Here is an 88,257-nt window from a genome sequence, read left to right on the forward strand (position 1 = left end):
GTGGCGTCGATCAGCAGGTCGATGCCCGCCTCCCTGAGATAGGCGGCCAGCCCGTCGGCGCCGCCAAATCCGCCGCTGCGCACCGGCACGCCTTGCGCGACCGGGCTTTCGGTGCGGCCGGCCAGCGACAGGGTGACACGGAAATCTTCCACCAGTTTTTCGGCCAATTGGCGCGCTTCTGTCGTGCCGCCAAGGATCAGAATCTTCTTCATGAGCACCATGTTGAACAGCGTCGGCGCTGCCCCTCACCCCTACCCTCTCCCCGTGAAGAACGGGGAGAGGGAGGCGTCAGCGCCGGAGCTTCTCCCTTCTCCCCGTCACTACACGGGGAGGTGAGGAGTGGTCTGGCTGGCAGACGAAAAGTCAATTGCTTGACTTTTCGAACGACGAACGCCTCAGGCGGATGAGGGGCGGCGCGACATGTCAAAAAAACAGCCCACGCCAAAATGGCTTACAATCGTCGGCATCGGCGAGGACGGTTTAGCGGGTCTCGGCGACGAGGCCAAGCGGCTGATCGCGCAAGCCGAATTCGTCTTCGGCGGCAAGCGGCATCTGGCGCTGGTGGCCTCCCTGGCCAAGGGCGAGGCGCGCGCCTGGCCGGTTCCTTTCGATGCCGGCATGGCAGACGTGCTGGCGCTGGCCGGCCGGCAGGTCTGCGTGCTCGCCTCCGGCGATCCGTTCTTCCATGGTGTCGGCGCTACGCTTGCCCGCAAGGTGAAGCCTGGGCAAATGCATGTTATCCCCGCGCCGTCAGCGACTTCGCTGGCCGCCGCACGGCTCGGCTGGGCGTTGCAGGACATCGAAGTGATCTCGCTGCATGGCCGCCCACTCGATCTGATCCGGCCGCTGCTGCATCCCAGGGCGCGCATCCTGGCGCTGACATCGGACGGCGACGCACCAGCGACAATAGCGCGCCTGCTCGCAGAGCTCGACTTCGGCGGTTCGCGGCTGACCGTTCTGGAAGCGCTGGGCGGACCGAACGAGAAGCTTCGCTCGGCACGTGCCGACGCTTTCGATCTCAGAGACATCAATCCGCTCAACGTGCTGGCGCTTGAGCTTGAATCGACACAAGAGGCCCGCATCCTGCCGCTGACCGTTGGCCGCGCCGACCATCTGTTCGAGCACGACGGCCAGATCACCAAGCACGACATCCGCGCCATCACGCTTGCGGCGCTGGCGCCGAGGCGTGGCGAATTGCTGTGGGACATCGGCGCCGGTTCGGGCTCCATCGGCATCGAATGGATGCTCGCTCACCCCTCGATGCGCGCCATCGCCATCGAGGCCAACAGCGACCGCGCCGCCCGCATCGTCCGCAACGCCGCGCATTGCGGCGTGCCCGGTCTTGTCGTGGTGGAAGGGTCGGCGCCCAAGGCACTGGCCGGGCTGGACACGCCGGATGCGATCTTCATCGGCGGAGGTGGCAGCGACGCCGGCGTACTGAACGCCGCCATCAAGGCGCTGCCATCCCGTGGCCGTCTCGTTGCCAATGCGGTGACGCTGGAGATGGAGGCGCTGCTTCTCGCGGAGCACATCAAGCGCGGCGGCGACCTTACCCGCATCACCATTTCCCGCGCTTCTCCTGTCGGTTCGATGCAGGCCTGGCGCCCGGCCATGCCGGTCACCCAGTGGAGCTGGGTGAAGCCATGATGGTGGCGGGCATCGGCAGCCGGAAGGGCGTGAGCGTCGAAGACGTGCTCGCGGCGATCGAAACCGCCCTCGAAGCGCACGGGCTGGCGATAACGGCGCTGTCGGCCTTGGCGACCGCCGCGCTCAAGAAAGACGAAGAAGCGATCTCTGCCGCTGGCCGCACGCTCAACCTTCCCGTCATCATCGTTGATGACGCAGCACTTCAGGCCGTCTCGTCGGAGGCACTCAGCAAATCCGATCTCTCGCAGGATCTCGCCGGCACACCCTCTGTCTCAGAAGCCTCCGCCCTTGCCGTTGCCGGCCCCGGTGCAAAGCTGCTTGGTCCACGCACCGTGCTCGGCCCGGTCACCTGCGCCATCGCCATCAGCGGAGACGCGCCATGACCGTGCATTTCATCGGCGCCGGTCCCGGCGCCGCCGACCTCATCACACTGCGCGGCGCCAAGCTGCTGGCAAGCTGCCCGGTCTGTCTGCATGCCGGCTCGATCGTCGCGCCGGAATTGCTGCAACACTGCGCACCGGGGACCAAACTGATCGATACGGCGCCGATGTCACTCGACGAAATCGAGGTCGAATATGTGACAGCCCACCAGGCCGGCCACGATGTCGCCCGCCTGCATTCCGGCGACCTCTCGGTGTGGAGCGCCGTGGCCGAGCAGATCCGCCGGCTGGAAAAACACGGCATTCCTTACACGCTGACGCCGGGCGTTCCCTCTTTCGCCGCCGCAGCCGCAGCCCTTTGCCGCGAACTGACCATTCCCGAGGTGGCGCAAAGCCTGGTGCTGACCCGCGTCTCCGGCCGCGCCTCGAAAATGCCGCCGGGCGAAACGCTGGCCGGCTTCGGCCGCACCGGCGCCACACTGGCCATTCATCTCGCCATCCACGCCATCGATCGCGTCGTCGCCGAATTGTCGCCGCATTATGGCGGCGATTGCCCGGTGGCGATCGTCTTTCGCGCTTCATGGCCGGACGAGCGCGTGCTGACCGGCACGCTAGCGACCATCGAGGCGCTGCTCGCCGCCGATCCCATGGAGCGCACGGCGATCATCTTCGTCGGCCGCTCGCTGGCAGCGGAAGGTTTTGGCGAGAGTTCATTGTACGACGCCCACTACCAGCGGCGTTTTCGCGGGCGGGACGGATTGTGAGCGGCAAGACCAAAAGCGAAAACCCGACGCTCGAACAGGCGCTTGCACGGCTGAACTTCAAGCCGCGCCGGCTTGAGCCGGGCCATGTCTGGCTGGCCGGCGCCGGTCCCGGCGATCCCGGCTGCCTGACGCTGGAAGTGCTGGCGGCATTGGCCGAGGCCGACGCTGTGGTCTATGACGCGCTGGTCTCCTCTGACGTTGTCGCCGTTGCGGACAATGCCCAGCTGTTCTTTGCGGGAAAGCGCGGCGGCAAGCCGTCGATGAAGCAGGACGACATCACCGCTTTGCTGGTGCGGCTGGCACGCGAGGGCCGCCGCGTCGTCCGGCTGAAGGGCGGCGATCCCTATATTTTCGGCCGCGGCGGCGAAGAGGCGCTGGCGCTGGCGCGCGAAAAAATCCCTTTCCGCGTCATGCCCGGCCTGACATCGGGGCTGAGCGCGCTGGCCGCCACCGGCATTCCCGCAACCATGCGCGGCATCAACAAGGCGATCATCCTGGCGACAGGTCATGCCGCCGGCACAGATGACGATCTCGACTGGGGCGCGATCGCCCGCACCGGCCAGCCGGTGGTCATCTATATGGGCATGGCCAATCTGCCTGTTATCGCCGCGTCGCTGCTCGAAGGCGGGCTGGCGCCGTCCACGCCGGCGGCTGTCATCGTTTCGGCGACGACACCGCAGGAGCGGACCGTCGTCGCGACACTCGCCACCATTTCCGAAGCGGCCGCCGCGGCGGAATTGGCCTCGCCGGCCCTCATTGTCGTCGGCGGCATCGTCGCCATGCGCGCAGCACTGGCGGGTAACGCATGACCCGCGCCATCATCATCGGCGCGCCGCGTTCCGGCTCCGGCAAGACCAGCGTCACCATCGGCATTTTGCGCGCGCTCGCCCGGCGCGGCATCAAGGTGCGCGGCGCCAAGTCCGGCCCCGACTATATCGATCCGGGTTTTCATACCGCCGCCACTGGCCTGTCCGGCGTCAACCTGGACAGCTGGGCGATGTCGCCTGACCTGCTCAACGCGTTGGCCGGCAATGCCACCGAGGACGCCGATTTTATCTTCCTCGAAAGCGCCATGGGCCTGTTCGACGGCATCCCGGCCGGACAAGGCCGCACCGGCTCGGCCGCCGATCTGGCGCGGCTCTACCACCTGCCGGTGCTTTTGGTGCTCGACGTCTCGGGACAGTCGACGACGGCGGCCGCCGTCGCGAAGGGTTTTGCCACCTACGACCCGGATGTGCGCATGGCCGGAATCGTGCTCAACCGTCTCGGCAGCGAGCGCCACCGCAAGCTGTGCAGCGAGGCGATCGAAACGCTCGGCCTGCCGGTCGTCGGCGCCATCCTGCGCGATCCCACGCTCAATTTGCCGGAGCGCCATCTCGGCCTCGTCCAGGCCGGCGAATATGCCGACCTGATGACGCATCTCGACCGCCTCGCCGACATGGTCGAGAAATCCCTCGACCTTGACGCCATCATGGCGCTGGCCGCGCCGTTTTCGCCGGCATCAGGCAGTTTCGAACATGCCTTGCAGCCGCCCGGCCAACGAATCGCGCTCGCCGAAGACGCCGCCTTCACCTTCCTCTATCCGCACGTCGCCGCCCACTGGCGTCAGGCCGGCGCCGAGATCGTGCCGTTCTCGCCGCTAGCCGACGAAGCACCGGTGCAGAATTGCGATGTCTGCTGGCTGCCCGGCGGCTATCCCGAGCTCCACTCCGGCAGCCTCGCGGCGGCGACCAATTTCCGAGCTGGCATGGCCAGGTTTGCCGAGACCAAGCCGATCCATGGCGAGTGCGGCGGCTTCATGGTGCTGGGCGAAGCGCTGGAGGACGCGGCCGGCGAGACGCACGCCATGCTTGGCCTGCTCGGCCATTCCACCAGCTTTGCCAAGCGCAAGATGAACCTCGGCTACCGCGAGGCACGCCTGCGCGTCGCCTGTCCGCTGGGGCCGCAAGGCGCGCTGATCCGTGGCCATGAATTCCACTATGCGCAGATGATCGCCACCGGCAATGACGAGCCATTGGCCGATCTCGCCGACGGTCAGTGCAATCCGCTCGGCGCCTCCGGCTATCGCCGCGGCCATGTCAGCGGCACCTTCTTCCACGCCATTGCGAGGGGTGCATGACCTCCGTGCCCTCGCCCCGGCAAGCGTTCGACGACGTCGCGCTTTGCCTCGTCTTCTTCACCCGGCTGCCGCTGCCGGTCTTCGACCTTCGTGGCCGCAGCCTGGCCGATGCGATCTGGGCGGCGCCTGTCGCCGGCCTCGCCGTCGCTGTGGCTGGTGCTGTCGTCTACGCCGCGGGCGTACAGGTCGGCCTTGCCCCCGGCCCGGCAGCAGCCCTTGCGCTTGCAGCAACCCTGCTCGCCACGGGCTGCCTGCATGAGGACGGGCTTTCCGATGTCGCAGATGGCTTTGGCGGCGGCAAGACACGCGATAAAAGACTGGAGATCATGCGCGACAGCCGCATCGGCGCCTATGGCGCAGCAGCTCTTGGCCTGTCGATGCTCATCCGCTGGAGCGCGCTGTCGCAACTGGTCAATCCGACAGGCGTGCTCTTCGCGCTGATCGCCGCCCACGCCGCATCGCGCGGCCTGCTCGGCGCGTTCATGCATCTGGCGCCGGCGGCGCGCAGTGACGGCCTGTCTGCCGGCGCCGGGACCGTCTCGACCCAGACAGCTGTTCTCGGCGCCGTGCTCGGGGCCATCCCGCTTCTGACTCTGGGGCTCGGCGGCGCCTTTGCCGCACTGATCCTGCTCGCTCTCGTGTTCAGCGCCTTGCGCGCGCTCTGCCTCAACCAGATTGGCGGCCACACCGGTGACACGATCGGCGCCCTGCAGCAGTTGGGCGAGATCACGGTCCTGCTCGTCGCTTCCATTTCCCTGTCCTGATTCTTCCCCGGAGATTCCTTCCCCATGCCCTTCAAATCATTCGATGAACTGCGCGCCGCCTGTTTCGATCTGCCTGCCGGCAGCGATACGGCCGCCAATGCAGTCGCCCGCCGCCAGGACACGCTGACGAAGCCGCAAGGCAGCCTGGGCCGGCTGGAAACCCTCACCGCCTGGCTGGCACGCTGGCAGGGCCGCGACATGCCGAAACTCGATCGCGTCAAAGTCTTCGTGTTCGCCGGCAATCACGGCGTCACCGCGCAGGGCGTGTCGGCCTTCCCGTCGGAAGTGACCGTGCAGATGGTGGCGAATTTTGCCGGCGGCGGCGCCGCCATCAACCAGCTTGCCCGCATCGCCGGCGCGGAACTCGACGTCATCCCGCTCGATCTCGATCATCCGACAGGCGACTTCACCGACGTGCCGGCAATGGACGAAAAAAACTTCCTCGCCGCCGTCTCGGCTGGCTATGACGCGGTGACGAACGACCTCGACCTCGTCTGTTTCGGCGAGATGGGCATCGGCAACACCACGCCGGCGGCCGCCATCTCGACCGCCCTGTTCGGCGGCGGCGCTGAAAAATGGACCGGGCGCGGCACCGGCGTCGACGATGCCGGGCTGAAGCGCAAGGTCACCGCCATTGAATCCGGCCTCAAGCGCCATGCCGACGCGCTGTCCGACCCGCTGAAGATCGCCGCCGCCCTTGGCGGCCGCGAACTCGCCGCCATCTTCGGCGCCACGCTCGCCGCCCGCCGCAAGAACGTCCCGGTGCTGCTCGACGGCTTCGTCTGCACGGCAGCGGCAGCGCCCCTGGCGCGACTGCACCCCTCAGGCCTCGCCCACACCATCGCCGCCCATGTCTCGGCCGAATCCGGCCACCGCCGCCTGCTCGAAGCGCTCGGCCTGCCGCCGCTGCTCGACCTCGGCATGCGGCTCGGCGAAGGCTCCGGCGCCTGCCTCGCCGTCAACATCGTCCGCTCGGCACTGGAATGCCATGCGAGGATGGCGAGTTTTGCCGAGGCTGGTGTTTCGGAGAAGTAGCTAGAGCGATTTGACGGGAGGGCGCCGGCCCGAACCTTCACTGACCATCGTCGGGCCGATCACTGGCATTCCGGGCTGGTGGCTCGAACAGCACGGCCGCTGAAAGATTCCCCACCTGGGGGTTGGCCCGCTGCTTCTGTGGTGGGCTCTTTTTACTGGCACTATTCGCCGCCGTTGCCGACAAAATGTGATTGACGTAACGGTGACCAGGCGCAATCATTACGGATTGTGCAGGGTGAGGGCGTTTTCAATGAAACTCGTTGTCTTTGGCGTAGCAATAGTATTGGCCGCTACCGGAGCAGCTGTTGCGAAAGAGAAGAAAAAGGTGGCCACCGCTCAGGCTACAACCTCGTGTTCTACAGCTCATAAGAAGGCTGGCAGCAAGCCGACCGCGAAACCGGATTGCAAATCGACAGGCACCGTGGTTGCGCGACCGTCAAATAGGGCCGAAAACTTCCTGGATCATTATAATCCGCGCTTAGGGTATGACACCAGTCCGTGGTTTCAAACTGGCTTTAATTGATGGCGGCTTCGGCTTCCGGGCTTTTCTTAATCCAGCGCGGCCTTCACTCCTTCGCCAAATAGCGCACCGGCTTACCGGCCGCCGAGTTTAAGGCAAACCTGCCCCATGACTGAGGCATGTCGAGGCGCGTCAACGCGTCCGGCATTCCAAGGTCTTCCACCAACTTTTCTAGAAATTTGGTGGGTGCGCACAGGATTGAACTGTGGACCCGCTGATTAAGAGTCAGCTGCTCTACCAACTGAGCTACGCACCCACTCGACCGGTAAAAACCGGCGTTGGCGGGCATATAGCCGCCGATACCGGTCCTGTCCAGCCCTGCCGGAATCATTTCCCGACAAATCGCTGAACTGCCGCAGGCGGTCACACGAACAGCTTTCCTTCCGCCACCTTGATGGCATGGCCGCCGATGCGCGCGGAGGCCAGTTTTCCGCCTTCGACAGTGAGTTCGAGGCGGATGCGCGAAGGGCGGCCCATCTCCAGCCCCTGCTCGATCCACAGCTGCGAAATGCCGTCGGTCGGGCCATCGAACTGCATGATGGCGCCGGCAAAGGCCGCCGCCGCCGACCCGGTCGCCGGGTCTTCATAGGACGGCGTGCCCGGCACGATCATGCGGACATGGAAGGCGCTGTCATGGTTCACCGTCTGGCGGCAATAGACGTACGGGCTGGCGAAGGCCCATTCGCTCTTGCGCGGCGCCAGTTCCGACCAGGCCTGGTTGTCGAGCTTGATCCGGCCGGCAGCCTCCAGATTGGCGACCGGAATGGTGACGTAAGGCACGCCTGCCGACCAGAACGACACCAGGTGATTCTCGAAGCCGATCTCGTGCGGCGCCAGCCCGAGGGCGGCGCCGATCGCCTCCGGGTCGGCATCGAGCTTCAGCGGCTCCGGCAGCTTCGCCAGGTCGAACTCGGCAAAGGTGGCGCCATCGTGCCGGCTGACGGCGCAGCGCACCGGGCCGATATTCTCCTCCAGCACGAAGATGCCGGCTTCGCCCTCGCCTGTCAGTTCGGCCAGCGCGATCGCGGCGCCAACTGTCGGGTGGCCGGCAAACGGCATTTCATAGTCGGGCGTGAAAATGCGGATGCGGTTGCGATGTTTTGGATTGTCCGGCGGCAGCACGAAGACCGATTCGGACAGGTTGAACTCGCGCGCAATGGCCTGCATGGCGGCTGTATCCAGCCCCTGGCTGTCGAGCACGACGGCCAGCGGATTGCCGGCCAGCCGTTCCGTCGTGAACACATCGTAAAGCAAGTAATTGCGCGTCTGCATCTTGGAAAACCTTCCGCCTCAATCCGAACATGGCCGAAATTTAATTTGATATTCGAACCACCAAGCCTGATCTGTGCACATATAGGGACATTACGCTTTCATAGGGGTCCGGCGTGGACCAGCTTGTCAATCTGCCAAAGACGGAATCGGATTCCGCCATCGAGGCGGCGCTTGGACTTGACCAGAGTGGTGTGCGCAAGACGCGCCGCCGTGGCTGGCTTTACGCGCTGCTGGCGCTGATCGCACTTGCCGGCGGCCTCGCCGGCTACCAATGGTATGCCGGCTCCCCGGCCAAGATCGACTACACCACAACGCCGGCCACCATTGCCGACCTCACCGTCGCGGTATCGGCGACCGGCACGCTGCAGCCCCTCACCCAGGTCGACATTTCAAGCGAGTTGTCCGGCATCATCCGCTCGGTCTCCGCCGAAGAGAACCAGCAGGTCAAGAAGGGCGACGTGCTGGCGACGCTCGACACGGTGAAACTCGAGGTCCAGATCGAACGCGCCCAAGCCTCGGCCAAGGCCGCTGCCGCCAATGTCGAGGACGCCACGGTAACCCTGAAGGAGAACGAAAGCGCCCTCACCCGCGCGGCCGAATTGACCAGGCGTGGCATGGCGACCGATCAGTCGCTCGAGGCGGCGACTGCCACGCGCGACCGCTCCAAGGCGGCGCTCGATAGTGCACAGGCCAATCTCGCCATCGCCCAGGCTGATCTCAAGGCGCAGCAGACCGACCTTGCCAAGAGCACCATCTATGCGCCGATCGACGGCATCGTCTTGACGCGCTCGGTCGATCCCGGCCAGACGGTCGCGTCCTCGCTGCAGGCGCCGGTGCTGTTCATCATCGCCGCCGATCTCAGGAACATGGAGCTGGTGGCGGCGGTCGACGAGGCCGATATCGGCGCGGTCAAACCAGGCCAGCATGCGCGCTTCACCGTCGATGCCTTTCCCGAGCGGCCGTTCGACGCCGAGATCCGCGACATCTCCTACGCCTCGGTCACCACCGACGGCGTCGTCACCTACAATGCGCGGTTGGAAGTCGACAATAACGAGCTTTTGCTGCGGCCCGGCATGACCGCCACGGTTTCGGTCGTCACCAGGCAGGCCAAGAGCGTGCTCACCGTGCCTTCAACAGCGTTTCGCTATCGGCCATCGGCACCTGCTGCCCGCGCGTGGAGCCTCAGCGATCTGTTCACCGGCCGCATGGGCCGTGGCGGCAACCGCCGCCAGCCGGTGAAGGCGCCCACCGACGGCTCACGCACGCTCTATGTGCTGGAGAACGGCCGGCCGCATCCGGTCAACGTCAAGATCGGCTCCACCGACGGCGAACTGACCGAGATCACCTCCCGGCTGGATGAAGGTGCAGAGGTTATCACGACCTCGCAGCTGCGGAGCTGACGCCATGGCCGCGGGCCTCATCGGTTTCGACACGGTCTGGAAGAGCTATGGCCAGGGCGAAGCCAAGGTCCATGCGCTGGCCGGCGTCGACCTCGCCATCCAGCGTGGCGAATTCGTCGCCATCATGGGCCCGTCCGGTTCGGGCAAATCGACCGCGATGAACATCATCGGTTGCCTCGACACGCCGACGGCCGGAACCTACTCCTTCATGGGCATCGACGCCGGGCGGCTCGACCGCAACCGCCGGGCGCTTCTGCGCAATCTCTATATCGGCTTCGTCTTCCAGGGCTACAATTTGTTGCCGCGCACCACGGCGGCGGAAAATGTCGAGCTGCCGCTGATCTATCGCGGCGCGCCTGCCCGCGAGCGCCGAGACCTTGCCATGCAGGCGCTGGCCGAGGTCGGCCTGGTCGGACGCGAGCACCACACGCCGGCCGAACTCTCCGGCGGCCAGCAGCAGCGCGTGGCGATCGCGCGCGCCATCGTCACCAGGCCGACATTGCTCGTCGCCGACGAGCCGACCGGCAATCTCGACACCGCCCGCACGCATGAGATCATGGAACTGTTGACGCGGCTGAACTGCGAGCTCGGCTTGACCATCGCCATGGTCACCCACGAGGCCGATGTCGCCGATTATGCCGAGCGCACCATCCGCTTCCTCGACGGCCACGTCGCGTCCGACACGGCCAAGTCGGAGTTGGCGTCATGATCTGGGAAACCGTCCGCCTCTCTCTGCGCTCCATCCGCCGCAATGTGCTGCGCTCGTTCCTGACGCTGCTCGGCATCGTCATCGGTGTCGCCGCCGTCATCGCCATGCTGACCATCGGTTCGGGCACCACGGCCAAGGTCAAGTCGGACATCGCCAAGCTCGGCTCGAACCTGCTCGTCGTCCGTTCCGGCCGCCCGGCAGGCACCGGCGGACCAGGCGGGCTCGACCAGGCGGTACGGCCTCTGGCCGACAAGGATGTAGCCGCCCTCGTAGCCCACCTGACCGGAGCGCGCGCCATTGCGCCGGCGTCGCAGAAACAAGTCCGCGTCATTTTCGGCACCGAGAGCTTGACCTCGGGCGTCACCGGCACCGACAGCGCCTATCTCGACGCCCGCGACTGGAAGCTGGTGTCGGGCCGCCCGTTCTCGGATTCGGAAACACGCTCCGGCACCGGCGTCTGCATGATCGGCGAAACGGTGCGCCAGCAATTCTTCGGCGCCGGCGAACCCGAGGGCGAGATCATCCGCGTCAACCGCACCTCGTGCAAGATCATCGGCCTGCTCGAACCCAAGGGCTATACCGGCTTCGGCCAGGACCAGGACAATGTCGTCTTGATGCCGCTTGCCGCCTATCAGCGCCGCATCGCCGGCAACCGCGACATCGACAACATCTACGTCGCCGCCGACGACCGCACCCCGACCACCGAATTGCAGCCGCGAGTCGAGGACATTTTGCGCGACACCCGCCGCATCACGCCGGACCGCGAAGACGATTTCTCGATCCGCGACATGACCCAGATCGCCGACGCCATGGCCAGCGCCACCACCACCATGACCGGCATGCTGGGCGCCGTCGCGGGCGTCAGCCTGCTGGTCGGCGGCATCGGGATCATGAACATCATGCTGGTCTCGGTCACTGAGCGCACCCGCGAGATCGGCATCAGGCTCGCCATCGGCGCGCATGAAAAGCACATCCTCATCCAGTTCCTGGTCGAGGCGACGGTGCTGTCGCTGCTCGGCGGCATTATCGGCATCGTGATCGGCCTGGCGCTGGCCGGCCTCGCCTCGGCAACGCTGGCCATACCGTTTGCGCCGAGCCCGGCGGTCATCCTGCTCGCCGTCGGTTTTTCGGCGCTGATCGGCATGGTGTTCGGCTTCTTCCCGGCGCTGCGCGGCGCCAGGCTCGACCCGATCGACGCGCTGCGCCACGAATAAGCGCCAGATCAGCTCCACCGCAACCAACCGCTATCCACAAGGATGGGTGCTTGTCGACATCGGCAATACTTGTTGTCGTCCGGTCTGCGATGCTAATTTTAGAGCAAAGCATCTGGTCAAGGAGTGGCAATGAGCAAGAAGGCGCGGCTGATTCTGACGATGGTGATCATCGAAGGCGCCCTTGCGGGACTTTGGTGGTATCTCGCCCGCTACGGCATGGCCAATCCCGATCGTGTCACCGCCGATTTTCAGGCAGTCGTCGGCCAGACGATGGGCATGGTCATGGGTGGATTGCTGGGCATCGGCGTCATCCTGTTCCTCGTCGCCGCCCGCAACGACCGCAAGGCGGCGCAGAACAATCCGCGCCGTTAGCCCCCGCCACCGCCAAAATGCCACTCGACCAGCGGCTTCATATGCGGTGCCAGCCCTTCCGGCAGGTCGGCGGCGTGGCGGATGATCACCGGCCCCTCGATCTCCGGCTCGGTCTCGGTCGCGACGAAGGCGCCGATGCGCCGCGCAATCTCGTCGGCCGGCGCATCGAGGTGGTAGCGGCGGAAGAGGACCGTGCCGGTCGAAGTCGACAGCGCATGGTAGCGCTTGCCGCGCGCAGCGCCTGTCAGGTCAAGCCCGGTCTCCTCGCGCACTTCACGGATCATGTTGAAATCGACATCGACGCGGCCATCGCGAAAATCGATCGGCTCGAACGAGCCGGCAGCGAAGTAGACACTGCCGGCCGGGACCGTGTGCGCGCCCATGCGGATCGCCACCAGGGCGTTGTCGCCGGCGACCAGCATGGCGTGACCATAGGCATGCTCGGCGCCCGTCCCCTGCCGGTTCTTTCGCCACAGCAGGAAGGTCGAGTACTTCACCGCGTGACAACGCCCGACGATCCGGTTGTCGCGCCAGGCAAGCGCCGAGAGCAGCACCACCGTGCCGTCGAACAGCGCCGGATTGGCCGTAACCTCACGCCGCCAGTTGTCAGTGATCGCCTGCGCGTTGTCGCGCTCGAACGGATGCGGGCCGGGGTCGAGCCGGACGTCGATTTCGTCGACGGGCAGGATGACGTTGCGCGGCAGGTCGAAGCTCACCGTGCTCAAGCCATGTCCAGGGTAATTGCGACGGGACAATGGTCCGACGCCTTCGGCCGGTCCCAGCCGGCGCGCGGAAAGCGCTCCACCGCCTGTCCGGCCGGAAAGATGGTGCGCCAGGGCTGGCCGTTGCGGATGATGTCGGGAACCGCCGTCGCATTCTTCGCCGCCAGCCCTTTCGACAGCAGGATGTAGTCGAGTTGGCACAGATGCCGCTCCTTCGGCCCGCGCGTGTGGTAGAAACTCCAGCGGTCCATCTCCGGCCGGCGTTCGACGACATTCTCGCAAAACCCGCCGGCGGTGAGCACATCGATACAGGACTGGCTCTCGTCGATCACCTGGAAGCGGTAGCCGTCGACAGCGTCGCCCTCGATCTTCACCCGCTGGCGGTAGTCGTTCATGTCGCCGCAGATCGCCCAGTTTTTATCGGCTGCGTGCTCTTTGCCGAAGCGCTCCTCGATGATGCGGCGCACGGCTTGCGCCTCGGCGATGCGCACCGGCATCGTCGCCTCGCGGCCGTCGAGCCCATTGCGCGGCGAGCCCATCGATTTGAAATGGACGAGGTAAAGCGTCAGCGGCACGCCGCCGACCTTGATGTCGACCTCCAGGCAATCGCGCCGGAAGATGCGTTCATTGGCCAGGTTGCCGAGCGCCTCGAGTTCAGGCGTGTGCAATCCGAACTGCTCGAACGTGACATAGGCATGGCTGGTCATGCGCACGAATTCGATCGGCTGACCTTGCGCTGTCTCGTTGCGCATCATCAGGGCAACGTCGATGCCGCGCGAATCATTGCCGGCGGTGGTGTATTTCTGCCGGTAACCCTCGCCCACCATCTTGAAGAGATAGCCATACTCGAACGCCTTCAGCGCCTCGATGTTGTCAACCTCCTGCATGCAGATGATGTCGGCGCGGGTGGCGGCGATGGCGAGCGCGGTCAACTGGCGCGTATCGTCGGACTGTGCGATGGCGCGCGCCTGCTCCAGCATCCGGTATTCGGCTTCGCTCTGGATGTCGAAAAGCGCCAGCGTGCGGTCTTCGTTGAGCTGGTTGCGGAAGCCCGAGAAATCGAACCTGTTCATCAGGTTTTCGACATTGAAAGTGGCGAGGCGCAGCGACATGGGCTGACCTTTGCCTGCAAGCGCCCATGAAAACAAGGGCTGCTCGTCATGGCTGATGGAACCTTTCCGTTCATCCTCCGTTCAGACGCCAAGGTCCATCAATAGGCCACTTCCCTGGGGTATCCGGGCGTGGGGCCTGTATCACTTGGAGAGTGCAATGAGCTCGCTCTTTTCGTCCACAGTCAAATCCGGGCTGTTAGCGCTCGGTCTTTTCTCGGGTCTCACGGCGCCATCCGCCGCCGGCCCGATCCTGCAGCCGGACTTGTCGGTGCCGGCAAGCACCGCATTGTCTGACATCACACCGGTTCGCGACAGCTGGGCGGGCGGCAATGACCGCCGCTCCTTCAACGATTGGCAGTGGCGCCGCCACGACGGCCGTCGCTTTGCCCGGTCAGGCAACTGGAAAAACGGCAACTGGAATGGCGGCAACTGGAACGGCGGCGACAACTGGCGATGGCGCCATCACCGCCACCATCGCGGCCGTGATTTTGACACCGGCGCCGCAGCAGTTCTCGGCCTCGGCCTGGGTCTCGGCCTCGGCAGCATCTACAACAACGGCTACTACAACAACGGCTATTACAATGACGGCTATTACGTGCAGCCGGCGCCCCGCCGCTATTACCGCACGCAGCGTCTGTCCAGCGCCCATGTACAGTGGTGCTACGACCGCTATCGGTCCTACCGGGCCTGGGACAACACGTTCCAGCCCTATGGTGGCCCGCGCCAGCAATGCTGGTCGCCCTACAGCTGAACTATAAACGACAATACACGACGGCGCCGCCCCATCGCGGCGCCGTTTTCATTTGGGAAAGACGGCTGGTCTCGGTCACCGCTAACCATATGTTTATCGGCTCAGCCTATCCGTGATATCGTGCCCCATCTGACGATCGCGCCGATCCGGTCGCGAAGGACGTGCCGTCATGGCCGACAACGAATTGCGAAACAAACACCGGCAGCGCGTGCTGAAAGGCGCGACGATTCTGACCGGCCTCACCAATTCCGAGGTCAAGTGCACGGTGCGCAACATGCATGCCGGCGGCGCCGAGCTGAAAGTGTCTATAGACGCGCGCGTGCCGGACGAGTTCCTGCTCTATGTGCCGGTCGACGGCATCGGCTACAAGGCCATCGTGCGCTGGCGCCGCGACGACCGCATCGGCGTCGAGTTCACCGGCACCGAGCCGAAGCCGCATTGGCACTATGGCTGAGCGTCCTGATCGATAAACCGGCATGAAAGAGCCGGCGGATCGCTCCGCCGGCTCTTTGCTCCCAATCCCGACGACTGCGGGTTAGTTCTTGGCCTTGTCCACCAGCTTGTTCTTGGAAATCCAGGGCATCATGGCGCGCAGCTTGGCGCCGACTTCCTCGATCTGGTGGCTGTCATTGTTGCGGCGGATGCCCTTAAAGCGCGACATGCCGGCGCGGTATTCCTGCATCCACTCCGAGGTGAATTTTCCGGTCTGGATGTCCTTCAGCACGCGCTTCATCTCGGCCTTGGTCTCGGCGGTGATGATGCGCGGGCCCGAGACATATTCGCCCCATTCGGCGGTGTTCGAGATCGAGTAGTTCATGTTGGCGATGCCGCCTTCATAAATCAGGTCGACGATCAGCTTGACCTCGTGCAGGCACTCGAAATAGGCCATTTCGGGCGCATAGCCGGCTTCCACCAGCGTCTCGAAGCCGGCGCGGATCAGTTCGACCAGGCCGCCGCAGAGCACGACCTGCTCGCCGAACAGATCGGTCTCGCATTCCTCGCGGAAATTGGTCTCGATGATGCCCGAACGGCCGCCGCCGACGCCGCAGGCGTAGGACAGAGCGAGATCGAGCGCGTTGCCGGAAGCATCCTGGTTGACGGCGACCAGGCAAGGCACGCCACCGCCCTTCTGGTATTCGCCGCGCACCGTGTGTCCAGGCCCTTTCGGCGCGATCATAACGACGTCGACGGTCGACTTCGGCTCGATCAGGCCGAAATGCACGTTGAGGCCATGCGCGAAGGCGATCGCGGCGCCGTCACGAATGTTCGGCGCGATTTCGTTTTTGTAGATGTCGGCCTGCAGCTCGTCAGGCGTCGCCATCATCATCAAATCGGCCCATTTGGCAGCGTCCGCCACGCTCATCACCTTGAGCCCGTCGGCCTCGACCTTCTTGGCGGTCGCCGATCCAGCCTTGAGGCCGATGGCGATTTCCTTGGCGCCCGAATCCTTGAGGTTGAGCGCATGCGCCCGGCCTTGGCTGCCATAGCCGATAATGGCGACCTTCTTGCCCTTGATCAGATTGAGATCGGCGTCGCGATCGTAATAGACACGCATCTTTTGCTTCCTTCCCGTAGAGATTAGAGGCCTTGCGGCCCGGTTTTTGCTCCATAAAGAGCGAGAAACTGCTGCGTTGCCCGGACGGCATCGCCGCCGATCGCCGCTTCAGTCAATTCCAGCCGGTCGCCGAGCAGCAGACGAATCTGCACGTCGCGGGCGACCAGCCCGAAAAAGGTCCGGAACGCCATTTCGGCATCCGTAAAGTCGAGCAGCCCGGCCTGCTTGCCGGCAAGCAGCACCGGCTTCAGCCGTCTGGCCAGCGCGAAACGGCCATTCTCCAGCACGATGGCGCCGAGATCGTCCTTTCCGGATCCGGCATGGCCGACCGCGACGCGGTTCAGCGCGATCGAGGTATCGCTCGAAATCACCTTTAGCCAGTCCGAGGCGAAGCCTTCCAGGCTTGCCGTCAGCGAGGCAAGATCGAGCCGCTCACCGTCGACCGCCACCACGCGCACTTTCGATGCCTGCCACTGCACGGTCGCCGTCAGCAGTCCGTCGCGGTCGCCGAACCATTTGTAGAGCGTTTCCTTCGAGCAGCTGGCGCGGCGCGCCACCGCCGTCATGGTCAGATTGTCGCCCTCCTCGACCAGCAGCCGCAAAGCCGCGTCCAGGACGGCCTTTTGCCGCTCTGTCAGCACTTCGCTGGTATCGATCTCGGCCCTTGCCTGCAACAATTTCCTGCCCATTCGATGAGGTCGCCGGGTCGCCTCAAACGGCGTACCGTACGTTACGGTTCGGCATATTGCGCAATCCTATGCTCGACGCAAGGGGTCAGGTAGAAAAATCGTCGACGTGAGAGCCGCCCAGCAAACCACGAGATTCTGACGGATCAATCATCGGCGGGCGGATGGCGCAGCTCTCCAAGTAGGCTCGCCAGTATCTTCAGCTCCTCCGCGGAGAGTTTTGCGCCGACCAATTCCGCAATCGACCGTCCATAGACAGCCCACATCCGTCGCCGCGTCTGACGGCCCTTGGCCGAGATGCGGATAGTCTGGCCGCGGCCGTCATCGGCAGCCCTGAGCTTCTCGACCAGTCCGTCTGCCTCGAGGCGCGCCAGAAGCCGCGAGATGTTATACTGCGCAAACAGTGTGCGCTCGGTCAGCTGGAATGGCCGCAGCCCGCCCTCACCCGCCTCGGCGAGTTCATGCAGCACGTCATACCAGTCGAGCGGCGGCAAGCCGCTAGTCTTCAAAGCCTCTTCCGCCTTTTCGATGAGCTGGCGCGAAACCCGCATCAGGCGGGCCCAGGCCTTGACGGCTTCGGGCGAAGGCGTGGTTGTTTTGGTCATGACCCATCCTAGGCGATAGATGCAGTTGCATCAAGCTTGACGGTCAATGCACTTGCATCTATATGCATGCAATTGCATCAATCCGGGAAAGATCCATGAAACACGAAATCTGCAAAGTCGCCGACGTCCCGCAGACGGGCAGCCTGATCGCGCCATTCTTCGGCCGCGAGGTCCATATCTGGCGCGGCGGTGAGCGCATCCGCGCCGCCGCCAATGTCTGCCTGCATTTCGGCGGGCCGCTCGACTGCAAGGACGGCAAGCTGGTCTGCCAATGGCACGGCGCCGCCTTCGATATGACATCAGGCGACCGGCTCGAAGGTCCGGCGCCAAAAGCGTCGCGACTGATGTTCCTGTCGACGCGCGTCGAGGACGGCGCGTTGAACTATGTCTGGGGAGAGTGACATGCCTGAGAAGAATGAAATGACTGATAAAAATGAAATGACTGGCAAGCTCATTCTCGTCGGCCATCATCTATGCCCCTATGTGCAGCGCGCGGCGATCTCGCTGGCCGAGAAGGGCGTACCGTTCGAGCGTGTCACCATCGACCTCGCCAACAGGCCGGACTGGTTCAAGGCGATTTCGCCGCTGGGCAAGGTGCCGCTGCTGATCGTCCAGGCAAATGGCGAGGAGACGGTGATCTTCGAATCCGCCGTTATTCTCGAATTCCTCGAGGAGACGCAAGCCAATCCTCTGCATCCGGCCGACGCCTACGCCCGTGCCCGGCATCGCGCCTGGATCGAGTTCGGCTCGGCGACATTGAACGCCATCGGCCGGTTCTACTCGGCATCGACGGAGGCCGCCTTCCTGGCAGAGTCCACGGCACTTTCGGCCATGTTCGATCGTCTGGAGGACGAACTGGCCGACCAGGCCGGACCGTGGTTCAATGGCGAGTGCTTTTGCCTCGTCGATGCCGTCTACGGCCCGGTCTTCCGCTATCTCGACGCCTTCGACCGGATCGGCAATTTCGGCATTCTGGACGGCAAGCCATTGGTCCAGGCCTGGCGCAAGGCGTTGAGCGAACGCGCCTCGATCAAGGGTGCCGTGGCGCCGGACTATCCGCAGCGGCTGCGTCTATTCCTGCGTGCGAGAAATTCGCTTCTCTCGACCCTGATCCCGCCGGATGATCTGGCCAGTGCACCTCCTCTAGCCCGATCCGCCTGAACGGATCGATCAGCGTGCCGGCCACCATCGAGGCAAGCACGCTTGGCACTGGCGGGATTTTGGCGATGGTTGCCACCAGCCTGTCGCGGAAGAAGGGCAGCATCGTGCCGTCCGACTGGTAGAACGGCGTCAGCGCCAGCGACAGCAGCTGGAAGATTCGGACATGCCATCGCCGCGCCCGGGCGTAGCTTTCCAGCGCTGCCTCGACGTTGCCCGTTTGTGCCAAGGCATGGCTGAGTGCTGCCGCGTCGAGCAACGCCATGTTGGCGCCTTGCCCGAGCTGCGGGCTGGTCGAATGCGCGGCATCGCCGATCACGGCCGGCCTGCGGCCGGCCGGCAGCTTCATCGTGTGGTGGCCGTAGCGCGCCAGCGACAGCTGGTCGAAGCTGTCGATCTGGCTGGTGAACGCCTCGCACTGTGGCCACAGCGAGACCAGTCTCGCCTTCCATGCGTCGAGCCCTGCCGCGCGCACGTTTTCGGCATCCGCCGGCTTCAGGCTCCAGAAGAACGCCGCCATCTTTTCCCCGCCCGGTTCCGGTCGGCCGATCGGCAGGACGCCGATCATCACGCTGGCCTTGTCGTAGCGCTGCAGCAGCGCATTTTCGTCGAAGCCTTGGCGCCAGCCGAGCGAGGCCCAGAACGCGCCGTAAGTGAGCTGCCGCGGCTGGGCCGGATCGTTGAGGCACCGGCGCAGCTTCGAACGCGAGCCGCTGGCGTCGACCACGAGGTCGAACGGCCCTGCCCTGCGGCCCCCCACCGTTCGGCTCTTGTCGAAGATCAGGATCGCCCGCTCACCGACGTCCAGCGTCTCGATCTCGACACCGGTTTCGATGGCGATGCCTTGGCGCTGCGCGGCGCGAAACAACATGTTGAACAACGCCGCCCGGTGCACCGCCAGCCCGAAACGGCCGCCAGGCTGCGCATCGTAGCGCACGGCGAGCACGGTGCGGCCGCTCGAGGCATCGGCGCCATGCAGACGCTCGATGCGGCTCCCCAGCGCCAGAATGTCGTCGAGCAGGCCGAGATCGGCGAGCACGCTCAGCCCGGTCGGCTGCAGGATCAGTCCGGAACCGACGGGCTTGGGTTCCTCGAAACGTTCGAAGATGGTGACGTTGTGGCCCGCGCGCTTGAGATAGAGCGCGGTGGCGAGCCCCGCCGGGCCGGCGCCCGCAATCGCGATGTCGAGAGATTTTTCCATTGCCCGCCCAACTACTGGCCGGACAATCCTTCAGCGCCATTGTCAAATCAAGCCTTTGCTGCATGGACCAAAATATCAGCCACCGGCGTCGAAGGCAGCGCGCGCCTTGCGCACCGCACCATGGTTGAGTTCGGCCCACAGGATCAATTGATGCAAGGCGCCGAACATCGAACGGCCGAGATCGGTCAGGCTGTATTCGACGCTTGGCGGCTTGGTCGGGAACACTTCGCGATGAACAAAGCCGTCGCGCTGCAGATCGTGGAGCGTCTGGGTGAGCATGCGCTGCGAGATGTCGGGCACCAGGCGCCGCAACTCGCCGAAACGATAGGGCTGCTCTGCGAGCGCCGCCATCAGCAGCGAACTCCATTTGCCGTTCACGCCCTGCATCACGTCGCGAACCGGGCAATCGGCAATGTTTGCGCCATCGCTGGTGGCTTTGAATATATTGAGCTTGGTTCTCAGATTGACGACCTTGCCGTCCATGGCTGCTGGTTCCCTGGCGGTGCCTACCTCCCTAAAAACTGCCTTCTTTACGGTGGCCGGTCAATTCTTATTTTAGTGCTGGTCTCTTTTTGAGACTGTCAGAAGCACCCGCCACCCGGCGCAATTTCAGGATCCCCCATGACCGCAACCCTTCTCGTCACCGGCGCTTCCGGCCAGCTTGGCCGCGGCGTCATCAACCACCTGCTGGACACATTAAAGATCCCCGCAAACCGCATCATCGCCACCACCCGTACACCCGCCAACCTTGCCGATCTGGCGGCGCGCGGCGTCGTCGTCAGAGCCGCTGACTTCAACGACCCGCAATCGCTTGCCGAGGCCTTCGCGGGAGCCGACCGGGCACTCGTCATCTCGACCAACGAACTTGAGGTACAGGGGAAGCGGCGCGAGCAGCAGCTTGCGGCGGTGACGGCGGCCAAACAGGCTGGCGTCGGCCACCTGCTGTACACCTCGATGCCCAACCCCGAGCCTGGTTCGCCGGTTGTTTTCGCGCCCGACCACTACGACACCGAACAGGCGATCAAGGCGAGCGGGATCCCCTACACGATATTCCGCAATGGCTGGTATAACGAGAACCTGTTCATGGCGTTGCCGCAGGTTCTGGCGTCGGGTCAGTGGTACACCTCCGCCGGCGACGGCGCCATTTCCTACGGCACGCGTGACGATTTCGCGGCGGCGATCGCAGCGGGGCTCGCCTCGGACAGCAGCGAAAGCGCGACTTACACGCTCACCGGCCCCAGTGCGTATACGGCTGCCGAAGTGGCGGCGTTGGTCACCGAGGTCACCAGCAAGCCGATCAAGGTCATCCAGCTTTCCGACGAAGCCCTGACCGAGGGAATGAAGTCGGCCGGCCTGCCTGAACCCTTCGCCAAGGTGCTGGTGTCGTTCGACGCTGCCGCACGCGCAGGTGACCTCGGCATGGTGACAGACGCGGTCGAAAAACTCTCCGGCCGAAAGTCGGTGCCGCTGAAGCAGTTTCTGGAGACGAACAAGGCTGCACTGGCCGGCTGAAAGCTGCCGTTGCGGGACGCCGAGCCCTTAAGGTTCGGCCTCCCGCACAATTACTTACGTCGCTTGACCAGTCCCAGCCGGATCAGGCTTTCGCCCGTGGCAATCAAAGCATCTTCGCGCGAGCGTGGCGCCCAGCCGAGCACGCGCACCGCCTTGGCGTTGGTGGCGTTCTTGATCTTGCCCAGTTCCGTTGCGAGTTGGGCCGCTTCCGGATTGAACAGCCCGATGATGCGCACCAGCCAATCGGGAAACTCCCGCGTCGAGACGCGCGACGCCGCCGGCCCGAGCCGCGTCTTCAGGGTCTGCGCGATCTCGCGGACCGTCATGAAATCGCCGGCGACAGCGAGGAACCGTTCGCCCTTGGCGGCGGGGTGGGTCATGGCGCGAACATGCAGATCCGCCACGTCGCGCGCGTCGACGACGCCGAAGGACAGGCGCGGCAGCCCAGGCACGGCGCCGTTCAGCATGCGCTGGACAAATTCGGTCGAGGTCGAATGGTCCGCGCCGAGCACCGGTCCAAAGATGCCAACGGGATTGACGACCGCAAGCTCCAGCGCGCCGCCCTGCTCGGCGATGAAATCCCAGGCCGCGCGCTCGGCGAGCGTCTTGGACTTCACATAGGCGCTGACCTTGCCTGCCGGATCGGTCCAGTTTTCCTCGTTGAAAGGCTGCCCATCCGCGCGCATTTTGCCATAGCCGACGGCCGCGAAGGATGAGGTGAGCACGACGCGCCTGACCCCGGTATCCCGCGCCGCCCGCAGCACGCGCAACGCGCCCTCGCGCGCCGGAAGGATCAGGTCATCCTCATGCGTGGGCACGCCGGGCGGAAAAGGCGATGCGACATGCAGCACGTAATCGCAGCCGGCCACCGCCGCCGGCCAGCCTGCGTCGGCCATCAGATCGGCATGGGCGAATGAAAGGGCGTCACCGGGCTCCGTGCCACCTGCCTTGAGCATGGCGAGCACATCGGCTTCGCGCCTGGCCGATCGCACGGAGGTGCGGACGCGGTAGCCGGCCTTCAACAGTTCGAGGATGCAGTGAGCGCCGAGGAAGCCGGACCCGCCGGTGACCAGCACCAATTCGCCGCTCATATTAGCCTCCTCGACGATTTATCCCTTCGAGACCCCTCAGATCGCCACCTGCGTGCCGATCTCGACCACACGTCCGGTCGGGATCTGGAAATACTCCGTCGCATCGGCCGCAGAGCGGGCGAGCCCGATGAACAGCTTGTCCTGCCACACCGGCATGCCGGAATTGGGCGATGCCTTGAGCGAGCGCCGCGACAGGAAGAACGACGTCGTCATGATGTCGAACTTCCAGCCCTGCTTGCGGCAGATCGCCAGCGCGCGCGGAATGTTGGGCTGCTCCATATAGCCGAAGGTCAGCGTCACCCGCATGAACAACTCGTTGACTGTCTCCATCTTGACCCGCTCGCTGTCGGGCACCAGCGGCTGCGGGGCGGTGACCACCGACAGAATGACGTTCTGCTCGTGCAGCACCTTGTAGTGCTTCAGGCTGTGCATCAGCGCTGTCGGCGCGCTTTGCGGATCGCTGGTCAGGAACACGGCGGTGCCGGACACCAGCTGCGGCTTCTTCTTCAGCAGATTGCCGGCGAGGAAATCGAGCGGGATTTCGTTGCGCCGGGTCTTGTCGAACAGATAGCGGCTGCCGCGCACCCAGGTCCACATCGCCAGAACGATGGTGAAGGCCACCGCAAGCGACGCCCAGCCGCCCTCGAATACCTTCACGATGTTGGAGGCGAAGAAGCCGATGTCGATGAAGCCGAACAGCGCCGTCATGGCGACCGCCACCCACAGGCGCCATTTCCAAATGCGCGTCATGACGACGAACAGCAGCACCGTCGTCACCAGCATGTTGCCGGTCACCGAGATGCCATAGGCGGAGGCCAGCTTGCTCGATTCGCCGAAACCGACGACCAGCAACATCACCGCCAGCGCCAGCAAAACATTGACGCGCGGCATGTAGATCTGGCCCGACTGCCGTTCCGACGTGTGCAGGATTTCGAGGCGCGGCAGCATATTGAGCTGCACCGCCTGCCTGGTCAGCGAGAAGGCGCCCGATATGACCGCCTGGCTGGCGATGACCGTCGCCGCGGTTGCCAATACCACCATCGGGATCAGCGTCCAGCCTTCGTTCATCTCGAAGAATGGATGGCCGACGTGACCGTTCTTCGCCAGCACGAAAGCGCCCTGCCCGGCATAGTTTAGCAGCAGGCAGGGAAACACGATGGCCAGCCAGGCGAGCACGATGGGCTTGCGGCCGAAATGGCCGAGATCGGCATAAAGCGCTTCGGCACCGGTGACGGCGAGGAAGATGGCGCCGATGGTGACGAAGGCGACATCGGGCGAATTGATCAGGAAGGCGACGATGTAGTGCGGGCTGACCGCCCACAGGATTTCGGGATCGGCGATGATGTGGTTCAAGCCCGAAAGACCGATAGCCAGGAACCAGACCGCCGTGATCGGCCCGAAGATCAGCGCCACACCGCCGGTCCCGAAGCGCTGCACCGAAAACAGGATCGCAAGGATGACCAGTGTCAGCGGCACGACGTAGGGCTGGAAGGTCGGGGTAACGACATTCATGCCTTCAACCGCCGAAAGCACCGAGATTGCCGGCGTGATGACGGCGTCACCGAAGAACAATGACGCGCCGACAATACCGATGGCCAGGATGATCGCCGAGCGGGTCGGGAAACTGCCGCGCGCCAGTGCCATCAGCGACAGCACGCCGCCCTCGCCTCGGTTGTCGGCTCTGAGCACGAACATGATGTATTTGATGGTGACGATAATCGTCAACGACCAGATGATCAGCGACAGCACGCCCAGAATATCGCCGCGCTCGGCGATTTCGCCGCCGGAGGACGCAACAAGCGCTTCCCGGAAGGCGTAGATCGGGCTGGTGCCGATGTCGCCATAGACCACACCGAGCGCGCCCAGCATCAGAACTTTGGTGCTGTGCTGTTCGATTTCGGGATGGCTCGATTGTTCGACGGGTTCTGCCTCAATACCAGCATTGGTAAGGGCCATGGACGACACTCCGATAAGCGCGCGGTGCTCTACGCTTGCTGCGATGCAATATCAAGTGCCGTGACGGTAGGGCTACCATGTTCCCAGTGCAGGGCTTGCCCCGCAATGACCGGTGCGTGGCGTCAAAGGCTGCCGGAAACCTCAGATCGCCACCTGCGTGCCGATCTCGACCACACGTCCGGTCGGGATCTGGAAATACTCCGTCGCATCGGCCGCCGAGCGGGCGAGCCCGATGAACAGCTTGTCCTGCCACACCGGCATGCCGGAATTGGGCGATGCCTTGAGCGAGCGCCGCGACAGGAAGAACGACGTCGTCATGATGTCGAACTTCCAGCCCTGCTTGCGGCAGATCGCCAGCGCGCGCGGAATGTTGGGCTGCTCCATATAGCCGAAGGTCAGCGTCACCCGCATGAACAACTCGTTGACTGTCTCCATCTTGACCCGTTCGCTGTCGGGCACCAGCGGCTGCGGTGCGGTGACCACCGACAGAATGACGTTCTGCTCGTGCAGCACCTTGTAGTGCTTCAGGCTGTGCATCAGCGCTGTCGGCGCGCTTTGCGGATCGCTGGTCAGGAACACGGCGGTGCCGGATACCAGCTGCGGCTTCTTCTTCAACAGATTGCCGGCGAGGAAATCGAGCGGGATTTCGTTGCGCCGGGTCTTGTCGAAGAGATAGCGGCTGCCGCGTATCCAGGTGGTCATGATCAGCCCCATGAGGCAGGCAACGGATATTGACACCCATCCGCCTTCCACGATCTTGACGACATTCGCCAGGAAGAAACCCATGTCGATGGTGCCGAACAGCAGCGCCAATGCCAGGGCGAGCCCAAGCTGCCATTTCCACAAATTGCGCATGACAACGAACAGCAGAATGGTTGTCATCAGCATCTCGCCGGTCACCGAAATTCCGTAAGCGGAAGCCAGCGAACTCGAGCTGCCGAAGCCGACAACCAGCAGCATCACTCCCAGGGCGATGAGCAGGTTGACGCGCGGCATATAAATCTGGCCGCTCTGCATTTCGGACGTGTGCTGCACCTCGATGCGGGGCAGCAGGTTGAGTTGCACTGCCTGGCGTGCCAGCGAAAAAGCACCCGAGATCACCGCCTGACTGGCGATCACGGTGGCGGCCGTTGCCAAGCCGACCATTGGCATCAGCGCCCAATCCGGCAACATCTCGAAGAATGGATTGGTCGGCCTGCCGCCATTCGCCAATACAAAGGCGCCCTGGCCGAAGTAGTTGAGCAGCAGGCAAGGAAACACCACGGAAAACCACGCGAGCACGATCGGCTTGCGCCCGAAATGTCCAAGGTCGACATAAAGCGCCTCGGCCCCCGTTACCGCCAGGAACACTGCACCAACGGTCACGAAAGCGGCGGTCGGCGTGCCGGCTAAGTAGGCGATCGCATAATACGGGTTGATCGCCAACAGCACCGAAGGATCGTCCATCAGGTGGTAGAGCCCGGAAACGCCGATGGCCAGGAACCATAGCGCCGTCACCGGCCCGAATACTGCCGCCACCTTCCCCGTGCCGAAGCGCTGCACGGAGAACAGAAATGCCAGGATGACCAAGGTGATCGGAACGACATAGGCCTCCAGCGTCGGTGTCACCACTTCCAGGCCCTCAACTGCCGACAGCACGGAAATGGCCGGAGTTATGATAGCGTCTCCGAAAAAAAGCGACGCCCCGCAAAGTCCGATGCCGAGGATAAGCTTGGCGCCTTTTGGATAGGCGCTGCGCGCCAGCGCCATCAGGGACAGCGTGCCGCCCTCGCCCTTGTTGTCGGCGCGAAGCACGAAAGCGACGTATTTTATGGTGACGATAATCGTCAGCGCCCAGACGATCAGCGACAGCACGCCCAGGACATCTATACGCGTGTCGGTACCAGGCGAAGCGTGAAGCGCCTCGCGGAAGGCATAGATCGGGCTGGTGCCGATATCGCCATAGACGACGCCAAGCGCGCCCAGCATCAGAACTTTGGTGCTGTGCTGTTCAGTGTGGGAGTGGTTCGGTTGTTCGACGGGTTCAGCCTCGCTACCGATGCTGGAAAGAGCCATCGACTACTCCCCGATCATCGTGCGGTGCGCCTTGCTTGCTGTCATGCGATATCACCTTCGACACGAGCCTTCCACCGCTACCAACCGCAAGCCTTCAGAAACCGCCCCACCGTGCCGGCCATGCCATACTCCAACGCATCGGCTGTCAACCCGTGTCCGATAGACACTTCGGCCAATGCCGGAATGCGCTTTGCCAATGCCGGAAGGTTGTTCACCACCAGATCGTGCCCGGCATTGACCTGGAGCCCGGCGGCGAGTGCGGCATCCGCGGTTTTTCCCAATCTTTCCAGCTCCTTCCGCGCCTTGGCGGAATCGGAATGGTAGCTGCCGTAGGGCCCGGTATAGAGCTCGATGCGGTCGGCGCCGGTGTCGCGCGCGGCATTGACGCCGGTGGGATCCGGATCGGAAAACAGCGACACGCGGAAGCCCCGTTTTTTCAGATGCTTGACGATCGGGTTAAGGAACGCCGCCTCGGCGGCAAAGTTCCAGCCATGGTCCGATGTCGCCTGCGCCGGATCGTCGGGCACCAGCGTCACCTGCTCCGGCTGGTGCCTTTCCACAAGCGCCAGAAAATCCTCGGTCGGGTAGCCCTCGATGTTGAATTCCGCCTTGGGAAACTCGTCGTCGATCAGCGCCCGGATCTCCGGCAGGTCGGAATGCCTGGTGTGGCGCTCGTCGGGCCGCGGATGAACCGTCAGCCCGTGCGCGCCGGCCGCCAACGCCAGGCGGCCGAGCCCGGTGACGCTGGGCCACGGCAGGTTGCGGCGGTTGCGCAGCATGGCGATGGCGTTGAGATTGACCGAGAGTTTCGCGGGCATGGCGTGAGGTCCGGCTGTTTGTGCAGCGCATCTATACTGCCTTTGATGGGAACAGACAGGGGCTTTCGGGTGTTCCAGTGATGACATCTGCTCGCAAGGGGGAACCCAGCCAATGAATTTTCTCCAATCCGTGCCCGCGATCCGCCGCCTCGAAACCGACCGTGAGGACCTTTTCGCCATCGACGTCGTCGGCCATGTATCGGCCGCCGACGGCGAAAATCTGTTCGGATTGCTGGAGGCTGCCTACGCGCTGCACCCGAGGATCGACGTCTTGGTGCGGCTGGTCGACCATGAGGGCGTCGACTGGATCGATATGGACGACGAGACGCTGAAACAAGGTACGGTTCATGCGCTAGAGCATATCGCCCGGTGCGCGACGATCGGTGAGCCCGACTGGATAGCGGATGCGCGGAACTTCCTTCCGGCTTCGCCACCCATCGAGTTCAGGCACTTCGCGGCCGAGGATGAAGCGGATGCCTGGCAATGGCTGGGTGCGACGCCACTCAGCCCTGCTGCGCCGGCTGCTACCTGACGCCAGCTATCTAACGCCAGCTATCTAACGATCGTCAGGCGCTCTGCCGCCCGCGTGATGGCGGTATAAAGCCAGCGCTGGCGGGTTTCCTTGAACGCCCAGCTCTCGTCGAACAGCACGACATCGTTCCACTGCGAACCCTGCGCCTTGTGCACGGTCAGCGCGTAGCCATAGTCGAAATCGTCAAAGCGCTTCTTCTGCTGCCAGGGGATATCGGCGTCCGGATCCTCGAAAGCCAACTTGAGCAGCTTGATCTTGGCGACGCCGCGGTCGGGATCGTCCTCCTCGGGCGAGACCAGAAGGTTGATGCCCGGCTTCACCGTTTCGCGCGACGAGGTCATTACCTTCCACAGCGAACCGTTGAGCAGGCCCTTGGCGGGGTCGTTGCGCAGGCAGACCAGCTTGTCTCCGGCCTGCGGATAATCGGCATTGAAACCCTTCAGCTCGCGCAGGCGCTGATTGTAGCGGCGGCGTGTTCGGTTGGTGCCGACCAACACCTGGTCCGCCTTCAGCACCAGCTCCTGGGTGACGTCCTCCTTGCCGATGACCTGCGCGCTGCCGTAGTCGCCGCGCATGAACTCGCGGCCCTCGCGCACGTCGAGCGCCAGCTGGATGATCGGATTGTCGCGCGCCTGGCGGTGGATTTCGGTCAAGAGCACATCCGGCTCATGCTCGGTGAAAAAGCCGCCGCCCGAGATCGGCGGTAGCTGCGCCGGATCGCCAAGCACCAGGATCGGCGTGCCAAAACTCAGAAGGTCGCGGCCAAGCTGCTCGTCGACCATCGAGCATTCGTCGATGACCACCAGCTTCGCCCGTGAAATAGGGCTTTGCCGGTTGAGCGAGAAGGTCGGCGACATCGAGGTCTTGCCGGTCACCTCGTCCGACACCGATTCCTCGCCCTTCGGCCGGTAGATCAACGAATGGATGGTGCGAGCATTGACCGCGCCCTTGGAACGCAGCACCTGCGCCGCCTTGCCGGTGAAGGCGGCGAACTGCACCTGCCCGTCGACATGCTCGGCAAAATAGCGCGCCAGCGTGGTCTTGCCGGTGCCGGCATAGCCGAACAGCCGGAAGACCTGCGGCCGGCCCTCTTTCAGCCAGCGCGCCACCGCTTTCAGAGCCTCGTCCTGTTGGGGGGAGAATTCCATCGGTTCGACAGACCGGATTCGCGAGAGAAAGACAAGCTTGGTGCCAACCACCGCTTAAAACGATGGGATTGCCTCACCTTCAACGGGACAAACTAGCAGGCGCAAATGCGAACGTAAAGTGAACATGCAAGCGGATAACGAACGATTTGAGTTCAGGCACTTGAACCTAGATCGGGCAATGCCACTATCACGGACATGATCGAGATGCAGATCGGCGCAGACACCTATAAGCGAGGATATTGATGAGCTCGTTCGCAGACAGGCTGATCGGAAAGTCGATAAAGAAGATCGAAATCGGCGAACCTGGTTATGGCATCGTTGTCTCCTTGTCGGATGACGCAGGGTTCGCGATATATACCGAGGTCACGGCCTGTCTGAGTGACGAAAATGCCAGAACCATAGAACGTGTTACCATCAGCGACGAGCAAGTGATCCTCCACTTGGGTGACAACGACTTCGTCGCCATTTCCAAAACCGTGGCCGCTTCGCCGTCGTTGAGGCGTTTGTCTATGCGGACGACGAAGGCATGGTCGTCGAAAATTAGTTGTATCGGCCGCCAGATTTCAAACACCAACCACAGGCGGACTATATGTTCGCGCCGCCGCCGCTACCTCTGGTCGGCCCCGGATCGTTCTCCAACAAAATCGGCTTGCCGTGCGGGGTTGCATGCGCGGCGCGTTCCCAGGCGGCGGCGAGCGTGTCGACGTCACTTTTTCCCGCGACGCCCTTGGCCGCCAGCAGCGTCTCCAGCGCAGCCAGCCAATGCTCGTAGTAGTCGTGGCCGTCGCTTGCGGCGCCCGGCTTCTTCACTTGCGCCGACAGCGCATCGGCCCATTCGCTCCACGAAAACAGGCCCTTGTCATGCAGCGCCACCGTCATGGCGAAGGCTTCGGCCTGCCAGGGTTCGGCGAATACCGGTTCGTCCAGACCCGCCGGCAATGCACCTTCAGGCCGGCTCAAGATAGCTCTCCCAGGCATCGATCGAGACGGTCAGCGTCGGGTCGGCGCCCTCGCCCCAGATTTCCGAGCCATCGAAGACCACGGTATAGACCCATTGCGGGTTTTCACCGTTGCCATGCGCGTTGCTGTCGGGGAACACAAAACCGTCACGCACGGCCTCGATAACTCCGTGCTTGCCGCGCGCATAACGCGGCAGCCTCGTGTGGGCGGTGGGATTGAAATTCCTTGTCCGCACCGGGTCGCCGGCCTTGAAGCGCGGCGCTGTCTCGACCGGCCGGTCGCAGGGACTGCCCTTGGCCAGCACCGCCGGAACGTTTTCGGCCTTCAACACCCTTTTGGGCGTCGCCGCCGGATCGACCGCCCGACCTTCCGTCAGATCGCGCTCGCTGACGAAGCCATGGCGCTTCAGCAGCACCTCGAGCGCTTTGATCCATATCTGGTAGTAGCTTGAGGAATAATAGACGGCCGGATGCAGCGATTCCCTGGCGTGCCGGCTCTCGTCGATGTTCCACGCGCCCATGGCGCCGGCAGTCAGCGTCACGCCGAGCGCCCGCCTCTCCCAATCCGCATGAAAATACGGTTCGTCCTTTTCGGGCGCGACCGGCCCGAAACCCATCTGCCCACCGAGATCCTGCGGCCCGTTCATGCCGGTACCTTCTTTGTCCCGGGTTCTTTGGCCACCGCCGTGCCGATCATCGCATCGCGGCTGACCAGTTCGGCGAGCTGGTCCTCACTCCAGCCTTCGGTACCGCCAGGCCGCATCGGCACCACGAGATAGCGCAGTTCGGCAGTCGAATCCCAGACGCGGATGTTTTTCTCCGCCGGCAAGGTCAGCCCGAATTCTTCGAGCACGCCGCGGGGATGGATCACCGCCCGCGAGCGATAGGGCGGCGCCTTATACCAGACCGGCGGCAGCCCGAGCACCGACCACGGATAGCAGGAGCACAGCGTGCAGACGACGAGGTTGTGCGTCTCGTCCGTGTTGAACACCGCCTGCATGTGCTCGCCCTGGCGGCCGCTATAGCTCAGCGACGCGATCGCTCCCGTCGCATCGCGCTTCAGCCACTCGGCATAGGCCGGATCGCTCCAGGCTTTCGCCACCACCCTGGCGCCGTTGCGCGGCCCGATCTTGGTCTCATAGGTGTCGACGATGACGTCGATTGCGGCCGGATCGATCAGGCCTTTTTCGGTGAGGATGGTCTCCAGCGCGCGCACGCGCGCCGCAAACGGGTCGAGCTCGTTGTCGTGGTCATGATCGTGGGACATGACCTCAGATTAGGATCGGCGGCACGCGGCCGCAAGCATGACAGCTTGGGCCACGGGCTATCGCCTATTCGGCGGCGGCCTTTTGCGGCTCGAGCCGATCCTCGGGACCGAACAGCGAGGCCTGCTCGCCGCTCTCGACCGCATGCAGCTCCGGCCTGTTCTTTTTCGAAGAGAAGAAGCTCACCAGCCAGCCGGAGAAATTCTCGAAATAGACATAGATGACAGGGGTGACGAACAGCGTCAGCGCCTGGGAAGCGAGCAGCCCGCCGACGACCGCGACACCGAGCGGCTGGCGCAGCTCAGCACTGGCGCCGGTGCCGAGCGCGATCGGGAACGTGCCCATCAGCGCCGCCAACGTCGTCATCATGATCGGCCTGAAACGCATCAGGCACGCCTTGTGTATGGATTCCTTGGCCGACATGCCTTCTCGTCGCAGCTCCAGCGCGACGTCGACCATCATGATGCCGTTCTTCTTGACGATGCCGATCAGCATCAGGATGCCGATCACCGCGATCACCGACAGGTCCATGCCGGCAAAGCGCAGCGCCACCACCGCGCCCAGCACCGCCGAAGGCAGGCCGGTCAGGATGGTCAGCGGATGGATAAAGCTCTCATAGAGGATGCCGAGTACGATATAGATGGTCAGAATGGCGCCGCCGATCAGCAGGCCCTGATTGGCCAGCGAATCCTGGAAGGTCTTGGCGGTGCCGGCAAAGCTGGTCGAAATCGCCGGCGGCATGCCGATCTGCTCCTTCAGCGCGGCGATGCGGGCCGTGCTGTCGCCCAGCGCCACGCCTTGCGGCAGGTTGTAGGAGATGGTCACCGCCGGCAGCTGGCCGAGCTGGTTGACCGTCAGCGCGCCGGCGGTGCGGTCGACGCGGGCAAAGGCGCCGAGCGGCACCAGGCTGCCGCTTGCCGTCCTGACCTGGATGGCCAGCATGCGCTCGGGCGACCATTCGATGTTGGGATCGAGCTCCATGATGACTTCGTAGCTGTCGGCCGAGCCGAAGATCGTCGAGACCTGCTCCGTGCCGAAGCCGCCATAGAGGCTGGAGCGCAGCGTGTCGGTGTCGATGCCGAGCGACGCCGCCTTGTCGCGATCGACCACCAGCGTCGCCTGCAATGAATTGTTCTGCAAATCGCTGGTGACGTCGGTGAAATTCGCATGATCGGCCGCCATCGCATCGTTGAGCTTTTGCGCCCATGTGTCGGTCAGGCCGGTATCGAGGCCCTGAACGACGAGCTGGTAGGCGCTGGCGGAAGAACGCGCGCCAAGCCGCAGGTTCTGCACCGGCTGCATATAGGCATCGATCCCCGGCACAGTGGCCAGTTGCCGCCGCAGATCCGATAGCACCTTGTCGATGTCGGGGCGCTGGCTCTTGTCCTTCAGCTGCACATAGAGCTGGCCCTGGTTCAGCGCATTGTTGCCGCCGCCGGCTGACCAGGCGACATGCGAGACATAGGGCGAATGCGAGAAGACACTTGCCGCCTGGTTCTGCAGCTTGACCATGGCGTCGTAGGAGATGTCCTGCCTGGCGATCGTCGTAACCGAGATCTGGCCGATATCCTCTTGCGGGAAAAAGCCTTTCGGCGAGACCTCGATCAGCCAGACCGACCCTGCCGCCGTGCCGGCGAAGACGAGGAACACCAGAAAAGTGTGGCGCAGGCAGAAGGTCAAAAGCCGGTCATAGCCGCGGGTGACGATATCCTGCTTGTGGCCGGGGGCATGCTTGTCGCGATCGGCCTTGGTCACCGACAGCAAGCGCGAACACAGCATTGGCGTCAGTGTCAGCGACACGAACATCGAAGCCAGGATGGCGACCGTCACCACGACGGCGAATTCGTTGAAGATGCGGCCGATGACGCCGCCCATTAGAAGCACGGGGATGAACACCGCCACCAGCGAGATCGAGATCGAGATGATGGTGAACCCGATTTCGCGCGCGCCCTTCAGCGAGGCATCGAAGGCCGAGAGACCGTCCTCCTCAATGTGGCGAAAGATGTTTTCCAGCATGACGATGGCGTCGTCGACGACGAGGCCGACTGCGAGCGTCAGGCCCATCAGCGAGATGTTGTCGATGGAGAAGCCGAACAGGAACATGGCGCCGAGCGTCGCGATCAACGAGATCGGCACCGCCACGGCCGGAATGATGGTTGCAGTCACCCGGCGCAGGAAGACGAAGATCACCATCACCACCAAAGCGATGGTCAGAAGCAGCGTGAACTGGACGTCGTTGACGGCCTGGCGGATCGAGGTCGAACGGTCGTTGAGCAGCTTGATGTCGGCGGCGGCCGGCATTTGGTCCTTGAACGACGGCAGCATCGCCTTGACCTTGTCGACGACGTCGACCGTGTTGGCGTCGGGCTGGCGCTGCACCGCCAGGATGATGGCGCGCGTGCCGTCATACCAGCTTGCAGTCGTCGTGGTCTCGACCGAGTCGATGACGCGCGTCACCTCGCCCAGCCGCACCGGATGGCCGTTCTTGGTGGCGATGATGAGGTTGGAGAACCCGGCGGCATCGGTGAGCTGCGTATTGGCCGTGATGGTCAGCTGCTGCTTGTCGTTCTGCAAGACGCCGAGCGGCGTGTTGGAGTTGGCCGACGCGATTGCCGTCTGCAGCTGGTCGATCGAAATGCCGCGCGCCGCCAGCGCCGTCGGGTCGATCTGCACGCGCACCGCATATTTCTGCTGGCCGAAGATCGACACCTGCGCCACGCCGTCGATGGTCGACAGCGAGGGCGAGATGACGTTTTCGGCGAAGGCGTCGAGGTCGGTGAGCGGAACCGTGTCGCTGACCAGCGACATCAGAAGGATCGGCGCGTCGGCCGGATTGACCTTGCGATAGCTCGGCGGCGCTGTCATCTCGGGCGGCAGTTGCCGCTGCGTGCGCGCGATCGCCGCCTGCACGTCGGCGGCCGCCGCGTCGATATCCCGGTTGAGCACGAACTGGATGGCAATGGACGTGCGTCCCAGCGAATTGCTGGTCGAGATGGAATCGATGCCGGCAATGGTGGCGAACTGCTTGATCAGCGGCGTCGCCACCGAAGTGGCCATGGTTTCGGGTGACGCGCCGGCCAGGTTGGCCGAGACATTGACGACCGGGAATTCGGCGCTCGGCAGCGCCGCCACCGGCAGGAACTTGTAGGCAAACAGCCCGCCCAGCACGAGGGCGAACGACATCAGCAGCGTCGCGACAGGCCTTCTTATGCAGAATTCGGAGATCATTGGGCAGCTCCGCCGGCTTTGTCGGCTTCCGCCACCTTAGGCGCTGCCTGACGGCCGGCAGTTGCCTTGCCTTCATGCACGCTGGCGCCGTCCTTCAGCCTGGTTTGGCCCTCGACGACAACCTTCTCGCCCGACTTGACGCCCTCGCTGATGGCGCTGTTTTCGCCTTCGGTCAGCGCCACCTGCACCGGCCGCATCTCGACCGTATTGTCCAGTTTCACGACATAGACGAACGGCCCCTTCTGGCTGGGCTGGACCGCGACCGTCGGGATGGATGTCATCTGCGGCATGATGCCGGCGTCGAGCACGACATTCACATACTGGCCGGGCCACAGTGAAAGATCGGCGTTGGGAATGCTCGCCCGTGTCGCGATGGTGCCGGACGCGGTGTCGACGCTGGAATCGACGAAGTCGAGCGTGCCCTTGCCGATCGGCGTCGGATCGCCATCCTTGGTCAGCGTCACCGCGCCTTGCTGCGGGTTGGCCAGCGCCTTGTGCAGCAGCGCCAGGTTGCTCTCCGGCAGGTTGAAGTTGACTTGCAGCGGATCCATCTCGGTGATCGTCACCAGCGGCGTGGCCGTGCTCGAGTTGCCGTTGCTCAAGGTGACCAGGTCACCGACCGAAACGTTGACGGCGCCCAGCCGGCCGGCAATCGGCGCCTTGATGCTGGCGAAGCCGAGCTGGACATTGTCGGCGTCGATCGTCGCCTTGTCGGCGTCCACGGTCGCCGCGGCAGCCTTGTGCGCCGCCACCGCCTGATCGTAGGTCTGCTGCGTGCCGGCCTGCTTGGCGACGAGATCCTTGGCGCGCTGGAGGTCGGAGCCCGAACTGGTCAGCAGGGCCTGGTCCTTGGCGAGCGTCGCCTGATCCTTGGCAAGCTGCGCCTTGAGCGCCCGGTCGTCGAGCGAGAACAGCAGGTCGCCGGCCTTCACCATCTGGCCGTCCTTGACGTCGATCGATACGATCTGGCTGGACACGCGGGCGTTGATGTTGACCACGGCCGGCGACGACACGAAGCCGATGGCATAGCGGCGGATCGGGAAATCGGCTGTCGTCGCGGTGGCGGAAACGATCGAGGCCGAACGAGCGCCATTGCCGCCTGCACCGGATTTGCCGCCAGCATTGTCGGCCGAAGCCTTGTCCGATCCAACCGGCTTGTCCGCTGCTGCCGTCTGCCTGGCGCCCGGCAGCATCTGCTGCAGACTGCTCGTCGCCGCCGGCGAAAAATAGACCCACGCCGCGGCGACACAGGCCGCTGCCACCACCACCGCCAGAACGACTTTTCCGCGCATCGACTAAAAGCCCTATGATCCGACACGCCGAACCCGGTGGTCTCATTCTACCCAATCACGGCGCCTTGCCGCGATCTCGCCGAAGTAGATAGGACGCACATTTGTCGGAAAAGGGCCAAAACACGGCATTACGAAGATTTAATGTGCACTGCACAATGACTATGCAGCCGGCTCAGCAGTCGGAGAACCAGCCAGGATGCGGTTGAGATTTCAGGCCGGATGCGTCTATTTCAGCATCGGCCAGAGCGTCGCCGCCAAGAGCACGCCCATGGCGATGTTGAACCATTTCAGCCGCACCGGATCCGACAGGAATCCGCGCAGCGCCGTGCCGAAGCCGGCCCACACCGAGACGCTCGGCAGGTTGACGACGGTGAAGGCGATCGCGATCAGCGCCACCGACAGGAACGGGTGGTCCGGATTGGAGTAGACGGCCATGGCGGTGATCGCCATCACCCAGGCTTTCGCATTGACCCACTGGAATGCGGCTGCCTCGATGAAGCGCATCGGCCGTGCCTCCGTCTCACCCTTGCTGGACAGCGAGCGCGACATGGCGATCTTCCAGGCGAGATAGAGCAGATAGGCAGCGCCGGCGATCTTCAATCCGGTGTGCAGGGCCGGAAACGCCGTCAGCACCGCGCCCAGGCCAAAGCCGACAGCAAGCAACAGTACCAGGAAACCCATGCTGATGCCCAGCATATGCGGAATGGTTCTGACGAGGCCGAAATTCACGCCCGACGCCAAGAGCATGAGGTTGTTCGGCCCCGGCGTGATCGAGGTCACGAAGGCGTAGACCAAAAGTGCAAGGAAAGCGTCGAGGGTCATGACGGCTCACAAAGGTCAGCAATGCTGACTTAAGTCGACAGGGCGTTGGACGCAACTTCATTCGATTGGTCCAAAGCGCTCCGCCGTGATCCGTCTATCCGAGCCAGCCACGCCGGCACAGTCTACCTGCCGTGGGGCCGCGCCGACAACAGGCTGGGAGCGGCGGCCGCCTCCTGACGGCCAGCCACACGCCGCAGGCCTTTGCGCCTCGGCGTGTTCCCGGGAAGCTTCACGCCATGCGCGAGGCCGAGGGCAGCCAGGATGCGGATGAAGAGCCAGCCGAGATCGATCTGCCCGCGTTCCAGGCCGAGCTTTGCGGATTCGGGAAACGCATGGTGATTGCCGTGGAAACTCTCGCCAAAGGTCACCAGGCCGAAACGCGGCAGGTTGTAGCCCTGCACGGCAACGCCATCGACACGCCAGCCCTGCTGCCCGCTGCGATGTGCGAAATGCCCGACCAGCCAATGCCCGGTCAGCGACACGGAGATACGCACCGCAATGCCCCAGACCACCCAGCTCCACCCGCCGAGCAGCAAGAAAAGGATCGCCCACGGCAGTTGCTGCAGCATCCAGGTCCGCTCGACGAATTTGTAGAAGCGGTCGTTTCTGATCGACGGCTCGATGACGAAGTCAGGCGGATTGCGCAACGCCACGGCGCAATGCATTTGCCAGAAAGCGTCGGTGAAGAAAGGCCGGCGGTGGGCGTGCAGGTCGTGACAAGCCGTCTGGCGCTGCGCCCAGTCTCGTATGTCATGCGCATAGATCATGCCGAACGGACCGGCCATGCCGACGAGCGTGCCGAGATAGACCAGCGCGTGTTCGAGCCAGATGTGAACCCTGAACGAGCGATGGATGAGCAGGCGATGCATGCCGACCGAGTGTCCGGCGCAGATCGTCACCGCCGTCGTCGCTACGAACAGGGCGAAAGCGCTCCAGCTGAAGGTCAGCGGCCCGAACACCAACGCAATCAGCGTCATCGCGCCGACCCAGATCGACTTGGCCGGCATCCAGACGACCTCGCCATCTTCGGCATCGCTCAAGGGCTGCGAGATCATTCTGCCTGTGGATATGGTCTTCATCGGCACCCCTCCTCTGCAGGAAACATTTCCGGACCAAAGAGCCTTGCCTTCCGGCGCGCCGGCGCTTATTTAGGCAATAAGCTAACTATCTACTATTCCGATTTAGGTATTTAGGCAATAGACTAAATACCGGAAGCGAAACGACAGAGGCAGGCGGTGATCGAAGACAATGCAGCGGATGGCGACACGGCTATCGGGGCAAGCAGCGCCATACAGCGCGTGTTCGAGGCGCTGTCATCGCAGCCGAGGCGCAAGATCCTCGCCTATCTCGCCCACTCCTCGCTGACCGCGGGCGAGATCGCGGCGCGCTTCGACATGTCGAAGCCGTCGATCTCGCAGCATCTGAGCATCCTGGAGACGGCCGGCCTCATCGCCAGGGAGCGGCAGGGACAATTCATCCGCTACTCGCTGGTCCAGAACAATCTGGTTAACACGCTGAACGGCTTCGTCCAGGACGTCTGTCCGGTATCGCGCCCGATCAAAAGGGAGAGTAAGAATCTGGCGAGCGGCAAGGTCGATCCCAAGCCGGTAAAATAGTTGGACTGAGACTACATCCCCTGCGGGCCCCGGTTCATCGCCGCCACGCCGGTGCGGCAGATCTCGACCAGGCCGAGCGGCTTCATGATGGCGATGAACTGGTCGAGCTTCGAACCCTTGCCGGTAATCTCGAAGATGAAGTGCTCGGTGTTGGCGTCGATGACCGACGCGCGAAAAGCATCCGCCAGACGCAGCGCCTCGACGCGGGCTTCGCCAGTGCCGGCGACCTTGACCAGCGCCAGCTCGCGTTCCAGCGGCCGCTCCTGGCCGAACTCGTGCGAGCGCACGGTGAGATCGACGACGCGGTGCACCGGTACGATGCGCTCGAGCTGATGCTTGATCTGCTCCAGCACATGCGGCGTGCCGCGCGTCACGATGGTGATGCGTGACAGGTGCTTCTCGTGTTCGGTCTCGGAGACGGTGAGGCTCTCGATGTTATAACCGCGGCCGGAAAACAGGCCGATGACCCGGGCAAGCACGCCGGGCTCATTGTCGACCAGAACGGAGAGCGTGTGGTTCTCCGGCTTTTCCGTTTCCTTGGCGATGAAATAGGCGGAGCCGGTCGGTTGAAGCTGTGCGTTCATGACATGAATCTCGATTTCAGACTTTGAGCTAATTCTCTGTTTGCGCACGGCTTCTCTCGACAGCCCTGCCCCGGCTTGGACCTAGACCAGTTCCCTGCCCTTGGCGTCGATGGCGTTGGCCACGGCTTCGTCGGTCGCCTCGTCGGGCAGGAGCATTTCATTATGCGCCTTGCCCGACGGGATCATCGGGAAGCAGTTGGCGAGCGTCGCCACCCGGCAATCGAACAGCACCGGCTTCTTCACCGCGATCATCTCCTTGATCGCATCGTCCAACTCGTCCGGCTTCTCGCAACGAATGCCGTGGCCGCCATAGGCGTCAGCCAGCTTGACGAAGTCGGGCATCGCTTCGGTATAGGAATGCGACAGGCGGTTGCCGTGCAGCAGCTGCTGCCACTGACGCACCATGCCCATATACTGGTTGTTGAGGATGAAGATCTTGATCGGCGCATTGTGCTGCACCGCCGCGCTCATCTCCTGCATCGTCATCTGCACCGAGGCGTCGCCTGCGATGTCGATGACCAGCGCGTCCGGGTGCGCGATCTGCACGCCGAGCGCCGCCGGCAGGCCGTAGCCCATCGTGCCCAACCCGCCCGACGTCATCCAGCGGTTCGGCTTCTCGAAATGATAGTGCTGCGCCGCCCACATCTGGTGCTGGCCGACCTCGGTGGTGATGTAGGTGTCCATGTCCTTGGTCAGTTCGTAGAGCCGCTGGATGGCATATTGCGGCATGATCACATCGTGGTTCATCTTGAAGGCGAGCGAGTCACGCGCGCGCCATTTGGCGATCTGCTCCCACCAGGGATGGAGCGCCTTCTTGTCGGCCTTGGCGCTCGCCCGCCACAGCCGCACCATGTCCTCCAGCACCCGGCCGACATCGCCGATGATGGGCACTTCCGTGTGCACGTTCTTGTTGATCGACGATGGATCGATGTCGATGTGGATCTTCTTCGAATTGGGCGAGAAGGCGGTCAGCCGTCCGGTGATGCGGTCGTCGAAGCGCGCGCCGATGCAGATCATCACGTCGCAATCATGCATCGCCATATTGGCTTCGTAAGTGCCGTGCATGCCCAGCATGCCCATCCAGTTCTTGCCCGATGCAGGATACGCGCCGAGGCCCATCAGCGTCGAGGTGATCGGGAAGCCGGTGAGGTCGACCAGTTCGCGCAGCAAATGGCTGGCCTCCGGACCGGAGTTGATGACGCCGCCGCCGGAATAAATGATCGGCTTCTTGGCGCTGGCCATCAGTTCGACGGCGGCCTTGATCTTTTCCAGGTCGCCCTGGACCTTCGGCTGGTAGCTGGTGCGCGGCGCCGCCTGCGGCGGCACATAGATGCCTTTGGCGAACTGCACATCCTTCGGAATGTCGACCACCACCGGGCCGGGGCGGCCGGTCGTCGCGACATGGAAGGCCTCATGGATGGTGGCGGCCAATTCGTTGACGTCCTTCACCAGCCAGTTGTGCTTGGTGCAGGGGCGCGTGATGCCGACCGTGTCGCACTCCTGGAACGCGTCGGAGCCGATCAGCGAAGTCGGCACCTGCCCGGTCAGGCAGACCAGCGGGATCGAATCCATCAGCGCATCCTGCAGCGGCGTCACCGCATTGGTGGCGCCCGGGCCGGAGGTCACCAGCATGACGCCGGCCTTGCCGGTCGAGCGGGCATAGCCTTCGGCCGCATGCCCTGCGCCTTGCTCGTGGCGGACGAGGATGTGCTCGACCTCGTCCTGCTGGAAGATTTCGTCATAGATCGGAAGCACCGCGCCGCCGGGATAACCGAAGACATGCTTGACGCCATTGTCCTTCAGCGCCTGCACCACCATTTCGGCGCCAGTCATTTCCCTGTTTGGCATTTCGCGCCGTTCGTTCTGTCCGTTGCTCATCGGTCTGGTCCCGTACTTCTAGCCATGAGGCGATTGCTGGTCGTTTAGTCGTGTTTCGGGCAATAAAAAAGGCCCCCGATGGGAGCCTGTGTGTTGCGCATGGGAGGTTTTCGCCCGGCGGTTACACCGCCTTGCCCACGCGCTTTCCTACGAGAATGAGTGCCTTTTTCATCGTGGCGGACACTACGAGGGTGAAAGGCAAGGTGTCAACGGGAAAAACGCGCGATGCGAAAGAGAAAGCAAGTGGCCCGCCGCCTCTGGTCGGCGGGCCACCGCGGCGCATACGATACCCCTCAATCGCACCGCGCCGGGAACAAGAGTCACTGCCGTGTCACGTCAGGATCAGCACGATCTTGTACGTATCCGGGTCGACGATGACGATGCGCCCGTCGGCCAGCACGAAGTACTCATAGGATTCGTAAGCCGGGACGATCTTGACAATGCGCGCCGGCAGACGGTGCAGGCGCACTTTGTGCCGCGGCACCTCGATGCCGACCGAAATGTCGAAGTCGACGTTCTTCACCGGCTCAACCCTGGTCTCGTGGATGATCTGCGTGACCTGCGTCTTCTGCTCGACTGTCACGTTGTTGATCGAGGCCGTATTGCCCTGGTCGGTCTGAACGTTTGTGTTGCCCTGAGCGTTCTGCTCGGTGGTGGTCCCGGCCTTGCCCTGGGCCTGCTGGTCCGTGCTGGTGCCGGTCTGGCCCTGAGCGTTCTGCTCGGTGCTGGTCCCGGCCTTGCCTTGGGCCTGTTCATCCGTCTTGAGCTTGGCCTTGCCCTGAGCCTGCTTCTCGGTGCTGGTGCCGGTCTGGCCCTGAGCATTCTGCTCGGTGCTGGTCCCGGCCTTGCCCTGGGCCTGTTCATCCGTCTTGAGCTTGGCCTTGCCCTGAGCCTGCTGATCGGTCGTGGCGCCGGCCTGACCCTGAGCATTCTGCTCGGTACTGGTCCCGGCCTTGCCCTGTGCCTGTTCATCCGTCTTGAGCTTGGCTTTGCCCTGAGCCTGCTGATCGGTCGTGGCGCCAGCCTGGCCCTGTGCATTCTGATCGGTCTGTGACTTCATCTTGCCTTGCGCCTGTTCGCCGGCCTTGCCGCCCTTCTGGCAATCGGCCGCGCCAGCGGCGCAGTTGTCGCCGCCGCTCGGCTGCACAGCCTGGGTCTGGGCGATCGCGGCGCCGCACCCGACGCCAAGCGCAATCATGCTCGTGATCAACACATGTTTCATCTGCTTTCTCCTTAAAGAGTCGGTCCCTCAGCCTAGCCAACTCTGTCAAAAATACTTTGTTCCGCATTTTGCGAATAAAATCGGGCTTCTAAGAAGACCAATAAATGTAGGCAGTAGTTTTGCCAACAATCAGCTACAAATTGCATCAAAAAATTAATGCAACGCAAGATTTTTGCTTTTTTCTGAGCTTGTGATCCCATAGCGATGACACCAGCCTCACAAGCTTAGAAGTACTCCCGTCGTCATGACCAGGATGGCTACCCCGAAAACAGGCAAGAGCAACCATCGTGCCTGATGGACGCTGTTGTCCATTAACGCCTCCCACAAGTGCTGATCTCAACGATGCCGAGAACCCTGTGTTCCGCCCTGAGGAGGCTCTAGGACCTCTACAGCCTGGCACCAGACTTTGGTCCCTCTCCCTATAGTCCATTGGCCCGATGAGGCCCGGACCGAAGCCCCACGCGGGAACGCAGCCGCGAAAAGCCCGTTCGGCTTGCGGTGTGCATCAACCTCACCAACAACCACCGTATCGGAATCGAGCTCGCGCAAGATGCATGAGCGTTGATGAAGGAGAGAATCATGACGACCATGTACCAGTCGACCGCAATTGCCGGATTCTTGCTGCTCGCGAGCGCGGGCGTAGTTGCCGCTCAAGACGTCATCATCGCGCCGGAGCAGGAAACGGTTGTGCGCGAATACGTGAAAAAGCAGCCCCTTGCGTCGGTGAAGATTCCAGGTGTCGAATTGAACGTGGGGACCGCCATTCCCGACACGGTGGAACTGCATGAAGTGCCGAGCGTCAAGTATCGCTACGTTGTGGTCGACGGGCGAACCGTGCTGGTCGACCCCGGCACGCGGAAGATCGTCAAGATCATACAGTAACGCTGATCCCACCGCCGTTCCCCGCGGGTGGCGGTGGGATCATGCCCTGAAATTGCGGTTTCCCCGGCAATTCAACCTAGCGCTTGCTCGCACCATCGACCGTTCTAGATGTAGGATGGCTTAGGCATTTTTGCGCGGCCAAAGTCGCGGGGTCGGTTGAGACGTGCGCTACATTGATAGTCTCTATCAAAACTGGAACAGGCTATCGTTGGCTTGGCAGTTCATCATAGTCGGAAGCATTGGGCTGCTGTCGCTGATGCTGGTCGTCGGCCTATGGGTCACCTCGCAAATACGAGATGGAGTGATCCGCAACTCTGCAAGCACGACCGCGCTTTACGTCGACAGTGTCATCGCGCCAATCCTGCCGGATATGCGCAAAAGCCAGCAGCTCAGCGACACCGTTAAACGGGCGCTCGATGAAACCCTGGACCAGGGTGCTCTCGGCAAAAAACTGGCGTCGTTCGTGCTTTGGCGGCGTGATGGCAAGGTGCTGTACGCCAAAGACGCGGCTCTTATCGGCCAGACCTTCGAGCCAAATGCGAACTTGCTGCATGCGTTCGGTGGAAACGTGGTGGCGCAATTCAATGATCTGGACGAAAATGAAAGGAAGGAACGGAAGAGCCCCACCGCCTCGCTGCTCGAGATCTACAATCCGGTTCGAGAGCCGTGGTCGGGCGATGTTGTGGCCGTTTCCGAGTTCTACGAGATAGCCGACGATCTTCAGGGCACTTTAAACTCGGCACTATGGTCGAGCTGGCTGCTCGTGGCTGGCGCGACCGCGGTCGCCTTGGCGATGCTCTCGGGAATCGTGCTTCGCGGCAGCAGCACTATCGAAACGCAGCGTTCAGCGCTTGAGACACAAGTGGCCGAACTTCAGTTGCTTTTGGAGCAGAATTCCGCTTTGCGGGAGCGCGTCCAGCAGGCGTCGCGCCGCGCAACGGCAATCAACGAGCGTTACTTGCGTCGCATCGGGTCTGATTTGCATGACGGTCCAGCTCAGCTGGTCGCACTGGCTGCGCTGCGCATGGACAGCCCTCTGCTGCTCGATCCCGCCGCATCCCCAAGCCACCGGAAGACCGAGATCGCCGATATCCATCATACGTTGGACGAGGCGATGCGGGAGATCCGCGCCATCTGCACCGGCCTCGTGCTGCCACAGATCGAAGCTTCGACAGTCGCGGAGATATTGCGGCTTGCGGTTGCCGAACATGAACGCCGGACGGCCTCCTCCGTATCGCTTTCACTGCCATCTCGCCTGCCCGACCTGGGGACGTCCGAGAAAATAAGCATCTTTCGCTTCGCGCAGGAGGGGCTGAACAATGCCTGGCGACACGGTCTGGGCAAGGGGCAGGCTGTCAAGGCGAGAGTGACGCAGGGCAAGCTCCTCATTCAAGTGCTTGATCACGGCCCTGGATTCCAGTCGGGATCGTGTGAAGGACTTGGACTCGCCGGTATGAGGGAACGTATCGAAAGTATCGGAGGTCACTTCGAGACCTTTTCGAGCCCCAGGGGGACCCGGCTGACCATAACGCTCAACATCGAGGACCAGAAATGACCGCTCCCATAAGGATTGCCATTGTTGATGATCATCCGCTGTTTCGCGAGGGTGTGGCTCGCAGCCTCGCCGAAATCGGCGGCTTCGAAGTCGTTGGTGCGGGCGAAACCGCGACGGATGCCGAACAGCTTGCGGCCTTGGCAAATCCCGACATATTGCTGCTAGACATCAGTTTGCCGGGAGGGGGTCTGGCGGCAGCGGAAAATATTCTTGCAACTCAGCCTGACTGCAAGATCGTCATGCTCACCGTCTCGGAGGCGAACGCCGATTTGGCAACGGCGCTCAGGCTGGGCGTACGCGGATATGTGCTGAAAGGGATTGGGGCGGCATCGCTGGCCGAGGTGCTGACTTATATAGCCGCAGGAAAAAAATATGTTTCGCCGACCCTGTCAGCGCAGCTTTTGAATGAACTGATCCGGCCGGAAAAGCGCACAACCGATCTCGTTGCCAATCTCTCGGGACGCGAGCTTGGGATAATCTCCTTGGTAGGCGAAGGACTGAGCAATAAAGAAGTCGCCAAACGTCTCAACCTGCAGGAGAAAACGGTAAAACACCACATGACTCGGATATTTCAAAAGCTAAAGGTGCGAAACCGCACCGAAGCAGCCATTCTTATGCACGCGCCCAAAACGGGTCTTGTATAGGGAGATCGGGGCTTGTCTGAAGGTCGGATGCTGGTTGGCGAACCAACAGTTACAGCCCTTTCAGACGAGCAATGTCGGAGGCCCTTACGGCGCGTTCGACAATTGTCCTTCCAAGCGGATCCTTCATAGTGAAGCGGCCGGCCTCGATGCTTTCGCTGAATCCATCGCGATGCACGACCTGGATTTTGGCGCCCTGTACCGTCACCGTGTCGCCAGCGGCATTGACTTGGCTACTGGGAGCTTGGCTACCGGCGGCGTTGTCGCCGGCACCATTTTTTCCCTTTCCGTTGGCGTTGCCATTCCCGGCGTTGCCGCCTGAGCCATTACCGTTACCACTACCGTTGCCACCACCGTTACCTTTGCCATTGTTTCCGCTCTTGGCGCTGGCAGCGGCGAATTCGATCTTGTAACCGTCGACATGGCTCAACCGCAGACCAAGCACCGGCATCGTCACCGCAACCGCCGCGAATACGCGCAAGCTAAAGTACGCCCGGCGACGCACGGATGAAAACAGGGGCTGCCTTTCTCCATTCATGCCACCATCACATCATGATGTGTCACGGTATTCAAGAATGAACAGCCCAAAATTGCGGCTCACAAACGCTGAGGAAACTCTCCTTTCGTGCTTGCAGCTCGATTCTCAGACCTTCGTCTGAGTCAAATATACACCGAAGTCTGACCTACTGATCTTGGGCCGCGCCGACGGATGTCGCAATAAAATCCGCGGTGACAAGGCTCGTCACCGGTAGGGATCGGCAGCGAGGCGCGAGCGCCTGCGCACGCAGACGCTCGCGGCAAGTCTGCGGCGGCATACGGTTAGCGCATGTTTGCCGTCGAAACGGTGCATATGCCGTTCCTTCCCCGGATTGCGATCAGGCGCGATTGGCGAAGTCGCGGACAACCCGCTGCAGCAGCGGCATGTAGTCGCGAAATGCCCGGGTCTTCATGTTGGCGATCTTGCCGGCCTCGTCCCAGATGCGGACCCGAACCGCTTCCTCGTGGAACGGGTTCTTGCGGAACTCGGCCACCTCTTCGGCGTTCATCGGCCCGCCTTGCAGCGACAGCGTGTGGACCGAGGCCTGCGACAGCCTGCCGAAATAGGTCGGGTCGGTAGCGCAGAGGTAGCGCTTGACCGCGACATGCAGCCTGACGCATTCGACGATCACCGGTGGAAAGAACGGCGCCAGCACCTCGCCGCCGGCTTCGTCATGATGCTTGTCCTCGATATCGTCGGGCGAATAGGTGCCGAACTCGCTGGTGTAGTGGCCGATATCGTGCAGCAGTGCTGCCGCCACCAGCACATCAGGCGCGCCGTCCTTTTCGGCGAACCAGGCGCCCTGCAACATGTGCTCCGACATGGTGACGGGTTCGCCGAGATAGGATTCCGCCCCTCGGCGTTCGAAAATATCGGCGATGAATTCGACGATGGTGTCCGCGTTCAAATCCTGGCTGCTCATTCCGCGGCTTCCTTGAACTCGTGTTCAATCGCCGACAGCGTCGACAAAAGGCCATCCTTGTCGGCGTAGCAGCCCTGCAGCCAGCGCTTGCCGGCGCCGGAGAATTGCTTGCGGGCATGCATGACGCGGGTGTTGTCGACGATGAAGGCCTGGCCTGCCTCGAGCTTGAAGGTCACTTCGAAGGACGGATCCTCGATCAGTTCGGCAAACCGGCGATAGGCGGCGTAGTAGGCCTCCATCTCCGCGAACGGCACATCGACCGTCGGCGCCAGCGAGCGGTTGTTGAAGCGGATGGCGATGAGTTCGCCATCCGGCCCGAGCTCGATCATCGGCCGCTTGGCCTGCAATCGCACGCCCGACGACCCCGCATATCCGAAACGCGCCGGGTATGAACTCAACAGCCGGAAGCCTTCGGGGTTTTCTGCCTGCAGCGCGGCCGCCGCGGCAAAACCATCGACGACGCTGGATTCGCCGCCCTCCACGGTGTTTTCGATGCAGGACAGGATCTGCAAGGTCGGCACCGGATCGCGATAGGGACTGTCGGTATGCGCCTGCAGGCCAAGATTGGTGTAGGCCAGATTGGTTGGATTGACCTCGGCGCGCACCTCGAACCATCGGCCGTAATTGGTCTCCCTGATATAGCCGAACAGATCGGACACTTTGCACAGCGCCCCGGATTCGGGCGGCAAATCGTCCATCACCGCGAAGCCGTAGGTCTTCACCGCCGACAGCCATTGCCGCAAGACGGCGCGGTCGCGGCTGGCAGCGAGATAGCCGGCGCGCGGCACCGAATTCTGCATAGAGGCCCTGGTCCATCGCACGGTGCCCTCGCCTGTCCAGCCGGGCTGTCGGGCGGCATCGCGGTCATAGGCATTGGCGCTCAGCCATGCCGCAGGAAAGCGCACCGTCTTTCCCTCCGGTTCGAAACTGACTTCAAGCGCATCGCCCTTGATCGCGGCTGCGCCGATCTGCGTTTGCGCCGGAATGTCGAGAATGGTGATCAGCCGCTGGCCGTTGCCGGCGCTGCGCGTCTTGTCGTCGAGCGCATTGTCGCGCAACCACACGGCGTGAAAGCGAGTGCGCGCGCCGTCCTTCCACCCGAGGTCGATCGTTCTTCCTTCGTCGCCGATCAGCACCTGGGTAAGCATGGAGATCCGTTCCTGTCCGCTGCGCCCCGCAGCCAACTCCGCAGGGTTTCCGGTTGCATCGTGATGATGTTGAAGGCATAACTCAAATTATCATTTTGCGGCCAAAGGCCATAAACTGTTTATGACTGAAACAACCTTGCCCTTGCCCCCGCTTGACTGGCTGCGGAGTTTCGAGGCCGCCGCGCGGCTGTCGAATTTCACCGCCGCCGCGGCCGAGCTTGGCCTGACCCAGGCTGCGGTCAGCCAGCACATCCGTTCTCTCGAAGAGCGGTTGAAGCAGCCGCTGTTCATCCGCCTGGCGCGCGGCGTCGAATTGACGCCGGAGGGTGCCGCCTACCTGCCGCATCTGCAATCGGCCTTTGCCGTGATCGCCAACAGCACGCGCGAGCTGTTCGAACCCAAGACCGTCCAGAGCGTGACGATACGCTCGCCGATCTCGTTTGCCGTGCTGATGATCGCGCCAAAGCTGCCGCAAATGGCCAAGGACCTGCCCTTCGTCCAGCTGCAGATCGAGACCATCCACACACCGGCCGATTACGGCGAGCGCTTTGTGGGTCTCGACATCCGATTCGACATTGGCTCCGGCTCCTTTGCCGGACGGCAGGCCGACCGCCTCACCCGCGAAACCTTGACGCCGATGGCGTCGCCAAATATCGCAAAGGCCAAGGATTGGACAGGATTGCCGAGACTTACAGTGGTCGGCGCGCGGGAAATGTGGGGCGAGTGGTTCGCCGTCGCCCGGATGAAGCCGGCGCTCGGGCCCACGCACAAATTCGACAGTTTCGTTACCGCACTGGAGGCGGCGAAGCACGGCGCCGGCATGGTGCTGGGATCGCGACCGTTGGCCGACGCGGCACTGCGCGAAGGATCTCTCGTCACCCTGTCCGGCTTTACGCTGTCGAGCGGTGCCGGCCACTATCTGACCGCACCTTCGGGCGCGCATCTGAGCCCGGCCGAAGAAGCGGTCCGCCGCTGGTTCGCAACGGTCTTCGGCGTCCCGATTTCCCGATAAGCCCCTGAATACGCGGCAAACTATTGGACGACGTGACGCGGCGCATAATTTGTCGCGATACTGCGCCAGGCCGGACGTCAAGCTTCGGCAGGGTTCCGCTCGCTACAGGCGGCCAGGAAAAATCGCGGAGGAAATTCAATGCTCGACAAGGCCCCCAACAAGAAGCTTTCCGACCTGCTCGATCGCTTCGGCGCGGCACTCACCGCCGGCGACATCGACAAGGCGGTCGCCTGCTTCCAGGAGGATTGTTACTGGCGCGATCTCGTCACCTTCACCTGGAACATCAAGACGATGGAAGGCCGCGATCAGGTGCGCGACATGCTGGTCAGCCAGTTGGCCAGGACCAAACCGTCGAACTGGGCGATCGCCAAGGGCGAGGATGCCACGGAAAGCGACGGCGTGCTCGACGGCTGGATCAGTTTCGAAACGTCTGTCGCGCGCGGCTTCGGCCACATCCGGCTGAAGGACGGCAAGATCTGGACGCTGCTCACCACCATGGTCGAGCTCAAGGGCCATGAGGAGCCGGCCGGTTTCGACCGCCCGCTCGGCGCCAAGCACGGCCATGGCAAGAACCGCCCGACCTGGAAGGAGGAGCGCGAGAAGGAAGCCGCCGAACTCGGCTTCAAGACGCAGCCCTATACGCTCATCATTGGCGGCGGCCAGGGCGGCATCGCGCTCGGCGCCCGGCTGCGGCAACTCGGCGTGCCCACCATCATCGTCGAGAAGAACGAGCGTGCCGGCGACAGCTGGCGCAAGCGCTACAAGTCGCTGTGCCTGCACGACCCGGTCTGGTACGACCATCTGCCCTATATCGACTTCCCCAAGAACTGGCCGGTCTTCGCGCCCAAGGACAAGATCGGCGACTGGCTGGAAATGTACGCCAAGGTGATGGAGCTGAATTACTGGTCATCGACCGAGGCCAAGAGCGCCGTTTATGACGACAAGAAAAAGGAATGGACCGTTGTCGTGCGCCGCGACGGCAAGGACATCACGCTGAAGCCGAAACAATTGGTGCTGGCCACGGGGCAATCCGGCAAGGCCAACATGCCGAACTTCAAGGGCATGGACACATTCAAGGGCGACCAGCATCACTCCTCGAAGCATCCGGGACCCGATGCCTATGTCGGCAGACAAGCTGTCGTCATCGGCTCGAACAACTCCGCCCACGACATTGCAGCAGCCCTTTGGGAGGCCGGCGCCGACGTCACCATGGTGCAGCGCTCGACCACGCATATCGTCAAGTCGGACACGCTGATGGAGATCGGCCTGGGCTCGCTCTATTCGGAAAAGGCGGTCGCGAGCGGCATGACCACCGCCAAGGCCGACCTCGTCTTCGCCTCCCTGCCCTACAAGATCCTGCACGAATTCCAGATCCCGGCCTATGCCGAGATGAAGAAGCGGGACGACAAATTCTACAAGGGCCTGGAAAAGGCCGGCTTCATGCTTGACTGGGGCGATGACGGCTCCGGCCTGTTCATGAAATATCTGCGGCGCGGCTCGGGCTATTACATCGATGTCGGCGCCTCCGACCTGATCATCGACGGGTCGATCAAGTTGAAAAGCGGTGTCGACGTGAAGGAGATCAAGGAGCACTCCGTTCTGCTCTCCGACGGATCGGAACTGCCGGCCGATCTCATCGTCTACGCCACCGGCTACGGTTCGATGAATGGCTGGGCGGCCGATTTGATCTCACGGGAGGTCGCGGACAAGGTCGGCAAATGCTGGGGCCTCGGCTCCAACACCACCAAGGACCCAGGCCCCTGGGAAGGCGAGCTGCGCAACATGTGGAAGCCGACGCAGCAGGAGGCGCTGTGGTTCCATGGCGGCAATTTGCACCAGTCGCGCCATTACTCCCAGTTCCTGGCGCTGCAGCTGAAGGCGCGCATGGAAGGCATCGCCACGCCGGTCTACGCGCTGCAAGAGGTTCACCACAAGGGTTAGGCAGCGCCGCCGATGCGCTTCCAGTAGATGAGCGTGCCGGTCAGCCCGCCATGCGGTTTCAGGGCAAAGTCCGGTATTTCGCCAGTGAGCGTGAAGCCGAGTTTTTCGTAAAGGCCGGAAGCGCCCTCCTCGGTTGCGGTGTCCAGCACCAGAAGCGTGCGGCCTTTCTCGACGGCGAGCGTTTCGGCCGCCCGCATCAGCCGGCTCGCTATGCCCTTGCCGCGGTGTTCGACGCGGGTCATGAGCTTGGCGATCTCGGCCCGGTGCGGCTGATTGACCGGAAAGTCGAGCAGCAAGGTGACGGTGCCGACCAACGCGTCGCCATACCAAGCGCCCAGCACCGCTCTTTCGCCTCTCTCTGCTGCCATCAACGAGTTGCTCCAGAAAGTTTCCGCCGCTTGCCTGGATAAGGGATGCATGAAGCTGACGGAGCCGCCGGCCGCGACCGTCTCGATCAGGAGGTCGGCCAGCATGTCGCGTGTTCCCGCAGTCAGCGACCTGATTTCGATGGGACTCACCTGCACTTTCCCTTGCTAATCCAGACGCGCGACGCGGCGCCGCTTTCGTCTCGCCTTGATCGCGGCGATGCGATCGGTGTCTTTCGGCTGCAGATGCAGCCCGCGTTCGAGGATTTCGAGCGTGTATTCCTCATAGGTCAGGCCAAGCCGCTCGGCCTTTTCCATGCGCATCAGCATCACGTCACGGCTTGGCGCCTTCCACGCCTGGGCATGCGCTGCCTGCCAGGCCAGGAAGATGTAGGGATCGCCCTTGCCCCATGGCGGGCCCTTGTAATCATCGAGCGGCGGTCCGCCATTGTCGGAGCGCTTGGGACGTCTTGCCACGATTTCAGCCCCTGACCAGCGCGACCAGATAGTCGGCGGGCAGCTGCCCGACGGCATGGAACGTGCAGTCCGACGGCGCGCCGAGCGCCAGGCAGTCGCCGGGCTCGAGCCTGTGCACGACATCGCCCTCGGTGAACTCAAGTCGCCCGGAGATCAGCCACATCTGCTGCTTGATGAAGGCATAGGACGCCGCCGGGAAACTCACACTGGCGCCCGCCGGCAACTGCACCCGGATCAATTCGAGCGGCATGTCGGAGACCGGCGACAGATGCCGCCGGACATAGCCCGTACCGGGGTCGCTCCAGACCGGTTGCTCACTCTCGCGCAGCAGGCCGCCACCTTGCTGCTCGGCGCGTGCAATCAGCGTCGACAGCGTCATGCCGAAAGCAGCGGCGATGCGCACCAGCAGCGCGGCCGTCGGGCTGGTCATGCCGCGCTCGATGGTGCTGAGCATGGCTTTGGAGACGCCGGAGCGGTTCGCCAGGTCGGCCAACGACCAGTCCCGCAAGGCTCTTTCGGCGTGGATTCGTCTGCCTATCGTGGCCGACATGTCATTCGCTATATCAGTCATTCGTCCAATATATCGAATCTTCGGATTGGGGGAAGAGGACGGCCGGTTGAATTTTCGCTGACGGGTTAACCCCTGCTACACCATCCCGCATCACGCCACCTTAACCCCGTCTGTGTAGGATCGAGGCTCCACGGGAATGGGATCGGATCGTATGTTTGTCGAGCGCGAAGCCTCCGTCGGCGAACCGACCTCGCAGGAGCGCCGCCGCGCAGAGCAGAGCGACAGGCGCATTCTCGGCAACGTCGTGCAGTGCGACGGTGCGCGCGCCACCATCAGCGCCTATGCCGACGACATCGAAGGCGCGGTCACCGGCCTGTGGACCGTCGGCAAGATGATCTCCATCAATCTCGGGACATCGCGCACCGTTGGTCTGGTCTACGAAATCGGCAAGTCGGATCGCGCCTGGAGCAATGAGGGACAAAACCCCATCGAGGTCAGCGTCGAGCTGATCGGCGAAGTGCGCGACGGCGCCGAACCGGGGGCCAAACCGGTGTTCGACCGCGGCATCACCACCTATCCTCATATCGGCGCCATAGCGCACCGCATCCGTACCCGTGATCTGCAGGCGGTCTACGATCTCGCCGGGCGTCATTCGATCACCATCGGTACGCTGTCGCAGGATGAGTCGATCGACGCCAACATCGCCATCGACGACACGCTGGCGCGCCATTTTGCGGTTGTCGGCACAACCGGCGTCGGCAAATCCACCGCCATCTCGCTGCTGCTGCGCAAATCGATCGCCGCCCGGCCCGATCTGCGAATCCTCATTCTCGATCCGCACAATGAATTCGCGGCATCCCTGCCTGAGTTCTGCGTCCGGGTCGATTCCAAGACGCTTGATCTGCCGTTCTGGATGTTCAGGCTCGAAGAATTCGCCGAAGTGCTGTTTCGCGGCCGAGAGATCGTGCCGGAAGAAGTCGATGTCCTGCGCGACCTGATCCCCGCCGCCAAGAACCTCTATCGCAATCCCAATTCAGGCTCTTACGTGCGCCGCGGCAGCGATGCGCTGACCGCCGACACGCCGGTGCCCTACCGCATGGTCGATCTCATCAAGCAGATCGACGAGCGCATGGGCCTCCTGGAAAGCAAGAACGACCGCCCGACGCTGAAATCGCTGAAGACGCGCATCGAGTCCGCCGCGTCCGACCCGCGCTATCGCTTCATGTTCAATTCGCGGCTGATCGAGGACACGATCCACGAGACGATCGGCAATATTTTCCGTGTGCCGCATCATGGCCGCCCGGTGACCTGCTTCGAGATGGCCGGCATGCCGTCCGAAGTGGTCAACTCCGTCTGTTCGGTGCTGGCTCGGCTCGCCTTCGACCTTGCGCTGTGGAGCGAGGGCCGGCTGAAGCTGTTGCTGCTGTGCGAGGAAGCGCACCGCTATATGCCGGCCGATCCGCGCCTAGGCTTCGCCCCGACAAGGCATGCACTGTCGCGCATCGCCAAGGAAGGCCGCAAATATGGCTGCTATCTCGGCGTCGTCACCCAGCGCCCGGGTGAACTCGATCCGACCATCCTGTCGCAATGCTCGACCTTCTTCGCCATGCGGCTGGCCAATGAGCAGGACCAGGCAATCATCCGCTCGGCGATCGCCGATTCCTCCGCCTCGACGCTGGCCTTCCTGTCCTCCATGGGCCAGCGCGAAGCCATCGCCTTCGGTGAAGGCGTGGCGACGACCATGCGGCTGAAGTTCGAAAAACTGGCGGAGAACCTGATCCCCGGCACCGCCAAGCGAGAGCAGGACGAGTTCTCGCAGGACGGCAACGACGTCGATCTCGCCGCCATCGTCGAGCGGCTGCGCAACGTCCCGAAACCGCAGCAGCAGATGGCCTTCGCCGAAGCAGTGGATTCCGGCCGCCAGGCCGGCGATCCCGATTACCGCAAGCCGGCCACCGCCCAGCGCATCCAGCCCGACGACGATTTCGACCTGCGCTACGGCCTCAAGCCCACAACCTTCGGCATGCGCCCGCAGAACGATTGACCTTCAGCGTAGCGACTTTTTTGCCGGCCAATTGAGAAGCCGCCGGAGCGCCAGGGCTCGGCTTCGTTGGCCCGCTTGGGCAAAATCCCGAAAGGGAATTCATCAGGCCGGATTGAATGGCGTGGCTTTCGAGAAGCCGGAGCGGAGCGGACATTTAGTCCGTGAGCACCGGAAGTCGAGAAAGCCACGTCAGGCAACCGGCCTCATGAATTCTTCTTCGGGATTTTAGGCGCAGACGCGGTTGCGGCCTTGCCTCTTCGCCTCGTAGAGCTGGCGGTCGGCGCGGCGGTAGAATTCCTCGGCGGTTTCCTTCCGATCCCAGACGGCGAGTCCGACGCTGGTGGTGATCTTGAGGCGGACATTGCCCGACAGCACCGACATGTTGGCAATCGCCTTGCGGATGCGTTCGGCGAACTTGCCCAACAACTCCGCATCCATGTTGGGGGTGACGACGGCGAACTCCTCGCCGCCGAGCCGCGCCACCACGTCGTGATAGCGCGTCATGCCTTTGAGGCAATTGGCGACTGCCCTCAGCACCTCGTCGCCGACATCGTGGCCATGCGTGTCGTTGACCTGCTTGAAATGATCGAGGTCGAGGATCATCAGCCCGACGGGCTTTTCGATGCGGCGGAATTCCTCGAGATATTCCTTCAGCGCATCGTCGAAATAGCGCCGGTTCTGCATGCCGGTAAGGCCGTCGGTCAATGCCGCATGCTGCAGCGTTTCCGAGCGGGCGCTGAGCGAAACCGTCATGGCGCGCAGCTTGCCCTCTTCCGTCGCCTGCCTACGGATCAACGGGTAGATGAAGAACACGCCGAAGAACAGCGCTGTCGCCAGCAGCACCCCGGTGACAAACAGCAGCGTGTTGAGATAAGCGATCCTCTCGACCCGGGAAGTCGTATCGTGACCGACCGCGATGGACTGCAATTGACCATAGGCATAAAGCGTCACCAGGCCTGCGGCCAGGATCACGAAAATAAAGACGAAAAATGCGGATTCCGCCTTGTGGAAACGCATCTGCTCCCCGTTGGAAAAGTACCCCCCGGATCTATGGCATGCCGGCGCCTTACGGACGGTTAATCCAGACAACCGGAGCGGGAATGTTCATTCCTACTTCTGTTTCTTTAATTGTATTAGCAGCACGAAAATCAAATCACGGCTTGCAGGCCGTCGCCGGGCCGCAATCTCAGCCATTCCGGTCCCAGCTGATGGCGAAACCACGTCGTTTGCCGTTTGGCATATTGCCGCGTCGCTGCCTTGCAGCGCTCGATGGCCTGAGGAAAGCTGATGTCACCGGCCATGGCGGCCGAAAGTTCGCGAACGCCGATCGCCTTCATCGCCGGCAGCTCGGGATCGAGGCCAAGCGCCGCAAGCCGTTTGACCTCATCGAGCGCGCCGAGATCGAGCATGCGGTCGAACCTTGTTTCGATCCGCTCGACAAGGGCGGCGCGGTCCGGCTCGATAACGAAGAACCGAGCGCTGTCGCGGTCGATCAGCGGCCGGCCGCGCGCTGCCTGCCATTCGAGGATGGAGCGGCCGGATGCATCGAGCACCTCCAGCGCCCGCACGATGCGCTGGCCGTCGGTCGGCTTCAGCTGCATGGCGACCGCCGAATCCTCATGCATCAGGATGCGGTGCAGCTTGGCTGCGCCTTGCTCCTTTAACTCGTAGCGCCAGCGGTCGCGTACCTGCTGCGGAATGTCGGGCATTTCCGAAATGCCCTCGGCAAGTGCGCGAAAATAGAGCCCGGTGCCGCCGACGAAAATCACCGGACGTTCAAAGGCGGCGTCGTCGGGCTGTCGGGCGAGCGTGCCGTCATCGATCAGCTTCATCACGTCGCGCAGCCAGGCGCCGGTGGAATAGGCGGTGGAGGGATGCACGTGGCCATAGAGAAAGTGCGGCGCGCGGCCGAGTTCGGCGGCGCTCGGCCGCGCCGTCAGCACATCGAGCACCGAATAGCCCTGCATGGAATCGGTGTTGACGATGACGCCGCCCTTGCGCTCGGCGAGATCGAGCGCCAGCGCCGACTTGCCGCTGGCTGTCGGCCCGGCTATCAGGATCGCGTCCTTCACGCGGCCCTCGCCCGCCTGCCCGCCCTCGCCTAGCTGCTTGGAAGTCTCGATGCCGCTCATTGCCACGCTTGTGTCCCACCCCCTCCGCCGCGCGATGTCGGCCTCGCTTGCGAATATGGCCTCACGGTCGGTCGGCGCAAGCGCTGTTCGCTGGCTGGGCGAAGGCGTCGCCTGCGACCTGGTGCTGCCCGAGGGTGCGGAAGCCGCTGAGGCAAGTGCCGCCTTGCGCTTGGCACTTGGCTCCGAGCCGGTCGACGTGATCGTTCAGCAGGCCGAAAGCCGCCGCAAGACAATCCTGCTTGCCGATATGGATTCAACCATGATCGACCAGGAATGCATCGACGAACTCGCCGACGAGATCGGCGTCAAGGACCGCGTCGCCGCCATCACCGCACGCTCGATGAACGGCGAGATCGCTTTCGAGCCGGCGCTGCGTGAACGCGTGGCGCTGCTGAAAGGCCTCGATACGGCCGTCGTCGACCGCATCATCGCGAACCGCCTGACGCTGGCGTCGGGCGGCCGCGCCATGGTGCGGACGATGCGCGCCAATGGCGCCTGGACGGCGCTTGTCTCCGGCGGCTTCGACGTCTTCACCAGCCGTGTCGCCGCCATGCTCGGCTTCCAGGAAAACCGTGCCAACCGCCTGATCGAGGAGAACGGGCGCTTTGCCGGCCTCGTCGCCGAGCCGATCCTCGGCCGCGCCGCCAAGGCCGATGCGCTGAGCGAGATTTCGGCCCGCCTCGGCCTGACGCCATTCGATGCGATTGCGGTCGGCGACGGCGCCAACGACCTCGACATGATCCGCCTGGCCGGCACCGGTGTCGCGCTCCACGCGAAGCCGGCCGTTGCTGCCGAAGCCAAGGTCCGCATCGACCATGGCGATCTCACCGCACTGCTTTATCTCCAGGGCTACCGCCAGGAAGAGTTCGCCCAATGAAACCGATGCGCACCGAGCGCCTCATCCTGCGCAACTGGGAAGAGCGCGACCGCGAACTATTCCATCGCATCAACTCCGACGAGCGGGTGATGGAATTTTTTCCGTTCCGCCGCGACCGCGCCGAGACGGATGCCAAGATGGACGAGTTTCGGGGCTGGATCGCCGAGGACGGCTTTGGTTTTGCCGCCGCCGAGATCGCCGCGACTGGGGAATGCATCGGCTTCGTCGGCCTCTTAAAGACCGATCACGTGCCGTCCCTGCCCTCCGATACGATCGAGATCGGCTGGCGGTTGGCGCCGGAATTCTGGCGAAAGGGCTATGTCACGGAGGCCTCCGAAGCCTGGCTCGCCTTTGGCTTCGAGACGCTTGACCGGGACGAGATCGTCTCCTTCGCCGTCGCGGCCAACCGCCGCTCGACGGCCGTCATGGAGCGTCTTGGCATGAGCCCTGACCCGGCTCGCGATTTCGACCACCCATCCATCCCTGACAGCCACCCGCACCTCAAGCGGCATGTCCTCTACACCCTGTCGCGCAAGGACTGGCAGGCAAGAAAAAGGGCGGCTAACTAGCCGCCCTTTTCATTTCGAAATCAGATCGTTGCAGGCCTGACCGGACTCAATCCATCCGGATCGTCACGAAGCGCAACTCGCCTGTCTTGGACGCCAGCATCAAGAGCGCATTCTTGCGGCCCTGCTCCTTCAGCGCGCCGATCCGGTCCATCACGTCCTTCGGGGTCGCGACCGATTCCTGGGCGATTTCGGTGATCACCTCGCCGGTCTGGATGCCGCGCTCGGCGGCGGCCGAATCCTTGGTGACGTCGGTGATGACGACGCCGGAGACGTCGGCCGCGATGCCGAATTTTTTCCGTGTGTCGTCATTGAGCTCGCCGACGGTCATGCCGAGCACCGAGGCCGTGGAGACCGCGGGCGCCTTGTCGCCGCCCTTGTCCTCATCGGTAGTGCCGTCCTCACCGGCAGCGACCTTCTCGCCGTCCTCAAGCCGGCCGAGCGTCACCTTCACCGTCTGCTCGACGCCCTTGCGCACGATGATCACGTCGACCGCCTTGCCGACCGGGCTTTCCGCCACGACGCGCGGCAGGTCGCGCATTTCATGGATGTCCTTGCCATCGAACTTGATGATGACGTCGCCGGCGAGAATTGTGCCGTTGTCGACCGGTCCGCCCTTGATGACGCCGGCCACCAGCGCGCCCTTGGCGGTCGCCATGCCGAGGCTCTCGGCGATGTCGTCGGTCACCGGCTGTATGCGCACGCCGAGCCAGCCGCGACGGGTCTCGCCGAACTGGCGCAGCTGGTCGACGACGCCCGAGGCAAGCTGCGAGGGGATGGAGAAACCGATGCCGATCGAGCCGCCCGACGGCGAGATGATCGCCGTGTTGATACCGATGACCTCGCCCAGGCTGTTGAACAGCGGCCCGCCGGAATTGCCGCGGTTGATGGCGGCGTCGGTCTGGATGAAGTCGTCGTAGGGGCCGGAATTGATGTCGCGGTTGCGGGCCGAGACGATGCCGACCGTCACCGTGCCGCCAAGGCCGAACGGATTGCCGATCGCCATCACCCAGTCGCCGACGCGCATCTTGTTGGAATCGCCGAATTTCACCGCCATCAGCTTGTGGCCCTTCGGGTCGACCTTGAGCACCGCCACGTCGGTCTTGGTGTCGGTGCCGACCAGCGTCGCCTTCAGCGTCACGCCGTCGGAGAAATTCACCTCGATGTCGTCTGCATCGGCGATGACGTGGTTGTTGGTGACGACAATGCCTTGCTCGGCGTCGACCACGAAGCCGGAGCCCAGCGACTGTACCTTTTGCGCGCCGCCATCCTTGTCGCCGCCACGGTTCTTGAAGAAGTCGTCGAAGAAATCCTGGAACGGCGAACCCTCGGGCAGCTGCGGCATCGGCACCGCGCCCGGACCTTCCGTGCCCTTCACGGTCTGCGAGGTCGAGATGTTGACCACCGCACCGAGCAGGCCTTCGGCGAGGTCGGCAACCGAAGCCGGTCCGTCCGCGGCCATCGTCGGCGTCACGAAAGCTGGAACGGCAAGCGCGCCGACCAGAAGTGCCGCAGCACCTGCGATGAACGTCCGCCGCGCCGCGCGCAGAAGGGTGTTGGATGTCATCGAAAGCCTCCCGGATTGCAGAAAAGAAAAGCGCTTCGGCAAAACGCCGCGTCGCGTCATGTTGGCAAGAAATACGGCACGTTTGCGGCTATGGCCACATCAGGAGGATAAATCCTCCGTTACACCTTAGAGCGGTTCGCCGTTTCGCGGAAACGGCGAACCGTTCAATCCCTTTGCTTTTACGCAATTCCGGACGGAAAACCGCTCACACTTTCCTGGAATTGCAGATCAGCGGTCCTCAGCCACGCACCAACCAGACGATGCCGACGCCGATGGCGATCGCCACCAGCCCGACGATGCGCAGCGCAATTTCCGGCGTCGTCAGCACTTCGCCGGCAAGACGTTTGGCAAGGCCGGGAAAGCCGCCATAGACCAGGCCCTCGACAACGAGGACCAGGCCTATGGCCGCAAGGAAATCCTGCACCGCCCTACTGGGCGGGTGCAGGTTGTGCAGCCGGCGCGGCAGGTGCCGTCGCCGGAGCCGCAGGTGTCGCCGGCTTCGCGTCCGTACCGTCCGGATTGCGGAAGAAGCGGAAGAACTCCGAGTTCGGCGAAAGCACCATCGTCGTCCCGGAGTTGTCCAGCGCCGTGCCATAGGCATTCATCGACCGGTAGAAGTCGAAGAACGCCGGATCGCGTTTGTAGGCGTCGGCAAAGGTCGCACTGCGCTGGGCTTCACCTTCACCACGCAGGATTTCCGATTCCTTGCGCGCCTCGGCGACGATTTCCACCACTTCGCGGTCGGCGCGGGCGGTAATGCGCTGCGCGGCCTCTTTGCCGCGCGCTCTCAGCCGTTCGGCCTCGGCCAAACGTTCGGCCTTCATGCGGTCGAAGGTCTGCTGCGAAACCTCGGCCGTCAGATCGGTTCGGCGGATGCGCACATCCTCGATCTGCAGGCCGAGCGAGGTGGCGTCGGGCCGAAGCTGATCGCGCACTTCTCGCATCATCACGGCCCGCTCTTCCGAGAGCGCCGCCTCGAAGTCGCGCAGACCGTAGACACGGCGCAGCGCCGCATCGAGACGCGTCCTCAGTCGTGCTTCGGCCAGTGTGATCTGGCCGGACACGGCTGAGCGGAACACCCGCGGATCCGAGATGCGGTACGCGATGAAAGCGTCGACCTCGTAGAACTTGCCGCCCGAAACCTGGACGCGGATGTTGTCGAGATCGAAGCGCAGCACCCTGTTTTCGATCAACTGCACGCTGTCGGCGTCGAAGAAGGCGAAAGGCGCCTTGAAATAGATGCCGGGTTCATTCTTCACGTCGACGATCTCGCCGAACCGCAGCACGAGCGCCTGCTGGCGCGCGTTGACCACGAAGACCGAGGAGTAGAGCAGGAACAGAAGCACGGCCGCGATGACCGCGATGATGGGAAGACGATTGGCCATCACTGGGCTCCTCCCGTGGTCGCAGGCGGCGGCGCCTTCGGCTGCAGTGCCGGCAGCGGCAGATAGGGAACGACCCCTTGTCCATTGCCCTGTTCGACGATGACCTTGTTGGATTCCTTCAGCACCTTTTCCATCGTTTCCAGATAAAGCCGCCGGCGCGTCACATCGGGCGCCTTGGCGTATTCGTCATAGACCGAGATGAAGCGCTGCGCCTCACCTTCGGCTTCCTGGACGACACGGTTCTTGTAGGCTGCCGCGTCCTCGCGGATCTGCGCCGCGGCGCCACGCGCCTGGCCGAGCTTCTGGTTGGAATACTGGTTGGCCTGCTCGACGAACTTGTCTTCGTCCTGCTCGGCGCGCTGCACTTCGTCGAACGCGTCGGCCACTTCACGCGGCGGCGCCGCGTCCTCGATCGAAACTGCGTTGACGTTCAGGCCGGCCTTGTAGCCGTCCAGCGTCGTCTGGATGATTTCACGCACCGACGCCGCAATGCCCTGACGGTCGTCGCGGAAGATGTCCTGGGCCGGTCGCCGGCCGACCGCTTCGCGCATGGCGCTCTCTGCGACCTGCTGCAGCATGCCTTCTGGGTCGGAGACGTCGAACAGATAGGCCCGGGGATCGGAGACCTGATAGGCCACCGAAAACTGGACGTTGACGATGTTCTGGTCGCCGGTAAGCATCAGCCCCGACGAGTTGCCGCTCGTCGCGCCGCCACCACCGATATCGACGAGTTGTTCGGCGATGTTGGCCGTCTCGACGGTTTCGACCGGCCACCAATGGAAATGCAGACCCGGCTGCGACAGCTCCGCCTTCGGCTTGCCGAAGCGCAGCTCGACCGCAACCTCGTCCGGCTGCACGGTGTAGACCGCCTTGAACGCCCACAGCACGATCAGAGCCGCTGCGATCAGCGCAAAGACGGCCGGGCTGGCGCCGCCGCCACCGGGCAGCGCGCGCCGCAGCCGGTCCTGGCCGCGGCGGATGATGTCTTCGAGATCGGGAGGTGACCCCGGCGGGCCGCTAGGCCCCTTCGGTCCCTGCCCCCAGGGTCCCTGATTGTTGCCGCCGCCGCCCCATGGGCCGCCGCCACCGCCGCTCTTGTCGTTCCAGGGCATGAATGTCCTTTCGCTTGGAATTCCCTCGGCGCCGGCGTTGCGGCGCAAAATCCAGTTGTTCTTCTATAGGGACGCAGCGATGCGCTTTCAACGCGATCCGCTGCCGAGCATGTCCGTTTTGGACGTTCGCGACCCTTTTATCGTCTCAATGCACGCCGCGGCGTCGCTCGTAAACCGAATAGCGCGTCGCATGGCTGTCCTTTTCACCGGCCGGAACGTCCTGAGCGCTGACAAGGCGCCACAAATCCGGATCGATGTCGGGAAAATGCGCGTCGCCATCGACCGTCGCCAGCACATGGGTGACGTGCAGCCGGTCTGCCAGCGGCAGCGCCTGCGCATAGATCTCGCCGCCGCCGATGACGCAGATTTCGTCGACGCCGGCCATGCAACGCCCGCGCACCGTGGCCAGCTGGATCGCTGCCTCCAGCGAGTGCGCCACCTCGATGCCCTCGGCGCGCCAGGCCTTGTCGCGGGTCACCACGATGTTCAATCGGCCCGGCAGCGGCCGGCCGATGCCTTCATAAGTCTTGCGGCCCATGATGACGGGCTTGCCCATCGTATCGGCCTTGAAGCGCTTGAGATCGGTGGACAGCCGCCACGGCAAGCCGCCGTCGCGCCCGATGACGCCGTTCTGAGCAATGGCGACATAGATTGCGACGTCCATCAGTTGGCTTCCCCGGCGCCGTCATCCGACGGCTCCAAAAGCAATATGTCGATGTTGTGCTCGGGATAGAAATCCTGCGCCTTCGTCTCGAAGGTCGTCGGCCCAACCTTCTTGACATTGCCGCCGCAAAACGAGATCAGCGCTTTCGGGTTGCCCTTGTCGACGGTCAGCTTGAACTTGCCGATGCTGCCATTGGCCCAGTTGCCGCCGGTGGTCAGGATATAGGCAATGCGGTTCTCGTAAAAATGCGGATAACCGTCGGCCTTGGCGGCCTGCCGCACCGCATTCTCGAAGCTGTCGTCCATGCAGTAGCGGGTCTTGTAGTTCGTGTACTGGCTGCCCTCGGTGAACTTGCCGTCATAGAAGAAACTCACCGATGACGTGCCGCCGACGCTCGGTTTGTAGCGGTGCGAGACGTGGACATCCTTGTTGGCCGGAAATATCGCGCGCCACCAATAGGTCGAGCGCAACTGCCACCACGGCGTATAGACCTTGTTCGCCTTGGTACCGTCGCTGCCCGTATCCTCGATGATGATGCCGCGGTTTTCCCAATCCTCGGCGACCGTTTTCGGCAGCTTCGCCAGGGCCGCCTTGGCCGCATCGCCGAACGGATTGAACGGCACGTTCTGCGCCTTCAGATCGGCGCCGATATCGATGCCGACAGCAAACACTTTCTGCTCGAGCTGCGGCTTTGCCGGCGCTCCGTCGATCGTCACCTCGAAGCCAAGGAAATTGTCGCTCTGGTTTTCCGGGATGGCCGGCATTTCCTCCGGATTGCCTTCGATGTCCGGCAGCGGAAAAGCGACGATGGCATTTACATCCTTGTCGGTGTTGTTGTGGAAGACGTAGTCGACCGTGATCTTTTCCGGCGAGATATAGAGGTCCTCGCTTTGCATCGACACCGCGTCGCTACGCGACAGGATCAGGCCACCTGTGCCGAGTTCGGCGGTCGTATCATTGGCCAGCGCGGGCACAGCTAAAAGGGCCAGCGCTACGGACAGAACATATTGCAACATCGAAGCCCCTCGCCAAGAATGCCGCGACCCTAGCCGTTTCAATGTGGCGTTTCAAAGCCTTCCGTCTCCCAGCAGGACGCCACAGTGTCTGGACACGCCAATCGGCGGTCTGGACTAACAGGTTTCGATCGGGCAGGAGTTCGCGTCATGCGCAAGCTTCTCGTCATCGGCATCGGCGCCGGCAATCCCGACCATATGACCGTGCAGGCCATATCAGGCCTAAACCGGGCGGACGTCCTGTTTATCCCCGACAAGGGGGCGAAGAAGAACGACCTTGCCGAATTGCGCCGCCATATCTGCGACCGTTTCGTCAGCAATCCGAAATCGCGCCGCGTCGAGTTCGACGTGCCGGTGCGCGCCGAGCCGGCGCCTTCCTATCGCTCGACCGTCGATGACTGGCACGAGGCCATCGCCCAGATTTATGAGAGCCTGGTCCGCGACGACCTTGCCGAGGACGGCTGCGGCGCCTTCCTGATCTGGGGCGACCCCTCGCTCTATGACAGCGCGCTGCGCATCCTCGCGCGCGTACGACTGAGGGGCAATGTCGCATTCGAACTGGAGGTCATTCCCGGCATCACCGCCGTCCAGGCGCTAGCCGCCGGCCACAAGATGGCGCTGAACCGCATCGGCGACCCCGTGCTGATCACCACCGGCCGCCGCCTCGCCGAACAAGGCATGCCGCACAATGCCGGCAGCGCCGTGGTCATGCTCGACGGCAAATGCGCCTTCAACACGCTGGCAGACAAGGATCTGATCATCCATTGGGGCGCCTATCTCGGCACACCGGACGAGATCATCGTTTTCGGTCGCCTGGGTGATGTCGGCGAGGAGATTGAGAGGACGAGAGAAGAAGCCCGGAAAAGAAAGGGCTGGATCATGGACACCTATCTGCTGCGAAAGCGGGACTAGGCAGTAAGGGAATTGAAGAATTGAGGAACTGAAGAATTGGTGAAAAGGGCATTCTTCAGTTCTTCAGTTCTTCAGTTCTTCAGTTCTTCAGTTCTTCAGTTCTTCAGTTCTTCAGTTCTTCAGTTCTTCAGTTCTTCAGCTCTTCAGTTCTTCTTCTTCAGTTCTTCAGTTCTTCAGTTCTTCATTTCCTCCCCTCACCCAGCATCAATCTCCGCCTGCAAGGCGTCCATATGCGTGGCCGCCGCTGCCGCCGCAGCGCGCTCGATAGCGCGAAAACGGCTGACAACTGCAAGGCCAACTGAGGTCAGCTGTGCGCCGCCGCCCTTTTTGCCGCCGGTCTGCGCCGCGACCAGTGGCTTGCCGAACACACGGTTCATATCTTCCACCAGATCCCAGGCGTGCTTGTAGGACATCTCCATGCCGCGTGCCGCAGCCGAGATCGAGCCGAAAGTGGCGATCTGCTCCAGCAATTCGATCTTGCCCGGACCTATGCGCCCGTCCGGATCGAGATTTATCCGCAGGCTCAGCGACGGCATCTCTTGTCCTCCACAGTCACACTAGCCCCTCTCGACCCATAGCGCTATTCCAAAACGATATAGCGGCTATCAGCCATCCGCTTCGGCCGGCAGGCCGGCGCCGGTGTTGGCACGGTCGAAACTGACCGTCTTGATCACCGCGAACACCTTGCCGCCGAGTTGAAGGTTCAGTACCTGCCTGGATTGTTCGGTAATGCGCGCAAGCACGGTTGCGCCATTGCAGTCGATGCCGATTTCGACCGTCGGCCCCTCGCCCGAGCCGATTGCGACGATGGCGCCCGGCAGGATGTTGAGCGCACTGAGACCTTTCGGCTGTTCGGTGGCTATCATCACGTCGCGGGCGCGGATTCGGATGCGCACAGGCGCGCCGACCGAGACCGCCAATTGCGGCACCCGGATTTCGCCCGCCGCCGAGCCGAGCACGGTCATCCCGAAGATCTCATCATGGCGCAGCACCTTGGTGTCGAGAACCGCGCCGCCCTCGCCGCGTTCCTCCGCCGGCAGCAATTCGAGCCGTTGCATGATCGCGCCGGTCGGGCCTGAGGCAGCGACCTTGCCTTGCGCCATCACCACCACGTCGCTGGCCAGCCGCGCCACCTCGGCGACGGAGTGGCTGACATATACGATGGGCAGCTTGGTCTCGTCGCGCAGCCGCTCGATATAGGGCAGGATCTCGGCTTTGCGCGCATCGTCGAGCGAGGCCAGCGGCTCGTCCATCAACAGCAGTTTCGGGCTGGCAAGCAGCGCCCGGCCGATCGCCACGCGCTGCTTCTCGCCGCCCGAGAGCTTTGCCGGTCGCCGGTCGAGCAGAGGACCGATGCCGAGCAGTTCGACGACCGCGTCGATATCCGCATAGCGCTTCGCCGGTGGCGTGAACCAGCGGCCATAGCGCAGATTGCCGGCCACGCTCATATGCGGAAACAGCCGCGCGTCCTGGAACACCATGCCGATCCGGCGCTTGTGCTTCGGCACGAAAATGCCGGCATCGGTGTCGACCAGCACACAGCCGTCGACCGCGATACGGCCCTTGGTCGGCCGGATCAGGCCGGCGATCACGTTGATCAGCGTCGTCTTGCCGGAGCCCGATGGCCCGAACAGCGCCGTCAGCCGCCCGGCGCTTTCGAAACGCGCGTCGACGGCGAAACCGCCGAGCCGATGGCTGATGTCCACCAGCACGCTCATTCGATGTCCATCCGCCGGCCGACGCGCCGCGCCAGCACTTCCGAGGCGACCAATGCGGCCATCGAGATGACGATGGAGATCAGCGTCAGCCTGAGCGCCCCGTCATCGCCGCCAGGCACCTGCGTGAAGGTGTAGATCGCCGAAGGCAGCGTCTGCGTCTCGTTGGGAATGTTGGAGACGAAGGTGATGGTGGCGCCGAACTCGCCCATCGCCTTGGCGAAGGACAGGATCGAGCCGGCGATCAGCCCGGGCAGGATCAGCGGCAGCGTGATGGTGGCGAAGACCCAAATCGGGTTGGCGCCGAGCGTTCCCGCCGCTGCCTCCATTTTGCGGTCGACCGCCTCGATCGACAGCCGGATCGCCCGCACCATCAGGGGAAAGCCCATGATACCGCAGGCCAGTGCGGCGCCGGTCCAGCGAAACGAGAAGACGATGCCGAAATGCTCGGCCAGGAACGCTCCCGCCGGCCCGCGCCGGCCGAAGGTAAGCAGCAAGAGATAACCTGTCACCACCGGCGGCAGGATCAACGGCAGGTGAACCACACCGTTGAGCAGCGTCTTGCCCCAGAATTTTCCGCGGGCCAGCAAAAGCGCCATCAAGATGCCCGGCGGCAGGCTGAACAGCATCGCCACCGTCGCCACCTTGATCGACAGCCGGACCGCATTCCATTCGTCGGGAGTGAGGTCCAGCAGCCAGTTCATGCGTCAGCCGCTACCTTAATTGCTCGGCGTGAGCACGGTGAAACCCTGATCCCTAAACAGCTCCACCGCCTTGGCGGACTGCAGGCACTTCAGGAAAGCCGGGGTATCCTTGTCCTTCGAATCGGTGGTCTGGGCAACCGGATAGATGATCGGCGGGTGCGAATCCTCCGGGAAGGTGCCGACCACCTTGACTCCCTTGTCGGCATGCGCGTCGGTGGCATAGACGATGCCGAGCGCGGCCTCGCCCGTTGAAACCAGCTTCAGCGCGGCGCGCACATTCTCGGCCTGCGCCACCTTGCCTTCGACCGACGACCAGACGCCGAGCGATTCAAGTGCCGCCTTGCCATACTTGCCGGCCGGCACCGCCTTGACGTCGCCCATGGCGAGCTTGCCGTCGCTGATCAGCTTGGCGAGGTCGAAGCCTTTCTCGATCCTGGTCTCGACCTTGGAATCCTGTGGCGCCACCAGCACGATCTGGTTGCCGAGCAGTTTCACCTCGGTTTCCGGCTTGGTCAGTCTCTTGTCGGAGAGGTACTTCATCCAGTCGAGATCGGCCGAAATGAACACATCGGCGGGCGCCCCGCTTTCGATCTGCTTGGCCAGCGCCGAGCTCGCGGCGTAGGAGACGGTCGCCGCTTCACCGACATCGGCTTCGCAGGCCTTGGTGACGGCGTCGAGCCCGTCCTTGAGGCTGGCTGCGGCAAACACGATCACCTTGTCTCCCGCGTGAGCCGCCGGCATCGCGGCCATCAGAGCTACGGCAAAGCCGCCAATCGCGATTGCCCTCATACCAAAACCTTTGTGCCCCAACATGAAAACTCTCCCTGGGCTTGAAATCTGCTGGCTCGACTCCTGCCGACCGATATATCTGGATGAATATAACAAGGGAAGGCCGCCTCCTGCGAAAGCGTATGTTCGGCATCGATTGTTCTGGTTTGGACGTGCACCGAAACCCGGAAAGGAACTCCGATGAAGATCAGCGCCCGCAACATCCTCAAGGGAACGATCGTCGAGATCGTCAAAGCACCTCGCCTGTCCGCGGTGATGTCGCCGGCTCCGTCGTCACGCTTCGATCACCAACGAGGCCGTTGCCGATCTCAAGCTCGAAAAAGGCAAGCAGCCTATGCCATGATCAAGGCAACCGACGTCATGGTCGACATCGATTGAGGGTCGGAATTGATTGACGGTGGACGGATCAGACCGCGATCGGCGCCTTGATCGACGCGTCGGCAAAATAGTTTTCCAGCCGGAAATCCTCGAAGCGGAAGGCGAACAGGTCCTTCACCTCCGGATTGATCCACAGCGTCGGCAGCGCCTTGGGCGTGCGACGCAATTGCTCGCGCGCCTGCTCGAAATGGTTGGAATAGAGATGCGCATCGCCCAGCGTATGGACGAACTCGCCGGGCTTTAGCCCGGTCACCTGCGCCACCATCAGGGTCAGCAGCGCGTAGGAAGCGATGTTGAAGGGTACCCCGAGAAAAATGTCGGCCGAGCGCTGGTAGAGCTGGCAGGACAGCTTGCCGTCCGAGACGTAGAACTGGAACAGGCAGTGGCAGGGCGGCAGCGCCATCGCCTCCACTTCGGCCGGGTTCCACGCCGAAACGATCAGCCGGCGTGAATTCGGATTCCTGCGTATCTCCTTCAGAACATTGGCAATCTGGTCGATCGACCCGCCATGGCCATCCGGCCAAGAGCGCCACTGCTTGCCATAGACCGGGCCGAGATCGCCATTCTCGTCGGCCCATTCGTTCCAGATCGAAACGCCATGATCTCTAAGGTATTTGATGTTGGTGTCGCCGGCCAGGAACCACAGGAGTTCATGGATGATCGACTTCAGATGCAGCTTCTTGGTGGTGGTGACGGGAAAGCCGCGCGACAGGTCGAAGCGCATCTGGTACCCGAATACCCCACGCGTGCCGGTGCCCGTGCGGTCGCCACGGTCGGCGCCATTGTCCAGCACATGCTGCAAAAGGTCGAGATACTGGCGCATCGGCTTCGCCTCGATTCGGGGTTACCGCCATCATAACCGACTGGCCGCCGGCCGAACACAGCAAAAGGACCAGAACGCGGCTTGCCCCATCACTCAAGAGGTGGCGCTGCCCCTCACCTGCCTGCCGTCATCCTCTCCTCGTATAGGGACGGGGAGAGGGGCGCTGTGATCAGCGGTTTCGCCAATCACAAGCGTTCGAGAGAGAGAGCCAAGGCTGCGGTCAGCCCTTTCTCCCCGTCACTATACGGGGAGAAATGCCCGGCAGGGCAATGAGGGGCGGTGCTGACCTCCGGTGAGGAGCAAAATCAAACGCGCGCTCTGCCTATCGGCAATAATCTCTACAAAGAGCCGAGCTTGCCCAGATCCTTGGCGACCAGATAGTAGAAAGTCACGCGGCTCTTGGAGCTGTCGGCGGCCAACGCCTTGCAGGTCTTCTCGATCGCTGAGTCGGCTTTCGCCCCGTCGGTCACGCCGAGTTTCTTGGCAACCCAGTTGGTCTTGACGCGCTCCAATTCCTTGGGGTCGGTGCAGGATACCAGCGAGGAATCGCGGTTGCGCAGTGCGATGCCCAGATGTTTCACAATCTTGGCAACCACATCGGCATTTGCGGCGGCGTCGTATTTCTTCACGTCCGCGAGATAATCGGCCATCAAATTTCCCCATGTCGGCGCCACGGGATCCGATCGATGAGGGCTGTGGCGCGCTGCCGCAACTTGTGCGCTCGGTCGATACTCCTCACCATCGCAAAGCTTCGGTTGAGACCGCGCGCGAGTCAACCCTCGGCGCCGCAGTTTGGTGCGGCCAAGAAGTGTCATTGCGGCCTTTCATTTTGTGCGCCCGCCCCCTATATTCGTTTTGTCGGCTTGACCGACTATGGCGATAAATGGGCGATGTAATAAGCCGTTCGGACCCGGGGGCGGTACCCGGCGCCTCCACCAAGAACCGCTCTGTGATCAGAGCGGCTGTTGCTGGGGGCGAAATAGGATCGACGAAGGTGTAAAGATCGTACTTTTGCCCGGCATGGTACCACCGTCATCGGGCTAAACCTGTAGTTGCAAATGACAACTATGCGGAAGCACGTCTCGCCGCGTAAGCGGTGCGATAGCTTCAAATCAAGCCCTAGAGGTTCGCACTTCTAGGCGGGGTTCGGAGGTACCTGGCAACAGAAACCTCCACTTCTCCCCTCCTCGATGTCGTACGCTCAATGCCGGCTGCCGCTGGCCGGATTTCGCATGACGATGGGCCGCGAAGCCTACACCAAATTGAGCCATGAGCTGGTGCAATTTGCCGCTGGCGTCGTCAAGGCCGTGGTTCTGGCCGGGGCCGGATTACCCCAGACGTGAAAAAGGCCGGGATGACCCGGCCTTTCCGGTCGATTGCGGTCAGCTTACTCGGCCGGCGCTTCAACGGCTTCGCGCGAGCGGCCAAGCGTCAGTTTGGCCAGCGTGAACGAGATCACCGCGCAGAGCGTGATGCCGGCCACCATGGGCAGCGGGGTGCCGTCGAAGAAGATGCCGGCGACGCCCATCGCCAGCGCACCGATGGCGAAGTGCAGCGTGCCCATCAGCGCCGAGGCCGTGCCGGCGATCTCGCCATGCTCTTCCATGGCCAGCACCGACGTCGTCGGGATGACCAGGCCAAGGAAGCCGTAGCCGACGAACAGCAGTGCCGCCATAACATCGAGCCGGTCGACGCCGGTCGCCATGACTGCGAACAGCACAACCATCGTCGTGGCATAGCCGGTTACCGCCACCCAGACGACGCGCTTCAGCCCGAAGCGCTCCGACAGCATCCCCGTCAGTTGCGACATGCCGATGAAGGCCACCGCATTGATCGAGAAGAACACGCTGTAGACGGAAGGCGACAGCCCGTAATGGTCGATCAGGATGAAGGACGAACTCGAGAGGTAGACGAAGAAGCTGGCGATGCCGAAGCCGGCGATCGCCACCAGGCCGAGGAAATTGCGGTCACCCATGAGGAAGCGATAGCCGGCGAGTGCGGTTCCGAAGGAGGAACCGACGCGTTCTTCCGCCGGCCGCGTCTCCTTCAGCGAGGTCGCCAGCAGAATGGTGGCCAGCAGGGCCGCGCCCGTCACCGTCCAGAACACGGCGCGCCAGCCGAAATTCTCGATGATCTGGCTGCCGGTCAGCGGCGCCAGGATCGGCGACACCGAAAACACCAGCATCAGCAGCGACATCAGCTTGGCGGCTTCGGTGCCGGTGTGCAGGTCGCGCACGATGGCGCGCGGCACCGCCATGCCGGCGCTGGCGCCCAGTCCCTGCAGGAAGCGGAAGGCGATCAGCCATTCGATGGTCGGGCTCATGGCCGAACCGATACCGCCGACCATGAACAGCGCAAGGCCGCCGTAAAGCGGCAGCTTGCGGCCGACCATGTCGGAGATCGGTCCGACGACGATCTGGCCGAAGCCCATCGACAGGAAGAAGATCAAAAGGCTCATCTGAACGGCGGCGGTGCCGGCATGCAGATCTTCGCCGATCGAAGGCAACGCCGGCAGATACATGTCGATGGCGAAGGGGCCGATAGCGGACAACAGGCCGAGCACGACCGCGATGCGGAGGAATTTGGGACTCATGATAAAGGCTTCTTTCAAGTCTGGTTGGCGCCGCCAACGCGACGACTAACCCTAGGACGTTCCATCCCTTTGAAATCCGACGGCTCAGAGCGAGATTATTCGTCTCTACGGAGCGAATTCCCCATTTATTGTGTCCACAAATTTAGACAGCCTTGTCTAATTCGTCAATCACCTCTATATAGATTTCTATGAAGCTTGCCGTTTCTCCTGACATTTTCCCGCCACGCGGCCACGAGGCCAAGCGTATGTCGATTATCGATGCGGCGGCTTCGGTCTTTTGCCGGGAAGGCTTTGCCGGCGCGAATATCGACCTGATCGCGGTGGAGGCCGGCGTGTCGCGCCAGACCATCTATAATCACCACCGCGACAAGGAAAAGCTCTTCATGGCTGTGGTGCGCGATCTGACGGAGCGCTGCAATGCCGGCATCTTCGCCACCTTCGCCTCTTTCCCAGACCAGCCGAAGGATCTGGAAGCCGACCTGATTGGCTTTGCCGTGCGCATGAATCAGAACTGCATCTGCAACCGCGACGGACGCTTCCTGCGCAAGCTGATCCAGACCGAAGGCGAGCGCTATCCCGAGCTCTTCGCCGAATGGCGCGACCAGGGGCCGGGCCGGACCTGGCCGGCACTTGCCGCCCGTTTTGCCCGCCTCGCCCATGCCGGCCATCTCGCGGTCGACGATCCCGATGTCGCCGCACGCCAGTTCCTGGCGCTAGCCAACGCCGAACTGCAGACCACCTTCATGCTCGGCGGCATGCCGTCGGAAGATGAAGTGCTGCAATCCGCGACCCACGGCGTGCGCACATTTCTGCGCGCCTTCGGCAAGCGCAGATCAGCGGCAGCGGTGGAAAAACAGCTGGCCAGCGCCTGAACGCCAAAGCAGGCGATCAAATCGTCCGTTACGGGCTTCGCTTCGGCGCATCAGCGATCTATATCCGGTTTACGCCGCGCTCAAGCTTGATTACAGCTATGCGGACGATTCAACGGAACCCGACCAGCACATGGCCGACGACCACATCCGCTACGACATTCTGGCCCAGGAGGCGTTGCGCGGCGTCATGCGCAAGGTCCTGGCCGAAGTCGCGCGCACCGGCCTTCCCGGCAATCATCATTTCTTCATCACATTCCTGACCGGCGCGCCGGGCGTGCGGGTGTCCTCCAGGCTGCGCGAGCGCTATCCCGAACAGATGACCATCGTCATCCAGTTCCAGTATTGGGACCTCAAGGTGACCGATACCGGCTTCGAGGTCGGGCTGTCCTTCTCCGACGTGCCGGAGAAGCTGGAAATCCCGTTCTCGGCCGTACGCGGCTTCTACGACCCATCGGTCAATTTCGAACTCGAATTCGACGTTAAGACCGACGTCCCGGCGGAAGACGATGCAGCCGCCCAGCCGGCTGCCGAGCCTTTGGCTATCGTCTCCGAGAAAAAGCCGAAGGCCGAGAAGAAGGCAGCTGCCACTGAGGCGGAGAAAAAGCCCGCCGTGGCCGATGCCGCCGCCGGCAAGGGCGCCGACGTCGTGTCGCTCGACGCCTTCCGCAAGAAGTAGCGGGACGGACGGCGCGACATGGGCGAAATCGTCAACCTTCGCCAGGTCCGCAAGCAGAAGGCGCGCACCGAAAAGGAAAAGCTCGCCGGCGAGAACCGCGCTCTGCACGGCCGTTCCAAAGCCGAAAGAACTCGTGACCGGCTGACATTGGACAAGGCCGAAAAATTCGTCGCCGGCCACCGCCGCGAACGCCCGGAAGACCAGGGCGATTGATGGACCGCCTGCGGTGAGCCCGGTCGAAAAACGCTCGGTGACCATCCGCGGTCATCGCACCAGCTATTCCCTCGAAAAACCCTTTTACGACGATCTCCTCGCCATCGCCGCCGCGCGCAAGCTGACGCTTGCTGCCCTGGTCGCCGAAATCGACGAAACAAGGCCGCGAGATGCGAACCTGTCCTCGGCGCTCAGGCTGCATGTGCTGGACTGGGCCAAGCGCGGCGCTGTCTGAATGGTTTTTAATTGCCCAGCGACTTCAGCAAATTGTCGACCGAGAACGGATTTGTCCTGGGCTTCGGCGGCGCCGGGGCCGAACCGTCATTGACGCCGGGAAGTGAGCGGTCGACCTTCGGCGCCTGCTCCTGAGCCTTGCGCTCGGCCTCCAGCCTGGCTTTTTCCTGCGAAGCGATCCGAGCCTGTTCGGCCTTCTTCCGTTCGTCCTCGGCCTTGGCGGCGTCTTCGGCAGCCTGCTCTTCCGCCTGGGCTTTCGCGTCCGCATCTGCCTTGGCCTTTGCGTCAGCCTCTGCCTGCGCTTTCGCATCGGCATCGGCCTTTGCTTCGGCATCCGCCTTGGCCTTGGCATCCGCTTCGGCCTGTGCCTTTGCGTCGGCCTGTGCCTTCGCCTTGGCGTCGGCCTCAGCTTTGAGCCGTGCCGCTTCCTCCTGCTTGCGCAATTCCTCGGCGGCGTTGTCGCGCTCGGTCTGCAGGGCGGAGTAGTAGCGCACCTCGCGCCGCAGCCGCTGCTTCTCGAGCAGTGCTGCCTGCATCGCCTCGACCCGCTGCTGCTCCTTTTCCAGGGCACGCTGGGTCAAAAATTGCGCCAGCGGCTCGCTGTCGAACTGCTTCTTCAGCGCCCCGAACGGCCCATCGACGCTGAAATTGACCGTCGGATCTGAGCCGACCAGCGCCTCGTCGCCAGGCTTGTAGGTGACCGCGCCCTTGGTGGCGACGGTGCCGGTGTTGAGGTCGGCCGTGATGTCGGCAGACAGCGTCGCCGCCTGGTTTTCGAATTTGATCGGTGGTGCCCGCAACGTGCCGCCGGCGACCGTGAAGGCGATGTCGGCATCGCCGGCAGCAAAGCTGCCGTCGCCAGCGATCTCAGGTGCAAAGCCCGCAGTCTTGGCCACGTCGATGTCGCGCCCGATCGCATCGGCCTTGGCAATCAACGCGCCGAAGGCATCGGGATTGACGCCGGCAATGGTGAGGCCTTTCAGCGCCGCCGTGCCCGAGCCGGAGAGTGCGGCAATCATCGCGTCGACCGATTTGCCGCTGGTCGACAGCCCTGTCGAGAAGTCGCCGCTGCCACTCAAGCCGGCAGCCGGCAGCACGGTCGCCAGGTCAGCGCCGGCAAGCCTCATCTGGCCGGAGAACAGCCCCGTGCCGTCCGTGTTCTTCAACTCGAACAATCCGGTGAGCGCGCCGCCGAGCAGTTTTGCCTTCAGGTCCGAAACGCGGATGCCTTCCTGGTCGAGTTTCAACGACAGCGACGCATCATAGGCTGTCGCCAGCGGTCCGGCGGCAAGAGTCGCCGTCGTCAGATCGAGATCGGCGCTGAACGGCAGGCTGGATTTCTGGCTGAATGGCGCCGTCGGCCAGTTCGCGTTGCTGCTGAGGAACGACTGGTCACCGAACAGCGCAACCGCAATCGGGTCGAGGTCCAGTTCGTCGAGCGCCAGCGCACCGGCAAAATGCGGCAGCCCCTGCTTCGCATCGATGTTGACGTCGCCCGAAATCTCCGACTCGTTGATGGATCCGCTGAGACCGCTCAACACCAGCAGGCCATTGCCGAAATCGGCATCCGCGCTGAGCGAGGTCGAGGTGCCCGTTCCCATGCCCGGCAGGCCGGCGCCGGTCGTCATCAGCCAGGGCTCGATGTCGGAGGCGTCGAGGCCGATCTTGCCCTTGGCGGTGGTGCCTTGCGGTGTCTGAGCAACGGTGCCGTCGAACGTCGCCCTGAAGTCGTCGGCGGCGAAATTGAAGCTCGTCGCCAGGCCGCCGCCGAGCGTGCCTTTCGCCGAAATATCGGTGCTTGCCTGGCCGAGCATGCCGAGCGGCAGCGCCGGCAGGCCGTAGAGCGCCAGCAGCACGGTGGCGTCGGGATTTTTGGCGTTGAAGGTCAGCGTCACCGGCGCGTCGAGCAACTGGCCGACGGCACCCTTGCCCGACAGCGACGCCGAAAAGGCCGAACCGCCGGCCTTGCCTTGTCCGCTCACCGCCAGCCCGGTCGTGCCGTCGCCATTGTCGGCGGCGCTCGCCACCAGATCGACGCGCGCGTCCTGGAACAGTTCAGGATAGGCGGCCGTGCGGCCAGCCAGTCCCTTCAGCATCAGATTGTCGGGATAGTGTTGCGCGGCAATGTCGATCAGCGGCTTCAGATCGACGGCGACCACCGAGGCATCGAGCTTGCCGGTCGGGCTTGCCGGAAAATCCTTGATCCGGCCGGTGGCGCTGATCGAGGCGCCGGCAAGGCCGCCAATCGACAGCCGGTCGATTTCGAGCAGCCCGTCGCGGAGCCGGAGCGCGGTATCGACCGTGTCGGCGGTGAGCCGGCCAGCATTGACCGGCCCTGCCTTGATCTGAAAATCGAGGTCACGGTCGGAAAAGCGGTTGGCGCCCTTGTCGCTGACGAAGATCGAGGCGAAGGACGTCAGCCCGTCGACGTCGAGTTCGCCGCCCTCGAGCCGCATCAGCACCGAGGACTTGGCGTCGTCGGGCTGGCTGGAATCGATGCGGCCGGTGAACTTCGACTTGCCGAGGATCAGTTCGAGATCGCTGAACGCCTGGCGCTTCTCCGACAGGTCCACCTTGGCCTTGAAGCCGGCGGCCGGCAGCCGGCGGATTGCCTCGTCGACATCTTTCGACAACCAGGCAGCAAAGCCGGAAGGCTGCGCCACCGCCAGCAGCATGGAGCCGCTGAAACCGAAATAATCTTCGACGCTGAGCATGCCGCTGGCTTCCAGCGTCGTGCGCCCGGGCAAGGTCGCGGCCAGCGATTTCACCGACCAGCCGCCCTCGACCGGCTCGGCCGAGAGATGCACGTCGCGCACCGTGGTGTCGCCAGCCACCACCGCCGGCAGCTTGACCTCGACGGTGCCGGGTATAGTCGGCTTCGGCAGGTCGAGCAGCGCCTGCTCGATACCGGCAATGCGCTGATCCAGCGTCAGGCCGGCGCCCTTTTCAGCACCCACCGCCTCATCCAGTTGCACCTGCGCGCCATTGGCCTCGATGGCGAAGTTCGGCCTAAGGCCGAGATCGACCGAAGCCTTGCCGTCGGCTGTGTAGGGATTGTCGAGCGGCCCGGTCTCGAAGCGGAATTCGTCGACGCCAAGCTTCTGGTGGTCGAGCGAGAACTTGCCGTTCAGCCTGAACCCCGGATCGGGTTTGCCGGCTCTGATTTTGACGCTCTCGCCATCGCCGCCGCGCAGTTCGGCGCTGTTTTTGTCGTTGCCGGAAATCTTGAACTGGCCGGAATAGACGGCAGCCCCATTGACGATGCCGGCATTGCCGTCGGTTTCGATGACCAGTGGATAGGCATCGGGATCGACCTTGAGCCTCAGCCGCATCTGGCCGCTGCCTTCGGCCTTGCCGGTCGAAGCCGCAACCGTCGAACGCAGTCCGTCGAGCAGCAACGTTCCGTCCATGCGCCACGGCCCGGCCAGCGACTTGGCAGAGATGGTCGAATTGATCTCGGAAATCAGATGGCTGCGCCCGCCTGCGGCATGGCGGAGCGCAATTTCTCCCTCCGTCACCGTGAGCTTCTCGATCGAGATCTGGTTGAGATCGAAGGGCGAGGACGGCCGTATCGCCCAGTCGACCGTGCCGTTATCGGCGATGTCGATCGTCGCCTTCGGATGCACCAGCCGCATGTCGAAAATCAGCACTTCGCCGCGCAGGAACGGCGCCAGTTCCGCGTCCATCGAAAAGGTCTCGACGGTCATTGCCGGCTGGCCGCCGGGGCCGCCGGCGACCGTGACGTTTGAGAAGGTCACCGAGGGGAACGGCAACAGCCGCGCCGTGGCGTCGCCTTGCACCGTCACCTTGCGGCCGAGAATGGCGCTCGCCTCGCGCTCGAATTGGGCGCGGTACCCGGTCCAATCGACAAAATACGGCACCACCAGCGCCGCAACCAGCACCAGCACAAACAAGCCACCGAAGATCACGAACAGGCGTGCGAGCATCAGCTCCGAACGGGTTGATTGAAAGTCAGCCGCACTCTACCCGCATCAGCGTGTCGATAAAGAGGCAATTCATCCAGAGTTGCTTGATCTCTGATGTATCTGGAAGAGCAGAGATTTTTGGACGCCTTTGACCGCGGTCCGGCCTGTGCGCAAGAGACTATCCTGCCATGGCCCGTCGGCGATATTCGTTCAGCAGCACCACCATCTCCTCAGGCGACAATGTCCAGCCCTGCGGTAATGCGGCTTCGGCGCCGAGGCTTTTGGTCACGCTGCCCATGACGGAGCTTTTCTTGACCCCCGGTGCGAAATTGTACCCGATCATATCGCGGATTCTGCGCCGGCGATGGACGACGAAGAAGCTTTCGATATCCTTCCAGGGGACCAGCTTGGGCGATCGAACAAGGCCTCCGCCGAGACTGAAACCTTGTCCGTTCAGCACCAGAATCTGCGGCCGCACAAGCTGCCAGGCAAACACCAACGCGACCAGCCCGAAAAAGGCCACGCACCACCAAAGGCCGGCGGTGCCGCCGTCCTCGGAGACATAAATCAGGAAAGCGCAGGCCAGGACAAAGAAGAGGCTGGCCGACAGCAATAACAGTGTCTTGCCAAGCGATGCCCTTATAATCAGGGTATCCATTGCCGCTCCTCACATTTCGGCTATGCAGGTAATATCTTGCCTGGGTTCATGATGTCTTGCGGGTCGAGCGCTTTTTTTATGGAGCGCATGATGTCGACACCATGGCCGAGCTCATGGCGCAGGAAGCCGATCTTGCCCTGGCCGATGCCGTGTTCGCCGGTGCAGGTGCCGTCCATGGCGATCGCCCGCATGTTCAGCCGCGCCACGAATTTCTCCGCCAGCGCGATCTCTTTGGGGTCGTTGACGTCCATCAGCACCAGCACATGGAAATTGCCGTCGCCGGCATGACCGACGATCGGCGCAACCAGGCCCATCTCGGCAATGTCGGCCTCGGTTTCGGCAACGCACTCGGCCAGCCTCGAGATCGGCACGCAGACATCGGTCGAAAGACCCTTGGCGCCCGGCCGTAGCGTCAGCGACGCCCAATAAGCATCGTGCCTGGCCTTCCAGAGTTTCGTGCGCTCCTCGGCGACGCTCGTCCACAGGAATGGCCCGCCGCCATTGTCTTCAGCAATGGCACCGAAGGTTTCGGCCTGTTCGGCGACACCGGCATCGCTGCCGTGGAACTCGACGAACAGGCACGGGCTCTCGGGGTAATCGAGCTTCGAGTAATTCTTCATCGCCCGCATCTGCAGTCCATTCACCAGTTCGATGCGCGCCACCGGAATGCCCATCTGGATGGTCGCGATGACCGCGTTGCAGGCCGCCTCGAGGTTTGGAAACGGGCAGACGCCGCCGGAGATCGCCTGCGGAATGCCTTGCAGCTTCAAGGTCAGCGAGGTGATGATGCCGAGCGTGCCTTCCGAGCCGACCAGAAGCCGCGTCAGATCGTAGCCGGCCGAACTCTTTTTCGCCCGCTTGCCGGTCGTCACCGTCTCGCCATCGGCCATGACGGCCGTCAGCGACAGCACGTTTTCACGCATCGTGCCGTAGCGCACCGCATTGGTGCCGGAGGCCCGCGTTGCCGCCATGCCGCCGAGCGAAGCATTGGCGCCGGGATCGATGGGGAAGAACAGGCCGGTATCGCGCAGGTGCCGATTCAAATCCTCGCGCGTTACGCCAGGCTCGACCGTGCAGTCGAGATCCTCGGGGTTGACCGACAGGATGCGGTTCATGCGCGAGGTGTCGACCGAGATGCCGCCACCCGGCGCGTTGGTGTGGCCTTCGAGCGACGAGCCGACGCCGAAGGCGATGACCGGCACGCGGTGCGCGGCGCAGGCGCGCACGATCTCCTGTACCTCGGCCGTCGTCTCCGGAAATGCAACGCCATCGGGCGCCTGCGTCGGAATATAGGTGGTGGTGTGCGCATGCTGCGAGCGGATCGCCGCGCCGGTCTGGAAACGCTCGCCGAACTGCTGCTGTTTGAGGATGCCGAGCACGGCGGCGATGCCTTCCTCGTTGCGTTCGACCGGATTGAGGTCGCTCAGAGCCATGAATTCCTCCGCGAATGGACCAGCGTCCATGCTTGTTATGCGATTATGGATGCACATGACGCAATTCCAGGGAAAGTGTGAAGCGGTTTTCCGTCCGGGATTGCGTCACAAAAAACTAGAGCGGTTCGCCGTTTCCGCGAGACGGTGAACCGCTCTAGTCTCACGGGCCGCAGCCTGTCCAGCACTGAACTCGGTCCAGCACCAGAACAAGGAAGTTTCCATGCCCATCCCTGCCCCCTTCGTTTCCAAACCGATGGACATCGAGAAGGATTGGATCGACTATAACGGCCATCTCAACATGGCCTATTACAACGTGTTGTTCGACCGCTGCTCGGATGAGGCGTTCGAGGCGATGGGCATGGGGCTGGACTATGTCAAAGAGCGGCGCCTGACCATCTACACGGCCGAAGTCCATGTTTGCTATGTCCAGGAACTGCACCTCGAACACAAGGTCGTCGTATCCTTCCAACTGATCGATCATGACGACAAGCGGCTGCGGGCCTACCAGGAAATCCGCCATGTCGATGGCTGGCTCGCCGCCACTTCCGAAACCCTGTCGCTGCATGTCGACATGTCCGGGCCGAAAGTCGCGCCCTTCCCCGCCGATGTGCAGGCCAAGGTGGAAGCCATGCGCGCCGCCCATTCTGCACTGCCGATGCCCGAGCGGGCCGGCCGTTCGATCGGTATTCGCCGCAGGACCGCTTGAAGCGCTGCCGCGCCCGCGTTAACCTTACCAAGGTTTTAACGTGAACAAGCCATTTGGGCCATTGAACGACTCAGCTGACCGTTTGAGAACGGTGCCATGCGAGTTGCGACGCGGGCGGCGGGCAACAGGCGGTTCGAGGAACGTGCATGAAAACCGACATCAAGGTCGAGGTGGACAGGCTGGCTGCCGATCCGCGCATCACCGACTATGATTTCTGGCGCTCGTTGAAGAACGTCAACAACGAGATCTTCCACATCGCCAACAACAACGAGCCTATCCCCTTCGACATGATCCGCTGGCGCGCCATCCTGAAGCAGGCGCGCATGAAGCGTGGCCACGCCTGATGTTTCCGCTGTTCTGAGAAAGCCGCCACCGGCGAGCGCCGCCACGGACCATTGCGACCTGATCATTTCTATAGGTCGGCGCCAGCCCTGCTTTCAGCGAATCGGCTACATCCGACAACCTTCAAAAACCGTTCATTTCGACAGTTTGCGCAACCGGCGATTCGGTTTCGCAAACGGCTGCCTGCGACAAGAAGATCAAGATTGAACCAATTCCACGTCTAAGCCGTTGTGACCCCTGAAAAACGGCTTGGAGTGAAAGCATGGACTGGAAAAGGACCAGGGAACCGGCCGACGCATGGCACATGACGGACAATCTGCATGCCGAGCACGGCAAGGGCGATCCGTTCGCGGCCGCCATCCGCGCCACCCGCATGTCGATGGTCATCACCGATCCCCGTCAGGCGGACAATCCGATCGTCTTTGCCAATGACGCGTTCCTGCGCCTGACCGGCTACGAGCGCGACGAGGTCATGGGCAAGAACTGCCGCTTCCTGCAGGGGCCAGAGACAGACAAGGCAGCTGTGGCTAGCGTGCGCGACGCGATAGCAGCGGGAACCGATATCGCCATCGATCTGTTGAACTACCGCAAGGACGGCTCGACATTCTGGAATGCGCTCTACATCAGCCCGGTTTCCAACGACAAAGGCGAACTCCTGTTCTTCTTTGCCTCACAGCTCGATGTCTCCGATCGCAAGCGCTCCGAGGATCGCATCACCGCCGACAAGAACCGCTTTGAAAAGGCTGTCAAGGAACGCACGCGCGAGCTTGAGGCCGCCCTTGAGGCGCAGACCACGCTGCTGCACGAGGTCGACCATCGGGTGAAAAACAACCTGCAGATGATCTCCTCGCTGATCATCATGCAAAGCCGGGCAATCAAGGATGAAGCGACAAAGCGATCGCTGACCACCATGCTGGAGCGCATCGAGGCGCTGAGCACGGTGCATCGCCGTCTCTACCAGTCAAAGGATGTCAGCCGCTTCGATGTCTCGGATTTCGCCAGGGATCTGGTCACCGACCTGCTGACCGCATCCGGACGCGCCGAGATCAAGCCGACGCTGGACCTCGAACCCATCGTCATTCCGGCCGAAAAAGCCACGCCTGTTGCCTTGATGGTCAATGAGCTTGTCACCAACGCGCTGAAGCACGCCTTCAAGGCAAAGCCGGACGGCACCACCGCGGGGCGCATCGGCATCAAGATGAGCCAGCCCGACGGCCACTTCAACATCGAGGTTTCCGATGACGGCGTCGGCATGGCCGAGGCCAGTGGCGATGCTTCCTTCGGCATGCGGCTGATCAAGTCGCTTGCCCGGCAGTTGCATGCCGACATCGAATGGCGCGACGCCGGCCCGGGCACAAAGGTCGTCATCTCGATGCCGAACGAACCGCAGCAGAAAGGGAAGCTGTCATGAACGAACCGCTCAAGGTCCTGATCGTCGAGGACGAGGCGTTGCTGGCGATGGAACTGGAAAGCCTCGTCGAGGAAGCCGGCCACAGCGTTGTGGGTTGGGCGACATCCTTGGCCGAAGCAAGAGGTATGATTGATACCGCCGATGCCGATATTGCCTTTGTCGATATCCACCTCGCCGACGGACCAACCGGGGTCGAGGTTGCCGAGCATATCCGCGAGGGTAACCGTTCCATGGTGGTGTTCATGACCGCCAATCCAAAACGCATCCCCGACCATTTCGCCGGCGCGATCGGCGTCATCGCCAAGCCCTACACGATGAACGGACTGGTGTCGGCGTTGCGCTATCTGCAGGAGGGCGTGCGGCGCCCGCCCCCGGTCTCGGTGCTGCCGGCCGGTTTTACGCTGTCGCCGGCCTATGAAAGCGTATGGGCGTCGTCGGCGGCCTGAAGCCTACGCCAGCTTCTCCTTGAGGAAAGCGATCGTCCTGCCCCAGGCGAGATCGGCTGCCTTCTTGTCATAGCGCGCGGCCGAGGTGTCGTTGTTGAAGGCATGGTTGACGCCGTCATAGACATAGAGCGTGTATTCGACATGGGCGGCGTCGAGCGCTTTCTTGTAGGCATCGATGCCGGCGTCGATGCGCTCGTCTAGGCCGGCATAGTGCAGCAACAGCGCCGCCTTGATCTTCGCCACATCCTCGGCCTTCGGCTGCATGCCGTAGTAGGCGACGCCGGCGGCGAGATCGGGCGCGTTGACCGCCAGATTGTTGACCGTGCCGCCGCCCCAGCAGAAGCCGACAGCACCGACCTTGCCGTTGCCGTCCTTCTCGCCCTTGAGATAGGCGATGGTCGCCAGGCCATCGGCGGTGACCTGGCTGGCGTCGAGCTTGGTGAACATGTCGCGCGCCTTGTCTTCGTCAGCGGGCGTGCCGCCGAGCGGCGACAGGAAATCCGGCGCCAGCGCCACGAACCCTTCCAGCGCAACGCGCCGCGCCACATCCTTGATATGCGGGTTGAGCCCCCTGTTCTCATGCACCACGATGACGGTGCCGAGCTTGCCGGACTGGTCCGCCGGCCTGACCAGATAGCCCTTCATCTCACCGCTGCTGCCGGAATAGGTGATATCTTCAGCCTTCACGCGCGGATCGTTGTCGGCGACGATTGCCGCCTGCGCCGAATTCGCCGCCAGCAGCGGCGCGATCGCGGCCGCCGCCGTGCCCGATCCGGCAAGCCTGGTCAGCTGCTCCATGAAGCGGCGGCGGTCGAGCGTCAGATGCGTGTATTCGTCATAGGCATCGATCATCGCCTGGGTGATGGCAGATTTGCCACGTTTGACGGCTTCGGCGGTGGGTTTCGTCATGGCGTGCTCCTCGTTAGGAGATGATCTCACGGTCACCTGGAAATGACCTTGCGGTCATTCCGGGTTGACCTCGAGGGTCAAGATAGGGTGGAGGCTCGCATGGTCCAGTCACGGATGGGTGACGCTTGGGCCATCGAACGATGCGGCGGCCGGCGGAAATCGGCGCGTGCATCACATTTTGGTCATTTCAGAGAATTTCGATGGTGCCGCCACAATATGGAAGGACGCTGATGATGGTCTCGCCCGTAGCGGCGAGCCCGACGAGAAGGAACAACGCCATGACCTTGTCCACTCCGATCCTTGCAAGCGCGCTCGTGCTTGCTGTTGCTGCCTTGCTGGCAATGCGCTCCGCTGCTGCCGCAGCCGCCGCTCGGATGGTGAAGGTCCGCGTCGAGCGACGTCGGCCGTCACCACGCTGACCCAGCAGGCCGAAACAGGGCCGCAGCTAACCAATGAAGTACTGGGCTCCGTGCCCAGCTTCAAAAGGCCATCTCTTACGCAAGCTGACCAAGGCTGGTGCTGCCCCTCATCGCCCTGCCGGGCACTTCTCCCCGTATAGATGCCGGCAGGCAGATGAGGGGCGGCGCGACATTGCCAGAATATCTGCCGGGCCGATCACTTACCTAAGTCACATCGCTGCTACTTCGGCAGCGTATAGGCCATCACATAGTCGCCGGGCTTGGTGCCGACCGAGCCGTGGCCGCCGGCGACGATGACCACGAACTGGCGGCCGTCGGCGACGGTGTAGGTCATCGGCGTCGACTGCCCACCGGCCGGCAGCCTGGCCTGCCAGAGCTGCTTGCCCGATGTCAGGTCATAGGCGCGCAGATAGTCGTCGACCGCCGCGCCCAGGAAGACGACACCGCCGGCGGTGATCATCGGCCCGCCAATGCCGGGAACACCGACCTTCAGCGGCAAGGGCAACGGCGTCATGTCATAGACGGTGCCGTTGCGGTGCTTGTAGGCGATCTTGCCGGTTCTGAGGTCCGCTCCCGCCACATAGCCCCATGGCGGCGCCTGGCAGGGCACGCCGAGCGGCGACAGGAACGGCCCCATCACCACCGCATAGGGCGCGCCCTCATTGCGGTTCAGCCCCTGTTCGCTGCCGCGCCCCTCATCCGGGGGCGGCACCTGGTCGCGCGGAATGAGCTGCGATTTGAACGCCAGATAGGTCGGCATGCCGAACATCACCTGCCGTACCGGATCGACGGCGACGCCGCCCCAGTTGAAGGTGCCGAAATTACCGGGATAGACCAGCGACCCCTGCACCGACGGCGGGGTATAGCGGCCCTCGTAGCGCAGGCCCTGGAATTCGATCCGGCAGGCCAGCTGGTCGAACATGGTGATGCCCCACATGTCGGCGCCGGTCAGCGGTCTCGGATTGAAGGAGAGATCCGAGACCGGCTGCGTCGGCGACGTGTGATCGCCCTCGACAGCACCGCCCGGCGCCGGCACTTCCTTGATCGGGATGATCGGCTCGCCGCTGCGCCGGTCGAGCACGTAGAGGTCGCCCTGCTTGGTCGGCCCGACCAGGCCCGGAACGACGCCGGCAGCGGTGGTGATGTCGACCAGCGTCGGCTGAGCCGGCACGTCCATGTCCCAGAGGTCGTGATGCACGGTCTGCCGCACCCAGCGCAATTGCCCGGTGGCGAGATCGAGCGCGGTGATCGAGGAGGAAAACTTCTCGACATTGGCGGTGCGGCCCATCCCGAGCTGGTCCGGCGTCTGGTTGCCGAGCGGCACATAGAGCAGGCCGAGCTTCTCGTCGGCGCTTGCCGTCGACCACATGTTGGGCGAGTTGTTGGTGTAGGTCTGGCCTGCCGCCAGCGGCGTTGTCTGGTCCGGATTGCCGGAATCCCAGTTCCACACCAGGGCGCCGGTGTCCACGTCGAAGGCGCGGATGACGCCGGACGGCTCTTGCGTCGAATAATTGTCGTTGACCGCGCCGCCGATGATGATCTTGCCGCCGGCAATCAGCGGCGCCGAGGTCGAGTAATAATAGCCCGACTTCGGATACGGCATGTTGGTCAACAGATTGAGCGTGCCGGCCTCGGCGAAGGACGCGCAGACCTGGCCGTTGGCGGCGTCGAGCGCGATCAGCCGTGCATCCGAGGTCGGCAGGTAGACGCGCGTCGCGCAAGGCTGGCCGGCCGCGATCTTGGCATCGGCATAATAGGACACGCCGCGGCAGGTCTGGTGCTGGCGGTCCTTGTCGAGCTTGATCTTGGGATCGAAGCGCCACTTCTCCTTGCCGGTGGCGGCATCGATAGCGATGACGAAATTGTGCGGCGTGCAGATATAGAGCGCATCGCCCACCTTCAGCGGCGTCACCTGATAGGTGGTTTCGCCGACATCGTCCGGCCCTTTCACGTCGCCGGTCTGGTATGTCCAGGCCGGCTGCAATTTGGCGACATTGTCGGGCGTGATCTGGTCGAGCGGCGAATAGCGCTGGCCAAATTGCGTGCGGCCGTAGAAGTGCCATTCACCCGGAGGCACGTTGCCGCCGAGATCGGCAGTCGGCGTCACCTTGTCGGCGCTGAGGTCGCCGGCGATGTCCTTGGGATCGGCCGTCATCGAATAACCGGCGACGGCGAGCGAAGCGAGCACGGCCAGAATGAGCGGCGCTCGCGCGTCGGGGCCGGTCAGGCCCCGCCTTGCCCAAGGCGTCAGCAGCCACAGCGCCAGAAGCACGATGATGCCGCCGCGCGGTCCGAGTTCCCACCAGTCGAAGCCGATTTCCCACACCGCCCACGCCAGCGTGCCGAGCACGATCGCCGCGTAGAGCCAGAGCGCCGTCGATTTGCGCCGGAAGAGCAGCCATGCGGCGATGAGGAAGGCGAGACCGGTGACGACATAGTACCAGCTGCCGCCCAGCATCGCGAGCCAGACGCCGCCGCCGCCAAGTGCGAGGCCGATGAGGAACAGGATGAGGGAGGTGATGACGACAGCCAAGACGATACTCCTTCGACTGATGCGCATTCCGCGACGCGGCCATGGGCAAAGCTATGCCAATCCTGCCCCCGGCGGTACAACCTTCTCCCGGCCGCCGTGCCTGTCAAGCCGCCGGGGAGCGATCCATTGCGAAACCAAAAGGCCATGCCGCAGGCTCTCTTGCGTAACAGGGCGTTTTTCGAGGCCACACGCCAAGGTGGCAATCCCGCCTTGCCGGCATCCGGGTTTTCCAGCAGTCTGCTTTGGACCAACCATCAGGAGCAACCAGAGTGACGTCATTCGCCTCGCCTCTGACGCGCGTAGTCCTTGTCCTCTGTAGCTTCGTCGCGCTCACGGCCGGCACAGTGGCCGCGCCGGCACAGACGCTGAGCGAGATCAACAAGGCAAACGGCTTTCACGAGATGCTGATGGGCATCGGTCCCGGGATCGCCGCAGCCACGAAATCCATACCCGAACAGTTACCGGCAAATTTCCAGGACGCCTTGTCGGTCGCGCTGGAAGGCGCCTTCGACGCAGTCAAAATGGAGACTGCCATCGAATCGCGGATGACGGACAGGCTGTCGGCCACCGATCTGTCCGACCTCACAGCGTTTTACGCTTCCCCGTTGGGCAAGCACGTCACCGCTTTGGAAATTCAGTCGTCTGGGCCGGAAGGCAGGCAAAGCAAGAAGACAGAGGGCAAGCAAATCCTCGCCGAGCTTCCGACCAAGGATCCAGCCCGGCTCGAATTGTACCGCAAGATCATCGACGATATCAGCGCTGTCGACACCGGCGAGGCGATAGCGCTGAACATGAGCTACGCGATGGTTACGGGGATGCTGGGCGCAGCCGGAAAGCCTCTGTCGGACGAACAGATCATGGTGCTGGTGCGTCAGCAATCCGTGAAAATTCGCCAGAACATCGAACAGAATGCCATGCAGGGTAGCGCTTATACGTACCGGGATCTCCCGCTCGGCGATCTCAGACTGTACTCGACATTCCTGGCGTCACCCGCGGGCAGCCGCTATTACGACCAGATGCTGACGGCCTTTGGCATGGTGATGACAGAGGAAGCGCGCTCGTTCGGACATCGATTGTTCGTCGCGCTCGGTTACCGAAAGGCCTGAGCCGCAGTATCGGGCACTTTAGCAGAACAAAACGTAGACACTTCTGGTCTTTCGCTCCCGAATCACTACATTCGGGGGAGATGTCCGGCTTTGCGGAAGACATGCCCTTTTTCGACGAACCCAATGCGCGGCCCGCGGCCCCGTCGGGCATAGCCGCGCGCGCCATGGCGGCCCGCAGCGGCCCCAACAGCGCGCCCGATTATCTCAACGGCCTCAACCCCGAGCAGCGGCTGGCGGTGGAAACCACCGAAGGCCCGGTCCTGGTGCTGGCCGGCGCCGGCACCGGCAAGACCCGCGTGCTGACCACCCGCATCGCCCATATCCTGGCCACCGGCAGGGCTTTCCCCTCGCAGATCCTGGCGGTGACCTTCACCAACAAGGCCGCGCGCGAGATGAAGCAGCGCATCGGCCATCTCGTCGGCGAAGCCGTCGAGGGCATGCCGTGGCTCGGCACCTTCCACTCCATCGGCGTCAAGCTCTTGCGGCGGCACGCCGAGCTGGCCGGGCTCAAATCCGATTTCACCATCCTCGACACCGACGACGTCGTACGGCTGATCAAGCAGCTGATCCAGGCCGAAGGCCTCGACGACAAGCGCTGGCCGGCCAAGCAGTTCGCGCAGATGATCGACGGCTGGAAGAACAAGGGCCAAGGCCCCGCCGACATTGCCGAGGGCGACGCGCGCAGCTTCGCCAACGGCAAGGGCCGGGAACTCTACAAGGCCTATCAGGAGCGGCTGAAGACGCTGAACGCCTGCGACTTCGGCGATCTGCTCTGCCACCCGATCCGCATCTTCCGCGCCAATCCGGACGTGCTGAAGGACTACCACAAGCGCTTCAAATACATCCTCGTCGACGAGTACCAGGACACCAACACCGCGCAATACATGTGGCTGCGGCTGCTGGCGCAAAGACCTACCTCCCCCTCGATGGGGGAGGTCGCGGCGCGCGTGCGCGGGGGGGGGGGGGGGGGCGCCCGGGGCCGGGGTGGCGGGCCCCCCCCCCCCCGACGCGCCCCGGCCGCGGCGGCGGGGCGCCCCCCCCCCGCGCCCCGCCGCGGCGCGGCCGGCGGCCGCCCGCGCCGGCGCCTGTCCCCCCCCCCCCCGGTTGGCCGGCGACCCTCCCCATCCAGGGGAGGGTAAAGCG

Annotated in this window: 87 protein-coding genes, 1 tRNA gene, 1 other RNA gene and 3 pseudogenes (1 of these 92 only partly in view); 41 read left to right on the forward strand and 51 right to left on the reverse strand. The window is 63.2% G+C overall.

Annotation, left to right across the window (positions count from 1 at the left end; all coding sequences use genetic code 11):
• On the reverse strand, nt 1-212 hold the start of the coding sequence (locus NKI32_RS23895) for a cobalt-precorrin-6A reductase (protein WP_032903654.1). Its footprint begins 547 nt before the window's first position; only the first 212 of its 759 coding nucleotides appear in the window; its start codon is at nt 210-212; its stop codon lies off the left edge, out of view.
• A gap of 208 nt (nt 213-420) precedes the next feature.
• On the opposite strand from NKI32_RS23895, the gene cbiE reads away from it, so the two are divergent.
• From cbiE to NKI32_RS23935, 8 genes are all read left to right on the forward strand, one after another.
• Nucleotides 421-1,647 carry a precorrin-6y C5,15-methyltransferase (decarboxylating) subunit CbiE gene (gene cbiE, locus NKI32_RS23900; protein ID WP_352513040.1) on the forward strand — a complete coding sequence of 409 codons (1,227 nt, stop codon included), beginning with the start codon at nt 421-423 and terminating at the stop codon, nt 1,645-1,647.
• Entirely contained in the window at nt 1,644-2,030 is a 387-nt protein-coding gene (locus tag NKI32_RS23905; protein ID WP_023690940.1) for a cobalamin biosynthesis protein, read from the forward strand. Before cbiE ends, NKI32_RS23905 begins: the two co-directional genes overlap by 4 nt.
• Nucleotides 2,027-2,791 carry a precorrin-4 C(11)-methyltransferase gene (cobM, locus tag NKI32_RS23910; protein ID WP_353003854.1) on the forward strand — a complete coding sequence of 255 codons (765 nt, stop codon included), beginning with the start codon at nt 2,027-2,029 and terminating at the stop codon, nt 2,789-2,791. The genes NKI32_RS23905 and cobM overlap by 4 nt, the downstream gene beginning before the upstream one ends.
• Nucleotides 2,788-3,600, forward strand: coding sequence for a uroporphyrinogen-III C-methyltransferase (gene cobA, locus NKI32_RS23915; RefSeq protein WP_353003857.1), 813 nt, complete (start codon nt 2,788-2,790; stop codon nt 3,598-3,600). Before cobM ends, cobA begins: the two co-directional genes overlap by 4 nt.
• Complete coding sequence (locus NKI32_RS23920) at nt 3,597-4,910, forward strand: cobyrinic acid a,c-diamide synthase CobB (RefSeq protein ID WP_353003859.1); 1,314 nt, start codon at nt 3,597-3,599, stop codon at nt 4,908-4,910. The genes cobA and NKI32_RS23920 overlap by 4 nt, the downstream gene beginning before the upstream one ends.
• Nucleotides 4,907-5,674 carry an adenosylcobinamide-GDP ribazoletransferase gene (locus NKI32_RS23925; RefSeq protein WP_353003861.1) on the forward strand — a complete coding sequence of 256 codons (768 nt, stop codon included), beginning with the start codon at nt 4,907-4,909 and terminating at the stop codon, nt 5,672-5,674. The genes NKI32_RS23920 and NKI32_RS23925 overlap by 4 nt, the downstream gene beginning before the upstream one ends.
• Nucleotides 5,675-5,698: 24 nt before the next feature.
• A complete protein-coding gene (gene cobT, locus NKI32_RS23930; RefSeq protein ID WP_353003863.1) occupies nt 5,699-6,709 on the forward strand; it encodes a nicotinate-nucleotide--dimethylbenzimidazole phosphoribosyltransferase in 1,011 nt (336 codons plus the stop codon).
• A 250-nt stretch (nt 6,710-6,959) separates the two neighbouring features.
• On the forward strand, nt 6,960-7,232 hold the full coding sequence (locus tag NKI32_RS23935) for a hypothetical protein (RefSeq protein WP_155922523.1): 273 nt from the start codon (nt 6,960-6,962) through the stop codon (nt 7,230-7,232).
• 177 nt (nt 7,233-7,409) lie between these two features.
• On the opposite strand, the gene NKI32_RS23940 is transcribed toward NKI32_RS23935, so the two are convergent.
• Nucleotides 7,410-7,485 (reverse strand) — tRNA-Lys (locus NKI32_RS23940).
• Nucleotides 7,486-7,592: 107 nt separating this feature from the next.
• Nucleotides 7,593-8,501 carry a PhzF family phenazine biosynthesis protein gene (locus NKI32_RS23945; protein WP_023815538.1) on the reverse strand — a complete coding sequence of 303 codons (909 nt, stop codon included), beginning with the start codon at nt 8,499-8,501 and terminating at the stop codon, nt 7,593-7,595.
• Between the two features lie 113 nt (nt 8,502-8,614).
• Here NKI32_RS23945 and NKI32_RS23950 point away from each other — a divergent pair, with 113 nt between their 5' ends.
• The 4 genes from NKI32_RS23950 (at nt 8,615) to NKI32_RS23965 (ending at nt 12,196) form a co-directional block, all read left to right on the forward strand.
• Nucleotides 8,615-9,901 (forward strand): efflux RND transporter periplasmic adaptor subunit, encoded by a 1,287-nt coding sequence (locus tag NKI32_RS23950; RefSeq protein WP_353003867.1) that lies wholly within the window; start codon nt 8,615-8,617, stop codon nt 9,899-9,901.
• Nucleotides 9,902-9,905: 4 nt separating this feature from the next.
• Nucleotides 9,906-10,610, forward strand: coding sequence for an ABC transporter ATP-binding protein (locus NKI32_RS23955; protein WP_352825584.1), 705 nt, complete (start codon nt 9,906-9,908; stop codon nt 10,608-10,610).
• A complete protein-coding gene (locus tag NKI32_RS23960) occupies nt 10,607-11,824 on the forward strand; it encodes an ABC transporter permease (protein WP_352825587.1) in 1,218 nt (405 codons plus the stop codon). The genes NKI32_RS23955 and NKI32_RS23960 overlap by 4 nt, the downstream gene beginning before the upstream one ends.
• A 129-nt stretch (nt 11,825-11,953) precedes the next feature.
• Entirely contained in the window at nt 11,954-12,196 is a 243-nt protein-coding gene (locus NKI32_RS23965) for a hypothetical protein (protein ID WP_023690325.1), read from the forward strand.
• Here NKI32_RS23965 and NKI32_RS23970 read toward each other — a convergent pair.
• Nucleotides 12,193-12,912, reverse strand: a complete 720-nt coding sequence (locus tag NKI32_RS23970) for an NUDIX hydrolase (RefSeq protein ID WP_023817988.1) — start codon at nt 12,910-12,912, stop codon at nt 12,193-12,195. The two genes, NKI32_RS23965 and NKI32_RS23970, sit on opposite strands and share 4 nt — an antisense overlap.
• Before the next feature lie 5 nt (nt 12,913-12,917).
• Nucleotides 12,918-14,030 (reverse strand): endonuclease/exonuclease/phosphatase family protein, encoded by a 1,113-nt coding sequence (locus NKI32_RS23975; protein ID WP_023817987.1) that lies wholly within the window; start codon nt 14,028-14,030, stop codon nt 12,918-12,920.
• Nucleotides 14,031-14,187: 157 nt separating this feature from the next.
• Between NKI32_RS23975 and NKI32_RS23980 the strand changes: the two genes are divergently transcribed.
• Together NKI32_RS23980 and NKI32_RS23985 are read left to right on the forward strand one after the other, a co-directional pair.
• A complete protein-coding gene (locus NKI32_RS23980; RefSeq protein WP_353003871.1) occupies nt 14,188-14,781 on the forward strand; it encodes a BA14K family protein in 594 nt (197 codons plus the stop codon).
• Between the two features lie 169 nt (nt 14,782-14,950).
• Nucleotides 14,951-15,235 (forward strand): PilZ domain-containing protein, encoded by a 285-nt coding sequence (locus NKI32_RS23985; RefSeq protein ID WP_023685169.1) that lies wholly within the window; start codon nt 14,951-14,953, stop codon nt 15,233-15,235.
• An 81-nt stretch (nt 15,236-15,316) separates the two neighbouring features.
• Here the strand turns inward: NKI32_RS23985 and ilvC are convergent, their stop codons facing one another.
• From ilvC to NKI32_RS24000, 3 genes are all read right to left on the reverse strand, one after another.
• Nucleotides 15,317-16,336, reverse strand: coding sequence for a ketol-acid reductoisomerase (ilvC, locus tag NKI32_RS23990; protein ID WP_013531065.1), 1,020 nt, complete (start codon nt 16,334-16,336; stop codon nt 15,317-15,319).
• 23 nt (nt 16,337-16,359) lie between these two features.
• Complete coding sequence (locus NKI32_RS23995) at nt 16,360-17,025, reverse strand: TetR/AcrR family transcriptional regulator (protein ID WP_353003873.1); 666 nt, start codon at nt 17,023-17,025, stop codon at nt 16,360-16,362.
• 143 nt (nt 17,026-17,168) lie between these two features.
• Nucleotides 17,169-17,627, reverse strand: a complete 459-nt coding sequence (locus tag NKI32_RS24000; protein ID WP_023668376.1) for a MarR family winged helix-turn-helix transcriptional regulator — start codon at nt 17,625-17,627, stop codon at nt 17,169-17,171.
• Nucleotides 17,628-17,722: 95 nt separating this feature from the next.
• Between NKI32_RS24000 and NKI32_RS24005 the strand changes: the two genes are divergently transcribed.
• Both NKI32_RS24005 and NKI32_RS24010 read left to right on the forward strand, forming a co-directional pair.
• Nucleotides 17,723-18,028 carry a Rieske (2Fe-2S) protein gene (locus NKI32_RS24005; RefSeq protein ID WP_352595395.1) on the forward strand — a complete coding sequence of 102 codons (306 nt, stop codon included), beginning with the start codon at nt 17,723-17,725 and terminating at the stop codon, nt 18,026-18,028.
• Nucleotides 18,029-18,047: 19 nt separating this feature from the next.
• Nucleotides 18,048-18,788 carry a glutathione S-transferase family protein gene (locus NKI32_RS24010; RefSeq protein WP_352825592.1) on the forward strand — a complete coding sequence of 247 codons (741 nt, stop codon included), beginning with the start codon at nt 18,048-18,050 and terminating at the stop codon, nt 18,786-18,788.
• Here NKI32_RS24010 and NKI32_RS24015 read toward each other — a convergent pair.
• Both NKI32_RS24015 and NKI32_RS24020 read right to left on the reverse strand, forming a co-directional pair.
• Nucleotides 18,751-19,986 (reverse strand): annotated as a pseudogene (locus NKI32_RS24015) (FAD-dependent oxidoreductase); the annotation flags it as partial. The gene NKI32_RS24010 and the pseudogene NKI32_RS24015 sit on opposite strands and share 38 nt — an antisense overlap.
• Nucleotides 19,987-20,061: 75 nt before the next feature.
• Nucleotides 20,062-20,469, reverse strand: a complete 408-nt coding sequence (locus tag NKI32_RS24020) for a winged helix-turn-helix transcriptional regulator (protein WP_023690335.1) — start codon at nt 20,467-20,469, stop codon at nt 20,062-20,064.
• A 138-nt stretch (nt 20,470-20,607) separates the two neighbouring features.
• Between NKI32_RS24020 and NKI32_RS24025 the strand changes: the two genes are divergently transcribed.
• Nucleotides 20,608-21,498: an SDR family oxidoreductase gene (locus NKI32_RS24025; protein ID WP_023706160.1), complete on the forward strand. Its 891-nt coding sequence runs from the start codon at nt 20,608-20,610 to the stop codon at nt 21,496-21,498.
• A gap of 50 nt (nt 21,499-21,548) precedes the next feature.
• Here NKI32_RS24025 and NKI32_RS24030 read toward each other — a convergent pair whose 3' ends face one another.
• The 4 genes from NKI32_RS24030 to NKI32_RS24045 form a co-directional block, all read right to left on the reverse strand.
• The gene (locus tag NKI32_RS24030; protein ID WP_352668956.1) at nt 21,549-22,589 is read right to left on the reverse strand and encodes an SDR family oxidoreductase; all 1,041 of its coding nucleotides are present in this window, start codon (nt 22,587-22,589) and stop codon (nt 21,549-21,551) included.
• A gap of 36 nt (nt 22,590-22,625) precedes the next feature.
• On the reverse strand, nt 22,626-24,545 hold the full coding sequence (locus NKI32_RS24035) for a potassium transporter Kup (RefSeq protein ID WP_286459217.1): 1,920 nt from the start codon (nt 24,543-24,545) through the stop codon (nt 22,626-22,628).
• 141 nt (nt 24,546-24,686) lie between these two features.
• Entirely contained in the window at nt 24,687-26,600 is a 1,914-nt protein-coding gene (locus NKI32_RS24040; protein WP_023823130.1) for a potassium transporter Kup, read from the reverse strand.
• Nucleotides 26,601-26,677: 77 nt separating this feature from the next.
• Nucleotides 26,678-27,418, reverse strand: a complete 741-nt coding sequence (locus NKI32_RS24045; protein ID WP_353003877.1) for a pyridoxine 5'-phosphate synthase — start codon at nt 27,416-27,418, stop codon at nt 26,678-26,680.
• Between the two features lie 112 nt (nt 27,419-27,530).
• Between NKI32_RS24045 and NKI32_RS24050 the strand changes: the two genes are divergently transcribed.
• Entirely contained in the window at nt 27,531-27,950 is a 420-nt protein-coding gene (locus tag NKI32_RS24050) for a SpoIIAA family protein (protein WP_023682069.1), read from the forward strand.
• Between the two features lie 20 nt (nt 27,951-27,970).
• Here NKI32_RS24050 and NKI32_RS24055 read toward each other — a convergent pair whose 3' ends face one another.
• The 8 genes from NKI32_RS24055 to NKI32_RS24090 all read right to left on the reverse strand — a co-directional run bounded on the left by NKI32_RS24055 (nt 27,971) and on the right by NKI32_RS24090 (nt 37,743).
• Nucleotides 27,971-29,098 carry an ATP-dependent DNA helicase gene (locus NKI32_RS24055; RefSeq protein WP_353003879.1) on the reverse strand — a complete coding sequence of 376 codons (1,128 nt, stop codon included), beginning with the start codon at nt 29,096-29,098 and terminating at the stop codon, nt 27,971-27,973.
• 585 nt (nt 29,099-29,683) lie between these two features.
• Entirely contained in the window at nt 29,684-30,058 is a 375-nt protein-coding gene (locus NKI32_RS24060) for a nitrile hydratase accessory protein (RefSeq protein ID WP_023725319.1), read from the reverse strand.
• On the reverse strand, nt 30,045-30,704 hold the full coding sequence (nthB, locus tag NKI32_RS24065; protein WP_023744643.1) for a nitrile hydratase subunit beta: 660 nt from the start codon (nt 30,702-30,704) through the stop codon (nt 30,045-30,047). Before nthB ends, NKI32_RS24060 begins: the two co-directional genes overlap by 14 nt.
• Nucleotides 30,701-31,324 carry a nitrile hydratase subunit alpha gene (gene nthA, locus NKI32_RS24070; protein WP_353003881.1) on the reverse strand — a complete coding sequence of 208 codons (624 nt, stop codon included), beginning with the start codon at nt 31,322-31,324 and terminating at the stop codon, nt 30,701-30,703. The genes nthB and nthA overlap by 4 nt, the downstream gene beginning before the upstream one ends.
• 64 nt (nt 31,325-31,388) lie before the next feature.
• On the reverse strand, nt 31,389-34,550 hold the full coding sequence (locus NKI32_RS24075) for an efflux RND transporter permease subunit (protein ID WP_353003883.1): 3,162 nt from the start codon (nt 34,548-34,550) through the stop codon (nt 31,389-31,391).
• Nucleotides 34,547-35,842, reverse strand: a complete 1,296-nt coding sequence (locus NKI32_RS24080) for an efflux RND transporter periplasmic adaptor subunit (protein WP_353003885.1) — start codon at nt 35,840-35,842, stop codon at nt 34,547-34,549. Before NKI32_RS24080 ends, NKI32_RS24075 begins: the two co-directional genes overlap by 4 nt.
• 225 nt (nt 35,843-36,067) lie before the next feature.
• Nucleotides 36,068-36,664, reverse strand: coding sequence for a LysE family translocator (locus NKI32_RS24085; protein WP_023682076.1), 597 nt, complete (start codon nt 36,662-36,664; stop codon nt 36,068-36,070).
• Nucleotides 36,665-36,786: 122 nt separating this feature from the next.
• Nucleotides 36,787-37,743 (reverse strand): acyl-CoA desaturase, encoded by a 957-nt coding sequence (locus NKI32_RS24090; protein ID WP_023823133.1) that lies wholly within the window; start codon nt 37,741-37,743, stop codon nt 36,787-36,789.
• A gap of 156 nt (nt 37,744-37,899) precedes the next feature.
• Between NKI32_RS24090 and NKI32_RS24095 the strand changes: the two genes are divergently transcribed.
• Nucleotides 37,900-38,280 (forward strand): metalloregulator ArsR/SmtB family transcription factor, encoded by a 381-nt coding sequence (locus NKI32_RS24095; RefSeq protein WP_023702997.1) that lies wholly within the window; start codon nt 37,900-37,902, stop codon nt 38,278-38,280.
• A gap of 11 nt (nt 38,281-38,291) precedes the next feature.
• Here the strand turns inward: NKI32_RS24095 and ilvN are convergent, their stop codons facing one another.
• The 3 genes from ilvN to NKI32_RS24110 all read right to left on the reverse strand — a co-directional run bounded on the left by ilvN (nt 38,292) and on the right by NKI32_RS24110 (nt 41,964).
• A complete protein-coding gene (ilvN, locus tag NKI32_RS24100) occupies nt 38,292-38,864 on the reverse strand; it encodes an acetolactate synthase small subunit (RefSeq protein ID WP_023668352.1) in 573 nt (190 codons plus the stop codon).
• Nucleotides 38,865-38,945: 81 nt separating this feature from the next.
• Nucleotides 38,946-40,742: an acetolactate synthase 3 large subunit gene (locus tag NKI32_RS24105; RefSeq protein ID WP_023668351.1), complete on the reverse strand. Its 1,797-nt coding sequence runs from the start codon at nt 40,740-40,742 to the stop codon at nt 38,946-38,948.
• A gap of 331 nt (nt 40,743-41,073) precedes the next feature.
• A complete protein-coding gene (locus NKI32_RS24110; protein WP_353003888.1) occupies nt 41,074-41,964 on the reverse strand; it encodes a DUF1236 domain-containing protein in 891 nt (296 codons plus the stop codon).
• Between the two features lie 579 nt (nt 41,965-42,543).
• On the opposite strand from NKI32_RS24110, the gene NKI32_RS24115 reads away from it, so the two are divergent.
• From NKI32_RS24115 to NKI32_RS24125, 3 genes are all read left to right on the forward strand, one after another.
• A complete protein-coding gene (locus NKI32_RS24115) occupies nt 42,544-42,846 on the forward strand; it encodes a DUF1236 domain-containing protein (RefSeq protein ID WP_023731684.1) in 303 nt (100 codons plus the stop codon).
• 163 nt (nt 42,847-43,009) lie between these two features.
• Nucleotides 43,010-44,401, forward strand: coding sequence for a sensor histidine kinase (locus NKI32_RS24120; protein ID WP_023690914.1), 1,392 nt, complete (start codon nt 43,010-43,012; stop codon nt 44,399-44,401).
• A complete protein-coding gene (locus tag NKI32_RS24125) occupies nt 44,398-45,045 on the forward strand; it encodes a LuxR C-terminal-related transcriptional regulator (RefSeq protein ID WP_023668347.1) in 648 nt (215 codons plus the stop codon). The genes NKI32_RS24120 and NKI32_RS24125 overlap by 4 nt, the downstream gene beginning before the upstream one ends.
• Before the next feature lie 49 nt (nt 45,046-45,094).
• Here NKI32_RS24125 and NKI32_RS24130 read toward each other — a convergent pair whose 3' ends face one another.
• From NKI32_RS24130 to tmpA, 3 genes are all read right to left on the reverse strand, one after another.
• Entirely contained in the window at nt 45,095-45,523 is a 429-nt protein-coding gene (locus NKI32_RS24130) for a hypothetical protein (RefSeq protein ID WP_353003890.1), read from the reverse strand.
• A 394-nt stretch (nt 45,524-45,917) separates the two neighbouring features.
• Nucleotides 45,918-46,502, reverse strand: a complete 585-nt coding sequence (tmpB, locus tag NKI32_RS24135) for a (R)-1-hydroxy-2-trimethylaminoethylphosphonate oxygenase (protein WP_353003892.1) — start codon at nt 46,500-46,502, stop codon at nt 45,918-45,920.
• Nucleotides 46,499-47,650 carry a 2-trimethylaminoethylphosphonate dioxygenase gene (tmpA, locus tag NKI32_RS24140; RefSeq protein WP_353003895.1) on the reverse strand — a complete coding sequence of 384 codons (1,152 nt, stop codon included), beginning with the start codon at nt 47,648-47,650 and terminating at the stop codon, nt 46,499-46,501. The genes tmpB and tmpA overlap by 4 nt, the downstream gene beginning before the upstream one ends.
• A gap of 121 nt (nt 47,651-47,771) precedes the next feature.
• Here tmpA and NKI32_RS24145 point away from each other — a divergent pair, with 121 nt between their 5' ends.
• Entirely contained in the window at nt 47,772-48,662 is an 891-nt protein-coding gene (locus tag NKI32_RS24145) for a LysR family transcriptional regulator (protein ID WP_353003897.1), read from the forward strand.
• Between the two features lie 138 nt (nt 48,663-48,800).
• Nucleotides 48,801-50,603, forward strand: a complete 1,803-nt coding sequence (locus NKI32_RS24150; protein WP_023703001.1) for an NAD(P)/FAD-dependent oxidoreductase — start codon at nt 48,801-48,803, stop codon at nt 50,601-50,603.
• Here the strand turns inward: NKI32_RS24150 and NKI32_RS24155 are convergent.
• The 3 genes from NKI32_RS24155 to NKI32_RS24165 are packed head-to-tail and all read right to left on the reverse strand — an operon-like array spanning nt 50,600 to nt 52,016.
• Nucleotides 50,600-51,121: a GNAT family N-acetyltransferase gene (locus tag NKI32_RS24155; RefSeq protein WP_023690909.1), complete on the reverse strand. Its 522-nt coding sequence runs from the start codon at nt 51,119-51,121 to the stop codon at nt 50,600-50,602. The two genes, NKI32_RS24150 and NKI32_RS24155, sit on opposite strands and share 4 nt — an antisense overlap.
• 15 nt (nt 51,122-51,136) lie before the next feature.
• Entirely contained in the window at nt 51,137-51,445 is a 309-nt protein-coding gene (locus tag NKI32_RS24160; RefSeq protein WP_353003901.1) for a hypothetical protein, read from the reverse strand.
• A gap of 4 nt (nt 51,446-51,449) precedes the next feature.
• The gene (locus tag NKI32_RS24165; RefSeq protein ID WP_352536195.1) at nt 51,450-52,016 is read right to left on the reverse strand and encodes a helix-turn-helix domain-containing protein; all 567 of its coding nucleotides are present in this window, start codon (nt 52,014-52,016) and stop codon (nt 51,450-51,452) included.
• 151 nt (nt 52,017-52,167) lie between these two features.
• Between NKI32_RS24165 and NKI32_RS24170 the strand changes: the two genes are divergently transcribed.
• Complete coding sequence (locus tag NKI32_RS24170) at nt 52,168-54,000, forward strand: ATP-binding protein (protein ID WP_353003903.1); 1,833 nt, start codon at nt 52,168-52,170, stop codon at nt 53,998-54,000.
• 225 nt (nt 54,001-54,225) lie between these two features.
• Here NKI32_RS24170 and NKI32_RS24175 read toward each other — a convergent pair whose 3' ends face one another.
• Nucleotides 54,226-55,017, reverse strand: a complete 792-nt coding sequence (locus NKI32_RS24175) for a GGDEF domain-containing protein (RefSeq protein ID WP_023690907.1) — start codon at nt 55,015-55,017, stop codon at nt 54,226-54,228.
• A gap of 131 nt (nt 55,018-55,148) precedes the next feature.
• The gene (miaA, locus tag NKI32_RS24180; protein ID WP_353003906.1) at nt 55,149-56,132 is read right to left on the reverse strand and encodes a tRNA (adenosine(37)-N6)-dimethylallyltransferase MiaA; all 984 of its coding nucleotides are present in this window, start codon (nt 56,130-56,132) and stop codon (nt 55,149-55,151) included.
• Here miaA and serB point away from each other — a divergent pair.
• Nucleotides 56,122-57,009 carry a phosphoserine phosphatase SerB gene (gene serB, locus NKI32_RS24185; protein ID WP_353003908.1) on the forward strand — a complete coding sequence of 296 codons (888 nt, stop codon included), beginning with the start codon at nt 56,122-56,124 and terminating at the stop codon, nt 57,007-57,009. The genes miaA and serB overlap by 11 nt on opposite strands.
• A complete protein-coding gene (locus tag NKI32_RS24190) occupies nt 57,006-57,578 on the forward strand; it encodes a GNAT family N-acetyltransferase (protein WP_023699045.1) in 573 nt (190 codons plus the stop codon). Before serB ends, NKI32_RS24190 begins: the two co-directional genes overlap by 4 nt.
• Nucleotides 57,579-57,624: 46 nt before the next feature.
• Here NKI32_RS24190 and NKI32_RS24195 read toward each other — a convergent pair whose 3' ends face one another.
• The 6 genes from NKI32_RS24195 to NKI32_RS24220 form a co-directional block, all read right to left on the reverse strand.
• Nucleotides 57,625-59,142, reverse strand: coding sequence for a DegQ family serine endoprotease (locus tag NKI32_RS24195; protein WP_353003910.1), 1,518 nt, complete (start codon nt 59,140-59,142; stop codon nt 57,625-57,627).
• 238 nt (nt 59,143-59,380) lie between these two features.
• Complete coding sequence (locus NKI32_RS24200) at nt 59,381-59,566, reverse strand: DUF2065 domain-containing protein (protein ID WP_353003913.1); 186 nt, start codon at nt 59,564-59,566, stop codon at nt 59,381-59,383.
• Between the two features lie 4 nt (nt 59,567-59,570).
• Entirely contained in the window at nt 59,571-60,527 is a 957-nt protein-coding gene (gene hflC, locus NKI32_RS24205) for a protease modulator HflC (protein ID WP_023733844.1), read from the reverse strand.
• Nucleotides 60,527-61,639, reverse strand: coding sequence for an FtsH protease activity modulator HflK (gene hflK / locus NKI32_RS24210; RefSeq protein ID WP_353003916.1), 1,113 nt, complete (start codon nt 61,637-61,639; stop codon nt 60,527-60,529). The genes hflC and hflK overlap by 1 nt, the downstream gene beginning before the upstream one ends.
• A 145-nt stretch (nt 61,640-61,784) precedes the next feature.
• A complete protein-coding gene (locus NKI32_RS24215) occupies nt 61,785-62,303 on the reverse strand; it encodes a dihydrofolate reductase (RefSeq protein ID WP_023744629.1) in 519 nt (172 codons plus the stop codon).
• Entirely contained in the window at nt 62,303-63,319 is a 1,017-nt protein-coding gene (locus tag NKI32_RS24220; RefSeq protein ID WP_353003919.1) for a DUF4424 domain-containing protein, read from the reverse strand. The genes NKI32_RS24215 and NKI32_RS24220 overlap by 1 nt, the downstream gene beginning before the upstream one ends.
• A gap of 147 nt (nt 63,320-63,466) precedes the next feature.
• Between NKI32_RS24220 and cobF the strand changes: the two genes are divergently transcribed.
• Nucleotides 63,467-64,228, forward strand: a complete 762-nt coding sequence (cobF, locus tag NKI32_RS24225; protein WP_353003921.1) for a precorrin-6A synthase (deacetylating) — start codon at nt 63,467-63,469, stop codon at nt 64,226-64,228.
• A 194-nt stretch (nt 64,229-64,422) separates the two neighbouring features.
• On the opposite strand, the gene NKI32_RS24230 is transcribed toward cobF, so the two are convergent.
• The 4 genes from NKI32_RS24230 to modA form a co-directional block, all read right to left on the reverse strand.
• Entirely contained in the window at nt 64,423-64,764 is a 342-nt protein-coding gene (locus tag NKI32_RS24230; protein WP_023667411.1) for a winged helix-turn-helix domain-containing protein, read from the reverse strand.
• 69 nt (nt 64,765-64,833) lie between these two features.
• Nucleotides 64,834-65,946 (reverse strand): molybdenum ABC transporter ATP-binding protein, encoded by a 1,113-nt coding sequence (gene modC, locus NKI32_RS24235; RefSeq protein ID WP_353003923.1) that lies wholly within the window; start codon nt 65,944-65,946, stop codon nt 64,834-64,836.
• Nucleotides 65,943-66,647: a molybdate ABC transporter permease subunit gene (modB, locus tag NKI32_RS24240; RefSeq protein ID WP_023667413.1), complete on the reverse strand. Its 705-nt coding sequence runs from the start codon at nt 66,645-66,647 to the stop codon at nt 65,943-65,945. Before modB ends, modC begins: the two co-directional genes overlap by 4 nt.
• Nucleotides 66,648-66,662: 15 nt before the next feature.
• Complete coding sequence (modA, locus tag NKI32_RS24245; protein ID WP_155923552.1) at nt 66,663-67,457, reverse strand: molybdate ABC transporter substrate-binding protein; 795 nt, start codon at nt 67,455-67,457, stop codon at nt 66,663-66,665.
• A gap of 159 nt (nt 67,458-67,616) precedes the next feature.
• Here modA and NKI32_RS24250 point away from each other — a divergent pair.
• Nucleotides 67,617-67,814: pseudogene (locus NKI32_RS24250) on the forward strand (TOBE domain-containing protein).
• A gap of 28 nt (nt 67,815-67,842) precedes the next feature.
• On the opposite strand, the gene NKI32_RS24255 reads toward NKI32_RS24250, so the two are convergent.
• Both NKI32_RS24255 and NKI32_RS24260 read right to left on the reverse strand, forming a co-directional pair.
• On the reverse strand, nt 67,843-68,637 hold the full coding sequence (locus NKI32_RS24255) for a thymidylate synthase (protein ID WP_023714748.1): 795 nt from the start codon (nt 68,635-68,637) through the stop codon (nt 67,843-67,845).
• Nucleotides 68,638-68,975: 338 nt separating this feature from the next.
• Complete coding sequence (locus tag NKI32_RS24260) at nt 68,976-69,287, reverse strand: DUF2853 family protein (RefSeq protein WP_023668323.1); 312 nt, start codon at nt 69,285-69,287, stop codon at nt 68,976-68,978.
• Nucleotides 69,288-69,455: 168 nt separating this feature from the next.
• On the opposite strand from NKI32_RS24260, the gene ssrA reads away from it, so the two are divergent.
• Nucleotides 69,456-69,814, forward strand: a transfer-messenger RNA (tmRNA) gene (ssrA, locus tag NKI32_RS24265).
• 210 nt (nt 69,815-70,024) lie between these two features.
• Here ssrA and NKI32_RS24270 read toward each other — a convergent pair.
• Complete coding sequence (locus tag NKI32_RS24270; protein ID WP_023682099.1) at nt 70,025-71,230, reverse strand: multidrug effflux MFS transporter; 1,206 nt, start codon at nt 71,228-71,230, stop codon at nt 70,025-70,027.
• Between the two features lie 188 nt (nt 71,231-71,418).
• Between NKI32_RS24270 and NKI32_RS24275 the strand changes: the two genes are divergently transcribed.
• The 4 genes from NKI32_RS24275 to NKI32_RS24290 all read left to right on the forward strand — a co-directional run bounded on the left by NKI32_RS24275 (nt 71,419) and on the right by NKI32_RS24290 (nt 73,226).
• A complete protein-coding gene (locus tag NKI32_RS24275) occupies nt 71,419-72,102 on the forward strand; it encodes a TetR/AcrR family transcriptional regulator (RefSeq protein ID WP_023668320.1) in 684 nt (227 codons plus the stop codon).
• Between the two features lie 130 nt (nt 72,103-72,232).
• Nucleotides 72,233-72,778 (forward strand): SspB family protein, encoded by a 546-nt coding sequence (locus tag NKI32_RS24280; protein ID WP_023667419.1) that lies wholly within the window; start codon nt 72,233-72,235, stop codon nt 72,776-72,778.
• A gap of 18 nt (nt 72,779-72,796) precedes the next feature.
• Nucleotides 72,797-72,991 (forward strand): DUF4169 family protein, encoded by a 195-nt coding sequence (locus tag NKI32_RS24285; RefSeq protein WP_023699586.1) that lies wholly within the window; start codon nt 72,797-72,799, stop codon nt 72,989-72,991.
• Nucleotides 72,992-73,004: 13 nt separating this feature from the next.
• Nucleotides 73,005-73,226 carry a ribbon-helix-helix domain-containing protein gene (locus NKI32_RS24290; RefSeq protein WP_023699587.1) on the forward strand — a complete coding sequence of 74 codons (222 nt, stop codon included), beginning with the start codon at nt 73,005-73,007 and terminating at the stop codon, nt 73,224-73,226.
• A gap of 7 nt (nt 73,227-73,233) precedes the next feature.
• On the opposite strand, the gene NKI32_RS24295 is transcribed toward NKI32_RS24290, so the two are convergent.
• The 3 genes from NKI32_RS24295 to NKI32_RS24305 all read right to left on the reverse strand — a co-directional run bounded on the left by NKI32_RS24295 (nt 73,234) and on the right by NKI32_RS24305 (nt 79,242).
• On the reverse strand, nt 73,234-77,172 hold the full coding sequence (locus NKI32_RS24295; protein ID WP_353003926.1) for an AsmA family protein: 3,939 nt from the start codon (nt 77,170-77,172) through the stop codon (nt 73,234-73,236).
• Between the two features lie 157 nt (nt 77,173-77,329).
• Nucleotides 77,330-77,809, reverse strand: a complete 480-nt coding sequence (locus NKI32_RS24300) for a hypothetical protein (protein WP_353003928.1) — start codon at nt 77,807-77,809, stop codon at nt 77,330-77,332.
• Between the two features lie 20 nt (nt 77,810-77,829).
• Complete coding sequence (locus NKI32_RS24305) at nt 77,830-79,242, reverse strand: FAD-binding oxidoreductase (protein WP_353003930.1); 1,413 nt, start codon at nt 79,240-79,242, stop codon at nt 77,830-77,832.
• A 220-nt stretch (nt 79,243-79,462) separates the two neighbouring features.
• Here NKI32_RS24305 and NKI32_RS24310 point away from each other — a divergent pair, with 220 nt between their 5' ends.
• From NKI32_RS24310 to NKI32_RS24325, 4 genes are all read left to right on the forward strand, one after another.
• Nucleotides 79,463-79,948 (forward strand): thioesterase family protein, encoded by a 486-nt coding sequence (locus tag NKI32_RS24310; RefSeq protein WP_023712460.1) that lies wholly within the window; start codon nt 79,463-79,465, stop codon nt 79,946-79,948.
• Between the two features lie 146 nt (nt 79,949-80,094).
• Complete coding sequence (locus NKI32_RS24315; RefSeq protein ID WP_013531006.1) at nt 80,095-80,292, forward strand: hypothetical protein; 198 nt, start codon at nt 80,095-80,097, stop codon at nt 80,290-80,292.
• Nucleotides 80,293-80,552: 260 nt separating this feature from the next.
• Nucleotides 80,553-81,701 carry a histidine kinase dimerization/phosphoacceptor domain -containing protein gene (locus NKI32_RS24320; protein WP_023667428.1) on the forward strand — a complete coding sequence of 383 codons (1,149 nt, stop codon included), beginning with the start codon at nt 80,553-80,555 and terminating at the stop codon, nt 81,699-81,701.
• A complete protein-coding gene (locus NKI32_RS24325) occupies nt 81,698-82,147 on the forward strand; it encodes a response regulator (RefSeq protein ID WP_023668313.1) in 450 nt (149 codons plus the stop codon). Before NKI32_RS24320 ends, NKI32_RS24325 begins: the two co-directional genes overlap by 4 nt.
• Before the next feature lie 3 nt (nt 82,148-82,150).
• On the opposite strand, the gene NKI32_RS24330 is transcribed toward NKI32_RS24325, so the two are convergent.
• Nucleotides 82,151-83,056, reverse strand: a complete 906-nt coding sequence (locus NKI32_RS24330) for a dienelactone hydrolase family protein (protein WP_353003932.1) — start codon at nt 83,054-83,056, stop codon at nt 82,151-82,153.
• Between the two features lie 278 nt (nt 83,057-83,334).
• Here NKI32_RS24330 and NKI32_RS24335 point away from each other — a divergent pair, with 278 nt between their 5' ends.
• Nucleotides 83,335-83,475: a hypothetical protein gene (locus tag NKI32_RS24335; protein ID WP_353003934.1), complete on the forward strand. Its 141-nt coding sequence runs from the start codon at nt 83,335-83,337 to the stop codon at nt 83,473-83,475.
• A gap of 220 nt (nt 83,476-83,695) precedes the next feature.
• Here NKI32_RS24335 and NKI32_RS24340 read toward each other — a convergent pair whose 3' ends face one another.
• Nucleotides 83,696-86,035 carry a glucose/quinate/shikimate family membrane-bound PQQ-dependent dehydrogenase gene (locus tag NKI32_RS24340; protein WP_502897985.1) on the reverse strand — a complete coding sequence of 780 codons (2,340 nt, stop codon included), beginning with the start codon at nt 86,033-86,035 and terminating at the stop codon, nt 83,696-83,698.
• A gap of 242 nt (nt 86,036-86,277) precedes the next feature.
• Here NKI32_RS24340 and NKI32_RS24345 point away from each other — a divergent pair, with 242 nt between their 5' ends.
• Nucleotides 86,278-87,114 carry a DUF2059 domain-containing protein gene (locus NKI32_RS24345; RefSeq protein WP_353003938.1) on the forward strand — a complete coding sequence of 279 codons (837 nt, stop codon included), beginning with the start codon at nt 86,278-86,280 and terminating at the stop codon, nt 87,112-87,114.
• A gap of 80 nt (nt 87,115-87,194) precedes the next feature.
• A pseudogene (locus NKI32_RS24350) lies at nt 87,195-88,145 on the forward strand (ATP-dependent helicase); the annotation flags it as partial.
• Between the last annotated feature and the right edge of the window lie 112 nt (nt 88,146-88,257).

This window comes from Mesorhizobium sp. M0761, assembly GCF_040320205.1.
Classification (GTDB): Bacteria; Pseudomonadota; Alphaproteobacteria; order Rhizobiales; family Rhizobiaceae; genus Mesorhizobium.

What these genes read in the sequence shown, in the direction of transcription:
- NKI32_RS24115 (WP_023731684.1), top strand. Translation starts at nt 42,544, where the DNA reads ATGACGACCATGTACCAGTCGACCGCAATTGCCGGATTCTTGCTGCTC.
- NKI32_RS24035 (WP_286459217.1), bottom strand. Translation starts at nt 24,545, where the DNA reads ATGGCCCTTACCAATGCTGGTATTGAGGCAGAACCCGTCGAACAATCG.
- NKI32_RS24215 (WP_023744629.1), bottom strand. Translation starts at nt 62,303, where the DNA reads ATGGACGTCGCAATCTATGTCGCCATTGCTCAGAACGGCGTCATCGGG.
- ilvC (WP_013531065.1), bottom strand. Translation starts at nt 16,336, where the DNA reads ATGCGTGTCTATTACGATCGCGACGCCGATCTCAATCTGATCAAGGGC.
- modB (WP_023667413.1), bottom strand. Translation starts at nt 66,647, where the DNA reads ATGAACTGGCTGCTGGACCTCACTCCCGACGAATGGAATGCGGTCCGG.
- cobT (WP_353003863.1), top strand. Translation starts at nt 5,699, where the DNA reads ATGCCCTTCAAATCATTCGATGAACTGCGCGCCGCCTGTTTCGATCTG.
- ilvN (WP_023668352.1), bottom strand. Translation starts at nt 38,864, where the DNA reads ATGAACGCACAGCTTCAACCGACCGGCTCCGCCTATTTCATCGCCAAG.
- NKI32_RS24295 (WP_353003926.1), bottom strand. Translation starts at nt 77,172, where the DNA reads ATGCTCGCACGCCTGTTCGTGATCTTCGGTGGCTTGTTTGTGCTGGTG.
- cbiE (WP_352513040.1), top strand. Translation starts at nt 421, where the DNA reads ATGTCAAAAAAACAGCCCACGCCAAAATGGCTTACAATCGTCGGCATC.
- hflK (WP_353003916.1), bottom strand. Translation starts at nt 61,639, where the DNA reads ATGCCCTGGAACGACAAGAGCGGCGGTGGCGGCGGCCCATGGGGCGGC.
- NKI32_RS23945 (WP_023815538.1), bottom strand. Translation starts at nt 8,501, where the DNA reads ATGCAGACGCGCAATTACTTGCTTTACGATGTGTTCACGACGGAACGG.
- NKI32_RS24125 (WP_023668347.1), top strand. Translation starts at nt 44,398, where the DNA reads ATGACCGCTCCCATAAGGATTGCCATTGTTGATGATCATCCGCTGTTT.
- tmpB (WP_353003892.1), bottom strand. Translation starts at nt 46,502, where the DNA reads ATGAGCAGCCAGGATTTGAACGCGGACACCATCGTCGAATTCATCGCC.
- miaA (WP_353003906.1), bottom strand. Translation starts at nt 56,132, where the DNA reads ATGAGCGGCATCGAGACTTCCAAGCAGCTAGGCGAGGGCGGGCAGGCG.
- nthB (WP_023744643.1), bottom strand. Translation starts at nt 30,704, where the DNA reads ATGAACGGGCCGCAGGATCTCGGTGGGCAGATGGGTTTCGGGCCGGTC.
- NKI32_RS24055 (WP_353003879.1), bottom strand. Translation starts at nt 29,098, where the DNA reads ATGGAATTCTCCCCCCAACAGGACGAGGCTCTGAAAGCGGTGGCGCGC.
- NKI32_RS24075 (WP_353003883.1), bottom strand. Translation starts at nt 34,550, where the DNA reads ATGATCTCCGAATTCTGCATAAGAAGGCCTGTCGCGACGCTGCTGATG.
- NKI32_RS24045 (WP_353003877.1), bottom strand. Translation starts at nt 27,418, where the DNA reads ATGCCCGCGAAACTCTCGGTCAATCTCAACGCCATCGCCATGCTGCGC.
- NKI32_RS24110 (WP_353003888.1), bottom strand. Translation starts at nt 41,964, where the DNA reads ATGAAACATGTGTTGATCACGAGCATGATTGCGCTTGGCGTCGGGTGC.
- NKI32_RS24340 (WP_502897985.1), bottom strand. Translation starts at nt 86,035, where the DNA reads ATGCGCATCAGTCGAAGGAGTATCGTCTTGGCTGTCGTCATCACCTCC.
- NKI32_RS24145 (WP_353003897.1), top strand. Translation starts at nt 47,772, where the DNA reads ATGACTGAAACAACCTTGCCCTTGCCCCCGCTTGACTGGCTGCGGAGT.
- NKI32_RS24000 (WP_023668376.1), bottom strand. Translation starts at nt 17,627, where the DNA reads ATGACCAAAACAACCACGCCTTCGCCCGAAGCCGTCAAGGCCTGGGCC.
- NKI32_RS24195 (WP_353003910.1), bottom strand. Translation starts at nt 59,142, where the DNA reads ATGACATCCAACACCCTTCTGCGCGCGGCGCGGCGGACGTTCATCGCA.
- NKI32_RS24305 (WP_353003930.1), bottom strand. Translation starts at nt 79,242, where the DNA reads ATGGCTCTGAGCGACCTCAATCCGGTCGAACGCAACGAGGAAGGCATC.
- NKI32_RS24010 (WP_352825592.1), top strand. Translation starts at nt 18,048, where the DNA reads ATGACTGATAAAAATGAAATGACTGGCAAGCTCATTCTCGTCGGCCAT.
- NKI32_RS24175 (WP_023690907.1), bottom strand. Translation starts at nt 55,017, where the DNA reads ATGCGTTTCCACAAGGCGGAATCCGCATTTTTCGTCTTTATTTTCGTG.
- NKI32_RS23925 (WP_353003861.1), top strand. Translation starts at nt 4,907, where the DNA reads ATGACCTCCGTGCCCTCGCCCCGGCAAGCGTTCGACGACGTCGCGCTT.
- NKI32_RS24050 (WP_023682069.1), top strand. Translation starts at nt 27,531, where the DNA reads ATGAATTTTCTCCAATCCGTGCCCGCGATCCGCCGCCTCGAAACCGAC.
- NKI32_RS24320 (WP_023667428.1), top strand. Translation starts at nt 80,553, where the DNA reads ATGGACTGGAAAAGGACCAGGGAACCGGCCGACGCATGGCACATGACG.
- NKI32_RS24150 (WP_023703001.1), top strand. Translation starts at nt 48,801, where the DNA reads ATGCTCGACAAGGCCCCCAACAAGAAGCTTTCCGACCTGCTCGATCGC.
- NKI32_RS24275 (WP_023668320.1), top strand. Translation starts at nt 71,419, where the DNA reads ATGAAGCTTGCCGTTTCTCCTGACATTTTCCCGCCACGCGGCCACGAG.
- NKI32_RS24230 (WP_023667411.1), bottom strand. Translation starts at nt 64,764, where the DNA reads ATGCCGTCGCTGAGCCTGCGGATAAATCTCGATCCGGACGGGCGCATA.
- NKI32_RS23975 (WP_023817987.1), bottom strand. Translation starts at nt 14,030, where the DNA reads ATGTCGCTGCGCCTCGCCACTTTCAATGTCGAAAACCTGATGAACAGG.
- NKI32_RS24260 (WP_023668323.1), bottom strand. Translation starts at nt 69,287, where the DNA reads ATGGCCGATTATCTCGCGGACGTGAAGAAATACGACGCCGCCGCAAAT.
- NKI32_RS23935 (WP_155922523.1), top strand. Translation starts at nt 6,960, where the DNA reads ATGAAACTCGTTGTCTTTGGCGTAGCAATAGTATTGGCCGCTACCGGA.
- tmpA (WP_353003895.1), bottom strand. Translation starts at nt 47,650, where the DNA reads ATGCTTACCCAGGTGCTGATCGGCGACGAAGGAAGAACGATCGACCTC.
- NKI32_RS24025 (WP_023706160.1), top strand. Translation starts at nt 20,608, where the DNA reads ATGACCGCAACCCTTCTCGTCACCGGCGCTTCCGGCCAGCTTGGCCGC.
- NKI32_RS24285 (WP_023699586.1), top strand. Translation starts at nt 72,797, where the DNA reads ATGGGCGAAATCGTCAACCTTCGCCAGGTCCGCAAGCAGAAGGCGCGC.
- NKI32_RS24165 (WP_352536195.1), bottom strand. Translation starts at nt 52,016, where the DNA reads ATGACTGATATAGCGAATGACATGTCGGCCACGATAGGCAGACGAATC.
- NKI32_RS24300 (WP_353003928.1), bottom strand. Translation starts at nt 77,809, where the DNA reads ATGGATACCCTGATTATAAGGGCATCGCTTGGCAAGACACTGTTATTG.
- NKI32_RS23965 (WP_023690325.1), top strand. Translation starts at nt 11,954, where the DNA reads ATGAGCAAGAAGGCGCGGCTGATTCTGACGATGGTGATCATCGAAGGC.
- NKI32_RS23960 (WP_352825587.1), top strand. Translation starts at nt 10,607, where the DNA reads ATGATCTGGGAAACCGTCCGCCTCTCTCTGCGCTCCATCCGCCGCAAT.
- serB (WP_353003908.1), top strand. Translation starts at nt 56,122, where the DNA reads ATGCCGCTCATTGCCACGCTTGTGTCCCACCCCCTCCGCCGCGCGATG.
- NKI32_RS24030 (WP_352668956.1), bottom strand. Translation starts at nt 22,589, where the DNA reads ATGAGCGGCGAATTGGTGCTGGTCACCGGCGGGTCCGGCTTCCTCGGC.
- NKI32_RS23980 (WP_353003871.1), top strand. Translation starts at nt 14,188, where the DNA reads ATGAGCTCGCTCTTTTCGTCCACAGTCAAATCCGGGCTGTTAGCGCTC.
- NKI32_RS24280 (WP_023667419.1), top strand. Translation starts at nt 72,233, where the DNA reads ATGGCCGACGACCACATCCGCTACGACATTCTGGCCCAGGAGGCGTTG.
- NKI32_RS24080 (WP_353003885.1), bottom strand. Translation starts at nt 35,842, where the DNA reads ATGCGCGGAAAAGTCGTTCTGGCGGTGGTGGTGGCAGCGGCCTGTGTC.
- NKI32_RS24020 (WP_023690335.1), bottom strand. Translation starts at nt 20,469, where the DNA reads ATGGACGGCAAGGTCGTCAATCTGAGAACCAAGCTCAATATATTCAAA.
- NKI32_RS24105 (WP_023668351.1), bottom strand. Translation starts at nt 40,742, where the DNA reads ATGAGCAACGGACAGAACGAACGGCGCGAAATGCCAAACAGGGAAATG.
- NKI32_RS24005 (WP_352595395.1), top strand. Translation starts at nt 17,723, where the DNA reads ATGAAACACGAAATCTGCAAAGTCGCCGACGTCCCGCAGACGGGCAGC.
- nthA (WP_353003881.1), bottom strand. Translation starts at nt 31,324, where the DNA reads ATGTCCCACGATCATGACCACGACAACGAGCTCGACCCGTTTGCGGCG.
- NKI32_RS24170 (WP_353003903.1), top strand. Translation starts at nt 52,168, where the DNA reads ATGTTTGTCGAGCGCGAAGCCTCCGTCGGCGAACCGACCTCGCAGGAG.
- NKI32_RS24085 (WP_023682076.1), bottom strand. Translation starts at nt 36,664, where the DNA reads ATGACCCTCGACGCTTTCCTTGCACTTTTGGTCTACGCCTTCGTGACC.
- NKI32_RS24315 (WP_013531006.1), top strand. Translation starts at nt 80,095, where the DNA reads ATGAAAACCGACATCAAGGTCGAGGTGGACAGGCTGGCTGCCGATCCG.
- NKI32_RS24220 (WP_353003919.1), bottom strand. Translation starts at nt 63,319, where the DNA reads ATGTTGCAATATGTTCTGTCCGTAGCGCTGGCCCTTTTAGCTGTGCCC.
- NKI32_RS24040 (WP_023823130.1), bottom strand. Translation starts at nt 26,600, where the DNA reads ATGGCTCTTTCCAGCATCGGTAGCGAGGCTGAACCCGTCGAACAACCG.
- cobM (WP_353003854.1), top strand. Translation starts at nt 2,027, where the DNA reads ATGACCGTGCATTTCATCGGCGCCGGTCCCGGCGCCGCCGACCTCATC.
- NKI32_RS23995 (WP_353003873.1), bottom strand. Translation starts at nt 17,025, where the DNA reads ATGGGCAGGAAATTGTTGCAGGCAAGGGCCGAGATCGATACCAGCGAA.
- cobF (WP_353003921.1), top strand. Translation starts at nt 63,467, where the DNA reads ATGCGCAAGCTTCTCGTCATCGGCATCGGCGCCGGCAATCCCGACCAT.
- NKI32_RS24270 (WP_023682099.1), bottom strand. Translation starts at nt 71,230, where the DNA reads ATGAGTCCCAAATTCCTCCGCATCGCGGTCGTGCTCGGCCTGTTGTCC.
- NKI32_RS24330 (WP_353003932.1), bottom strand. Translation starts at nt 83,056, where the DNA reads ATGACGAAACCCACCGCCGAAGCCGTCAAACGTGGCAAATCTGCCATC.
- NKI32_RS24335 (WP_353003934.1), top strand. Translation starts at nt 83,335, where the DNA reads ATGACCTTGTCCACTCCGATCCTTGCAAGCGCGCTCGTGCTTGCTGTT.
- NKI32_RS24190 (WP_023699045.1), top strand. Translation starts at nt 57,006, where the DNA reads ATGAAACCGATGCGCACCGAGCGCCTCATCCTGCGCAACTGGGAAGAG.
- NKI32_RS24255 (WP_023714748.1), bottom strand. Translation starts at nt 68,637, where the DNA reads ATGCGCCAGTATCTCGACCTTTTGCAGCATGTGCTGGACAATGGCGCC.
- NKI32_RS24325 (WP_023668313.1), top strand. Translation starts at nt 81,698, where the DNA reads ATGAACGAACCGCTCAAGGTCCTGATCGTCGAGGACGAGGCGTTGCTG.
- modC (WP_353003923.1), bottom strand. Translation starts at nt 65,946, where the DNA reads ATGAGCGTGCTGGTGGACATCAGCCATCGGCTCGGCGGTTTCGCCGTC.
- NKI32_RS24090 (WP_023823133.1), bottom strand. Translation starts at nt 37,743, where the DNA reads ATGAAGACCATATCCACAGGCAGAATGATCTCGCAGCCCTTGAGCGAT.
- hflC (WP_023733844.1), bottom strand. Translation starts at nt 60,527, where the DNA reads ATGGCCAATCGTCTTCCCATCATCGCGGTCATCGCGGCCGTGCTTCTG.
- NKI32_RS24310 (WP_023712460.1), top strand. Translation starts at nt 79,463, where the DNA reads ATGCCCATCCCTGCCCCCTTCGTTTCCAAACCGATGGACATCGAGAAG.
- NKI32_RS23905 (WP_023690940.1), top strand. Translation starts at nt 1,644, where the DNA reads ATGATGGTGGCGGGCATCGGCAGCCGGAAGGGCGTGAGCGTCGAAGAC.
- NKI32_RS23955 (WP_352825584.1), top strand. Translation starts at nt 9,906, where the DNA reads ATGGCCGCGGGCCTCATCGGTTTCGACACGGTCTGGAAGAGCTATGGC.
- NKI32_RS23920 (WP_353003859.1), top strand. Translation starts at nt 3,597, where the DNA reads ATGACCCGCGCCATCATCATCGGCGCGCCGCGTTCCGGCTCCGGCAAG.
- NKI32_RS23985 (WP_023685169.1), top strand. Translation starts at nt 14,951, where the DNA reads ATGGCCGACAACGAATTGCGAAACAAACACCGGCAGCGCGTGCTGAAA.